Origin of the sequence: Flavobacterium fluviatile (assembly GCF_010645065.1) — a bacterium.
GTDB classification, from domain to species: Bacteria; Bacteroidota; Bacteroidia; order Flavobacteriales; family Flavobacteriaceae; genus Flavobacterium; species Flavobacterium fluviatile.
Genome location: NZ_JAADZW010000004.1, coordinates 1 through 115,343 on the forward strand (window position 1 = coordinate 1; position 115,343 = coordinate 115,343).

Consider the following 115,343-nt stretch of genomic DNA (forward strand, 5'->3'; position numbering starts at 1 on the left):
GGAGTAAGGAATATAGACTTCTTCTTATTCAGATTATCTAATCTTTTTGCTTAATCCCCAACTTTTGCACCTGATCCGAAATTAACGAGGAATAAAAAAAATGTCTTTTTCTTTACTCAAATATTGAAGTGTGTATGGTAGGTGTGATTTTTTCTTATTCAGATTGTCTGATCCCAGCTTTTGCACCTGATCCAATCTAATTTTAATTTTAGTTTATAAAAAAAAGACTATCATTTGCATGATAGTCTTTTAATAAGCTCCCCCTCTTGGGCTCGAACCAAGGACCCTCTGATTAACAGTCAGATGCTCTAACCAACTGAGCTAAGGAGGAATCACCTTAAAGGTAAATATGTTTGCTAAAAAAAGTTTGCTCCCCCTCTTGGGCTCGAACCAAGGACCCTCTGATTAACAGTCAGATGCTCTAACCAACTGAGCTAAGGAGGAAGTTGTTGCTCTTTTTAGCGAGTGCAAATATAGATGATTTTTTAGTTTCTCAAAAATATTTTAACTCTTTTTCAAAAATATTTTTTCTACCTGACAATTGCCTTGTAGATATCGTTACCATTAGCAAACAAAAGCAGTGAGATAAGCAGGACGAAACCAACCATTTGGGCGTTTTCAAGGAATTTATCACTTGGTTTTTTGCCACTTATAATTTCGTATAGTAAAAACATCACATGGCCTCCGTCAAGGGCAGGAATTGGCAATAAATTCATTACACCAAGCATAATTGACAATAAAGCAGTGATGGACCAGAATACTTCCCAACTCCATGATGTGGGAAAAATATTGAAAATCGCAGCAAAACCACCTACTTGTTTGTACGCTTTTGTTTCAGGATTAAAAATCATTTTTAATTGTTTTCCGTAACCTACTAATTGGTCTTTTCCTTTCTCTAATCCCACCGGAATAGATTCAAAAAATCCGTAATGTTTTGTACTTACTTTATAATATCCAAGTTTCTCTAATGATTCAATTCCTAATCCTCCAGCCATTACGCCTAGTTTTCCATCTTTTGAAACACTAACCGATATTGGCGTCTGTTTTAAATCACGCAACACAACTGCCGGAATTGTTTTCCCCTTATTACTGTTTAAAATTGCTTTAACCTGATCGTAATATTTAGCTTCCTGTCCATTAATGCTAACGATTAAGTCTTTTGGTTTCAGGGATTTATTTACAGATTCAGCAGGAACATCTTTAATTGCAAAAGGCACACGCATATCTACAAGAGGAGATTTTTCATATTTTGACAACTGATCAACAAAATCATTAGGCATATTAATCTTTTGCTGTTGCCCGTTTCTCTCAATCAGAACTTCTTTCGACATGATAATGTTCATGTTTAACTCATTGTCAAAATTTTCAACTTTTTTTCCGTCAATAGCTAAAATTTTATCTCCTGTTTTAAAACCTGTTTTAAGCATTACCGGATTTTCTATCAAAACTCCATCTTTTAAATCCGCATTTGCTACAAATGTCTCACCATAAACAAACGCCATACCTATATATATAACAAAAGCCAGAATAAAGTTTACCGTAACACCACCTAACATTATGATTAAACGCTGCCATGCCGGCTTAGAACGAAATTCCCACGGCTGTGGAGGCAGGGCCATTTGCTCTTTGTCCATACTCTCGTCTATCATACCGGAGATTTTTACATAGCCTCCAAGTGGCAGCCATCCGATTCCGTAAACCGTTTCACCAATTTGCTTTTTAAACAAAGAAAATTTGACATCAAAAAATAAGTAAAATTTTTCGACCCTTGTTTTAAATAATTTTGCAGGAATAAAATGCCCTAATTCGTGAAGAATAATAAGTAAAGATAAACTCAATAGAAATTGAGAGAGTTTGATAACTATATCCATTTTGTATTTTTAGTTCGTAATTTAACGCACAAAAGTAACGTTTTCTATTTTAATTTGAGAGCGCAATATAATACTTAAGGTTTTAAATGTTTGTTAATTAATAAACATTTGGATTTCTACTTTTATGAAGATGGTGTAACTTTACTTTTTTATATGCTATCGTATCCATTGGTAGCTCAACTACATTAAAAGTTACATGATTATGGCTCCATTATTATTTTCTCCGCTTACTGTAAAAAACATCACTTTAAAAAACAGAATCGTTATTTCGCCAATGTGCCAATATTCTTCGGCTGACGGATTTGCGAATGACTGGCATCTCGTTCATTTAGGAAGCCGTGCCAGTGGAGGCGCCGGACTGATTATTCAGGAAGCCACAGCGGTTTCTCCAGAAGGAAGAATTTCTCCGGCTGATCTTGGAATCTGGAAAGACGAACACATTGAAAAACTAAAAACAATCAACGAATTTATCATTTCACAAAATGCCGTTCCCGGAATTCAGCTGGCGCATGCAGGCCGAAAAGCCAGTGTTTCAGAACCATGGTTAGGCAATAAAAAATTAGACGAATCAAATATTGGCTGGACTACTGTTGCGCCAAGTGCTGTTCCTTATCATGAAAACGAACCTTATCTTCCTGTCGCTTTAGACAAAAGCGGAATTGAAAAAGTGGTTTCAGATTTTAAGGCTGCAGCCAAAAGAGCGGTTCATGCAGGTTATCAGGTTGTTGAAATCCATGCAGCCCATGGCTATTTACTGCACCAGTTTTTGTCGCCTCTAACGAATCTAAGAACCGATGAATATGGCGGAAGTTTCGAAAACCGAATCCGTTTTACACTTGAAATCGTTGAAGCCGTTCAGTCAGAGTGGCCTTCTGATCTGCCTTTATTTGTTCGGATTTCGGCAACCGACTGGGCAGAATGCGGATGGAATCCGGAAGAATCTGTAAAGCTTTCACAACTATTAAAAGAAAAAGGAGTAGATCTTATTGATGTCTCGTCTGGTGGATTGGTTTCTTATCAGAAAATTGAAACAGGCCCAGGTTATCAGGTTTCATTCGCAGAAAAAGTAAAAAAAGAAGCCCATATTTTAACCGGAGCTGTAGGTCTAATTACCGAATCACAACAAGCAGAAGAACTCCTAAATAACAATCAGGCCGATTTAGTTTTGTTTGCACGGCAATCACTTAGAAATCCTAATTTGGCTTTGGATTTTGCCAGAGAATTAAACGATGATGTTCAATGGCCAAAACAATACGAGCGAGCTAAGATTTAAATTTTATTAGCCACAGATTTCACAGATAAATGATCTAAAAAAGTTGCCACGAATTGAGTTTGTCTCTTCGTATAGGTTGGGTAAAATACTTTTCACGAACTTATAATGAATTCAAAATGGGTAAAGAAATTAGTGAAAATTAGTGTAATTCGTGGCAAAACCTAAATACAAATAAAATGCAAAAAATAAAAACAGCACTATTATCATACGGAATGTCGGGAAAAGTTTTTCACGCTCCTTTTTTAGATCTTCATCCCGGTTTTGAATTATTAGGTTCGTGGGAAAGAAGCAAAAAACTGATTCAGGAAGATTATCCAACTGTAAAAAGTTACCCTTCAATTGATGAATTATTAGCCGATGATGTCGATTTGGTCATTGTAAACACACCAGTCGGAACACATTATGAATATGCTAAAAAAGTGCTTTTGGCAGGAAAACATGCTGTTGTTGAAAAAGCATTTACCACAACCGTTGCCGAGGCTCATGAGCTGGCTCAAATTGCGAAAGAAAAAGGTTTAAAACTGGCCGTTTTTCAAAACAGAAGATGGGACAGCGATTTTAAAACCGTTCAGAAAGTAATTAAAGACGGCCTTTTAGGACATTTGGTTGAAGCCGAATTTCATTTTGACAGATACAATCCGGTATTAAGTCCGAAAGTGCATAAAGAAACTGTGAACGACGGAGCCGGAATCCTGAAAGATTTAGGTCCGCATTTAATCGATCAGGCCGTTTGCCTGTTTGGTTCGCCAAAATCAGTTTTTGGTGATATTCGTTTTACCAGGGAAAACTCAGTAGTAGATGACTGGATTGATTTATTACTGATTTATGAAGATTTCAGGGTACGTTTAAAAGCAGGTTTTTTTGTGAGAGAAGCTAATCCGGCCTATACCATTCACGGCAAAAAAGGCTCTTTCCTAAAACAGCGCGGCGATGTTCAGGAAGACGAACTTAAAGTAGGCAAAAAGCCAAACCGTGATTCCTGGGGAACAGAATTAGATGGTTTTGAAGGGCTTTTACACACTGAAATTGACGGAAAACCAATCCGCGAAAAAATCAAAACACTTCAGGGGAATTATTTTGAATATTTTGATGGCGTTTATGAAGCTATTGCTAATAATAAACCCGAACCGGTTACGGCTCAGGACGGTGTAAAAGTAATGCAGGTTATCGAAGCCGCAATTGCGAGTAACCAGCACAAAAAAATTATTGATTTACAATAGAAATAATCATTCAAAGAAGAATTGAAGGTTTTCGTTTGAAAAGGGCTTCGACTCCGCTCAGCCTGACACTACAATTTTTCAATTAAATCTAAGGTCTTAAGAATCTTTCTAATATGAAAAACAAAAAAGAATTGTTGCCGAAAGAGCATGAAGAGCTGCTTAAAATTCTGAAAAACCGTTTTGAGAAAAACAAAAACCGTCATCAAAATCTTGATTGGGACAAAGTACAGACAAAGCTGGAATCCGGTCCTGAAAAACTATGGTCTCTGAATGAAATGGAGAAAACCGGAGGTGAACCAGATGTTGTTTCCTTCGATGAAAAAACAAACGAATATATTTTTTATGACTGTTCTGCAGAAAGTCCAAAAGGACGAAGAAGTGTTTGTTTTGACTTGGAAGCACAGGAATCAAGAAAAGAGCATAAGTCTGAAAATAATGTTATTGACATGGCTGCTGCTATGGGTATTGAACTTCTGGATGAAAATCAATACAGGGAATTACAAAAGTTGGGGAATTTTGATGAGAAGACCTCTAGCTGGATCAAAACCCCTGCTGATATCAGAAATTTGGGTGGAGCTCTTTTTGCCGATTTTCGTTATAATACGGTATTCATTTATCACAATGGTGCTCAGTCCTATTATGCGGCAAGAGGTTTTAGAGGAGCATTACGGGTTTGAAATTCACAATTTATAAACAATAACGTTGTATATTTGACAAACAGTGTGTTGTTTTTAATCTTTAAAATAGGAATTCAGTATCTTTGTATATACAAATTTAAAATGCATTTCTGTGATAGATTTCAATCCATTAGCTTTATTCCAGACCAAAGGAAAAATTAAAAAGGTCTATCGTGAGGCAAAAGCTTCCTATTTAAACAGAATTCGTTTTGCCGTTAGCATGTTTTATTTCGGAATGGGTTTAAGTTTTGCCACCTGGGCAAGCAGAATTCCGGATATCAAAACGGCTTTACATTTAAGCGAAGCACAATTAGGTTCTGTTCTTTTTGCTTTGCCGGTTGGTCAATTAATCGTCATGCCTTTTTCGGGCAAAATGGTAACCAAATTCGGGAGTCACCGCATTTTGATTTTCTCTTTAATAATGTATGTTTTCAGTCTGACCAATTTGGGTCTTGCTGCTAGTGCACTTCAGCTTTCCTTAGGATTATTTACTTTTGGCATTTTCGGCAATTTAGCCAACATCGCCGTAAATACTCAGGGTGTTTATACAGAAGTCCTTTTCAGAAAAAATATCATGTCTTCTTTTCATGGAATGTGGAGTTTTGCAGGATTTACTGGTGCTTTGGCAGGCTTGGGAATGCTGGCACTTCACTTAAATCCTTATCAGCATTTTCTAATTGTAGGCGCTGTTGTTTTATTAATGGTTGCTTTTAATTTTAAATTTTTAGTTAAAGCAAAAGAAAAAATCAAGCCCAAAAAAGAAGGCAAAAAATTATTTACCAAACCAGATAGTTCCTTATTATGGCTGGGTATAATTGGTTTTTGCAGCATGGCAAGCGAAGGTGTAATGTTTGACTGGAGCGGAATTTATTTTAAAGATATTGTAAAAGCTCCCGGCGCTTTGGTGATTTTAGGATACACTTCATTTATGATTATGATGGCCGGCGGACGTTTTATCGGAGACGCCATGAATAATAAATTTGGCCGTAAACGTGTCATGCAAATTAGTGGCTGTATGATTTCCCTTGGTCTTTTCACGGCTGTTTTCTTTCCGTACATAATTCCTTCTACAATTGCTTTTATGGTTGTAGGTTTGGGAGTTTCTACAATAGTTCCAACGGTTTACAGTCTTGCCGGTAAAAATCAGAGTGTTTCGGCTGGAGAAGCTTTAACTATTGTTTCCAGTGTAAGCTTCCTTGGTTTTTTGATGGGACCGCCTGTGATTGGATACATTGCAGAATCTTTCGGTCTTCAGTTTTCTTTCGCCTTTATTGGAATATTTGGGGTTTTGATTGCTTTTATGGTCTCTAAAGTCAAAGTGCCAGAGTAAATCAAATCATTTATTATTCTAAAACAAAATATTTTTTTTATGTTCAATATTTTTTTTTACAAGAAAAGAAATAAAACTATTTTTTATATTATCTTTGTAATATAATTCATACCTAATTTAAACTCATTATTTGTTTGGAAAATTAAATACCACTAATTATCTACTTTCAAACATTTGCATTTCCAAACTCAATTTGATTTTTTTGACTGAAATTTCTGAAATTCAAAAGTTTCAGTCAAAAAAGATTTACACCCTTTTCTTGTAAAAAAGAAGAGGGTTTTTTTTAATAAATTCGGTTTAAATGCATAAAAAAATACTTGTTCTTATATTTCTCTTTACTTTTAAAATTGCTTCTGCCCAAAAAGAAACTATTTTTTCAGGGCTTGTTATAGACTCTAAAACTCAGCGTCCTTTAGAAAATGTTGTCGTCGGTATTCAAAATTCTGTCTTGATGCAGCTGACCAAAAAAGATGGGACTTTCGAATTGCATTCTGCTCTTATCGGTGAACAATTACTTTTAATACACAGTCAGGGCTATAAAGATTTACTTCTGAAAGTGAATTCTGATTTTGGACAAAAAGTAAATCTCGGCATCTTATTATTAGAAGAAGACCAAATCGAAAATATCCAGCACACCATTATTTCACTTTTAGAAAGCGATCTGAACGAAGACAATAGTTCATCAGAAACTACTTCGGGACTTTTACAATCTTCTAAAGATGCCTTTTTGCAGGCGGCAGCGTTCAATTGGGGCAAGCCCGATTCAGTGTCCGCGGATTAGACAGCGAAAATGCAACGATGATGCTCAATGGCGTAAAAATGAATAAAATTTACGACGGAAGACCGCAGTGGAATAATTGGGGAGGATTAAATGATGTCCTCAGAAATCAGGAATTTACAATTGGTCCTACTCCTTCAGACTATACTTTTGGAGGGATTTTAGGCACTCAGCAAATTTTTACTCAGGCATCTGCCTACAGAAAAGGAACCAGGATATTGTTTTCCGGAACCAATACCAATTACAACTGGAGAACAATGATTACGTATGCTTCGGGCATGAAATCCTCGGGTTGGGCTTATGTTTTTTCAGTTGGAAAACGCTGGGCAGAGGAAGGCTATTTTGAAGGGACAAATTACGATGCAAACTCTTTTTTTATTAGTGTCGAGAAAAAATTAAATCCAAAACATTCCTTAAACTTCACAGGTTTTTATACACCAAATACCCGTGGAAAGAATTCGCCAAATACTGATGAAATCATTAATTTAAAATCTGAGAAATACAATTCGTACTGGGGATATCAAAACGGTGAAAAGCGAAATGCGAGAGTAAAAAATGTGGAAGAACCACTGCTGATACTCAATCATTATTTTAAAATAAATGATCGGACCAATCTGACTTCAGCCATTATGTATCAGTTTGGAAAAGTCGGCAACAGTAATATTGATTTTCAGGATTCTGACAGTCCTGATCCAACTTATTACAGAAAATTGCCCAGTTATTTCAGTTCTATGTATGCTGCAGACAATGGAGAATTCTCCGGAGAATTTACTCCCGATTATGAAAATGCAGCAATAAGCAAAACATTGTTTCTACAAAACTCGCAAATTGACTGGGATTCAATGTACAGAGCAAATCAGAAAGCTATAGCAAATTCTGAAGGTATTATTACAGGTTATGAACCTTCAAAAAGCCATTATGTGCTTTACGAAGACAGAACCGATGACAAAACTTTGGCTGTAAATTCAAACCTCAACGCACAGCTTTCAGAAAATATCTTTTTTAGCGGAGGAATACTTTTAAAAAATTTAAAATCACATAATTTTCAAAACCTTTTGGATTTACTGGGCGGTGAATATTTTGAGGATATTGATTCATTTTATAAAGGCGATCAATCCCAATCGGATTTAAAAAACCCTGATCGTCAGGTAAAACCTGGTGATACTTATGGTTATAATTTTAATTTTTATGCCGCAACAGCAGAAGCTTTTACGCAGTTTAGATTTGTGTATGGAAAAGTTGATTTTTACTTGGGAAATTCATTTTCTACTTCAAAATATCAGAGGGAAGGTTTGTATCAAAACGGCATTTATCCGGAAAATTCATTAGGCAAAAGCCAAAAAGTAAATTTCGAAAATTTTGGATTTAAAGGCGGACTGACCTATAAAATTTCAGGAAAACAATGGCTGTTTTTTAGTGGAATGCATCAAGCCAAAGCACCTTCTCTCCGGAATACTTTTTCTAACTCAAGACTAAACAATTCTATTGTAAACGGAATTGAAAACGAAACCCTAAGTGCTGCTGACATAAATTATGTTTATCATTCCCCAAAACTTAAAATGCGTTTTTCCGGTTATTATGCCTTGATAAAAAATACCACAAAAACCTCCTTCTTTTATGCTGAAGGGATTTTTGATGATGGAGCCGGCTATGATAATACAGATGCCTTTGTTAGTCAGACGCTGACCCATTTAGACAAGAAAAACATAGGTGCCGAATTAAGTCTGGAATATCAGGTTTCATCTACCCTAAAAAGTATTTTCTCTGCTGCTTACGGAAAATATACTTATAACAGCAATCCAAATGTTTCGATTACCAATGATGCAAATGCTGCCATTGCTGATGCCGAAACGACTTTCGATTTCGGCAGATCATTGCTTAAAAACTACAAACAATCCGGAATACCACAACAGGCATTTTCATTCGGGATGGAATATCATGATCCTAAATTCTGGTGGTTTTCTGCCAATGTCAATTACATTACAGACAGTTACATCGATGTTTCTCCCATTTCAAGAACCTCAAGGTTTTATATCAATCCTGCGAGTGGTTTCAATTTTCCCGAAGCTTCAGAAGAACGCGCGAAAATACTGCTGAAACAAGAAAAACTAAACCCGGTATCGCTCTTAAATATGACCGGCGGAAAATCCTGGCGTATTTATAAGACCACACTCGGACTTTTTGCCAGCATTAATAATATACTTGATTTTAAGTATAAAACGGGCGGATTTGAACAGGCAAGAAATTCGAATTTCAGGGAATTGAATCAGGATGTTTCCGGCGGAACGCCTTCTTTTGGGGCTAAATATTTTTATGGATACGGAAGAACTTATTTCGTAAACCTGACAATCAGTTTATAATTTTAAAACCTTTTTTCAAATGAAAAACAACTATAAAAACCTCATTTCAGTATTATTCTTATTCCTTTTTTGCAATTGCAATGAAGATGTTGCTATTCCTAAATTAGAATGTACCCAGCCTGATTTAAAAGTAAACAGAACCGTTGAAGATGTGCTTAAAACAGCTACTATTACCGCAACAAAATATGTTTATGATGATGTAATTGAAGCATATGTCGTTTCAAGTGATGAAAACGGAAACTTTTTTAAAATCCTGTATCTTCAGACTCAGGCAACAGAAACCAAACCAGCTATAGGCTTTAGTGTTGCCGTGGATGCAACAAACACTTATATTGATTACCGTGTTGGAAATAAGGTTTACATCAAATTAAAAGATCAGTTTACCGATTTATTTTATGGCGGAATGCGGATTGGAAGTTTATACGAAGGGAATTCTGGAACAGCCTCAGTAGGAAGAATTTCTCAAAATGATTATAAAAACGTACTGAATGCTTCGTGTACGATGTTGAATGAAGATGAATTAGTGAATTTAATTTCTATTGAAGAAGCTTTGAACGACAGTAAACTAAACACTCTAATAGAATTTTCTGATGTCCAGTTTTTGGAAGCTGCTATCGGCCGTCATTATTTTGAAGAAGCCAATAATGTTGGAGGTTCTACCAATTGGGGCTTAAGGGATAAATCCGGAAATCAGATTATTTTCAGGACGAGTAGTTTTGCAGACTTTTCTACTCATTTAGTTCCGGAGGGAAGCGGAAAAGTACGTGGGATTTTAACCAAATACGGTTCTGATTATCAGTTGATGGCCCGTTCTGAAAAAGATGTTGTTATGGATGGAAAAAGCAATGTTCCGTTTTTTACGGAAGATTTTCAAACAGTTACAAACAATGTCAATTTTGCATTACCGGACTGGAGCAATATCGTAGAAAAAGCGTCAAAATTATGGCGAACTATGGTTTCTGCCGGAAACGGATATGCCGAGTTTAATACTACGAGCACTACGGCAGCTGAAAATGTGGCCTGGCTGGTAACGCCAAAAATTAATTTAACTCAATATAAAAATACGGTACTTTCTTTTAGAAGTGCCCAACACGACCTAAAAGTAGATTCGGCTTTGAACTCTTTAGAAGTTTATATCTCAGCCAATTTTGACGGATCAAATGTAACCAAAGCCACCTGGATAAAATTAGATGCCAAAGTAGCATCACTTTCTACGCCAACACGCCAGTTTATTAGTTCCGGAGGGATTGATTTATCTGCTTATTCAGGAAACATCAACATTGCATTCAAATACATCGGATCAGGAAAAGATAAAACGCTCAATGGTGCATTTATGGTTGATGATGTGAAAATGTTTGGTGAAAAATAAATTTTCGACAAAAAAACATAACCAGCTGATTTACAAAACAAAAAACAAATATCTGTTTATTTTTTTAATTTTTCCTGAGCTTAAATTGTTAATTTTTTATAGAATTTTGTATTTTGGTCATCCCAAATCAATTAATTCTTATGAAAAAAATCTACTTGTTTGCCATCCTTATGGCATCTTCTTTCAGTTTATTGCACAGTCAGGACAACCCGGTTCGCTTAAAACAAATTAACATCGTAAAAACAAATTATCAAAATTCTAAAGACGGTGAAATTGTAAACAAAACTATTGTTTTTAAAGACGGAAAAATTGAAACCATCACCACGTCAGATGTTATTCAGAAATTCTTTTATAACAAAAACGGATTACTGGATATGACTGTTAAGGATAAAATTGGAAGTGACTGGAAAGAAGTTGTGAATTATTATTATAATGCAGATAACAACATTATAAAATTTGTAAATAAGTATCATGAAGGTAATGATTACATCACTAAAACAGTAACTTTTAATTACGACGGTGCGAGGATAAAAGCCATAACCAAAAAAAGTACTAATCACCAGAATGTTCTTGAAGACATTGAATATATCGTGGAAAACGGCATCATAGTGAGACGTACTTCACGTGACAGAAACAAAGCCATCATTGGTAAAATTGAATATGTTTATGTGAATGACAACGTATCAAAACACAAAGGTCTGGTGGGAGATAAAATATCCAAAACCTATACTTTTGATGATAAAAAATCGGTAGATCAGTTAATCGTTCAGAACTTATTTGGCGATAATTATAAAGTGATTGTACCGATGATTTCGTACCACGAAAACGAATTTAGCTTTGAAGCAATATCCTATAATAATGAAGTTAACTTTAGTCCTACTTCAACAGCTTTGGTTGCTGTAAGCAGGAAATACAAATACAACAAACTGAATTTCCCAATATCCTGTTCACAGATTGAGGAGAATGGAATTGTAAAAACCGAGAAGACTTTTATTTACGAATAAGAACTGTATTTTCACTCTCCTAATAAAAACCATTTAGAAGTTAGCTTTCTAAATGGTTTTATTTTTTTCAAAAACTATAGCCATTTCTTAAATAGAACTTAAAAACCAAATTCTATAAGTGTTTGTGTCTTACAAAATCATTAAATTTGCAGCTTATTCAAAGCTATGTTAGAAAAAGAAGTAATAAATTTTGAAAGAACAGCCATTGTTGGTATTGTAACTCAAAATCAAAGTGAAGAGAAACTACAAGAATATCTGGACGAATTAGAGTTTTTGACTTTTACCGCCGGCGGAGAAGTTATTAAACGCTTTTCGCAAAAAATGGAACGGCCAAACCCTAAAACTTTTGTGGGCACCGGAAAAATAGATGAAATCAATCTTTTTGTAAAAGAAAACGCCATATCGACTGTTATTTTTGATGATGAATTAACCCCTTCACAGCAAAAAAACATTTCCCGAATTATTGACTGCAAAATCCTTGACAGAACGAACCTGATTCTGGATATTTTTGCCCAAAGAGCGGAGACTTCGTATGCAAGAACTCAGGTAGAGCTGGCACAATGCCAATATTTACTACCAAGACTTTCCGGTTTATGGACACACCTTGAGCGCCAAAAAGGAGGTATCGGTATGCGTGGTCCGGGAGAAACAGAGATCGAAACCGACAGACGTATCGTTCGTGACCGTATTTCGTTACTGAAAGACAAAATCAAAACGATCGATAAACAAATGAGCATCCAGCGCAGCAATCGTGGCGCTATGGTACGTGTAGCTTTAGTTGGTTATACGAATGTTGGAAAATCGACTTTGATGAATGCGATTGGAAAAAGTGATGTTTTTGTCGAAAATAAACTATTCGCAACTTTGGACACAACAGTTCGAAAAGTGGTAATCAAAAATCTCCCTTTTTTACTTTCTGACACTGTAGGTTTTATCAGAAAACTGCCTACGCAGCTGGTTGACTCTTTTAAAAGTACACTGGATGAAGTGCGTGAAGCCGATTTATTGTTGCATGTCGTAGATATTTCGCATCCGGATTTTGAAGATCATATTGAATCTGTAAATCAAACCTTGTTGGAAATCAAGAGCAATGACAAACCAACAATTATGGTTTTTAATAAAATTGATGCCTACAAACATCTGACTATCGATGAAGATGATTTGATTACCGAAAAAACCAGAAAACACTACACTCTGGACGAATGGAAACAAACCTGGATGAGTAATGTTGGTGAAGATAAAGCATTGTTTATATCGGCAACTCAAAAAGAAAATTTCGAAGAATTCAGGGAGATGGTTTACGAAGCGGTTCGCCAGATTCACATTACGAGATTTCCTTATAATAAATTCCTTTATCCGGATTATAAGGATGCAGTTGAGAAGGAAGAAGAATAGAAAAACGGCTTTTGAATTATATCAAAAGCCGTTTTTGTTTTATGAGTCTTTCAAAAATATTTAAAAGAAGCCAATTGTTTGTATTTAGCCCCGACAGCAGCGGCATCCTTTGCTTGCCTTCTTTATGGCAAGCAAAGATATAGCGAATGGCGGGAAATCATGCTCAAAAAAAGCCTTTTGTGATGCTCCTAATCATTGAAATTAGAATCCGAAGTTAACTCCTAAACCAAAGACTTGTCGGGTTTGGAATCCCTGAAAAGCATTGTCGTCATAAATAGCCTGGAAGGAGAAGTTTGCCGACAGATATTTATTAATTTTCATAATGATGTTCAGCGAGTAATCCATATCAACATTTTGAGGATCTTCTAAATAATTAGAATAAAGGTTCAGTATGTTTTCTGCAGTTACATTGGTCATGATGGCCAGTTTGTAGTAAACCGAAGCGTAAAAACCTAATTCGTAACGCATCGTTTTGCCCTGATCTACACCAAAATAATCTCCGTCAACATAACCAATTCCGGAGGTATAAGTATTGTCTACAAATGTAAATTTTGAGGTTAAAGGAGCAAAATTGATTTTTAAGTTTTCATCTTTTGTCCAGTAAATACCGGGACCGGTAGTTAGGTAACCCGGTGACATAAATTTGGTATTTTCTGTCCTGATTTCTTTTCCGTTTTCATCAGTACCATAAATATAACCAGTAGTAAATTGTGTCCTGAAATTCAGGAAATAGGAATAATACCATTCTCCAAAAGCTCTTTTACCCACAACCGAATTAAACTCAAAACGGTCATCTGTTTTTTTTGCAAAATCAGCGGTTTTTGTTTGTAAAAGCCCATAGGAAGCCAGAAGTTTGTTATCCCAGCTGATATCCTCTTTTTTATAATTAAAATCGTAATTAACTCCTAAAGTTCCTGAAAAACTGTCTTCACCTCCGGCTAGCCAGTTATTAAAACTCGACTGATTTAATAAAAGTGATACTGTTCCTTTGGTTTTCCAGCCTTCGCCTTCGATGGTGTCATTTATTTTTTTTACCGCTTTTTCAGTGTTTTGAATTAACTCTTTTTCTGAATTTTGTGCCTGAACAAAAGTAACGTTTGCTAAAATGATAAGTAATAAAGCTATCTTTCTCATGGTAGTTTAGTTTAGGTATAGTAACAAATATACTAAAAAAAACCTGCAAATTCAGGGTTTTACTGAGTTCCTGAAAGTTATTTCTTAGATTCTTTGTATAAGGGAACAGCAGAGCATGCCTCGCCATACATAATGCTTCGTGCAAAAGGCTGCAAATAAGTTGTAGCTAAAATATAAGCGCGCATGGGAACAGGTTTTCTCGAGCACCCTTTTACGATTACCGGTTTGCTTTTGTAAACAGAATAATCGATTTTACTTAAAATTTCTTCGTACAAACTGGCATCCAGGTCTTCGATAGTTCCGTTGACAACTTTTTTGGCAAAAGGAGCTAAATGTACACTTACCAATATCAATGCCCAGGCCGGAATTATAGCATCTGTACTGCAATGCACAGCAACATACTGATCCTGATATTGCGACCAGTCATGATTTTTAAGATGTTCCCGAAAGTCTTTTTCTTTCAATAAAAAACCTTCCAGAAGCCATTGCGAAATGTCAATCTGCACACGCATTCCTTTTGGGTAATAATCCTCTAAATCAAAGACTTCTAAAGCACTGTTGGCAACTTTATTGATAATTTCTTCCATAATGAAAAATGGTTTCAAGTTTCAAGTTTCAAGTCAACAACGTTAAACCTGAAACTTGAAACCTGAAACAAATAATTAAAGCATTCCTAATTCTAATTTTGCTTCTTCGCTCATTAACTCCTTACTCCATGGCGGATCAAAAGTAATCTCAACATCTACATCTTTTACGTTTTCGATGGTTTTTACTTTTTCCTCTACTTCTCTTGGCAAACTTTCGGCAACCGGACAGTTTGGAGAGGTTAAGGTCATCAGGATTTTTACTTCGTAATCTGTATTTACCATTACGTCGTAAATCAGTCCTAATTCGTAAATATCTACAGGAATCTCAGGGTCGTAAATCGTTTTTAAAACTCTTACAATTGATTCTCCCAATTCGTTTGTGTCTATTTCTTGTTCCATTTTTATTTGTTTTTTTCTTTTTCCACCATATAAGTAATATAAGTTCATTTAAATTCTGCAATCTTAATATTTACTTTCTTAAATAAGATCAGTAAACACAAAGCTTATATGTTCTAATATGAACTTATATGGTTCAAAAATTTTTTGTTTTTAATCTTCGAGCCAACGGTATAATTCGTTGACGTATGTTTTTTGGCCTTCGTGATAAATGTTTGTAACATTAAAGTTTATCATTAAACCTATTGGAGACTTTAAAAGTTTCATATAAGACATTAATTTGGCAATATGAACCGGAATAATTTGATCAACAGATTTTAATTCAAGAACTAAACAATTTTCTATAAATAAATCACATCTTAAATCTGATTCCAATACTAAACCCTTGTATTCTACCGGAATAATCAATTCAGACTGAAAACTAATTCCTCTCAAAGATAATTCTCTTATCAGGCACTGATGATAAATATTTTCTAAAAGCCCTGCGCCAATATTTTTATGAACTTCAATCGCTGCTCCGTTTACCTGATAAATTAAATCATTCAAATATTTCTTTGTTATCATGTAATTTTTTCACAATTATAAGAAATAAAAAAGAAAGATAAAACTTACTTTTACTTTTTCACCATATAAGTGATATAAGTTCATTTAAATCATCTTATCTTATATTTACTTTATTAGTTAAGACCAGTAAACACAAAGCTTATATGATTTAAATGAACTTATATGGTTTAAAATTTTTTAATTTTTGTTTTTTGAATCAAAAGCCAAAGCGTACATTTTGATGTTTTTTATCATCGAAACCAAACCATTGGCGCGGGTGGCTGATAAATGTTCTTTTAAACCGATTTCGTCTATAAATTCTGTATCGGCATTTATAATGTCGGCTGCTTTTTGATTCGAGAAAGCGCGAATTAAAATGGCGATTATTCCTTTGGTCAAAATCGCATCACTGTCTGCGGTGAACACAATTTTATCATCTTTTTGTTCTCCCTGCAACCATACTTTCGACTGGCATCCTTTGATTAAATTTTCATCGGTTTTGTATTCTTCTTTAATTAACGGAAGACTTTTTCCTAATTCGATGATGTATTCGTAACGTTGCATCCAGTCATCAAACATAGAGAATTCATCTATTATTTCGTCTTGTATTTCTTTGATTGTCATAATTATTCTTTAGCAAAATCAGTCAGCAAATTGACCAGTTTTTCAATTTCCTTTGGAGGGAAACCATTGTCAAAACCCGGTGTTTGGTACGTTTTCTGATTTTGGGTTATTTTTAGATTCCCAATTGCGGCACCATCGTAAAAACGTTTTTCAGTAGGTGCTCTTAAAGTCGGAATAGTTTCTAAATTTATCTTTTTGAATTCGGTAATAATTTTATCCCAATTCGCCTTATCAATTTTATTTTCTAGAGCTTGTGCATCTCTTTTATTGGTCACAGAAACCATTTGATTTTGCACCACTATCTTTTTATAATAACCTCTCGACATGGCCGAATATTCGATCACAGTTGATTCCATATCTGCTTTTTTTTGACTAGAACAGCCTGTTATCATAAAAATTGTCAGCAATAAAAAAGATACAATTCTCATAAAATGAAATTTTAGCTTAACATGGTTTTGGCTTTTTTAACCGCTTCAACCATTTCATCAATTTCTTCTTTGGTATTATAAAAAGAGAACGAAGCACGAATAGTTCCCGGAATACAGAAAAAATTCATAATTGGCTGTGCGCAATGATGTCCGGTACGGACTGCAATTCCTAATTTGTCAATTATCGAACCAATATCATAAGGATGAATCCCGTCAATATTAAACGAAATTACCGAAGCTTTATTTTTTCCGTTTCCGTAAATTCTCAGACCATCAATTTCAAGCAGACGCTTTGTAGCGTGTTCCAGTAATTTTTTTTCCTGAAGCTGAATGTTTCCAAAACCAACTTCGTTTAAATAATCAACAGCGGTTCCTAATACGATTCCACCAGCGATATTTGGGGTTCCGGCTTCAAATTTATGAGGCAGGTCAGCATACGTTGTTTTCTCGAATGTAACTTCTTTAATCATTTCGCCACCGCCCTGATAAGGAGGAAGTTTATTTAACCACTCTTCTTTTCCGTACAAGATTCCCGTTCCGGTTGGCCCGCACATTTTATGCCCTGAAAAAGCATAAAAATCACAATCCAGATCCTGAACATCCGGTTTTAAATGCGGCACAGCCTGTGCCCCGTCAATTAAAACGGCAGCTCCTACAGCATGTGCCTTAGCAATCATCTCTTTTACAGGATTGATTACACCCAAAGCGTTCGAAATATGATTTACCGTAACAATTTTTGTTTTCTCAGATAATAAAGATTCGTATTCACTGATGATCAGCTCTCCGTCTTCATTTATCGGAATCACTTTTAATATGGCTCCTGTTTTTTCGCATAACATTTGCCACGGTACAATATTGCTGTGATGCTCCAAAGAAGAAACCAAAACTTCGTCACCCGGTTTTAAAATTGAGGCAAAGCCGTTGGATACTAAATTGATTCCGTGTGTTGTTCCTGAAGTAAATAAAACTTCATGAGAAAATTTGGCATTGATATGATGCTGCAATTTTACACGTGAAATTTCATAAGCATCAGTAGCTAACTGACTTAAAGTATGAACTCCACGGTGAATATTGGCGTTTATTTCCTGATAATATTTCGCTTCGGCATCAATAACAACCTGTGGTTTTTGCGAGGTTGCACCATTGTCGAAGTATATTAATGGTTTTCCGTTTACTTTTTCAGAAAGTATTGGAAAATCAGCTCTTATTTTTTGAATATCCAGCATAATTTATTTAGAAAAATTCTATGTACAAAAGTACTAAAACTAAATTGTTTTATCCGCCAATTCTATAATTTCCTTTTATGGCACTATCAATAGCGGGGATGAAATATTGATTCTGCAAATTTTAATTTGATTTTCTGAATTTCCCGAATTTAAAAGCCTCATTAAGTACTAAAATCGTGACCTTAAATTATTTATCTTGCATAAAAAATAGCTGTATCTGACTATGAAAAAAATCCTCAAATTACTTGGTGTTCTTCTTCTTTTAATAGTTCTGTATTTCGGATTTACAACTTATCCGAAGCTGGGTCTGATTTCAGGCTTTTCAGCCAAAAGCATTGCTTCGGGGCATTTTCTGGATAACCGTTCAAAAGAATTAATCGAAAAAACCGACAACGATATTAAGCTGATTAATCTGGCCACCAATACTATTGATGAGGCCGGAAAATTTGCTACTGCAAGTGTTTATGGTTTAAAAGAACGAAAAGCCATCTACCGTGAAGGTTTGGGAGCGACTTTAATTAATGATGACTTTGATGTTTCTAAACCATATTTAGTTCCAAAACGAACTCCATTAGTCAATAATTTACCTTTCCCTTATGGAAACCTCGAACCGAAAGACACTATTTTTTCGAATATTGATTATTCTAAATTGGAAAAAGCGATTGATGACGCTTTTGACAAATCGGGTGGAAAATTAAAACGAACACGTGCTGTTGTGGTTTTGTATAAAAATAAATTGATTGCCGAAAAATACGATACCGGATTTACAAAAGATAGCAAAATTTTAGGCTGGTCGATGACCAAAAGCATTACCAGTTCGGCATTTGGAGTTTTGGCGAAACAGGGAAAAATAGATATTTACAAACCTGCTCCTGTGGCAGAATGGCAAAATGATGAACGTAAAAACATCACTATCAATGATCTGCTGCACATGAATTCGGGTTTGGAGTGGGAAGAAAATTACAACACGATTTGCGATGCTACCAAAATGCTTTTTCAGGCAGAAGATATGGGGAAAGTCCAACTGGACAAACCCGCTGAATTTAAACCTAACACACATTGGAACTACTCTTCGGGAACGACTAATTTATTGTCTTTGATTTTGAGAAGACAATTTAAAACCCAGCAGGAATACCTTGATTTTTGGTACAGTGCCGTGATTGACAAAATCGGAATGAGTTCGATGATTGTAGAACAGGATATGAGCGGAACTTTTGTAGGTTCTTCCTATGCATGGGCAACTGCGCGTGACTGGTCAAAATTTGGATTATTATATCTAAATAAAGGCAATTGGAACGGCGAACAAATTCTGGATGAAAGCTGGGTAAAATATACGGCAACACCCACCAATACTTCTGAAGGAAAATACGGCGCACAGTTTTGGCTTAACGCCGGCGGAAAATTTCCTGACGCTCCCCGCGATATGTTTTACTGCAGCGGTTATCAGGGACAAATGGTTGCTATTATTCCATCAAAAGATATGGTGATTGTGAGAATGGGATTGAAGGAAGATCCTGCTTTTGATTTTAATGGTTTTTTGAAAGGGATTGTTGGGAGTGTTAAGAAGTAATCATTAACATTATCGCTTATTTTTCTTATATTCGTAATTAAATTTAGAAAAATATGATCGCTGAATGTACATCAATTAAAGAATTTTCTCAGGGAGGTCAAAAGAAGGTTTATTTGGCAGAACATCATGAATTTGGAAAAGTTGTTATCAAGAAAGGTTTAATTAAGAGTTTTACTTCTTTAGAAAGAATTAAACGTGAAGTTAAATTATTAGATGAACTTGATTCGGAATATTATCCTAAACAATATCATTTTAATATCGATTTCAAAACTAATGAATTTGAAATTGTCGAAGAATATATAGAAGGCTTAACATTAAGGGAGAATTTTGATTTTTTCAGTAATAATCCTTCCAGAATTTTTACATTACTTGAATCATTGATTGATGGTTTGTCATTGATTTGGGATAAAAACGTAGTTCATCGGGATTTGAAACCTGAAAACATTATTATTAGACCTAATATGAAGCCTTGTATAATAGATTTAGGAATAGCACGTTTTTTAGATTTAGAAGCATTAACCAAAACAATATCTCCTATTGGTCCATGTACTCCTATTTATGCATCTTCTGAACAATTAACAAACAATAAAAATTCAATTGATTTAAGGACTGATTTTTTTGCTTTAGTAGTTATTGCATTAGAATTATATTTAGATCAACATCCTTTCAATGAACCTGGAGGTAAATATTCAATTATTGAAAACATATTGCAAAATAATTATATTGTCGAAAATCAAAATATTAAAGCAAGTAAACAAATGTCTGAATTAGCTTTGAAAGTATTACACACTCAGCCTTATATGAGATTTAGAAATTATTCATTATTTAAAGAATTTTTAAAAACTTATTCATAGATGAAAATTTATCACCAAACTGGATTTAGATACAATTGGAACATAGAAAGTTTTGAAAAAGGTGTCGGAGATGGCTTGATTTTTTCTCCTATAAACATTGATTCAGATAAACTTATCGCATTTAAGGAAGAAAATAAAGAACCGAGTTTTTTAGATCCACAACTATATTTGCTAAATGAAGCAAAAGGTAGTCTTGATACATATCCGTATTTTCCAGGGAATTTAAAACCTGATTTTAGCACTCCTGATTTAGATAATTCTCATAATGAATTAGCAAAATTATGTGTGGACTATCAAATGGAAAATAATTTTGACTATTTAGTGATTCCAACTAGATATCATTCTGATAATCCAACAAATTATTTTTTAGATTCAACTGATTTTTTTGTAGAACCTTTTTGTGAATATTTGAAAGAAAAAAAAGTCTCTAAAAAAGTTTTGCTATCAGTTATTATTAAAACAATTATGTTAACTGATGAAGAAAAGAAGAATGAAGTTCTTAATTGGATTACTGGGCACCAAAGTATTGATGGAGTCTATATAATCTTTGAAAACAATTTTACGTCAAAACAAATTAAAGATTTCGATTATTTATTAAATGTTTTAAAATTTATAAATATTTTAAAAATAAATCAGCTCGAAGTTCATATTGGTTACTGTAATACTGAAGCATTGTTGTATTCAATCGCAATGCCTGATTCGATTACAATTGGATCATATGAAAATCTCCGTTCTTTTGGAATAAAAAGATTTCAAGATTTAGAAAATAGTCCTATGAGAGGTCCTAATGCTAGACTATATAGTAGCTTACTTCTCCAATGGGTAGATTATGTCTATATACAAGCGATGGAAAAGCTTATAGTAAATTATGAAGATTTTTTTGATGATTCAGAATTTAAGCCTCTCATATTTAAACCTGATTTTAAATGGCATTTTGCTAAAGCAGAACCTTATAAACATTACTTTTATGTTTTTAATGAACAAATTAAACAATTACCTGAATCACAATCTGATAGAATTTTATATTTAAAACAAAAAATTAAAGATGCAATAAATCTATTCAATATAATTGAAAACAATGTACTTTTGGACAATGATAGTGATGGATCCCACTTATCTACATGGTTTAATGTTATAAATGCTTTTGAAAAAGAAATTAAATATTATGTTTAATAGCGAACAAGAAATGTCTATTGTTTTTGAGAAGTTTCTGAAAGAGAATTTCGGAAATACTTATTTAAAAGAATGTAAAGGATTATTCGGTGTCCCAGATTTTGTATACTATGATAAGAATGAAGAGAAAACTGAGCTTATAGCATTTGAATTAAAACTAAAAGATTGGAAACGTGCTATAAAACAAGCTTTTAGATATAAAAGTTTTTCAAATATCTCTTATGTTGTTATTCCTTCTGTAGGAGTTCATTTAGCTGTTAAAAATATAGAATTGTTTAGAAAATATAATATTGGACTTGCGGGTTTTAATTCTTTACAGGAGTTTGAAATTTTGTTTAAACCAAAAAGTGAGCTTCCTTATTCATATAATCTTAACGACAAAATTCTTCAATCATTTAAATCTTCGAAAAAAAAATCAAAAAACACTCACTTTCTAGTATCTCAATAATAGTAGTATTTTAACAAACAAAACCGATACACTTAAAAAGTCTATCGGTTTTTGTATTTATAAATTTTGTCCAAAATTATTTCTTAGCTACAAACCTCGGATCAGATTCCATAACGGTTCCGCAATTATCGCAGGTTCTTAATTCTTCTGAATTGTAAAAATGTTCAAAGTGTGCGAGGAAATCTTTTTCAATATTGTGCAGTTCAAAAAACACTTCATATAATTTGTGATTGCAGTTGTCGCAATGCCAAAGCAAACCATCTGTGTAGCCTAATCCGGCACGTTTTCGCTCGATGACCAAACCAATAGAACCCTCTGAACGAACCGGAGAATGCGGTACTTTCGCTGGATTTAAATACATATCGCCTGCGTTCAGAATCATTTCTTTGCGTTCGCCTTCTTCCTGAATGACTACTTTTATATTGCCTTCCAGCTGGTAAAAAAGTTCTTCGGTTTCGTTGTAATGATAATCTTTTCGGGCATTTGGACCTGCAACAATCATCACAATATAATCACCGGAGTCAACATATAAGTTTTTATTTCCAACAGGCGGTTTTAGTAAATGACGGTTCTCGTCTATCCATTTGGTCAGATTGAAAGGTTTTGCTATAGCCATTTTTTTGAGATTCTGAGTTCTAAGTTTCTGAGAAGCTAAGTTAAGGAAAATTGTAGAGACGCACGGTAATGTGTCTGTATTTACCTTTAAAAAAGTTAGCCACAAATTACACCAATTATCGCTAATTTTTATTTATGATGAATCGAATTATACGAATTCTGTATGCTTTAATATTTCGTGAATATTAGTGCAATTCGCGGCTTGAACTGTAAGCGTACTGCGTGCATCTCTACGATTACATTTCTTTTATCAGATAAATATAAACCGGAAAATGGTCGCTAAAACCCACTTCACTTGTACTGTGTCGCAACGGATAACCTTTGTATTTTCCTGAATTTTGGATGAGATAGGGTTTATTGAAAATTCCGGCTTTCCAAAATTTGAATGATGCAAAATCAGGTTTTATGAGCGATTGTGTAATAATGATCTGGTCAAAAATATCCCAGGAATCCCGAAAAGCTGTTGTTCCCATGCCGCGTTTGGACATTTCTTCGAACGGATTGTAAGTCCCAAATTCCGGAACTTCAGCCTTTTTAGCTTTTGCTCCAAGCGCCACTTTTATACTTTTATTATAAGGCCCATCGTTTAAATCGCCCATCGTAATCACTTTTGCATCTGGATTAATTTGCTGCAGCGAATCGATTATTTTACGGTTTAATCTTCCCGCCGCTTCCCGATATTCGCTTGTAGCTTTTTCACCTCCCGAGCGAGAAGGCCAGTGATTGACAATGATGCTGATCTCTTCTCCTTCCAAAAAACCGGTAATTAAAAGCTGATCACGGGTAAAAACACGATTGTTCTGAACTGTCTTCGTTGTTTCTTCATCTGTTGATTCTTCTTTTCCCTGTTCTTCTACATTTTTATTTTTCAATATATATAAAGGTATATTTGAAAAAGTTACCGGTTTAAAAAATTTCTTCTGATACAATAATGCTACATCTATTCCGCGTTTGTCGGGCGAATCAAAATGAATGATTCCGTAATCCAAAGGCAATAATTTGGGCTGTTTGACTAAGTCTTCCAGAACGCCTCTGTTTTCAATTTCAGAACCTCCAATCAAAACTGGCGCATTTGGATTTTCCGGCTTTCCGATTTCTGATATTACTTTTGAAAGGTTCTGCAGTTTTTGATTGTATTTTTCTGTTGTCCAGTTTTGTGTTCCGTTTGGTGTCCACTCGTCATCATTCGTATAAATATCATCAACAGTGTCAAAAAGATTTTCGAAATTGTAAAAGGCTGCGGTGTGGATACTATATTTTTTGGCCTGACCAAAAGCCGTAATCGAAAACAAAAGAATGAAGCAAATTTTAGTTATAATTATTCGCATAAAAATTTAATTTTTTAAATTGCTGAAATTAATCAAAATTTAAATTTGTAAGAAATTTCAAATGATTTTATTTTTTTAAATCTTTATCTTTGTTAGAAATAAATCAAAAGCAAAAAAGAAAATGAATACAAACAGATTCCTTCCTATAAACAGCCCTTGTGCTTTTTATAAATTCGTATTCCTTATTTTTGCTTTACAATCCTTTACCAGTCAATCACAACAAAATATGATAACACCACCTTATTTACAAAAAGGAGATACCATAGCTCTTTTGGCAACAGCCCGAAAAAACATCGACGATAATTTAAAACCTACCATAGATTTACTTAAAAGCTGGGGACTGGAAGCCGTAATCGGAAGTTCAATTGGTTTGGACTACCATCAATTGGCAGGAACAGATGAACAGCGTGCTGCCGATTTTCAAAAGCAAATGGACAATCCGAATATCAAAGCGATTTGGTGTGTTAGAGGCGGTTACGGAACTGTGAGAATGCTGGATTTACTGGATTTTACAAAATTCAGACAGCACCCGAAATGGGTCATTGGTTTCAGCGATGTTACTGTTTTACACAATCACCTTAATACAATGGGTTACAAATCGATTCATGGGATTATGCCGGTTACGATTCCGCGTGCGACTCCGGCAGCTGTTAGTTCTATGAAGTCGGCTTTGTTTGGCGAGCCTTTGTCTTATTCGGTTGCGCCGCATCCTATGAACCGTTTTGGTCAGGGAACTGGCGAATTGGTCGGTGGGAATCTTTCTATTTTATACAGTTTATTAGGATCTCCATCTGCGATTGACTGCAGGGACAAAATTTTATTTATTGAAGATTTAGACGAATATCTGTATCATATTGATCGAATGATGATGAATTTACGTCGAAATGGCTGTATCGAAAACCTGAAAGGAATCATTATTGGCGGTATGACTAAAATGAAGGATAATGAGATTCCATGGGGGAAAAATGCGCTTGAAATTATTGATGATGTGACTAAAAAATATAATATTCCTGTGATTTTTAATTTTCCGGCCGGACATATTCAGGACAATCGTGCGCTTGTTATGGGAAGTACGATTTCTATTGAAGTGAATGCTTCCGGGAGTACTGTTGTTTTTAAATAAAAAGGTTAAAAGTTATAAGTTATGGGTTATGAGTTTACAAATTTCACAACCTGATATTTTAATTTATATACTTCATTGTCACATTTACTTATAACTCATAACTCAAAAAATGGCAGAACATAACGAACTCGGAAAAAAAGGTGAAGATCTTGCTGTAGAATTTCTGCTACAAAACGACTATAAAATTTTAGAAAGAAACTGGAGATTTCAAAAAGCTGAAATTGATATTATTGCCCAACAAGAAAATATCGTAGCCGTAATAGAAGTCAAAACAAGATCCAGTATAGACTTCGGACTTCCGCAGGATTTTGTGAAACCAAAAAAGATTCAGCTGCTCATAAAAGCAGTAAATGCCTACATAAACGATAGGGAAATGAATTTTAAAGACGATTTAGAAGTCCGTTTTGATATTATCGCCGTGCAAAAAACCGAGGAAACATTTGCTGTTGAGCATCTTACAGACGCTTTTTATCATTTTTAACATATTTTTTTATTGTTATATTTGTAACAAATTGTTTTTTAATTTATCTTTGCGGAGATGTTATAACATCACAAACAAACCAAACTAACACAATTACGTTCAAAAACAATTAAAGATTATGAAAACCGTTTCTTCTATTGTAGAAAATTACATCAAGACTAAGCCATTTTTACTCAATGCTCTTTCTCTTGGAATTATTAACCTGACTTCTTTGTCGCGCAATATCATGACCGAACTGGAAAGTGAATTTGGTAAAGAAGTAAAGCAAGGTGCTGTAGTAATGTCACTAAAAAGACTTACAGAAGAGTTAGACTTTAAACTGAACCACAAAATCAACAAGGTCATTAAAAACATTGGTGAAATCACGGTTCGCTCAGAACTCACAGATTACACTTTTGCAGCTTCTGACACTGTTTTAAACAAACAGGCTGATTTAATTTCTGATATTAATATGCTGTCTGATATATTTTATACCTCATCACGTGGTGTAAACGAAACTAATATCGTAGTAAGCAGCAGTATCAACCATTTAGTTGAAAAACATTTTATTCGTGAGAAACTGATTCAGAAACTGGATAATCTGGCTTCAATTACTGTAAAATTGCCAAAAGAAAACATTGTTGTTCCCGGTATTTATTACTTCATTTTTCAGCGTTTGGCGTGGGAAGGAATTATTATCAATGAGGTAATTTCGACTTCAAACGAATTTACGATCCTTGTAGGAGAAGAACAAGTTGATGTTGCTTTTAAAGTAATCAAAGACTTAAAAAATTAATTTCTTTCGAGAAAATCCCAATCCAAAAAAAAAGAAAAAAAAAACAATATACGAAGAGACTGTTTTACGACAGTCTCTTTTTTTATGCCGTTTCGCAAGTGGCATTGTGCAGAACAGGAAAATTACACGAATTGGCTATAAAACACAATTGGTTCGCTTTTGTATGCAGCTCTAAAGCTCCCTGAATCTGATCAGGGTTTGCAATTTTAACTTTTGGGTATAAGCGAACTTCTGTAAAACGACCGCTTCCGTCTGGAGCGACTTCAAGAATTGCTTCGGCATTATCAGTATATTCTAAAACTTCTATTCCGTTTTGGCAACACACATATAAATACGACATCATGTGGCAGGAAACCAGGCTGCTTAAAAGCAAATCTTCGGGATTGTATAATTCGGGATCGCCTTTGAAAGCTTTCGCAGCCGAAACATCCAAAACTGGTTTTCCTTCGATTAAAATTTTATGGCTTTTGCTGTAGAATTTTCGTCCTAATTGTTCCTGATTTTGGTTGGAAGTCCAGTTTATTGCTGCTTTGAAAATGTGTTTGAAGGTCATTTTTATTTTATCTTTTCTAAGTAAACAAGTGTCAAGTTATCATTTATAATTTTTCGTTTAAATTCACTGTAACCAATTTTGTTATAGAGATAAAGATTCTTTTCGCTCTTAAATCCGGTAAACAATTAAATTCTTTTACAGTCTTTAAAACTCGTTTCTATTACATCCATTAGCTTTCTGCCGATTCCTTTGTTTTGGTAATCGCTTCTGACAATTAACTTACCAATGTAAGCGGTTCCTTCTGCTTCATAACCCCGAATTGAACCTGCAATTTCCCCATTAATCACACTTTTTAAAATTATTGATTTTTTATATTCATCTTCTAATGATTCTAAACTCTGTATCAAAGGTCGAATTTCATAATCATTATAAATTGCTGCTTCAGACAGATAGCAATTCTTTTGTAATTGAAGAATTGCTGCTAAATCAGATTTTTGTGCTTTTAGAATATCAATGTTCATGATTTAAATTTAATTCTTTTTATTTTTTAGGACAATTATAAATTTCTTACTCCCTGTGAATATAAAACTTCCGCGAGATATGAAAACTTATTCGGATCAGCTTTTTGTAATTTTGAAAATTGTTTTCGCTATTTTATAATTTTAATTAGATTCGGATACTGGTTTTGTAGGTTTCCATTTCTTATTTTAAAAACAAACAATATTGGAAGAATGATATTTAATGCATAAAGTACAACTACGATATAAAGTAAAACCTCATATGGACCGTAATGCAGAATTTTAAATAAGGCGAAGAAAGTAATTGAAATAAACGCCAAAACGGACCAGATTATCTGAAAATTCAAAAGGTTGGCTCCCACTTCTTTCAGCCCGGTTATTTTATCTTTTTTGGTCATCCATAAAATTAAGGGAAGAATAATATTTCCTACTGGAATAACCAAAAACGCTAATACGGAAAGATGTAAAATTATCAGATAATGATGATCTTCTTTTTTTCCATAATCTAAAATGTCTTCTGCATGTATGTCCAGTACTTCACAAATCAAGTGGAGTGTTTTACCGCGTGGTTCGCTTTCGTTGTTTTCAATTCGCTGAATAGTTCTTAAATTTACTTTAGAAGATTCAGCCAGTTCTTCCTGAGACAGTCCTTTTTTCTTTCTGACTTCCCTAATTTTTTCTCCGATTTCTTTCATAATTGATTGCGTTTATTTTTTGACAAAAGTATTATGAAACTGTAATTCTGGTAGCGGTTTATTTGCGACATTTTTACGGCATTGTTGTCAGGTTGCTGATTTTGTTGGTTTTGTTAGTTTTATTATTTTTAAAAATCTATAAAATATGTTTGATTTATCTTTCTTTTCCTGCTGTTCAAGATACATTTTGCGGCGCTTCCATTTGTCCTGTACCACAATTATCTGATTGAGTTGTATAAAATGGTCCAGGAGTATTTAACCAATATACCTCCTCATTTTTATATCCATGAATGTTGTTTAAACCATATTCAAATTCCTTTATCAGATATTCAAAGGAATCTCCTTTATATAAAAACTCCAAAGATTTTTCGGGTAAGTACATAAATATTTCTGTTAACTTGCTACCATTGTGTAATCCATCAAATATAAAAAGAATATCATATTTGAATTAACGAAAAAACCTCGAAATCACAACTTTCGAGGTTTTTTGGTATTAAACTAACAAAACTGATTTAAACTTATTTTTTAACTGAAAACTTAAAAGTTGTCTTAGTTTTATAATTTTCGCCAGGATTTAAAACTGTCGTTGGAAAGTTTTTCTGGTTTGGAGAATCCGGATAATGTTGTGTTTCTAAACAGAAAGCTGTTCTGTGTGCATAAGTTCCGCCGTTGCGCATTGGTAAAGTTCCGTCAAGGAAATTTCCGGAGTAGAACTGAATTCCAGGTTCATCTGTGGTCACTTCTAAAACTCTTCCGCTTGCAGGGTGGTAGGCTTTTGCGATAATTGTTTTTCCTTTTTCAGGATTGTTCAGTACCCAGCAGTGGTCGTACCCTTTTCCTCTTACTAATTGTTCGTCTTTAGCATCGATTTCTTTTCCGATTAATTTTGGTTTTCTGAAATCGAATGGTGTGTTGGCAACATCCTGCAACTCCCCTGTTGGAATCAAAGTTGCATCCACAGGAACAATTTTATCCGCGTTCAGAGTAAGTTCGTGGTCTAAAATTGTTTTAGAGAAATCCCCTGACAGGTTAAAATATGTATGCTGTGTTAAGTTTACAACGGTCTTTTTATCTGTAGTAGCTTCGTAAAGCACTTCCAATTCGTTGTTTTTTGTTAACGTGTAGGTTACTAAAACTTTTAGATTTCCGGGATAACCTTCTTCCATATCTTTGCTTAAATAAGATAATTTCAAAATTGCTGATTCCCCTGATTTAGCTTCTTCTGCTTTCCAAACCACTCTAAAAAAGCCTTCAGGTCCTCCGTGTAAAGCATTTGGTTCGTTGTTAATCGCTAATGTATATTCTTTACCGTCTAATGTAAATTTACCTTTTGCAATTCGGTTTCCGAAACGTCCGATCAAAGCTCCAAAAAATGGATTTGGCTTCATGTATTGTTCCAAAGAATTAAATCCGGTAACCACATTTTCAAAAACGCCGTCTTTGTTTGGCACTTTTAAATCTGTGATAATACCACCAAAAGTGATGATATCGACTTCCATGCCGTTTTGGTTTTTCAGCTTATAGCTTTCAATTTTTTCTCCTTTTGGAGTTGTTCCGTAGTCCGATTTTACAATTGTTACAGAATCTTGTGTTTCCTGGGTTGTGGTGGCATCCATTTTTTTATCGCTTTTACATTGAACAGAAAGTGCTGCCAAACCGATTATCGTAATTCCGAAAGCACAACGTTTTAATACATTCATAAATACTGGTTTTTAAGTTAGTAAAGACTTCATCCAAAAGTCAAAAGTCTTAAAGTCAAAAGTCGAAGTTACGAATTTATCAAGACGTAATTCATTACAATTTCACTTTAAGACTTTAAGACATTTAGACTTAAATATTACAATCCGTGCTGAAAAGCATGGTAGTAAGCTTCATTCGCATTAATTTTATCTTTGAAATCCCTGATTGTTGTTTTCTCATCAATCACCAATAATTCAATTCCGGCGATATCAGCAAAATCTTCCATAAATTCTGTTGTAACTGCCTGGCTGTACACGGTATGATGTGCCCCTCCTGCCAAAATCCATGCTGTAGCTGCAATGTCAAGGTCTGGTTTGCAATCCCACAATACACGGGCAACCGGAAGTTTAGGCAATTCTGCCAATGGTTTTACGGCTACAACTTCGTTTACAATTAAACGGAAACGGGTTCCCATATCAACAAGCGAAACATTGATTGCTTCTCCTGCAGGTGAATTAAATACCAAACGAACCGGGTCTTCTTTTCCTCCAATTCCTAACGGGTGAACCTCACAATTAGCTTTTCCGTCAGCAATAGATGGACAGATTTCCAGCATGTGTGATCCTAAAACATACGATTTTTGAGGTGTAAAGTGGTAGGTATAATCTTCCATGAAAGAAGTTCCTCCTTCAAGACCAATGTTCATTACTTTTAATGCTCTTACCATAGCAGCTGTTTTCCAGTCACCTTCTCCACCAAAACCATAGCCGTCAGCCATTAATCTTTGTGTAGCGATTCCTGGTAATTGTTTCCATGCGCCAAGGTTTTCGAATGTATCAGTGAAAGCGCCAAAACCTCCTTCTTCAAGGAAAGCTCTTAAACCTAACTCGATTTTTGCTGCTTCTATTAATGAACTTCTTTGCGCTCCTCCTTCTTTTAAAGAGTCAGTTAAATTATAATTAGCTTCATAAACTGCTAATAAATCGTTTAATTCCTTCTCAGTTACCTTTTCGATATGTTTCGTAACATCAGAAGAATCATATCCGTTAACCGACATTCCAAAACGAATCTGAGCCTCCACTTTATCTCCGTCAGTAACGGCAACTTCACGCATATTGTCTCCAATACGTGCTACTTTCAGGTTTTGAAGTTCGTCCCAGCCTAAAGCTACTCTTGACCAGATGCCTAATTTTTTATGAACTCTTTCGTCTTCCCAATGACCCACAACTACTTTGCGTTTTTTACGCATTCTTGACATCATAAAACCAAATTCACGATCTCCGTGAGCTGACTGATTTAAATTCATAAAATCCATATCAATAGAACCCCATGGAATTTCAGCGTTGTATTGTGTGTGCAAATGACATAACGGTTTTTTAAGGATTCTTAAACCACCAATCCACATTTTTGCAGGTGAAAAAGTATGCATCCAGGTAATAACCCCGATACAGTTTTTTGTTGTGTTTGCTGCCAGACATACATCTAAGATCTGATCCGGTGATTTTACTACATCTTTGTAAACTACTTTTACCGGTATATGAGATGAAGTATCTAATCCTTTTGCAATTATTTGCGAATGTTCTGCTACTTTTCTTAGTGTTTCTTCACCGTATAATTCCTGGCTTCCTACTACAAACCATACTTCTTTTTGAGAGATATCTATCATTTTACTTTTTGTTTATTTTGTTTCAGGTTTCAGGTTCTTAGAATCTGAAAATCCTGAATTGTTATGTTTTTTATTTTGTTTCAGGTTTTCTTTGTTTCAGGTTTCATGTTGTGAAATCGTCGAAAAACCTTGTGTTATATATTCTTTTGTTATTTTTTTGTTTAGATTTTATTTATTTGAGCTTCCTAGTTTCACATTCCAAAAACTTGAAACTAAAAAACATGAAACCTGAAACAAATTCATTATTGTCCGTAATACGAATCTTTTCCGTGTTTGCGGTTGTAATGTTTCTTTATTAATGAATCTTTCAGCCTTGGTGCATTTGGGTTTATTTGTAAAGTCAGGTACGCCATTTCTGCAACTACTTCAAGAACTTTACTGTTATAAACCGCTTTTGCAGCATTTTTTCCCCATGCAAACGGACCGTGGTTTCCAATTAAAACCATTTCTACTTCTTCGTAAGAAAGATTTTTTTCTTTGAAACAATCCAGAATCTGAATTCCGGTATTGTGTTCGTAGTTTCCTTCGATAAGCGAATCAGCCATTGGCGGAGCACACGGAATATCAGCGGTTAAGTGATCTGCGTGTGTTGTACCAAAGATTGGAATATCCTGTTGTGACTGCGCCCAGGCCACTGAATAGGTCGCGTGTGTATGTGCAACACCTCCAATATTTGGCCAGTTTTTGTATAAATAAGCATGCGTCTTTGTGTCTGATGACGGACGCATGGTTCCTTCGATAATGTTATTGTCAAAATCAACAATCACAATATCTTCAGGTTTTAAATCTTCGTAAGGTACACCGCTTGGTTTGATGGCAAAAACACCTCTTTCGCGGTCAACTGCGCTTACATTTCCAAATGTATACACCACCAGATTCAATGCATTTAACTGCATGTTGGCTTCGTAACATTCTTGTTTTAAATCTTTATAAAGAGAACTCATTTTCTGTAATTTTAATAGATGGATCTGCGAAAGTGCTTAATTGGTCGTATGCTAAAAGTAATTTGTTGTAAGCAGCAACTTTGTCTAGTTCTGGTGTGTATTCGCTTTCAAAAGGGCTTCCCATTTTTTGACTGGCTTCAATTACATTTGGATAAATCCCGGAAGCTACGGCAGCGTAAATTGCAGCTCCCAAAGCCGGAGCCTGGTCTGATAAGGCTACTTTTATCGGTTTGTTTAAAACGTTTGCCAGAGTCTGCATGATAAAAGGTGATTTTCTTGCAACACCACCGATACCGATCACGCTGTCAATTTTTACACCTTCTTCTTCAAAACGATCCACAATTTTTTTAGATCCAAAACAGATTGCGTTTACTAAAGCTTTAAAAATATGAGGGGCTTTTGATCCTAATGATAAGTTTGAAATGGCGCTTTTTACTTCCTGATTTGCATCCGGAGTCCTGCGTCCGTTGATCCAGTCTAAAGCGGTTGGTATGCTTTCAGACAACGGAATCTTTTCGGCTTCTTTCGTTAATTCTACAATTAATTTATCACTGAATTCTTCTCTTAATTGCTCTTTTTGAGTATCATTTAAAAGAGATGAAGCACCTAATAATTGTTCTGTTGGCCACATTAGTAATTCTTTGTACCATGCTAATAAATCGCCAAAAGCAGATTGTCCTGCTTCAAGACCAATATAACCCGGAATTACAGATCCGTCAACCTGACCACAAATTCCGCGAACGTTTTTGGTACCCACTTCGTCATAAGAACCAACCAAAATATCGCAAGTCGAAGTTCCCATTACACGAACCAAAGTATTTTCGCCAATTTTAGCTCCAACTGCTCCGGAGTGTGCGTCGAAAGTTCCAACAGCAACAATAGTTTCTGTAGAAAGTCCCAAACGATCTGCCCATTCTTTGCTTAATTTTCCGGCAACTAAATCTGAAGTATAAGTTTCATCATATAAATTGCTTCGAAGTGCCGCTAAATAAGGATGTAGTTTTTCTAGAAATTCAACCGGAGGTAAACCATTCCAGTCTTCGTGCCACATGGCTTTGTGTCCTGCAGCGCAACGGCTTCTTCTGAAGGTTTTTAAATCTTTGTCTTCGATTAATAAATACGTCATTAAATCACAGTGTTCCATCCAGGTGTGTGCTGCATTTCGTACCGCTTCATCTTCTCTGGCAATATGCAGGATTTTTGCCCAGAACCATTCAGATGAATAAATTCCGCCAACATATTTGGTAACGTTTTCACCGCCCCAGCTTACTGCCAGCTCGTTGATTTCGTTAGCTTCATTAATCGCTGTATGATCTTTCCACAACACCATCATCGCATTTGGGTTTTCTTCAAAACCTTTTGTCAAAGCCAGTGGAGTTCCGTCTTTTGTAACCGGAACCGGAGAAGATCCTGTAGTATCAATACAGATTCCTTTTATTGCAGCAGGATCAACTTTGCTTTCTTTCACAACATTTTGAATGGTAATTTCCAATCCTTCAATATGATCCAAAGGATGCTGACGAAACTGATTGATCGATGCATCACAATATTGTTTATTCTTCCATCTTTTGTAATGATAAACATTGGATGCAAGCTCCTGTCCATTTTCAGTATCTATTAGCACCGCACGAACAGAATCTGTTCCGTAATCTAATCCTATAACGTAATTTTTCATTTCGAAATTCATTTTAATGAGACAAATATAATATAATTAATTTATAAGTGTACAAAAAACACTTAATAAAAATTTTCTTGTTGTTTTTTACAGAAAATACATCAAAACAATGATTTAAATTCAAAACAAAAAACAAACATTAATTATACATTTACTCTGTTGCGATTATTTCATCTTTATTTTCAAAACACTAAATAATATGTCGAAAAATTGTATTGAATTTGATTGCGTTTTAACTCACAATCAGTTTATTAAGCACCCATTTTGGCTGTGCCACAAAAGAGCTCTCATCATTACTGTTTTGAACTTTTTAATTAAATTTAAATATTGGTGTACCGTTTTCATCAAATTTTACTTTCATCATTCTTGCATGACGATTAGGATCGTATAACGGGTCTGCTATAATTTCTTCTAAAGATCTTTTATCTGTTGCCGGTACTACTTTTGGATCACCAACCGCTTTTTCATAATCCCTTGCATGATAAATTAATATTGGCTCTCCGTTTTCATCCACTGTGAAAGAGTTATGACCAGGACCGTAAATACCTTTTGATGCGTCCGTTTTTAAAACTGGATTTCTCGATTTTTTCCAGGAGTTTCTATTTAGTAAATCCGCATTTTCATCGGCTTCCATCATACCCATCGCGTAACAGGCACCTGTAGCACTTGCCGAAAAAGTGATGTAAATTTTTCCTTTGTTTTTAATGAATGCTGGCCCTTCATTTACCCAAAAACCAACACGTTCCCAATCATAATCCGGAGTAGTGAGCATGAACTGAACGGTTTTTAATTTGATAGGCGATTCCATTTCGGCTAAATACAAATTAGACGCTGCGAATTGTCCACCTGTTTTTTCTGCCCAACAAAAATATCGTTTGCCTTTATGTTCAAATACAGTTCCGTCTAGCGAAAAATCAGTAAAACTTTTTGGGTCGTTATCAGCAGCTTGCATTTGTCCTAATTCTTTCCACTTATCTTTTAGAGGATCTTGACCTGTACACTCCAAAACATAAGGTCTTAATCTCCAAATATCATCTTCTTTACTTGCCGCAAAATACACATACCATTTTCCATCTAAATAATGAATTTCCGGAGCCCAGACATGACGGCTCATTGGTCCACTTGCATGTTTTTCCCATACTCTGAAAGGCGCTGCATTTTGTAATTCGGCAATCGTTTTTGCACGTCTTATCTCTATAGCATCATAAGTGGGTACAGATCCTGTAAAATAATAATACCCATCTGTATGTTTGTAGATGAACGGATCTGCTCTTTGCAGCACAATCGGTTTGTTAGAACCTTTTATGTTTGCCATAATAGAAACTTCCTCTTTAGATGTTTCTTTTTGTTCTTTTTTATCTGAACAAGAGGCAGCTCCAACCAAAAGAACAGCTGAAAGTACCAGGTTTTTGAATAGGTTTCTTTGCATGATAATAATTTTCTATGTATTAATTTGTTTTGAAAGCAGACTTAGATAATTACAATTATTTTCAAGTAAAATTTCATACTCCTTTTTCTAATCTTTTTTACTTAATAACCGGCCATAAATCTTTGTCCCAATCCATCTCTTTTATTTGCAATACTGGTCTTCCGTTTTGGCTGGCACTATATGCATGGTAAATGATATAATCTTTCCCGTCAAAAGTATAAGTGCTGTTATGCCCGGCTCCAAACCAATCCTTGTCTCCTTGAATGAGCAATGTTCCTCCACCCTCGTTCAAAGATTTTCCTTCTTTATCGACATACGGGCCCGTAACATTTTTAGAGCGGCCGACTACTACTTTATACGTGCTTTCTTTTCCTCGGCAACACAAGTCCCAAGAAAGGAATTGGTAGTAGTAACCATTTTTTTTGAAGATAAAAGGCGCTTCTAGAGCAGCATCTCCGGGGTCATTATCCTTCAATTCAAAAGTTCTTTTGCGTTTGGCAATCGTGTGCCATTCTTGTGGTTGCGCAATGGACTTTAAATCGGCATTTAATTTGACCATTTTCAAGCCTTCCCAAAAAGAGCCAAAAGCCAACCAAGGCGTGTTGTTTTCGTCGAAAGTCAGATTCGGATCAATAGCATTCCAAAGGTCGCGGTTCGGAATGGACTGAATTACAATTCCCTGATCGACCCATTTGTAATTTTTATCTTTTGAATCCAAAGTGGTATTAGTGGCTACACCTATCGCCGAAGTATTTTTGGCGAAAGCCGAAACCGAGTAATATAAATAATAAGTACCCTTGTGCAATGTAATATCCGGTGCCCAAATGTGGTTCTTGAAATCGGCGGCAACTCCATCAGCCCAAACGGGTTTTTCGGTAAAAACCTGTGGCTCTTTATTCCATGTTTTTAAATCTTTTGAACTAAAAACACTGATTCCCATTCCTGTGCAATAAAGATAGTAAGTGTCTTTTTGTTTAATCATAACAGGATCATGCACAGTAATATCTTGTGCCAATGTTTGTAATCCTAATGAAAGAATCAGAAACATTATAAAAGAGTTTAATTTCGAATATATTTTCATACTTCGTTTTATTTTACAATTCGTATTTGATGCAATTTTGAAGTTGGACGACCATCTTTTGATTTGATTTTTAATGTAAAAATTTCATCTCTATCCACATTGAAACGAGTTAATTTATCAGTTGCTGAAATAATTTCTACTGGTTTTTCATTGATTAAAACTTCCAGGTTATCCAGTTTATAATTGCCTAAAAAACTGATTTCGATAAATTTTCCTTCCTTGTTTTTATTGACCAATTGATAGGAAATATAAGAGCGGGTGTTTCTCCAGAAATGGCCATCATCGTAACCAGAATCGCTTTTTTCACCTTTGTAATGATGATCTACTTCGGGTTGTTGCTCTCCACAGTTTATTTTATCGACCGTTTTGGCTTCCAGATCCATAGCTTCTATTTCTTGTTGTTGTAACAAAGCTTGTTTTTCTTTGTATTCTTCTTTTGTAAAAGTTTGAAAATACATTTGATAACGGGCATCATGCACTTCGAAAAAAGGTTCTAACTGTAAAGAATCCAGTTGAAAACGCATGTTTCCTAAGTCATTCAATTTAGAAACATAACTTCCTTTTTCGCCCACCAAAGCATAAGCTTTATCCAAAGGAATATATTTTCCGCTTGCCACATGTCCCATTCGGCTGTCATCGGCAAATAATCCGTCTAAGTTTTCGGTAGATGTTTTGGCTGCCAAAACAATTGGCCCATTCACAAAAGCAACCCAATTGGAACCATCAGGTAAATTTTCTAAATGCGTTGATTTTTTGAATCTCACCGTTATTTTGTCTCCCGATTTCCATTTGCGATTCAGACTTGCATAACTGCTTGGTTTGGCTTCGGTTTTTTGCAACTGCCCATTGACTAAAATTTCAAAATTTTCTGCCCACTTCGGAACACGAATATTTACAGCGAAGGTTTTGTTTTTTTTAAGTTTCAAAACTATTTCGCTGTTGTTTTCATAAGGGAACTTTGTGATTTGTTCCAATGCTATTCCTTGTTCTTCCCAGTTTAAAGTTGATGGAATAAAAAGATTCACATAAATATCATTTTGCGAATGGCTGTAAATTAACTCTCCGTATTTGGAATGATTTTCAAGTCCGGTTCCCACACAGCACCACATACTGGTTTCAGGTTGCGAATACACGCGATAATGATTCGGTCTGATAGGCGTGAAATAAACAAAACCTCCTTTGTTAGGTTCCTGGCTCGAAAGTATATGATTGTATAAGGTACGCTCGTAAAAATCCAGATAGCTCACATCGTTTTTGTCTAAGTAAAGTGCTTTGCTCAAACGCTCCATATTGTAGGAGTTGCAGGTTTCTGGCCCTTGATTGGATTTTAGCATTCCGCTAAAATCATCAATTGGATTGAAATGTTCGGCTACGCTATTTCCTCCAAAAGCCACGGATCTTTTTTCGGTAACATTTTTCCAGAAAAACTGAGCTGCATCAGACCAGGTTTTGTTATCGGATAAAGTGGCAATTTTTTCAAAACCAAGCACTTTTGGAATTTGCGTGTTGGCATGTAATCCGGTTAACTTATCTTCATGATTGAGTAACGGCTCCAAAATGGCTTTTTGCGAAAGCTTTTCAGCTGTTTCCAGGTATTTTTTGTCTTTTGTAATCAGATATAAATCGGCAAAAGATTCGTTGATACCGCCATGTTCTGTTTTTAGAATTTGTTGAATTTGTTCTTCCGAAAGTGGTTGGATTAATTCGATAAACCAGTCGCCTAATTTTACAACAATGTCTTTTGCTTTTTGATTTCCGGTATAATTATACGCATCAATCAAACCAGCAAAAAGTTTGTGAATATTATAAATGGGAACCCAGGTATTGTTTAATCCAAAACCACTTCCGTCGATATCGCCTTTATGAATACGATCCCAAAAAACTTTTCCTTCGGGAATTCCTCCAACATAACCCGTTCCATCTTTATCCTGACAACGAGCCAATTCTGAAAGCATGTAATCTAAACGATTTTTAACTTCTGTATTTCCTGTTGAAGCGTACATCATAGCCAGTGCCGATAAATAATGCCCGCCAATGTGTCCATCCAGTCCAATATTTTCCCAATTTCCATATCGGTCAGCTTTGGTAGGAAGTCCGGCCGAAATTAAATAAGGTGCTAATAATCGATCTGTATTTAAGGCTAAAATATATTTTAAATCAACATCCTGCGCATTCTTAAAAGGTCCGCTTGTTAATCGTACTTCTTGTAGTTTAAATTCCTTCATCTGAGCCATTGAAGAAAATGCAAACGAGAATGCTACAACTAAAAAAAGTGCTTTTTGAGTTGAATGGAACAGTGTTTTAAAAGTCACTTTTTTATGGTTATAAAGCATGGTATATAAATCCGAGTGATACTAAAAATTATTGAATTCCTTCTGTCGTCATCACAATACGTTTCATAGTTCCGTCTTTGTTATAAAATAGTTTTTCAACACAAACCGAACGTCTGAAACTTCCTCCATGTGTTGGAATTGCTCCAGTGTGATATACAAAATACCATTGCCCTTTAAATTCAATTATCGCCTGATGATTGGTATTACTGTTTCCGGCTACTTCGTTTAAAATCCCTTTGAATTCCCAAGGTCCGGTAATAGATTTACTCATTGCATAGGCAATTTTTTCAGGAAAATCATAAGCATACGATAAATAGTACCAGTCTTTACGTTTGTGAATCCAAGGCGCTTCGGTAAATTTTGGCAAATCGACTGTTTGAATTTCGCCATCCATTTCGATCATGTTATCTTTTAATTTTATGTATTTGCATACGGTATTTCCCCAGTATAAATAAGCTTTCCCATCATCATCAATATAAACCGTTGGGTCAATATCATCCCAGCTGATTTTGGTTTGCGTAGTCATATCGTTGGTGATTAACGCTTTTCCGATAGCATCTTTGAAAGGGCCAAGCGGATTATCGGCAACCGCAACACCAATGGCTTTCCCATGTATACTTTCGTTGTGGGTAACGGTTACAAACCAATAAAACTTTCCGTTTTTTTCTATTACCTGACTTGCCCAGGCATCACCTTTTGCCCAGGAAAAATCGGTTGGTTTTAACGGAATCGGATGTTCTTTCCAGGTTTTCATATCCGAAGAAGAATACACCAGCCATTCGTTCATTCGATATGAATTGACATCGTTTGGTGCTTCATCATGACCGGCATAAATATAGACTTTGTCTTTATAAACCAGAGCACCAGGATCTGCCGTGTATTTATCTGTAATTATTGGGTTATTTTGTTTTACCTCAACAGTTTTATTAGTCTGAGCATTTACTTTTGAAGCTAAAACAGCTAACGATATGCAAAACGGAAAGAATAATTTTTTCATTATAATTGTTTTTTTTTTATTTCTTTTTACCCCAAAATGGTAAACCTGCCGAGGTAAGTCCTGAATAGGTAATGGTAACTTTTCTGGTAGAAGTTTCCCAATCCCAGGCATCTTGTACTTTGCATTTTACATCATTAATGGTCAATGTTTTTGTAGTACTGTCGTAAGACCATGTTCCCGTCATTGCTCCTGATATTTTTTTGTCAGCCGTTAAAAAAATGGTTCCTGACTTTTGCATGGTTTTGTATTGATATTGCATCGAAATATGTTCCCATTCACCTATAAAAGAAGCTTCCGTTAAAGTAGTTGCAGGTACTCCGGCATAGCGTTCCGGAGCCACTACCGGCCAGCCATCGGCAGTCCATTCAATTTCACGAACATGTCCCATCATTACAGCATTAGAAACATTTACACCCGGAACTCCTTCTGGCAAACGCGCTTGTGAAGCATAATACCATTTTTTTGAAGTAGGATCCTGAAAAACAGAACAATGTGCAAAACCAACCCAACCTGTATGATTATTAAATTGGTACGGGTGTGTAAGCATCGGGAAACAATCGGCGCCACTGGTAACATTGGCTCCATTAATGCCCACATAAGGACCTAAAATATTTTTAGATCTTGCTACACGGGTATTGTATGCCACTGATAACTCATCATAGGCCAAGAATAAATAATAATATTGTGTATCCGGATTGTAAATGATCTCAGGTCCTTCTGATGCCTGCCAACGGCTTGAAGAATGCCTCGAGGCAATTTTGGTTCCATAATCTGATAATGTTTTTAACTGATCGGGTTTTCCTGTTGTTGGATTTAATTTTAAAGCTACAATTCCCGAATGCCAGGAACCATAAATTAAATATTGTTCTCCTTGTGGTGTTTCGATAAAAGTTGGATCAATGGCGTTGTATTTGAAATAAGCATTTTCCCAATTTCTGGCTCCTGTATATGAATAGGGCTTTACGCCATCAGGTTCTGAGCATACCACCATTCCTTTATCAGTCCAATTATTTGATCCTAAATCATCAGTTTCCATCAAACCAATAAAAGCACGTTCTGACCATGAAGTATCAAAACTAGTTCCTGTAATTGGCTCATCTACCACAATACTGTAATACATACGGAATTTGTTACCCACTTTTTTTACAAATGGTGCCCAATAGCCATATCTCGGATTTGCAATTGGTGGAAGAGCTGGATTCATACGTGCTCTCTTATTATTTAAAGAATCCTTAACCCAAGCAGGAGCCGATTTCATCGACGCTCCCATGAATTCCCAATTGATTAAATCTTTGGATCTTCTGTAAAAAAAATGTCCATTCCCATCGTGAGCATTTCCATATGAGGCATCCGTTTGGTACATATAATAATAGTCACCACTTTTTTCGACAGTTGGATCGTGAACGTTGGCTAAATTCCATTGGGCCCTGCTGTTCCAGGAAGAAATAGCAGTATAATTATCGGCATAAGTTGGTCCCGGAAAAGCTGGAGGAACAACTACTGGAGGAACAACAACTACCGGCGGATCTGGATCTTCAGTTGCAGGATCATCACCTGAACAGCTTACTGTAGCAGCAAGAGTCAATAAAAAGAGCCCTAAACAAGAAGCATTTTTTAAAATGGATTTCGGTTTTTTCATCTTTTTGTATTTTATTTTCCTTCTAAAACAACAACTGAGAAAGGAGGAATTGTGATTTCTAATTTTCCTTTTTTGTTTTCGAAACCTTTAAAAGCTGTTGGTACAATTTTATTAGGTGTATCGAATGAATTGTAATCCTGTAATTTTGCTGATGTAATTATGGTTCCTGTGAAGTTTTTAACTCCCAGATCTTTTACATCAATCTCTATTTTGTTTTTATTTTTTGCATCGACGTTCACTAAAGAAATATGAATTGCTCCTTTTTTATCTTTTGAAGCAGAAGCTGATACTGCAGGAAGTGTTTCTCCATTTACTTTGTACAACGGCGACTGAAAACTTATTGGTAGTAATTTTGCATCCTGATGAACAGCATATAATTTCATTACATGGTATGTTGGCGTAGTAATCATTTTGGCTTTATCTGTAAGGATAACAGCCTGTAAAACGTTCACACATTGTGCTAAATTTGCCATACGAACCCTGTCAGCGTGATTGTTGAAAATATTAAGGGTTGATCCGGCTAAAACGGCATCTCTCATAGTATTCTGCTGGTATAAAAATCCCGGATTTGTTCCCTTCTCCACTTCGTACCAGCCACCCCATTCGTCAACCAGCATGGCTACTTTTTTCTCAGGATCATATTTATCCATTATAGCACCGTGTTTGGTAACCAATTCTTCCATTTTTAGGGCAGATTGCATGGTTTTGAAATATTGCTCTTCGGTAAAATCAACTCCGTCTCCTTTTTTATTCCAGTTGATTACAGCGTAATGATGAACCCCAATACCCCCTAACATATTAAGTGGAATGTTTTTCATTAAAACTTCTGTCCAGTTATAATCTCCGCTATTAGATCCTGATGCAATACGCGTGATTCCGCCAGTATTTTCCCAATCCGACATGAACGTGGCAAACTTGCGGTATTCTCCGGCATAATATTCTGCCGTCATATTACCTCCGCAGCCCCAGGCTTCATTACCAATTCCCCAGAATTTAACTTTCCATGGTTCTTTACGACCGTTTTTTACACGCAAATCACTCATCGGACTTTTACCAGAAAAGTTCGTGTACTGAACCCAGTCAGCTAATTCCTGAACGGTTCCGCTTCCTACATTTCCTGATAAATAAGGTTCTGTTTCAAGAAGTTCACACATATTCAAAAAGTCATGCGTTCCAAAACTGTTATCTTCAGTTACGCCGCCCCACCATTTATTTACGATAGTTGGTCTTTCTTCTTTTGGTCCAATTCCGTCTTTCCAGTGATACGTATCTGCAAAGCATCCTCCAGGCCATCTTAGGTTTGGAATTTTTAAATCTTTCAAAGCCGCAATAATATCATTTCTAACGCCTTTAGTATTTGGTATTTTTGAAGTGTCACCCACAAAAAAACCTCCATATATACAGCGTCCTAAATGCTCTGCGAAATGACCGTAGATATTTTTGTTGATGACTGGAGCTTTGTCATCATTTTTTAATGTGACAACTGTAGTTTCTTTTTGAGCGAAAGTAATTTGATTACAGAATGTAAAAACAAATAGAATTAAAAACGTCTTTTTCATAATATAGTTTATAGATAGTTATAAAGAGGAAAATTAATCAATTTTTCTCTTTATTAATTTTTTAATAAGAAAGCGTTGGCCAGCCTCCTGACCATGTAAAATAAACAATTTCCATTTTCGGATTTCCATTGTCTGCTTTATTGTAATAATGAACAGCTCCTTTTTGTGTTCCTGTAATTCTGGATAGATGACCCGGTCCGATGTAATTTCCCTGAGAAGCTAAAACTGTAGTTCCGCCACCACTTTTTAACGATAACCCGTTTTTATCCGTAAAAGGCCCAAATGGACTTGTTGAACGTCCTACTACAATATAATAAGTACTGTTTACACCGTTGCAGCACGTTCCGCGGTTTACAAACATATAGTAATAACTGCCTTCTTTGATTAAGCAAGGTGCTTCCCATGATGCGCCGTTTCCTCCGGCTACCACTGTCCTTGTTCCGGTTGGTTTTCCTGTGGAAGGATTAATCTGAACTACTCCAATTCCGGCATGCCAGGAACCATAAGCCATGTAAACATTACTTCCATCGACTAAAATAGAAGCATCAATTGCATTTACATCTGAAGCTGAATTAGAAGAGACAACAACACCTCTGTCCGTCCATTTCGTTCCGGCACTTTGTGAAATTGAAGGAGCCGTAACTAATCCAATAGCCGATCTTGCAGAACCAAAAGTAGAACAGGAATAATACATATTCCATCTGTTATTGAACCACGCAACATCCGGAGCCCAAAATGTTTTGGTAAAACCCGGAACATAACTTGTTATCCAGCCCGGAGTTGATGTAAATACAGAAGTACCCCATGTCCAGTTGACTAAATCTCTGGAATATGTCATTGGAATATTATCACCGGTAGTAAAAACATAATAGTTAACACCGCTTTTTACAATTGTGCCCGGATCATGTGAAGGAACATTTCCGGCAACTGTTTTTGCGGTTAAATTTTTAATTTGAGAATCCTGAGTTACAGCATTTGTTTCTTCGCTTTGAGAAACAATATCTTCATTTTGACAACCTACTAATAATATTGCTAATAAAACCCAACCTGCAATTGCTTTCATTGTATAATAATTTTGGTTATTGTAAAATTTTAACTTCTCTGGTATTCAATGTTTAAAACATAATATCACATAGCAGTTTAAAGCCGCCATATGATATTATGCAATCTAACTAATTCAATAAATATTAATAACTGTCATTTTGTTGTATTCCTCCCGGATTATTATCTTTTTCTAATTGAGGAATTGGGAAAAACTCTCTTCCTGGTACGTACGAATTAAACTCTACATCTCTTGACTTTAACCAGGCTAATTTAGCCTCATCCTGCAGCCATCCCCAACGGCGGATATCATCAAAACGGTGGCCTTCAAGAGCAAATTCTAAAAATCTTTCATGACCAATTTGTTCTCTCATTTGGGTTTGTGACATGTTTGGTTTTGTAGTTGCTAAATTTGGCAAATTCACCCTGTCTCTTACCATTTGAATATAAGTGTAAGCCCCCGGAGTATCACCTGTTTCGTTTAAACATTCTGCATACATTAACAAAATATCAGCATAACGCATTAGACGCTCGTTAATTCCTGAACGCCAATCGTATTCATCAGCAAATCCACCATCTGAATTTTGATATTTTGCACAAAATAAATCATTTAGATCACCTGCATTAGCTGCATATTTAGTTGCGAAATCTACCCCGTAAAGTTTCATCCCTCCTGGTTTGTTGTAGAATATAGTAGCATCTAAACGTGGGTCATCACCGCCTGTTTTTGTTTTTTCATCATGAAATTCATTAAATAAAGCCCATGTTGGCTGTACGTCTGTCCATCCAAAAGCTCTTGGTGCATATGTGATAGCTCTTGCTGATGTTTTTCCCCAGTTTGAAGCTGGTATTCCACCCCAGCTATTTTCAACACCACCTGCTGCTCTGCTAAATTGGACTTCGAATAAAGATTCTGAATTGTTTTCATTGGAATCTGTAAAGTTATCCCGATAATTTGCCGTTAATGAATAAACACCTAAATCGATTACTTGTTTAAAAGTTGTTCTTGCATTTGGAAAATCTTTAGTAAACAAATACGCTTTTCCTAAGTATCCTAGTGCAGCTCCTTTGGTTGCACGTCCTTTTATGGTATTTCCATTAGAATCCTTTGTGTCAATTCCATTTACTCCCTCGTACGTAACTGGCAGCAATTCTGCAGCGGCTTTGAAATCAGAGATTACCTGAGCCCATCCTTCTTCTTGTGTTTTTTGTGGATAGTAAACTGCCAGTTCAGTTGGTATTGGCACATTTTTAAACATGTTAACTGCATGAAATAAATACAAGCCTCTTAAAAAATAAGCCTGACCAAGAACTCTGTTTTTTAAAGCAGCATCGGCGAAATCAATTTTTGGCACACCCGCTAAAACCTGATTTGCCCTATTTATACCCTGATAGTAAGTTTCAAATGCCCAGCCATAAATTTCAGCATTTGATACATTTGAGTTAAACCGGCCAACATTATACATCGCCGGCCAAGGGCTATTACTTCTTGAATCGTCGCTTTTTGTGTCTAATAATAAAGGAGTACTTCTCATGTAACTTCCATCATTTAATAAACTTGAATAGGCCGCATTAAGTCCTTCTACTGCATCTACATCTGTTGTCCAGAATTTATCAACAGAGTCATTATTTGGATCTAATTGTATAAGATCTTCATCATTGACACAGCTGGTGGTTATTAATGCAAGTGCTAAAAAACCCGCTGCATAATTAAATATATTGTATTTCATTTTGATTCGTTTTTAATTGGTTGACTAATTTAAAATTTCACTTCAAACCCTAAAGAAATAGTTCTTGGATTTGGGAAAGAACCTGCATCATACCCTCTTGAAAGCAGTCCGTCATTACTATTGAAATCAGGGTCATATCCTTTGTAATCTGTTATAGTGAAAAGATTTTGACCATTTATAAATACTTTAGCTTTTTCAATAAAAAAGTCAGCAGGCACTGGGATTGAGTATCCAATTTCCATAGTTTGTAATCTTACATAATCCCCATTTTGGATAAAACGATTAGATTCTCTTGCATTGGCATTTGGATCTCCAATGATTGGACGCGGAACATTCGTATTAGTATTTGTTGGAGTCCAGTAATTAAGGGCATCTGTACTGTGGTTTACATATTGACCTATCATCAAGTCACGGTACATTGCATTGAAAACTTTATTACCTCCTGAGCCTTGCCAAACCATTGTGAAATCAAAGTTTTTATATGAAGCTCCAAAATTTGCACCAAAAGTATATTTTGGAATTGCTGATCCCTGATAAACTCTGTCCTGATCCGTAATTGCTCCGTCACCGTTAACATCCTTGAAACGTATATCTCCAACACCAGCATTAGTTTGTGTAGGCCCAGCTGCTAATTCTCCAGCATTTTGAAAAATTCCATCAGTTTGATATGCATAAATTTCACCTACAGATCTTCCTATTTCCGTTTTAGCAAAAGTTCCATATAATGGATTTCCTGAAACTCCAATTTTTGTCACTTCATTATTTAAAGTTCCTACGTTTGCAGAAATATTGTACTTGAATTGATGCTTTGAATTGTTATAAGCAATAGTGAATTCTAAACCGCTGTTTTTCATAGAAGCAGCATTAGTCAAAACATCCGCTGGAAAAGAACCTGTAGAATAAGGTAATGGTACTCGAATCAGAAGATCATCAGATTTTTTATTAAAGTATTCTGCTGTAAACTGTAAATCATTGTTAAAGAAACCTAACTCAAGTGCAATATCACTGCTTATAGATGTCTCCCAACGTAAATTCGGATCTAAGGAACTTACCACCGTTGTTCCGTTAGCTAACTCATTATTAAAATTATAACTGGCAAAACGATTTACCGTTGTAGCAAAAGAATAAGCAGGAATTGAATTATTTCCTAGAGTACCCCAGCTTCCTCTTAATTTGATATTACTTACCCATTGTGGCAAGTGAATGAATTTTTCATTGCTGATTTTCCAGGCTCCGGAGAAAGAGTAAGAATTAACTTTGTTATATTTCTGTCCAAAAAGTGATGATTTATCTTGTCTGAAATTTGCCTGAAATAAATAACGGTCATCAAATGAATAATTTATTCTACTGATATAAGATATACCTGTAAGTGTATTTTTATATTCTCCAGCGCTAATATCATCAGCATAGTTTACCTGACTAATTTCTCCAGGAGTATAACCTTTCCCTCTTGACCAATGATTGTAATAGTCTTTTGCTTCCTGAATCCATCCTGCCAAAACATCAAATTGATGCAAACCAAGCGTTTTCTTATAGGTCAAAATATTATTAAGGAAAGTATTTGTCTGATTAGCATTTGCTATATCTAAAGAAGCTTCGTCATTTGTAGTGATGTAATACCATCCTAAATCACTTGGCGGTATGAACAATCTGTTTTGAGTATCTGTTCTATCATAACTTGCGTCAAGTTTGTATTTTAATCCTTTAACGATTTCAAGTTGACCCCAAATATCCCCAATAAAACGGTTTCTTCTGTCTCTATTTTGTAATAAGTTGTTGAAACCAATTACGTTTATAGAAATAGCTCTCTGTGTTGCATTGTCTGTTCCGCCATATCCTCCTAATCTGTTTTCATCATAAACAGGCATTGTCGGGATAGCTGTCAATAAACTGGAAATAGCTGATTCTCCAACATAACTGTTAAATTTTTCTTTACCAGACTGTGTATATGCTATTTTGGTACCATAACTGAATCTTCCTTTTTTTCCTGATAAATTCAGATTCATAGTATATCTTTCATAATCTTGCGGTGATTCAACATAACTGTCATTTTTAAAATAATCTAAGTTCACATTATAGTTTAAACCTTCAGACCCTCCACTAAGTGTTAATGACTGATTTTGTACAATACCTGTGTCAAAAGCCTCATCTTGCCAATTTGTATTTACATTGTTAATATATTGAGGATTAGTTGGGTCATTTCCCGGAGCAATTGTTAATCCCGCATTTCTTTCAGCTTCGTTAGTTATAGTCTGATATCCAACTCTGTCTGTTACTGACCATTTTTTTGGTACAGTTTGGAATCCTGTTAGAGATCTAATCCCAACACTCATTTTTCCTTGTTTTCCTTTTTTTGTCGTAATAATTACTACTCCGTTAGCTCCGCGCACACCATAAATAGCTGCGGCAGCTCCATCTTTTAATACCTGCATTGATTCAATATCGCCCGGAGCAAAATCATAAGGATTTTCTACAATCATCCCGTCAATGATAAAAAGTGGGTTAGTATTTGCAAATGAAGTAATACCTCTAATTTTAATATTTACAAAACCTCCCGGTTCACCTGATGATTGTACAGTTACACCAGCTATCTGCCCCTGAAGCATTTTTGCCGGATCATAAGTGACTATAGTTTTAGCTTCTTTCAGGCTTACTACTCCCACTGACCCTGATAGGTCTGCTTTCTTTTGTGTACCATATCCAATTACTACTACTTCATTCAGTTTATTGCTGTCTTCCCCTAAGGCTACATCTACTTTTGATTGATTTCCAACCGTCACTTGTTGGTTTTGATATCCTATAAATGAAAAAACTAATACATCGTTTGGTGATGCTTTAATCGAATACTGTCCGTCAAATCCGGTTGTGGTTCCGGTTTTGGTTCCTTTTATCGTAACATTTACTCCCGGCAAAGGCAATTTGTCCTGTGTCGAAGTAACAATTCCGCTAATCTCCTTGCCCTGAGCCGACATAAGATTAACAGAAAACACTAGCATAAATAATGCTATAAGCCATTCTTTTTTTGGTAACACGAAATTCCAATAAAGAAATAATTTTTGGTTTGTTATCATACTGGTTTTTTTAAGTTAGTTAGTATATTATTATAAGTGTTAATTTTACATTTGTAAATATAAATAAAAAAAAACTGCAAAAACAAATTAATAACATAAAAAAAGTGAATAAAAAAAATACATATCATAATTTAAGTGTTAAATCAACATTTAAAAAATTGACTTTTTGTCAAAAAAGAAGGGATTTAATGACTTTATTTGTGTAAAAACTACACTTTTTGTCAAAATGAAGCTTTTTAATCAAAAATTCAATTGTTAAAAAAAAGTTATTAATATTATATTTAATTGTAAATAAAGTAGGATGTTTGTGTTTTTGTACTAAAAAACGTAATTAAAAAAGTTAATTTTTACTTAAATACTATTTTGTAAGGAATAAAAAAGTGCTTTTAGTATAAAAACATATGATCTTACTTTATTCCTTTTTTAATGAGAATAAAAAATATAGAAATCTGAAAAAATTTTTCTAATTAACTTAGCAAGTGTAAAATCAACATTAATAAATTATGAAACCTATCAGGAAGTTTATATATTTACCAATAAAATATAAAATATGCTAAACAGTTATAGCTCTGCGGATAAGGTATTATTGGCAGTAGATTGTATCATTTTTGGATTTGACCATCAGGGACTAAAAATACTTTTAATCAAAAGGGACTTTGAACCTGAGAGAGGCAAGTGGTCATTGATTGGTGGCTTTTTAAAACGTGATGAAATATTAGACGATGCTGCTATTCGTATTCTGAGCACCTACACCGGGTTACACGACATCTATATGGAACAGCTGCATGCTTACAGTGAAATAGACCGTGACCCCGTTGACAGAACTATTTCTGTATCCTATTATGCGCTGATTAACATTGAAAACCATAATGAAGAACTGATTAAAAACTATCATGCAGAATGGTTTAGTATAGCAGATGCACCAAATCTTATTTTTGACCACAACGAAATGGTTCAGCATGCTATCAGAAGATTGCGTTACAGAACTTCGATAAAACCAATTGGATTTGAATTACTTCCTGAAAAATTCACCATGCGTCAGTTATTAGAATTATATGAAGCGATTTTAAGTAAGGAGCTGGACAAACGTAACTTTATCAGTAAAATAAATTCTTTGGAAATTTTAAACAAACTGGATGAAAAAGATATGCAGTCTTCCAGAAAAGGATCCTACTTATATACGTTCAACAAAGAAAAATATGAAGAAAAATTACTTAACGATTTTGTACTGAATTTATAGAAAAACAAGAGATTAAATAAAAAAGAAAACCCTGAAAGCCACAAATTTTCAGGGTTTTGCATTAAATAAAACTACTATTAAAAAACTAAACTAATTCTCTTTATTTTTAGCTATTGCCTTTTTGATAATCTGCCAAAAACGTAGCTAAGCCAATATCTGTCAATGGGTGTTTCAACAATCCTTCGATTGCGCTCAACGGACCTGTAATCACATCTGACCCAATTTTTGCACAGTTGATAATGTGCATTACATTTCGAACAGAAGCTGCCAATATCTGGGTTTCAAAACCGAAATTATCATAAATCAGTCTGATTTCTTCAATCAGATTCATACCGTCTGTTGAAACATCATCCAGTCTTCCGATGAACGGAGAAACATAAGTCGCCCCGGCCTTAGCTGCCAGTAATGCCTGCCCTGATGAAAACACCAAAGTACAATTGGTTCTGATTCCTTTATTCGAAAAATATTTAATGGCTTTAACTCCGTCTTTTATCATTGGAATTTTCACCACAATTTGCGGATGAAGGGCTGCCAGCTTTTCTCCCTCGGCAATCATGCCTTCAAAATCTGTTGAAATTACTTCGGCACTTACATCGCCGTCAACCAGTTCGCAGATTTTTATATAATGGTCAAGAATATTCTGTGCTCCGGTGATTCCTTCTTTCGCCATCAATGACGGATTCGTAGTAACACCATCCAAAACCCCCAAATCATTGGCTTCTTTAATATCTTTTAAGTTGGCTGTATCGATAAAAAATTTCATGTCTTCTTTTTATTTTAATGAATTAAAAATTGTTTTCTTTTAAATAGTTACTGATTTCCTCGGCTGCATTTTTACTCGTAAATCCGAATTTCTGATCCAGAACCGAAGCCGGAGCTGAGTATCCAAAATGATCCAGACCAAATACTTTTCCGTTACTTCCAACCAGATTTTCCAGATTAACCGGAAGTCCTGCTGTAAGTCCGAAGACCAGTCCATTATTCGGAATTACGCTTTCCTGATATTCTTTTGGCTGTGATCTGAAGAGCCCTTCAGAAATTATCGATGCTACATTTATTTTTATTTTCAGTGTACTTTCAAGTTCGTTCGCAGCGTCAATTAATGTTGACACTTCTGATCCGTTGGCAATTAAAGTGGTATCCGGATTTTGAACCGATTTTACCAAATAACCTCCTTTTTTTGCTCCAGACGCTTCTTCAAACCTAGAGTTTCCATTAGTTGGAAGATCCTTAATTTCCTGTCTGGAAAGAATCAAACCGGTTGGTGTTTTCTTGTTCTCCAGTGCCATTTGCCAGGCTACAGAAGTTTCAACAGCATCTGCAGGACGTAAAGCCAGTAAACTCTGCTCTCCTGAATGGTTTTTAATTTTTTCCAATAATCGAATTTGAGCTTCCTGCTCGATTGGCTGGTGGGTTGGTCCGTCTTCTCCTACGCGGAAAGAATCGTGCGTCCACACATATTTTACAGGTAATTCCTGAATCGCAGCAAGACGAATAGCCGGTTTCATATAATCTGAAAAAACGAAAAACGTCGCCACAACCGGGATTACTCCTCCGTGAAGTGCGATTCCGTTCGCAATTGCAGCCATTGTTAATTCTGCTACTCCTGCCTGTAAAAATCCGCCGTTAAAATTATTTTTTTTCAGAACTGATGATTTTTTAAGGAATCCGTCTGTCTTGTCACTATTCGATAAATCTGCAGAAGACACAATCATATTCTCAACATTCTCGGCCAAATAACCTAAAACTGCTGCAGAAGCATCACGCGTTGCGGCATTTGCTTTTTGTGCAATACTTCCAAAATCCAGATTTGGCAAATCTCCTGAGAAAAACTGCTCAATTTTTTTTGCCAATGCAGGATTTTGATTTTCCCAGGCTGCAATTTTTGCCTTTCTGTCTGCCGATTCTTGTGTCTTTTTGTTTAAAATTGCTGCGTAATGTGCTGCAACTTCTTCATAAACCGCAAATGCATCTTCAGGATTTGCTCCCAGATTAAGCAATGTTGATGTAAAGCATGCTTTTGTACCTCCAATCGGTTTTCCGTGCAGTTCGCATTGTCCTTCATACATGGATCCGTCAGCTGTTACGCAGCCTTTGCCCATTATAGTTCTTCCTATAATCAGGGTTGGTTTTTCAGTTTCGTTATTAGCATCTGTTAGTGCTTTACGAATTTGTTCGTGATCATGACCGTCTATTGTAGTTACTTTCCAGCCCCATGATTCATATTTCATCGCTGTATCTTCTGTCGTAACCTCATCAGTCATCGAAGAAAGCTGAACATCATTAGAATCATAGAACATAATAAAATTATTCAGTCCCAAATGACCTGCAATACGCCCGGCCCCCTGTGAAATTTCTTCCTGAACCCCTCCGTCTGTTATAAAACCATATATTTTATGATCGAATAAATTATCAAATCTGGCTGATAAAAATTTAGCTGCGATTGCTGCCCCAATTCCCATCACATGTCCCTGCCCTAATGGTCCTGAAGTATTTTCGATACCGCGTTTCACATCAATTTCGGGATGTCCTGGCGTAACAGAACCCCATTGTCTGAAATTTTCTAAATCTGTTTTTTCATAATTTCCAAGCAAATGGTACTGTGCATACATCAAAGCCGAAAGATGTCCTGCATCCATAAAAAATCGGTCCCTGAAAATCCATTGCATATCGGTTAGATCGTATTTTAAATATTCGGTATATAAAATGTGAAGAAAATCAGCTCCTCCCATAGCTCCTCCGGGATGGCCTGAATTTGCTTTCTCAACCATCGAAATTGCTAAAGCACGTATATTATCTGCAGCTGACTGGTCTATTTTGTTGTTCATTTTTAAAGTTTTTTTTAGTATTGTTTTTGTGGTTTTAAAGGAGAATTGTCGATTTGTTAATGCAGGATTTTAAGTAGAAATAATTCTGAAAATGGGTAGCAGAAACAAATCAAATAATAAGTGTAAAATTTACATTTACAAATGTATGTAAAATAATTTCAGAAAAACAAAAAATATTTTGTTTATTTTTTTTACTAAATTTTTAATGATTTATTAGTCTTACATAAAATATAATGCTATTTAAGCAAATTAGAAGAAAATTACCTAAAACTAACTTTAAAAATATTTGAAGTAAATTGCCTCTAAAGTCTAATGTTTTAGACTTTGTTTTGGTTAAAGAACAGCATTTTGTAGCGGACAAAGGCATTTCAATTGAAGTTCTTTTAGATTTCAAAAAAAAAAGGTTTCATTCTGTACTAACAGAATTGGAACCTTCTTAAATTTTGTAACTATTTAATCAAAAAATTAGCCCCTTTAATTTTTTCACGTATAGCCTTTTTATAATCTTTAGGGTACGTTCTGGCTCCCATAAAAATATCTGTCATGGCATTCGCTAAAACTGGACCATAATTCTTAGCGATAAAATTGCGTAATATCTTTTTACTGTAGAAAATTTTGGCCAAAGTAACTCCGGCTTTTATTTCCGGTAAAATGCCATTTTCTAATTTTTCATGATACAGTTCTGAAGATCGTACAGGATCCAGTTTCTCTTCTATAATGGATTGTGCTGCTAAGATTCCGCTTAATATGGAGTTCGAAATACCCTCTGCAAGTATGGGGTCTGCAAATCCTGCTGAGTCGCCAATTAAAAAAACATTTTTCCTGACGAAAGTATCCGTTCTTGGAGAAACCGGAATTACAAATCCGTGGGCATCTTCTTTTACAATTTCTGTAATTCCCAACGTTTTTAAATAGGCTGCGTAATATTTTTTCAGATCAATCTTCTGATTCGCTTTTGTTAAAATGCAAACGCCTACAGATAAGTGATTTTTTTTAGGAAAACACCATCCATAACCGGACGGAATCGCATCGACATCAAAACGAACGTTTTTTGATAATCTTTCAAAATCAGCCTGAGGAACTTCTATCTCGTATTCTAAAGCCGGGATGACATTTCTGGTTTCCTGCCATCCTGCCATTTTAGCTATGGGACTTAAAGCACCATCTCCGGCAATAATAAATTTTGCCTGTATATCGCCCTCAGAAGTATGAATAGTCTGCATTTCTCCAAAAGTGATATTCGTAACTTTATGGTTTTGTAAGAGAGTAACACCGTTTTCTTTTGCTTTTTCTACAATCAGATTATCAAAAGCATCACGCATAATCATGCTAATGATGGGCTTGTCTCTTTTTGTTGTTAGCTTGATATTTGTGTTTGAGAAATAAGTATCTACTTCATAGAATTCTTTTTCAACAACTGATGAAACATCAAAAGGAATATTTATCCTTCCTCTGTGCACCAGGCCACCACCACACGTTTTATATCTTGGCAGAATTTCTTTTTCAATGATAACAGTCGTAATTCCGCTTTTTGATAATTCAAAGGCTGCAGAAGCTCCGGCCGGACCGCTTCCTATGATGGCTACATCAAATACTTTCATTGTTTTTTTTCCAAAACTAAAGGAATCATAGTAAAAAACAAAATTTTAACCCGTTGGTGTAATTATTAAAAACGTCAGTTCGAGTGTTTTTTGTGCAGGAAACGAAACAAAAAATGTATCGAGAACCGTTTTTAATGATAACTTTTCTGTTCTCGATACAATCCCGATGAAAAATCGAGATCGAACTGACGAAAAATTATCATCAAAAACTAATTTCACCAACGGATTTCAACAGAATCTCAAAGCGAATTTCGCATAATCAGCGATGATTTGTTTTCTATTTGTTCATTTTTTCCTTTGAGAACCATATCGGCCAATATTTTTCCCATGTCTTCAAAATGGGTCGAAATGGTAGCGATTCCGTTTGCAACAACTTTTTTCAAGGAAGTTTCATTATACGAAATAATGCCAAAATCAGTTCCTAATTTAAGATTGTGATTTCGTGCATTTTCGATTACCCCAACCAGGTCACGATCGTTCGGAATCACATATAAATCTCCAATTGCGATTTCATGATCGGTGAACTGGGTGATAATTTCGTAGTCAAAATTATATTTTGCACAAAAATTTTCAAATCCGGTTTTCATTCCCAAAGGCTCACGGAAACCCGGGAAAATTAAAATCAGTTTTTTGTATTTGCCCAGTCTTGATTTTCCTTTTAAAAGTCCTTCAAAAATATCTTTTTGGTGATTTTGATAAATGGCAGGATAAATTTTTAAGTCGGGATTGGTCTGGTCCAGGATAATCACTTCGTTTACTGGTAGGGTTTTTATCGTGTCAATAATGCCCGTCAGATTGGTCGGCATAATGATGTATTTGGTATAATTGCCGTTACTGTCATTTATTAATTTTTTGAAGACCGGAACATTAAAATGATGGAAAAAAATATCGACCTGAACGTTTTTTCCAATACTTTTTAAAAACGAATTATAGATGTCTTCTTTAAAAATATTAAGTTCATCAAAAAGCAAAAAAATCTTCTGTTTGATACTGGTTTCAATACTTTTAACGTAATATCCCTTGCCCGGAATAGCATAAATTATTCCCCTTTTTTTAAGTTCGTCATAGGCTTGGAGCACAGTATCACGAGATAAGGAAAATGCCAGGCAGACCTTGTTTACAGAAGGAAGCCTGTCCCCTTTTTTTAGCTTTTCTTCATCAATTGCTTTTTCAACTGAAAGAATTATCTGTTTGTATTTTGGCAAACCCAGATTATTTTGAATCGAAATGATACTCATACAAAAAGATTTTTTTGGCAATATACAAAAAACTGGTAGGTACTGGTATACAAAAAACGAAAATATATATAATTTTGAATTTTCACTTTTGATAAAAATAACATGAATTTAAAGCACATATCGCATTTACAAGATTACTCTAATTGCAAATTGTTTGGTTTAGCCCCTGATAACGAAGAAATTTATTGCTTTGAACTGACCAATAAAAATGGAATGATAGTACAGCTTACGAACTATGGTGCGACTGTAACTTCATTAAAAGTTCCGGCTACAGATGGAAAACTGACAGACGTAGTTTTGGGTTTTGACAATCCCAATTCGTATATTGAATCCTATAACTTACCAAGTGCTCCTTATTTTGGCACAACTGTCGGGCGTTATGCAGGACGTATTAATAAAGGACGTTTTACTTTAAATGACAAAACATTTGAGCTGGCAGGAAACAATAATGGAAACGCTTTGCACGGAGGAAATATTGGTTTTGGTCAAAAAATATGGGATGTTACGGATTTAACAAACCAGTCGGTAACTTTTCATCTGATCAGTGAAAATTTAGAAGAAAACTATCCAGGGGAATTACACGTTTTTCTAACCTATACCTTAACGGAAGAAAACGAATTAAAACTCGAATATAAAGCAACGACTACTGAAGACACCGTTATAAATTTAACCCACCACAGTTATTTCAACCTTAATGGGCATGATGCTAATGTACTGGATCAGGAAATGTTTATTGATGCAGACAAAATGCTCGAAACAAACGATGAGAGTATTCCAACAGGAAAATTCACTGCTCTTGACGGTCATGCCTTCGATTTCAGAACTGCAAAAAACTGTCCGGCTTCTATTGACAATTCGTTTGTTATTAATTCAAATGTCGAAATTGCAGCACAGTTATTCAGTCCGAAAAACAATTTAAAGATGAGCGTTTATACCGATCAGCCCAGCGTTCATATCTATGTGGGCGGAAACTGTTTTGATATTTTGAAAGGAAAAGAAAATGTAAATTACACTCCGGTAAGCGGAATTTGTTTTGAAACTCAAAATTTCCCTGATGCACCAAATCACAGTCATTTTCCTAATTCAGTTTTGAAAAAAGGAGAAGAATATCAACAGACGACCATTTATAAATTTGAAAATATAAATTAAAAATTAACAAAAAAAACTCTGATAAAATAAAAAAATAATGAACGAGATTTTAATACAGAATACCACTGCTTTTTTTGAGAAATCATTCGGAACAGCCCCTCAAAAAATTGTACTTTCTCCGGGAAGAATCAATATTATCGGCGAACATGTCGATTATAATGACGGTTATGTTTTGCCTGCTGCAATTGACAAAATTATCTGTTTTGCCTTTGAAAAGAGCAATTCGAAAACATCAAAAATTATTGCTATCGATTTGAATGAAGAATTTGAAATCGATCTGACTCAGGAAATTCAGTTAAGCGATGTCGTCTGGACCAATTACATTCGTGGCGTTATCAAACAACTGCAGGATAATGGCTTTTCTTTTGAAGGTTTCAACTGTGTTTTCAGCAGTAATATTCCCGTTGGTTCAGGATTATCTTCGTCAGCCGCTTTAGAATGCGGAATGATTTTCGGAATCAAAGAACTTTTCGGTTTAAAAATTGAAAAAAAGGATATTGCTTTATTAGGACAAAAAGCAGAACACTGGGTGGGCATCAATTGTGGCATTATGGATCAGTTTTCAAGCGTTCACGGACTTGAAAACAAAGTAATAAAACTGGACTGCAACACGTTAGAATTTGAATATCATAATGCTGATTTCAAAGATTATTCACTGGTTTTATTTGACAGTAATGTAAAACACTCCCTTTTTACATCAGAATACAACAACAGAAGACTGGAGTGCGAAGAAGGACTTTCGATTATCAAAAATCATTTTCCGGAAATCAAAACGTTCAGGGATTGTACTGAAGAGCAGGTTTTGAGTCTGAAGGATAAAATGTCTGAAGTTGTATTTAAAAGAGTTCATTTCGTCGTAAAAGAAATTTTGCGTGTTACTCAGGCTTGTGAGGCTTTAGACAATGGAAATATTGAACTTTTAGGCCAATTGCTTTTTGATACCCATGACGGGTTATCAAAAGAATACGAAGTTAGTTGTCCTGAATTAGACTTTATTGTTGAACAGGCCAAAAAAGAAGAAGCGGTTGTAGGTTCCCGATTAATGGGCGGCGGTTTTGGAGGCTGTGCCATAACCTTAATCAAAAAAGGAAGCGAAAACAGAGTCAAAGAAGCATTTACCAGCCTTTATTTTGATACATTTGGAATTGATTTAAAAATTTATGATGTGAAGGTCTCAAACGGAACATCACTTTATACAAATTAAGAATGAGAAATTTTGATATTAATGAAGATCCGCACAGACGGTACAACCCATTACTAAACGAGTGGGTTTTGGTTTCACCTCATCGTGCAAAAAGACCATGGCAAGGTCAGAATGAAACTATTTCAACAGAAAAATTACCTGAATACGATCCAACCTGTTATTTATGTCCGGGAAATGTCCGCGCCAATGGTGTGAACAATCCTGACTACGAAAGCTCATTTGTTTTTGAAAATGATTTTGCCGCTATGAAGCAGGATGAAATCATGTACGAAGACGACATCAGACAAACTTTTTTTAAGGCGCAACCGGAAAGGGGAATTTCCAGAGTTGTTTGTTTTTCGCCAAGGCACGACCTTACTTTACCGGAAATGGAAGTTGAAGGCATCGAAAATATTATCCGCACCTGGCAGAAAGAATATACAGATTTAGGCAATATCGACTATATTAACCACGTTCAGATTTTTGAAAATAAGGGTAGTGTTATGGGATGCAGCAACCCGCATCCGCACGGGCAAATCTGGGCTCAGTCTTCTTTGCCGACACAGGTTGAAAAAACCCAAAAAAACCTAAAAGATTATTTTCTTAAAAACAACCGCAATCTTTTACAGGATTACCTTAAAGCTGAATTAATAAAAGAAGACCGCATTGTAATCGAAAATGATCATTTTGCAGCATTAGTGCCGTTTTGGGCTATCTGGCCATACGAAACCATGATTATCAGCAAAAGGCATATTACCAAAATCACCGATTTTACGGCTGAAGAATTGAGCTCTTATGCTACTATCCTAAAACAGCTTACAACTAAGTACGATAACCTTTTCAATACTTCTTTCCCATATTCTTCCGGCATTCATCAGGCTCCAACAGACGGGGAAAGTCATGAAGAATGGCAGTTTCACATGCATTTTTATCCGCCATTGTTGCGTTCTGCTACTGTAAAGAAATTCATGGTAGGTTACGAAATGCTGGGTGAATCACAACGGGATATTACTCCTGAAAAAAGTGCTGCCGTTTTAAGGGAGTTGTCAGATATACATTATAAAAACAAATAAGATGAAAATAGTCGTTACAGGTGGGTTAGGTTTTATCGGCTCACACACCGTTGTTGAATTACAAAACGAAAATTTTGAAGTAATCGTAATCGACAACCTTTCTAATTCTTCCATTGAAGTTTTAGACGGTATCGAAAGAATTACAGGAAAAAGACCACTTTTTGAACAAATTGATTTAAGAGATAAAGCTGCCGTTCAGGATTTCTTTAAAAAATATGCTGATGTTTCAGGCGTAATTCATTTTGCAGCTTCAAAGGCTGTGGGGGAAAGCGTTCAGAATCCTTTACTGTATTATGAGAACAACATAAATTCTCTGGTTTACATTCTACAGGAATTACAGCAAAAACCAGAGGCTAATTTTATTTTCAGTTCTTCCTGTACAGTTTACGGTCAGGCCGAAAAGATGCCAATTGCAGAGTCAACTTCTATACAGCCGGCAATGTCGCCTTATGGAAATACCAAACAAATTGGAGAAGAAATTATTACTGATGTAACTAAAGTGAGTAATCTTAACGCTATTCTGTTACGTTATTTTAACCCGATTGGTGCACACCCGTCAAACGAAATTGGCGAGTTGCCGCTTGGCGTTCCACAAAATCTGGTTCCATTTATTACACAAACCGGAGTTGGACTACGAAAAGAATTATCGGTTTATGGAAATGATTACCCTACGCCTGACGGAACCTGCGTTCGTGATTATATTCATGTTGTCGATTTGGCAAAAGCCCACGTAATTGCAATGCAGCGATTAATCAACAAAACAAATGCTGACAAACTGGAAATTTTCAACTTAGGAACCGGAAAAGGAAGTTCTGTTTTAGAAGTAATTACTGCTTTCGAAAAAGCAAGCGGACAAAAATTGCCTTATAAAATCGTAGAACGAAGAGAAGGTGATGTAACTGAAGCTTATGCTAATACTGACAAAGCTAATAATGTCCTGGGATGGAAAACACAGTTATCATTGGACGAAGCAATCGGAAGTGCGTGGAAATGGGAACAAAAAATCAGACAAAAATAACCTGAAGAAAACATACAAATTGTATCTTTTTGTTACAAATGTAAAAAATACATTTATTTATGTTGCCAAGAACTATTTTTACTTTACTTTTGATTTTCGATTTTTTAAAAAAAAAGCAGAATTAAAATACATATCGTATTTTTTTCGAATTAAAAGAATAAATTACTTAGTTTCGCAACCATTATCAACCATTTTTGACATTCATAACAAAAAGCAAAATTTAAAACTATCAAAAATCACTTTATATTAATTTAAAATATTACTAACAAATGAGCCAGAACCTTGCTTTTGCAGATTATGCAGTATTTATTATCTATTTTCTCGTCGTGTCCATTTACGGATACGTCATCTATCGCAAACGCGAAAAAAACGAACACGATGCCAAGGCATACTTCCTTGCAGAAGGAACCCTTACATGGTGGGCGATTGGAGCTTCTTTAATTGCTTCAAACATTTCAGCAGAACAATTTATCGGAATGAGTGGCGAGGGCTTCTTCCTGGGGATTGCAGTTGCTGCCTATGAGTGGATTGCCGCTATTGCTCTTATTATTGTTGCCGTTTGGTTTATCCCGGTATATCTTAAAAATAAGATCTATACCATGCCACAATTCTTAAAAACACGTTACAACGAATCTACTGCCTTGATTATGGCGGTGTTCTGGTTGTTTTTATACGTTTTCGTAAACCTTACTTCTATTTTATATTTAGGAGCGGTTGCTATCAACGGACTTGCAGGTGGTGAGTATCTGCACGTTATTATGGTTGGTTTAGCTGTTTTTGCTTTGATCATCTCTTTGGGAGGAATGAAAGTTGTAGCTTATACAGACGTTATCCAGGTAGCGGTTTTAATCATTGGAGGTTTGGTTACTTCTTATATTGCTTTGACGGTTGTAGCAGAAAGTTTTGGTTTTGGAAAAGACGCTCTTGCCGGTTTCAACCTATTGATGGAAAAAGCTCCGGAACATTTCAAAATGATCATTCCTGAGCCAACAGCCACTTCTACTCAAAATGATATCGACAAATATCTTACTTTCCCGGGACTAATGTCTTATCTGGCAGGTATCTGGATCATCAACCTTAACTATTGGGGCTGTAACCAGTACATCACGCAAAGAGCTTTGGGTGCTGATTTGCAGACTGCACGTACAGGTATTTTGTTCGCAGGTTTCTTAAAATTATTAATGCCGGTTATCGTAATGTTGCCTGGTATTGCTGCTTATGTTTTATACCAAAATGGTGATCTTCCACAATTGGTTGGTGGAAAAGACGGAGCTTACTCAGCCATGCTGACATTCTTGCCTACAGGTCTTAAAGGATTATCTGTTGCGGCTTTAACTGCTGCTATCGTAGCATCTTTGGCTGGTAAAGTAAACAGTATCTCTACTATTTACACCTTAGACGTTCACAAAAAATACATTCAGAAAAATGCAAGCGACAGACATCAGGTAAATATCGGAAGATATGCTGTTTTCGCAGCGATGCTTTTGGCGGTTTTATTTACATGGAATGATGTTCTTGGAATTGGTGGTGTTGGTGGATTCACATACATCCAAAAATATACAGGATTCATTAGCCCTGGAGTATTTGCCATGTTCGTTTTGGGTATGTTCTGGAAAAGAACTACCGGAGCTGCAGCTATTGTAGGGGTAATTTTAGGATTCGTGTTATCAGTATTATTTAACGAATATGCCCCTGCATTGTTCGGAAACGAGACTTTATTGTACACTGCTTACAAAAATGCTAAAGGCATCTACGAAATTCCATTCCACATCTGTATGGGATTATCATTCTTCTTTACCACACTTGTAATGGTAGCAATGAGCTTCGCAGGACCAAAAGTTAACCCTAAAGCTTTTGAAACTGAACCAGGAATGTTTGCTGTAAAACCGCAAACGACTGTTTTAATCGTAATTACATTATTAGTTATCATAGCATTATACGTTAAGTTCTGGTAAAATATATTTTCAATTAATTAAAAGTCTGAAACTAAAATTGGTTTTCAGACTTTTTTTTGAGTTTATAAATGATGACTTTTTGGCAAAACATATCAGAACTCCTGTTTTTCTTGTTTGTGATCAATCGATTTGCTTTTATACAAATCAAATTCATAACTGAATATCTCAAGTAGAATTTCATGATTCAGATTGGGATGGCATAAGTAAAAACCTTCTTGTAATAATCTTGCCGGAAAATTATCAGAAAATTTACCACAAATACTGAGATTATTAATCACTACAAATTTTGAATTATCATTTGTTACTTTTATTCTAAAATATCCATACAGATTATCACTGTATTTCACAGCTAAGATTTCGAAAATAAAATTCGTTAATGCACCATGTTTATCTGAGAAGTAACCCATATTTTCTAAAATTTCATTTTTTATTATTGCCATAATTACAGAATGCTTTTTTGGTTTATAACTTTGATAATTAATCCTATTTAGATTTTGTGCCTGGTTTTTAAATTTTGCTAGCAGTTATTTAAAAGCTTACAGATGTTTATTTGATTAGCGTAATTTGTTTCTGCATAAAATATATTAGATTTTACATTTAGCTGCTCCTATGCTTTTTTGCTAAAGATCTCTTTTCTGCGCAATGTAATCGCAGTTTCTTCATGTAATCTTTTTTGATACAATTCAATGATAATTTCTTCAATATCATTGTTTGTATTTCTGCCATTAAAAACATGAGTAATGTATGAATTGCTGAACGGAAGCCCTTTTTTATTCCGTATCGCTTTCTCTTCCAAAAGCTTTTGAACCTCCTTTGAGTATCCTTTTTTAAAGACTTTCTTCATTTTATTCCTTTGCCCGGCTGTAATCATAGATAAGTTTTATTTGAATCATATAATTATTGTATTTTTACTACGTATTTACTACGAAGTAACTACTTCAAATATATATCATTTATTAATATATTGTATCATTTTTAATACAAAAATTTAAAAAAAATGCAAACAGAAGGCGAAAGATTACGCTACTACATTGAAAGCAAAGAAGTTAACCTAAGGCAGTTCTGTATAGAAAATGATATATTATACACTTCATTGCATCCAATTTTAACCAATTCGAGGTCGCTGGGAATGAATATTTTGAAAAAAATTATGCAGGTTTATCCTAATTTAAATATAAACTGGGTATTAACCGGCATGGGTGAAATAGAAATCACAGAAGAAAAAAACCACATTTTGCGCGATCCAAATTCAGTTTATCAAAATGCAGATCCCGGATACGAAGCTTTCTTAAAATATTTTGATAAAGAAGCCACTACAGATAAAATTATCGCCATTATAGAAAAGAAATTAGAGGATAAGAAGAAGTGATTATAACCCCTGCTCCCCGAAGTCTTCAAACTGAAAAGCTGCGCAAATGTCTCTGACTTTGCGCATTTTTTTAATGTTATTATAATCCTTAACTTCTCAAAGTCTCCCGACTTTTTACCTAAAATTCTTGTATACCCCTGCTCCCCGAAGTCTTCAACTGAAAAGCTGCGCAAATGTCTCCGACTTTGCGCAATTTTTTAATGTTATTATAATCCTTAACTTCTCAAAAGTCTCCCGACTTTTTACCTAAAATTCTTGTATACCAATAAAAAACAAATACGTTATATATTTATAAAAAATTTAAAAGTATTAAGCTGTAATTTCAGGGATATAAAAATTGAAAAAGCAGATAATCCAGTGGTCGATGTTTTAAACCCTAAGCCACTTACAAAATATAATTTGTGTTAATTATTCGTTTAAAGTCGGAGACTTTTACAAATATTGGGTTCTTAAGAAATTTTTAAAATGGCGCAAAGTCGGAGACATTTGCGCAGCGTTGGAAAGGAACACACCCACTGGCGCTCGTTTGTCGACAACTCTGGCGCTTGCTTATAGCGAGTGCCTACTTAAATTAAAAGATAAATCGTAGCGTTTGTAACGCGGTTAAAACAACAAAGCCACTTTAATAACGGAGTGGCTGTAGTTTCTAGAATATCTTGAATTTTATCCAACTTCAACGATGCATGTTATTTTCACACCTTTTTAATCACATAAGTAACCATTCCCCAAATAATAAGCTGGTTTTCTTCAGTAACCTTTATGGGTTTATATTCTGCATTTTCAGGCATGAGGTACAAACAATCTTTTTCGACCTGAATGCGTTTTACGGTAAACTCGCCATCGATAAAACAAATCGCAATTTTATTGTTTTGCGGCTCCAGACTTCGGTCAACTACCAATACATCTTGGTCGTTAATACCCGCATCAATCATAGAATTGCCTTTGACCCTGATATAAAAAGTAGCCAGCGGATTTTCGCTTAGTTCTTTGTTCAGGTCGATACTGGTTTCCATAAAATCAGCTGCCGGCGACGGAAAACCGGCCGAAACGCCCTCATTGATATAAGGAATCCTGATGCCACTTTCGAAATCAGGCTGAAAAAAGGTCAGTTTTTGTTCTTTTTTTAGAGACATTTTACTTCCAGAAGTGTATTAAAATCAGTGGTATATTTAGGAGATAAATGATTCTGGTTCATATCCCAGGTCAATTTAAGATTTTGCGAAGCCAGTTTTACTTTCCGGTTTCCTAATTTATTATTCAGCTGGTCCATCACTTTCATCAAGGCCAGATGTTTTGGATTTTCTTCTTCAAACAACTGAAACTGCTTTTTATCTTCATCAATTAATTCTGTTACTATAACACCAGCCTTTTTAAACCGGATTCCTTCGTTGCCCTTGTGCAATTTCTTCAATATTTCGATAACCGTATTCGAAATGGTCAAAGTTGAATTGGTTGCATAAGGCAGCGTCACCGCCATATTAAAATAATATTGGGATGATTGTACCGAGTGTTTATCGATTACCAGCATTACAATAATGGTATGGCAGCAGGAATTTTGTTTGCGCAGTTTTTCGGCACAAACGGCTGCAAAGGTCGTCACCCGTTCACGCAGCAAATCAAAATCAGAAATTTGTTTGGGGAAACTTCTCGTAGTCGCAATACTCTTTTTTTGTTGCGGCAAAGGCTCTAAATCCAAAACCGATTTGCCTTCGAGTTCATATTTCAGGCGAAGACCAACCACGCCCATTTCTTTCTTAATCCACGCTTCGTGCACAGGATCAATAAAATCAAGTGCCGTATGTATATTTCTGAGTTTTGCTTTCTTTTTTGTACGATAACCAATGCCCCAAACGTCTTCAATCTTAGTCCATTTTAAAGCTTTGATTCTTTTTTCTTCGGTATCAATTACATAAACGCCTTTGGTTCTATCCTGAAATTCTTTTGCAATTTTATTGGCAACTTTTGACAACGCCTTAGTTTCGGCAAAGCCAATGCATACCGGAAGTCCAACCCATTTTTGAATTCGGGATTTCATTTGCATCCCGTAATCCTGATAATCCAAAATATTCAAACCATCAAAATTCAGAAAAGCTTCATCTATGCTATAAATTTCTACATTTGGGGTAAACTGCTCCAAAATTTTCATCACCCGGTTGCTCAAATCTCCGTACAAAGGATAATTGGACGAAAACAATTTGACATTTTTTTCTTTTACCAGTTCCCTGATCTTGAATGCCGGCGCGCCCATTGGAATCCCAGCTGCTTTAGCTTCATTGCTTCGTGAAATCACACAGCCATCATTATTGGATAATATCGCAACAGGTTTTCCGTTGAATTCCGGCTGGAAAACACGTTCGCATGAAGCATAAAAATTATTACAATCGACTAAAGCATACATGCTGCAAAATTACGCAATAGTGAGTTATGCATTTAAATAAGGAAAGTTAATTTTTATAACATATTTAAAATCAGATATATAAACTCAACTTCACAAGGTTGAAATTAGGAAATAAATCCTGTTAAAAAAAATTGCACAAATCACCAAAAGACTGGTTGTGTTTTAAAAAAATATTTACATTTGAAACCTAAACTAATCCTTAATTATGAAAAAAATTGTATTTGCATTATTACTCGTTTCAGGATTTACATTTGCTCAGGACATGAATGTCGTAAATGGAGATTTTGATTTTTTAAAAAACCAAAAAGAAGTTAATGTAGAATTTGATTATAGTAGTTTTACTATGATGAAAGAAAACAAAACAGAAGCTCAGTATGTTGAAGAACACAAAGCCGAATTAGACAAAAAGGCAAAAGGAAACGGAAACATCTGGCAAAAAAAATGGGTAGCTGCCAAGGAACAAATATGGACTCCTAAATTTTTGGAAATTGCCAATGTCGTATTAACTAAAGAACATAAAGATTTAAATTTCCAGGAAGGATTAAACACTCCTTATACCTTAATAGTAAAAACAGTGTGGGTATATCCGGGATGGGATGCCGGAATTATGAAACAGCCAGCAAAAGTTACCACAAATTTAAAATTTGTTGAAACAGCAAATAAATCAAATGTTTTGTTGGAAATTAACAGTGAAGAAGCTCCCGGAGATCAGTGGGGAAACAATTTCAGCAATGAATCCCGAATTGGAGAAGGTTACGCTAAAACAGCAAAATCAATGTCTAAGCTTATAGCAAAAAAAGCGTATAAATAAAAAACCAAAAAAAGCCCTGATTATTCAGGGCTTTGTTCTTTTTGCATATTCAGCAGATACGCCATATTTGCTATTACATGGTCATGTTTCTTAACAAACGGATTTTCTTCATTCCAGACATACCCTGCCAGTACAGCACATATTTTTTCTTTCACATCCGGATTTTCAGGCTGATGAAAAAACAAAGTCTGAAGATTTCCGGTGTACCATTCTTTTACGTAAGTGGTAAAAACAGCGATGCCCCGTTTCATATATTGCGTAAATTCAACTTCCCAGTCAACAGGAATTCCCTGTGATTCTTTCAGGTATAATTTGGCTGCCAGCATTCCCGATTCTGTCGCAAAAGCAACTCCAGATGAAAATACCGGATCCAAAAATTCTGAGCTGTTTCCGGTCAACGCAAAACCGTCTCCGTACATTTTTTTTACGGCTCTTGAATAATTTTCCAGTTTTACCGGCTCGAATAAAAATTCAGTCCCTTTGAATCTTTTGATATAATAATCCGAAAGCTGAATCGCATTTCGTAAAGCTTCAGCGTTATTTTTATTTTCTGAAAGCGAATTGATAAAATCTGTCGGACCAACCACTCCTAAACTGGTATTTCCATTCGAAAACGGAATTACCCAAAGCCAGACTTCGGTCTCCAGAATATCAAATGATATCATGGTTCCCTCCTCGCCTTCAGGTCGGTTGATATCTTTTACGTGTGCAAATATCGAAGAATGCGGATCCAGTTTTGAAGGAGTATCCAAATCTAAAAGCCTTGGCAAAACACGTCCGTAACCGCTGGAATCAATAATGAATTTCGCGTGGATTTCTTTCAGGTTTCCGTCTTTATCTTTTACGACTGTTTTGGAATTTTTCCCTTCAAAGGAAACTTCCAGAACTTCGGTTTCAAATTCCAGGTTAATTCCTTTTCTAATTACTTCCTGCGCCATTGTGTTGTCAAAATCAGCTCTTGGCACTTGCCAGGTCCAGTCCCAGCCTTCTCCAAATTTCTGACTGAAATCAAAAACACAAATCTCTTCACCCCTGATAAAACGGGCTCCAAGCTTCTTTTCAAAATTCATGGCGTCTAAACTTTCAAAAAGTTCGGCCTCTGCAAAATGGTCCATAACCCTCGGTATAAGACTCTCGCCAACCACTAATCTTGGAAACTTTGTTTTTTCAACCACCTTTATGTTAACACCGTTCCTATGAAGATACGATGCCGAAACACATCCCGATGGTCCTGCCCCAATGATTAAAACGTCTACAAACTCCTTTGTCATAATAGAAATGTTCTGATTTATTAACTTACATTTGCCCTCATCAAAATAACTACATTTATTTTGATAAATAAAATTAAATTAGCGCAATCAAAACGAGTTTAATGAATACAATTAATGAATATTTAAGTTTAGCCGAATTCGAGGCTATTATATTTGGAAACCAGAAAGTTACAATTAGCGATTTGGTACTAAACCGTGTGCATGAAAGCTTCAATTTTTTAAAAGAATTTTCAGGAAATAAAGTAATATATGGCGTAAATACGGGCTTTGGTCCTATGGCTCAGTATCGAATTAAAGAGTCTGACCAGATTCAGCTGCAATATAATTTGATCCGAAGCCACTCATCCGGAACAGGAAAACCTTTAAGTCCGGTTTGTGCAAAAGCAGCTATTTTAGCACGTTTAAACTCATTATCACTAGGAAATTCCGGTGTTCATCCTTCCGTTATCCATTTGATGGCTGAATTAATTAACAGAGATATCACTCCATTAATTTTTGAACACGGGGGTGTTGGTGCCAGTGGGGATTTAGTTCAGTTATCACATTTAGCCTTAGTTTTAATTGGCGAAGGCGAAGTTTTTTATAAAGGTGAAAGAAGACCAACTCCCGAAGTTTTTGAAATTGAAGGTTTAAAACCAATTCAGGTAGAAATCAGAGAAGGTCTGGCTTTGATCAACGGAACTTCTGTAATGACCGGAATTGGGGTTGTAAATGTACATCATGCCAATAAATTATTAGACTGGTCATTGAAAGCTTCCTGTGCCATAAACGAACTGGTTCAGGCGTACGACGATCATTTTTCTGAAGAATTAAACCAGACCAAACGCCATAAGGGACAACAGGAAATTGCATTAAGAATGAGACAAAATCTTTCTGACAGCACATTGATCCGTAAAAGAGAAGACCATTTATATTCCGGCGAAAATACCGAGGAAATTTTCAAAGAAAAAGTTCAGGAATATTATTCTCTAAGATGTGTCCCTCAAATTTTGGGTCCTGTTTTAGAAACGATTAATAACGTAGCTTCTATCCTGGAAGATGAATTTAATTCGGCAAACGACAACCCAATTATAGATGTAAAAAACCAGCACGTTTATCACGGAGGAAATTTTCACGGAGATTACATTTCGCTTGAAATGGATAAACTGAAAATCGTAATTACCAAATTAACAATGCTGGCAGAACGCCAATTAAATTATTTACTGAATTCAAAAATTAACGAATTACTGCCTCCGTTTGTAAATTTAGGAACATTAGGATTTAATTTCGGAATGCAGGGTGTACAGTTCGTGGCAACCTCAACCACTGCAGAAAGCCAGATGTTATCCAATCCAATGTACGTTCACAGTATTCCGAACAACAACGACAATCAGGATATTGTAAGCATGGGAACCAACTCGGCTGTTATTACCTCAAAAGTAATAGAAAACGCTTTTGAAGTATTGGCAATCGAATTAATTACAATTGTTCAGGCTATTGATTATTTAGAACAAAAAGATAAAATTTCATCTGTTTCTAAAAAATGGTATGATGATGTTCGAAAAATAATCCCAACTTTTAAAGAAGATCAGGTCATGTATCCTTTTGTTCAAAAGGTAAAAGATTATTTGATAAACAGCTAATTTAAAAAGTGCAATCTTACTTAAATAATATGAAAAAAATATTTTTTTTATTTCTATTGTCTATACAATTAATTAACGCTCAAGAACTCGCATTAGTTAAAAAAGACGGAAAATGGGGTTTCATCACAAAAGACGGAACTTTTGCCATCGAACCAAAATTTGAGGGTGCCAAAAATTTTTCTGATGGATTAGCTGCTGTAAAAGAAAATGGAAAATGGGGATTTATAGATAAGACAGGAAAAATTATAATTCCTCCTTCTTTTGATAATGCAAAATATTTTGACAGTGGTATTTGTATCATTCAAAAAAACACCGACTGGTTTTACATTAATAAAAAAGGTGAAATATTAAAAGGCGCACCGCAATCAGATAAATTATTTGATTTTGATAATGGTGTTGCATTTTTTAGACAATCCGGAAAAGTTGGTCTTATCAATACTAAATTTGAAATTATCCTTGCTCCAAAATATGATGTGATAAGAGCTTTTGAAAATGGTTATGCGAAAGCAGCAAAAGATGACAAATGGGGAATTATTGACCCAACTGGAAAAGAAGTTGTTGAAGTTATTTATGATGAAGTTGGAAATTATTACAACAATACAAGCTGGGCGAAAAAGAACAAAGCTTACGGATTGATACGCAATGGGAATTTTATTGAAATTCCGGGTGTTACTGAATTCGGCTCTTTCGGGACACAAGATTTGGTTTCTGCAAAAAAAGGCGGAAAAGTAGGATTTCTAAATTTAGAAGGACAATGGGTTATTCAGCCCAGATTTCAAAAAGCAAAATCTTTTTCTAAAAATCTGGCTCCTGTCTGTTCAAATGACAAATGGGGTTATATCAATTTAATAGGTGCGTATGTTGTAGCGCCAACTTATAATGATGCTGAACCATTTAGTGAAAACGGACTTGCTGCCGTGAAAAATTATAATTGGGGATTTATAAATGAAACCGGAGAATTGATTATTCCGACAAAATATGAAATTTCAATCGCACTTTTCGGTATGTTTATGCATCAGGAAAAAGGATTCATTGATGGACTCGCAAGAGTAAAACTTAGTGGAAAATGGGGTTTTCTTAAACCTAATGGACAAATTTTAAATGAATGGTACCAGAACGCTGAGCCTTTTCAAAAATAATAAAAACTATCTTTTAAAATGAAATGTGTACTAGTAACCGGCGGTTCAAGAGGGATAGGAAGTGCTGTTTGTAAAAAATTAGCAGCTGAATCCAGTTATCATATTCTGATTAATTATCACTCTAACAAAACCGCTGCCGAAGAAACACTTCAGGAGATACAAAAATTAGGAGCAACAGGAGAAATTCTGGGTTTTGATGTATCTAATTTTGAAGAAGTACAATCTGTTTTAACAAAATGGCAGGAAGCGAATCCTGAAGCAATTGTTGAAGCCATTGTAAATAATGCCGGAATTACGAAAGACGGTCTTTTTATGTGGATGACTCCCGAAGACTGGAACGGAGTTGTAAACACCAGCTTAAACGGATTTTTTAATGTAACGCAGTTTTTTATCCAGAAAATGTTGCGTAATAAATACGGCCGAATTGTCAATATGGTGTCCGTTTCGGGAGTAAAAGGAACAGCGGGCCAAACCAACTATTCGGCCGCAAAAGGTGCTATAGTTGCAGCTACAAAAGCTTTGGCCCAGGAAGTAGCAAAACGCAATATTACGGTAAATGCTGTTGCGCCTGGCTTTATCAGAACCGATATGACAAGCCAGCTTGACGAAAAAGAATTATTAAAACTAATTCCGGTAAATCGTTTTGGCGAAGCAGAAGAAGTAGCAGATCTGGTAAGCTTTTTGATTTCTAGAAAAGCAGGCTATATTACAGGAGAAATCATCAACATAAACGGCGGAATATATTCTTAAAATATTTTAAACACATCGAAACATAGATTTTTATACATAAAAAGAATACAAAATAGAAATATATTTCTTTCACATAGAGAGCTATGTTTATTTAAAATAAGTGAAACGCCTTTTTTGAGTTTACAAAAACTATGTATCTATGTGTTTAAAAAGACACTTTAAGGATAAAAAATTACTTTAAAAAGAAGATGAACAGGAGAGTTGTAATTACGGGAATGGGAATTTATTCCTGCATTGGTACTTCATTAGACGAGGTAAAAGAATCATTATACAACGGAAAATCAGGTATTAAATTTGATCCGGATCGAAAAGAATTTGGTTTCCAGTCGGCATTGACCGGGATGGTTCCAAAAGCTGATCTGAAAAATCTACTAAACCGAAGACAGCGTATGAGCATTGGCGAAGAAACCGAATACGCCTATATGGCTACAATCGAAGCTTTGAAAAATGCCAATATTGACGATGCTTTTTTTGACAATCGCGAGGTTGGCATTATGTACGGTAACGACAGCGTCTCTAAAGCCATAATCGATGCGACAGATATAGTCCGCGAGAAAAAAGATACGGCGCTAATTGGTTCAGGAGCCATTTTCAAATCGATGAATTCTACGGTTACCATGAATCTTTCAACGATTTTTAAACTCCGCGGTATTAATTTAACTGTAAGTGCAGCCTGTGCAAGCGGTTCACACTCTATTGGACTGGCTTATTTTTTAATAAAAAGCGGTTTTCAGGATATCATTATTACCGGAGGGGCACAGGAAATCAATAAATATGCGATGAGCAGTTTTGACGGTTTAGGTGTTTTTTCGAATAGAGAAAGCGATCCCGAAAAAGCTTCAAGACCTTTTGATTCAGGACGTGACGGATTAATTCCGAGTGGCGGCGGGGCAACCTTAATTTTAGAAAGTTATGAATCTGCCATTGCAAGGGGTGCGACTATTATTGCCGAAGTTTCCGGTTACGGATTCTCATCAAACGGAGGTCATATTTCAACTCCAAATGTAGAAGGACCCGCTACCGCAATGAAAAGAGCACTTGAAGAAGCCAACTTAAAAGCATCAGATATTGGATACATAAATGCACACGCCACCTCAACTCCTGTTGGTGATGCAAACGAAGCCAAAGCTATTTTTGAGGTTTTTGGTGAGAAAAATCCTCCTGTAAGTTCTACAAAATCAATGACCGGACACGAATGCTGGATGGCCGGAGCCAGCGAAATAATCTACTCTATTCTGATGATGCAGCACGATTTCATTGCTCCCAACATCAATTTGGAAAATCCGGATGAAGATGCATCTAAATTAAATTTGGTCAAAAGTACGTTAAACAAAAAATTTGATATATTTTTGTCCAATTCTTTCGGGTTCGGAGGAACCAACTCTGCGTTGGTGGTTAAAAAGTTTAAATTAGAAAATGAATAAAGAAGAGATTATAGCACGAATTAATGGTTTTTTGGTTGATGAATTTGAAGTTGACAATGACGAAATCGAACCAGATGCTAATTTAAAGGATACACTTGGGCTGGATAGTTTGGATTACGTTGATTTAGTCGTTTCTATCGAATCTAACTTTGGTGTAAAACTGATTGAAGCAGATTTTGTCGGAATTGCTACTTTTCAAAACTTTTATGACCTTATCGAATCCAAACTAAAAGCTAAAACTGCTTAATGAGTCAATGGGATGGCAAATCAAAAGGGACAGTTTTAGGCTATAGAATATTCGTTTTTCTGATTCGGAAAGCGGGTGTAAAATCGGCTTATTTTTTACTTTATTTTGTCGCTTCTTATTATTTTTTGTTTTTAAAGAAAAGCAATCAGGCTATTTTTTATTATTTTAAAGAAAGACTACAATATTCCTGGTTTCAGTCAAAAAAAATGGTTTTCAGAAGTTATTACACTTTTGGCCAGACCATTATTGACAAAGTTTCTATTTCAGCCGGTCTTCGAAATAAATTCACCTATGAATTTGACGGAATAGAAATCCTGAAAAAACTTTTAGCTGAAAAAAAAGGCGGTGTTCTGATAAGTGCGCATGTTGGAAATTTTGAAATCGCAGAACATTTTTTCGGAGACATCGATCTTGATTTTCAAATCAATCTGGTCACTACCGATTTAGAGCATTCGGCAATAAAGAATTATCTCGAAAGCGTTACGCAGAAATCTGCTGTAAAATTCATCATCATCAAAGAAGATCTGTCGCATATTTTTGAGATTAATGCCGCTTTGGCCAATAAGGAATTAGTCTGTTTTACCGGAGATCGCTATTTTGAAGGCACCAAATCACTTTCTACAACTATTTTAGGAAAAGAAGCCAATTTCCCCGCAGGTCCTTTTCTAATAGCTTCCCGATTAAAAGTTCCTGTAGTTTTTGTTTATGTAATGAAAGAACCAAACCTTCATTATCATTTGTATGCACGCGAAGCAACCGTAAAACATCGTGACGAAAAAGGATTATTGAAAGAATATGTGCAAAGTGTAGAAAGTATTCTGCAAAAATATCCTTTGCAATGGTTCAATTATTTTGATTTTTGGAATGATACCGGAGCTTAAAGTTTAAAATATTCTCCAGCTTTAAGCATTAAAAAGAAATCATTGAAAAATGTTAATTTTATTATTTTGACATTCTTTCTTTAATTATTTCAGGATTTCTACTTGTGTGTAAAACTCCAAAAATCACAATTCGCTTCTGTTCTTCTTCAACTAAATAGAAAATCGCATAAGGGAAACGAGTCACTAAAGATTGTCTGAACTCTTTATATTTTTGCTCATAATGTTCTGGAAACATTCCAATGTAACCGATCTCTTTATCAACTTCAGCCTTAAACTCTTCAGCTAATGATTTACTCTTATCTTCATACCATTTTTTAGCTTTTCGCAAGTCAGTTTGTACGATTGGCAGTAATTTTATTTCATAAATCATTACCAATCATGCTTTACATCTTTCCACTCCAAAAGATTATCGGGATTATTTTTATAACTTTCCAGACGACTGTCCAATTCTTTTTTATGTGCAGCTGACACTTTTTGATTTTCTTCTTTTTCCTGCTTTAAAACGCGCTCTAAAGTAGCCATTATTGACTCTTCATCTATACTAAACAATTCCTGTATAAAATTATATTTACGTGCTTCTAAATCCATGACACCTACTTATTTACTTTATGTAAAGATACAATTTTTGTTTCATTTTTACCGTTTTGCTTCATAAAGTAAGAAAAAGTACCTACCTTATATAAACACTCCATTTCGAAACGGGTAAATTCTTTTATTATTCCCAAATGTAAAAATGCAAAACCAGAAAACCTGATTTTGCACTTTATGACATTTTGATTTAAAAGGCTATATTTTAAAAATAACTCTATTCTTCCCCTTCTATTTCTGAATTTCCCTCCATAGAAAAACCTCCTTTTAGCATCACTAAAGTATCCGTTATAGGCTTATCCAAATCGACAACAATGATTTGCGGGTATTTTTTGATTGATTTAAAATAATAAAACGAGTTGAGTTTCTTATTTTTATTTTTTCATTTTCTGATTAGGAGTTAAACATTGATCTATCACTCTATTTATAGAATTCGTACCTAATAATAATTCTTCATTTAATAAAACTTAAATTCATTTATAATAATTTGGCTATTTTTGTTCGTAATCAAACCAAATAACAAAATGAAAAATGTTCTCGTTATTTTTTATTCCCAGTCCGGACAATTAAAATCGATTGCGCAAAATATTGCAAAGCCTTTCTTAAATTCTGAAGAAATAAAGGTAACTTTTCATGAAATTCAATTAGAGAAACCCTTCCCTTTTCCGTGGAACAAAGAATCCTTTTTTGATGCTTTCCCGGAATCCTTTTTACAGATTCCAACAGCATTAAAACCTGTTCCGGATGAAATTCTGAACACAAAATTTGATTTGATTTTGTTTCACTATCAGGTTTGGTATTTATCACCATCGATCCCGATCAATTCCTTTTTAAGAAGTCAGGAAGGAAAAAAAATCCTGAACAATACACCTGTAGTCACCATTAACGGTTCACGCAATATGTGGTTTATGGCTCAGGAAAAAATTAAGGTTCTGCTAAAAGAAGCCAATTCTCAACTGGTTGGAAATATCGCTCTGGTCGATCGTGCCGGAAACTTAATTAGCGTTTTGACTATAGTCGAATGGATGTTTTCGGGCGTAAAAAAGAAATATTTGGGCATTTTTCCGCTGCCGGGAGTTTCTGAAAAAGACATTCAGGAATCGACAAAATTTGGAGATATCATTCTTTCACACTTTAGTCAGAACCAATTAAATGATTTACAGTCCAAATTAATAGCTGCTGATGCTGTACGAATCAGCCCTTATTTGGTGACCGTTGACAAAACAGCCAATAAAATTTTTAGCAAGTGGTCGAACTTTATTTATAAGAACCCAAAAAAGAGAAAACAGCTTCTCAAAATATTTTATATTTATTTATTCTTAGCTATATGGTTAATCTCGCCAATAGTGTATATCTTGCACCTCATTAGCTATCCTTTTAAGCTAAAAACCATAAAAAAAGAAACGCAATATTATCAGGGAGTTTAGAAGAGGAAAATTAGATTATGTTTGACGTATATATTACAAAAGCCGCAAAGTATTTGCCAAATGAAGCCGTTTCGAATGATGAAATGGAGACCTATTTAGGACTGATAAATGATACTGCCTCAAAGGCAAGACGTATTATTTTGCGCAATAATAAAATTACAAGCCGCTATTATGCCGTTGACAAGAACGGCAAGAGTACACATACCAACGCTGAACTGGCAAAAAATGCTATCGTACAGCTGTTTGATGAAAACTTTACCAATCAGGATTTAGAAGTATTGTCCTGCGGGACTTCTTCGCCGGATATCATTGCGCCTTCCCATGCTGCAATGGTGCACGGATTATTAAAAAACAAATCGGTTGAATTAAATTCTTCAATGGGAATTTGCTGTTCCGGAATGAATGCCCTTAAATACGGTTTTCTTTCTATAAAAGCCGGAAATTCTAAAAATGCAATCTGTACAGGATCTGAAAAAGTTTCGACCTGGCTTTCTGCCCAAAAATACAACAACGAAATTATCAACTTAAAAAATCTGGAAGAGCAGCCTATTATCGCTTTCAAAAAAGATTTTTTACGCTGGATGTTGTCTGACGGAGCCGGTGCTTTTTTACTGCAAAATAAACCTGCAGGTGAAATTTCATTAAAAATCGAATGGATGGAAGCCTATTCGTATGCTTTCGAACTAGAAGCCTGTATGTATGCCGGTGGGGACAAATTAGAAAACGGCGATATAAAACCGTGGAGTGATTTTACCCCGGAACAATGGCTGAACGACTCTGTATTTGCTGTAAAACAGGATGTAAAATTACTGGACGAATTTATTTTGCCAAAAGGGGTCGAAAGCATGAGCGACGCTATGGCAAAACATAATATTACTGCTGAAGATGTTGATTACTTTTTACCGCACGTTTCATCGTACTTTTTTGTTGAAGGACTAAAAAAAGGACTGGATGAAAAAGGTATAGTCCTGACAGAAGAAAAATGGTTCATGAACCTTCTGAGAGTTGGAAACGTAGGTTCGGCTTCGATTTATATTGCAGTTGAAGAATTAATGAATTCCGGAAAATTAAAAAAAGGAGACAGAATTTTACTGTCGGTTCCGGAAAGCGGAAGATTTTCATTTGCGTATGCGTATTTAACCGTTTGCTAATGGAAGCCTCAGTACTTTTAGAAAAAGAAGCAGTCGAAAACCTGATCCCGCAAAAGTTTCCTTTTGTCATGGTGGATCGTATGTTTTCGTATTCAGAAACGGCATTAGTTTCGGGATTGAAAATTCAGGACAGCAATATTTTTTTAGAAGAAAACATTTTTTTAGAAGCAGGCTTAATTGAACATATGGCACAATCAGTCGCTTTGCATACCGGCTATCAGTTCTTTTTGAAAAATGAAACTGCTCCAACCGGATATATTGGGTCTATAAAAGATATACAGATTAAAAAACTGCCTAAAATCAATGATGTCATTCAGTCAAATGTTACCATTTTACAGGAATTTGCGGGAGTAACTTTAGTAGATATCGTGACTTTTTTAAATGATGAAGAAATTGCAAGCGGACAAATGAAAACCGTTTTAGCCAAATAAAAAAAACATGAAAGTGGGAGTTGACATTCAGAATTACTTACCTCATCGCGCTCCAATGCTGATGGTGGATCTGATTTTGGATATTGACGCCAATTTTGTTGAAACTGAATTTTTAATTAAAGAAGACAATATTTTTGTTGACAAAGGTTTTTTTACTGAAGCCGGCTTGATTGAAAATACGGCACAGACCTGTTCTTCAATTGTGGGTAAAAAATATTTTTTTGATGAAGACGGAACCGAAAATGAAAACGTAAATGTCATAGGTTTCATAAGCGCCATTAAAAATCTGAAAATACATGCACTGCCAAAAACTGGCAATACGATAACGACAAAAGCAACTTTGGTTTCGAAATTTGTCGGTGATGATTATACTTTATGTACGATGAGCTGTCAAAGCTTGCTCGAAGAAAAAATACTTTTAGAATGCGAAATTAATTTGTTTATTCAAAAGACGATTTCAGCAACCACATAATTCTAAATCGAAAATAAACCGTCATGGAAAAAGAAAATGTACCGCAGCACGATGGAAATTTAAGCAAAAAAAATCTCAAGGAACTGGTTTACGCAACAGACGAAAACGGCGATTATACAACCGCGTTGAGTACAGGCTGGGAACCAAAAGCCATAGCGCTTTCGAACGCAATTGACGACATAAAAGAACGCGCGGAAGAAGCCAGAATAAAAGTTCAAAACGGAGAATTGAGTCCGATTTGTTATTTTATGGAACTCAATAAAATGGATCTTTCAATACTTGCCGGTTATGTTGACATGTGGAAATGGCGCGTAAAAAGACATTTTAAACCATCCGTTTTTGCCAAATTAAGCGACAAGACTTTACAAAAATATGCCGACGCTTTTGATATTTCAATTGCCGAACTCAAAAATAGTATTACAAAATAATGGAAGTTACTTTTACACATCACCAATCTGCTCATTGTGAAAACGGAGTAGCTTCGAACCTCTTAAAAAACAGTGGACTGCACATCAGCGAACCGATGGTTTTCGGAATTGGTTCGGGGCTTTTGTTTGTTTATCTACCTTTTTTAAAAGTCAATCATGCACCGGCCATCAGCTACAGAACTTTGCCGGGACAGATTTTCAATAAAGTTGCCAATCGGTTAAACTTAAAAATAAAAAGACAAAAATTTTCTTCTGTTGCCAATGCGAATAAAGCTTTAGAAGAAAATCTAAAAAATAATATCCCGACCGGATTACAAGTCGGCGTGTATCATTTGAGTTATTTTCCTGATGAATACCGCTTTCATTTCAACGCACATAATTTAGTGGTGTATGGAAAAACCGAAACGGATTATTTAATCAGTGATCCGGTAATGGAAACGGTTACCACTTTGACGCATGAAGAAATGGACAAAGTACGTTTTGCAAAGGGTGCTTTTGCGCCAAGAGGCCAAATGTATTATCCGATTCAGATTCCGACTACTGTTGATTTCAAAAGTGCGATAATCAAAGGAATTAAAAATACCTGTCGCGATATGCTCGCTCCGATGCCAATTGTTGGTGTTCGCGGGATCAAAATGGTTTCTCGCCGAATCCGAAAATGGCCTAAGAAACATGGTGTCCGAAAAGCAAATCATTATCTGGCACAAATGGTGCGGATGCAGGAAGAAATTGGTACAGGAGGCGGTGGTTTTCGTTTTATTTATGCCGCTTTTTTACAGGAAGCATCGGTCATTTTAAATAATGAAGAATTGAAAAATCTTTCGAAAGAAATGACACAAATTGGGGATTCATGGCGTGATTTTGCTGTTGAAGCTTCCCGAATTTACAAAAACCGAAGTGCCAAAGAAGATGCCTACAACGCCATTGCCGATGAACTTTTAGACATCGCCAATCGTGAAGAAATCTTTTTCAAAAAACTAAAAAAAGCAATCAGCTAATTATATTTTGCAGCCCATCATAAAAATAGAATCCCTTTCGAAAAAGTACAAAGAAGCAGAAATGTTTTCTTTGAACAACGTTTCGCTGGAGATCGACCAAGGACAGATTTTTGGTTTGCTGGGTCCAAACGGTGCCGGAAAAACAACTTTAATTTCTATGCTCTGCGGTTTGATTAAACCTACTTCGGGGCATTTTACAATTGATGGTTTAGACTATCAGCATCATGCTTCAAAAATTAAAAAAATTATTGGCGTTGTGCCTCAGGAATATGCTTTGTACCCAACATTGACTGCCAGGGAAAATCTGCAATATTTTGGAAGCATGTATGGTTTGAAAGGTGCTGATTTAAAAGACAAAGTAATTGAAGCTTTGGATCTTTTGGGTTTATTAAAATTTGCCGATAAACAGGTTCAGACTTTTTCGGGCGGAATGAAACGTCGTGTGAATCTGATTGCCGGAATCCTGCACAACCCGAAAGTTTTGTTTTTGGATGAACCAACGGTTGGTGTTGACGTACATTCTAAAACTGCGATTATAGATTATTTAAAAGTGCTGAATCAAAACGGAACGACGATTATTTATACCTCGCATCATTTGGCTGAAGCCGAAGATTTCTGTACGCAGATTGCCATTTTAGATCAGGGACAGATTTATGCGCAAGACACTCCTTCTGCATTGATTGAAGCTACAAAAGAGGCCCGAAATCTCGAAGATGTTTTTATTTCATTAACCGGTAAAGCGTTGAGAGATGATATATAAAATCTGGATGTCGGTAGTAAAAGAATTTCTTTTGTTGAAAAGAGATTTAGGCGGACTCATTATTTTATTTGTCATGCCTCTGGTTTTAGTCATTGCTGTAACCATAATTCAGGACAGTACTTTTAAAACCGTAACCAATTCTAAACTTCAGATTCTTTTGGTCGATAAAGACAAAGGATCTGTTTCGAAAACCGTTTTCGAAAATTTAGAAAAAAGCAACTATTTTACCGTTGTAACACAAATTGACGATAAACCGGTTACCGAAGAAATTGCCAAAGAAAATGTGTACAAAGGAAAATTCCAACTGGCGATTGTAATTCCGGAAAATCTAAGTTCTGATTTACAAGTGAAAGTCGAGCAGAATGTAGAAAAAATTGTCAGCAATTTAGGTTTGACTGAAAGCACTGCAACTGCTGAACCTCAACGTATTATTAAAGAAAAAGAAGTCAAACTGTATTTTGATCCGGCGGTTCAGATGAGTTTCAAAAATGCGGTTATGAGCTCGATTGACAAAATGATTTCGCAGATTGAAACCAAATCGATTTATGCTACTTTTCAAAAACAATTAGGAGAAGAAACGATCAATTTTGAGCAAAAAAATTTTATTACTTTCAAAGAAATAATTCCGAGAATCAATAATAAAGAAGTGCTTCCGAATTCGGTGCAGCACAACGTTCCGGCGTGGACACTTTTTGCGATCTTTTTTATCGTGATTCCGCTTTCCATAAATATTGTAAAAGAAAAAACACAGGGAACTTTTGTACGGTTAAGAACCAATCCGGTTTCTAATCTGGTTGTCATTATTGGAAAAACCATCACCTACTCGATCATTTGTATGATTCAGTTTTATATGATGGTTGCCGTTGCTGTTTTCTTATTTCCCTCAATCGGATTGCCTTCCTTAAATATCGAAGGTCATTTTTTATTGACAAGCGTTGTGGCATTATTTTCAGGTTTTGCAGCAATCGGCTTCGGAATTTTATTGGGAACTGTCGCAAGCACTCAGGAACAATCTGCTCCGTTTGGTGCAACAAGTGTGATTATTTTGGCAGCCATTGGAGGCGTTTGGGTTCCTGTTTTTGCTATGCCGAAAATCATGCAGTATATCGCAAAATCTTCTCCTATGAACTGGGGACTGGAAGCGTTTTATGATGTTTTATTACGCAACAGTTCTTTCGTCTCAATCATTCCAAAAATAAGTTTGTTATTTTTGTTCTTTATAATCACAACCGCCATCGCTTTATTTTATGACAAAAAGAAAAGAACAGTATAACGAAGCCACAGACCTGACCGTTTCTCACGAGATCAGAATTCGTTTTAACGAAACTGATCCGCTTGGAATTGTTTGGCACGGCAATTATATCACGTATTTCGAAGATGGGCGAGAAGCATTTGGGCGTCAGCACGGACTTACTTATTTAGATATTGCAGCAACAGGTTATACAACCCCAATAGTAAAATCAACCTGCGAACATAAATTGTCTTTGCGTTACGGAGATGTGGTTACCATTGAAACAACAGTTGTAGAAACACCAGCCGCAAAAATGATTTACCGTTTTAAAATTATTGATGCTAAAGGAGAAATAGCCTGCACTGGCGAAACGACTCAGGTTTTTTTGGATAAAGAAGGAAACTTGATGCTGACCAATCCTCCTTTTTATGAGGAATGGAAAAGGAAGGTTGGGTTGTTGAAGTAAAACACGGATTGCACAAATTTTCACTAATTAAAATAATAAAAATCTGTGCAAATCTACTTTAATCTGCAAAATCTGCGTGAAACCTTTTTTTCAGATAACCCTTTAAAATAACATACCTACAAGGTTTTGGAAACCTTGCAGGAGAAATCGAAATTTAAAATGTTAAGAGAAATATACATTACAGAAACGAATTGTATCACCCCTTTAGGTTTTGATGTCGAATCTAATATCGAAGCGATTCTTCGTGGCGATTCGGGAATTCAGCTGCATAACGATATTTCCTTAATGCCCAATTCATTTTATGCTTCGATTATCAGCGATGAAAAAATAAACAGTTCTTTTTCAAAAATCAGCACTGAAACAAAATATTCCCGTTTAGAAAAAATGATGATTCTGGCTTTGGAGCCTATTATCAAAAATTCAAAAGTCGAATTAAATTCAAAAACCGCTTTTATACTTTCTACCACAAAAGGAAATATAACAGCTTTAGCACATGATTCTGAAGAAAGTTTTAACAACGCGCATTTAGATGTTTTGGCAAAAAACGTTTCTGCTTTCTTCGGATTTCAAACTCAGCCAATTGTAGTTTCGAATGCCTGCGTTTCCGGAATTTTGGCTGTTTCAGTTGCCAAAAGAATGATTCAATCTGAATTGTATGACAATGTTTTTGTGGTGGCTGGCGACGAAGTATCACAATTTGTTTTGTCCGGTTTTAATGCTTTCCAAGCGATGAGCGAACTGCCTTGCAAACCATATTCTAAAAACAGAACCGGTGTAAGTTTGGGTGAAGCAACAGCAGCCGTTTTAGTTTCGGCGGAAGCCAAAAACGCGAAAATAAAAGTGATTGGAGACAGTTCGATAAACGATGCGAATCATATTTCAGGCCCTTCAAGAACAGGCGAAGGTTTGTTCAGAAGTATTCAGAATGCTTTGAAAGAAGCTCAAATTGAAGCCAACAAATTAGATTATATTTCAGCACACGGAACCGCAACGCCTTATAACGACGAAATGGAAGCGATTGCTTTAAATCGTTTGGATTTGCAAAACGTTCCCGTTAATAGTTTAAAAGGATTTTACGGTCACACCTTAGGCGCTTCTGGATTATTGGAAACGGTAATTGCGATTGAATCTGCCAACAGAAATATACTTTTTGAATCAAAAGGTTTTGATGAAATCGGCGTAAGCGAATCTATCAATGTGATTGAAAAAAATGAAGAGGCAAATATTGAGATTTTCTTAAAAACGGCTTCTGGATTTGGAGGTTGTAATACGGCTGTGGTTTTTGAGAAAGTAAAGTAGACGATAATAAAAACTATTTATTAAAGAATGCTGAACCATTCAATTCTCTTTCTTTCAAAATAGTATGAACAATTTTTATAATTTTTATTTTTGAAACATGTTGATTTTCCAAAGCCATTGTAGAATAAGTGCTTTCCACAAGAACTTTTGATAAAAAGCTTTTTTGCTTTAATTGCGGATATTTTTCATAGAATTTCATATGGTCCAAATCTATAAATTTAATTCCAACTTGTAAGGAAAATTTACAAGTACAATTTTTAAACAAATGAATCTAGACGAATCTCTTTTTAAAAAAGCTTTAAAATTTCAAAATTTTGATAATGAAGTAGTCAAAGTAACTGATAAAACAATTGAGTTTTTAAAAAGTATTAATTTATCGTCTGAAGTAATAGAGTTTTTCAAAACGTTTTCTTTTAGAGAAGAAATTGAATTCGGAAATATTTATTTCAATTGCGTTAATAGAATTAGAACAGAAAATCTCGAAGAAGAAAATAAAGACATTTATAAAAACAATTTGTTGATTATTGGTTCTGGTCTTAATGGTGATCCAATTGTTTTAAATACAGAAACAGGAAATGTCGGATATATTTTTCATGATATTCTTTGGGAAAATGACAAGATTGAAAATTTAGACAAAATTTATATTGACTTAAAAATAAGTATTGGAACTTTTTTTTACAAATCAGTTACTGAAGAAAATTTTCCTATTGACGCTTATGAAGCAGAAGATTATATAAAATAAAAATGACTCAAAACAAACCCAACATACAATCCTACATCAAAATCGAAAACAACGAAATTGTTCTCAACGGAACTTCTGCATTCAAAACAGAACCCACCGATTTTGCAGATTTCGCCAAACAAGCGTATCGAAATTTTGAAATGCAGTATCCAAAGTTTTTCAAAATGGATGCTTTAAGCAAACTGGCTTTTTTAGGATCAGAATTGCTTTTGAGTCCGATAACCTCAACTGAAGACGAAAATAATATTGCTTTGGTTTTGGCGAATAAATCATCAAGTTTGGATACCGATGTAAAATATCAGGAATCAATTTCAGACAAAGAAAATTATTTTCCGAGTCCGGCGGTTTTTGTTTATACGCTGCCCAATATTTGCCTGGGCGAAATAAGTATCCGCCACCAGCTGAAAAGTGAGAATTCTTTCTTTATATTTGATGCCTTTAACGGCGAATTTTTATCGAATTATTCGAACATTTTACTGAATACAAATAAAGCAGATTTGGTTCTTTGCGGCTGGACAGAATTTTTTAATGACAATTACAAAGCGTTTCTTTGCATCATAAGTGCCGCAGAAAACGAAAATTACAAAAACGAAAATATCAATACATTATACCATAAATAATCATGGAAGCATTAAAAGAAGAATTAAAAAATAAAATCATTACAACCTTAAACCTTGAAGATATCGCTGTAGAAGATATTGCTGATAACGATCCCTTGTTCGGAGACGGTTTAGGTTTAGACTCGATTGATGCACTTGAACTGATCGTGATTTTAGATAAAGATTACGGAATTAAATTAGTGGATCCGAAAGAAGGAAAATCTATTTTTCAGTCCATCGAAACGATGGCGTCGTATATAAGTGCCAATAGAACAAAGTAATTTTCATAAACTTTGTCAAGAGTTGCTATTTAAAAAAAGCTTAAAAAACTTTGCGACTCTGCGACTTAGCGAGATTAAGCTTTTTTCCTAGCAGCGAGAAATTTGCTCGCAAAGACGCAAAGGCGCAAAGTTTAATCAAATCATAAATCTAAAATTAGATGAAAGGTGTTGCAATAACGGGCATGGGAATTATTTCTTCGATTGGAAATTCAGTCGAAGAAAATTATATTTCCCTGATCGAAAATAAAATTGGTATTTCCCGTATTGAAAATATCCCAACGGTTCATGCCGATGTGATCAAAGTGGGTGAAATCAAAAAGACCAATGAAGAACTCGTTGCCGAATTGCAGCTTCCTGAAAATAATAATTTTTCGAGAACCGCTATGATTGGCACTTTAGCAGCAAAACAAGCTGTTGAAAATGCCGGCATTACATCAATCAACGAATTCAGGACCGGACTGATTTCGGCTACCAGCGTGGGCGGAATGGACATGACCGAAAGACATTATTACGATTATTTCGAAAAACCGGAATTGGTAAAATACATCACCTGTCATGATGGAGGCGATGTTGCTGAAAAAATTGCCGAAGAGCTCGGTTTGAAAGGAATGGTAACAACCATTAGTACGGCTTGTTCTTCTGCAGCAAATTCGATTATGCTGGGTGCGAGATTAATCAAAACCGGGAAATTAGATCGTGTTATTGTGGGCGGTGCTGATGCCTTGGCAAAATTCACCATTAACGGATTTAAAACCCTGATGATTTTATCTGACGATTACAACAAACCTTTTGACAATACCCGAAAAGGATTAAATCTTGGAGAAGCTGCGGCTTTTTTGGTTTTAGAATCGGATGAAATTGTAGCCAAGCAAAATAAAAAAGTATTGGCAAGAGTTTCGGGTTACGGAAATGCCAATGACGCTTTTCACCAGACTGCTTCTTCAGAAAATGGAGAGGGTGCTTATCTGGCAATGAAAAAAGCATTTGAAGTTTCAGGTTTGAAACCTTCTCAAATTGACTACATCAACGTACACGGAACAGCAACGCCGAACAACGATTTATCTGAAGGAAGAGCTTTGCTGCGAATTTATGAAAACGAAAAAGTTCCTGATTTCAGTTCTACAAAACCTTATACAGGACACACTTTAGCGGCTGCGGCGGCGATTGAAGCAGTTTATTCCGTTTTGGCCATTCAGAATAATGTGGTTTATCCGAACTTAAATTTTGAAATTCCGATGGAAGAATTTGATTTGACTCCGCAGACTACTTTAAAAAATAAAACTATCGAACACGTTTTGTCCAACTCTTTTGGTTTTGGAGGAAATTGTTCAACCCTTATATTTTCAAAAAGCTAATGAGTAAAAAAACATATATAAATGGAGTAGGCTGTATTTCGACTCAAAAAACATTTGATACTGTTTTTTTGGAAGAAGCTGTTGTAAATCATAATGAAAATGTACTGGCAATTGTTCCGCCGGCATACAAAGAATATATTTCGCCAGCCGCCAGCCGACGTATGGCAAAAGGCGTAAAAAACGGAATCGTTGCTTCGGCTTTGGCGATGAAAGATGCGAATGTTGAAAATGTCGATGCGATTATCACCGGAACGGGTTTAGGTTGTATCGAAGATTCTGAAAAATTCCTGAAAAGCATTTTAGATAATAACGAAGAATTTTTAACACCAACTTCTTTCATTCAATCCACACACAATACAGTTGGTGCACAGATTGCACTTTTACAGCAATGCAAAGGCTATAATTTTACGTATGTCAACGGAGCGGTTTCTTTTGAATCGGCTCTTTTGGATGCTAAAATGCAGATTGAAGAAAACGAAGCTAATTCAATTTTAGTGGGCGGTGTTGATGAAAATGGCGATTATACGACTTCGCTTTTTAAACTTGCCGGAAGAATCAAAAAAGAAAACGATCTTCCGTCAAATGTTTTGAACGCAAATTCAACTGGAGTTGTTTATGGCGAAGGTGCCAGTTTTTTTGTTTTAGAAAATGAAAAAAAGGATTCGACGTATGCCGAAATTTTAGATGTTGAAATAAAAAATTCACTTGAAGAAAATGAAGTTGAAGAAGCCCTAATTTTATTTTTAAAATCTAACCATTTAGAAATTACTGACCTTGACGCCGTTGTTTTAGGTTTTGACGGAAACTCAGATTCTGATTCTTATTATCGAAATCTTTCTGAAAATGCTTTCGTAAAAACACCTCAACTGTATTACAAACATTTGAGCGGCGCGTACGATACGGCTTCGGCTTTTGCTTTATGGATGGCATCTAAAATTTTAAAAACACAGGAAATTCCTGAAATTATAAAAGTGAATTCGGTTGTAAAACCAACTTATAATACCATTTTATTATACAATCAATTAAACGGGAAAAACCATAGTTTTACGCTGCTGTCAAAATGATAACGCATAAAAACATATCACGGTTTTTCATTTTTTTATTGCTCTTATTAGTTCTTCTGAAACTTTATATCGCAATTAATTTTTGGTGGTTTGTTTTGATTATTTTGGTTTGGATGGGAATAAATGCTTTTGGTTCTGCCCGAATTTCTTCCAATTATCACGTAAAAGCTTTCTGCAATAACCCTTCGGAAACAGAGAAAAAAATTGCACTGACTTTTGATGATGGACCAAGTGAATTTACTTTGGAAGTTTTGGAACTTCTGAAAAAATACAATGCAAAAGCGACTTTCTTCTGCATTGGAAAAAATATTGAAACGCATCCTGAAATTCTTCAGAAAATAATTGATGAAGGTCATCTGGTTGGAAATCATACGTATTCGCATTCTAAGTTTTTTGATTTTTATACCTACCCAACCATAATGGAAGAACTTCAAAAAACAGATAGAATTCTGGAAAAATTTACATCCAAAAAAATTAACTTTTTTCGACCGCCTTACGGAGTTACAACACCATCCATTAGAAGAGCTTTAAAATTTACAAAACATAAAGTAATTGGCTGGAATATTCGTTCGCTTGACGGTGGAACAAAAAATCAGGATTTAATTTTGAACCGAATTAAAAAACGGGTTTCTCCCGGCGGAATCGTACTTTTGCATGATACTGCTCCACATTCTGTTTTTGTATTGGAACAGTTTTTGCAATTTTTGCAGCAAAACAATTATGAAGCGGTTTCGATTGAAGAACTTTTGAACCTTAAAGCTTATGAAAATTGAACACGGATGAAACGGGTTCGCTTACACGAAGACGCTGATTAAAACGGATTTTATTAATTAAAATTGGTGAAAATTGGTGTAATTCGTGGCAGAATAATAAGTACAATTTGTAATAAATATGAAAACTAAAATAGCACTACTAATTCTTTTTATTTCAGGTAGTTTGTTTGCACAAGAACAAAAAATGACTGCTGCAGAAATATCTAAATTTAAAGAAGACGTAAATGTAGTATCCAAAAAAATCAAGACTTTAAGTACTGATTTTGTGCAATACAAACATTTGGATTTTTTGTCGAAAGACATTGAAACATCCGGAAAAATGTTTTTTAAAGAACCCGCATTATTGTCCTGGCAATATAAAAAACCATACAATTACAGCATCGTTTTCAAAAACGGAAAAATCCTGATTAACGACGAAGGAAAAAAAAGCGCGGTTGATATTGGCAACAGCAAAATCTTCGCACGAATCAATAAATTAATTGTGGGAAGTGTTAGCGGAAACATGTTTGACGATAAGGAATTTACGATTTCATACTTCAAATTAAAAGGGCAAAATCTGGCGAAATTTATTCCGAAAGATGCTACGCTGAAAAAATACATCAAACAAATTGAACTGACTTTTAACAAAGAAGAAGCAACTGTGGTTCAGGTAAAATTGTTGGAATCATCAGATGATTATACCCGAATTGTACTTAAAAATAAAGTGATCAATGCAAAAATCGACGATTCAGTTTTTACTAATTAATTGCTTTCTGGCGATTGTTTTGGTTTCCTGTGGCTCGGTCACCCAAAATTATACACCCAAAAAATTAGATAAAACCTCGATAGAAGTTCCATATTTCTCGGACTCCAAAACTGATTATGTGTATAAAACAAACATTACGGTTTACGGTCACGAAATGTCGGGAATTTTTATTGCTAAAAAAATAAATGATACTACACATCGTGTTGTATTTACAACTGAATTCGGCAACAAATTAATGGATTTTGAAATTTCAGAAAACGATTTTAAAGTCAATTCGATGGTTTCTGAACTCGACCGAAAAATCCTGATAAATACTTTGGAAGAAGATTTTCATCTACTTCTTAAAAACAAATATCTGATTCAGGAACAATTTGAAAACGAGGAAAATAACATTTATAAATCGGCAGACGGCAAACGCGACAACTATCTTTTCTTCTCCAAAAAACATCAAAAATTAGAAAAAGTAGTTCGTTCTTCTAAAACAAAAGATAAAATAACGATTACTTTTACTTTAGAAAACGATATTTTTGCCAAAAAAGTCGTCATTTTACACCAGAATATCAAGTTAAAAATTGAACTAAATTATTTTAAATCAGAATAAAAATTAAACTAATCATTAAACTAAATCAACTATGAGAAAAATAACCTTAATTGCATTTGTTTTATTTATCGGACTTTTAACAACTCAGGCACAGGTAAAAGTGAGTCCGGGACTTCGAGGCGGTTTGAACTTTTCAACCTTGACTAATGTTGAAAATAATAGTTCTAAAACAGATTTTTATCTTGGTGGATTAGTGAATATTAAATTCAATAAATATTTTTCGCTCCAGCCTGAAATTACGTATTCAAGACAAGGTGATGAAGGAAGATACTTTGAAGACGGCCGTTTTTATTCTGAAAAATATGAGCTGAATTATATAACACTTGGCGCCGTTGCTAAATTTAACTTTGGAGGAAGCGGATTTCACATATTAGGAGGACCTTCTTTAGATTTCAAAGTAGATGATAATTACATCAATACTAATCCTGAAAATTTTGACCTTGCCCTTGTTGGAGGCGTAGGTTATACATTTCCAAACGGATTAACATTTGAAGCCAGAGTTAAACAAGGACTGGTAGATATTTACGGATATGACGGAGTTGATGATGACTATTATTATGACGAAATAATTTTGAATCAGGTTTTCCAGCTGGGTATTAGTTATACTTTTAAAATGTAATCAAATTGAGTTTTAAAAATATAGCAGTAATAGTTGTATCCTTTTTCGGATTACAACAAACACAAGCTCAGGTTAGCTTTAAGCCTGGTTTAAGAGGAGGCTTTACATTTTCAACTATTTCAGAAATGCATGCCAACTATAAAACTGACTTTTACATTGGTGGCTTTGGAGTGATAAATATAAAAAAACATTATGCATTACAGCCAGAAATAAACTATATCAGGCAAGGATCTGATAATGTGGCAAGAAATTATTATGAGTCGAATACAGAAAGAGTCGAACATCGTGATTTACAATTAGGTTATTTATCTTTTTCCATCATCAATAAATTTACATTTGGACCTGGCATTCAAATCCAATTTGGACCCGCTTTAGATGTTCTGGTAAATGATAATTTAGCTAAAAGAGAATCATATAATGATTTAGCATTTATTACAGGAATTGCATATCGAATGCCTTCGGGGCTGACAATTGAAGGCAGATTCAAGAAAGGGGCTCTTGATGTATTAGATAGTGACTATTATTATAATGAACGAAATGATCATTATTTATTCGGAAGTTATAATACTAATATCAATTTTCAACTTGGAATTTCTTATTCTTTTGGAGGAAAATAAATTATAAATATGGTTTTAAAAGACTTTTACAAAATACTTTCGGAAGAAAAAATATCCGGTTCTAAACATACTATCACGATTCTGGTCAATGAAAAACATGAAGTTTTCAAAGGTCATTTTCCGGGAAATCCAATTATGCCGGGGGTTTGCATGATTCAGATTATTAAAGAACTGACAGAAAAAATCACACAGCAGACTTTAATGATTCAGACACTTTCAAATGTCAAATTTATGGCACTAATAAATCCTGAAAGCACTCCGGAATTACGTTTAGAACTTGATATTACAACAACCGAAGATAATTTGGTTAAAGTAAAAAACACAACTTATTTTAATGATACTGTTGCTTTGAAACTGAGTAATGTGTATAAAAAAATATAATTATGAAACTGCTACTGACATTACTTTTACTGGTAAATTTTGCAGGCAATCCGGATTTGGCTGCTATTCGAAAAATGTATGCTGATGTTACAAAATCTGAAAGTAATGCCAAAGAATTTGTAGCAAAACTGTCAGGTGTTTCAAATAATGATGATAAAATTTTAGTGGCCTACAAAGCCGCTTCTATTTTATTAGATTCAAAGTTTGAAAAAAAGTTAGGTGAAAAAATCGAACGTTTTAAAGAAGGTGCAAAATTACTTGAAGCCACAATAAAAAGTGATCCGGGTAATATCGAAATGCGAATGATCAGACTGAGTATTCAGGAAGATGTTCCAAGTATTACTGGCTACAAGAAAAATATTAAAGAAGATAAAAAATTCATCATGACACATTATGCTTCGCAGGGTGCAGCTTTGAAAGACTATCTTAAAGACTTTGTTTTGCAATCTAAAAGTTTCTCTGATAAAGAGAAGCAATTTGTAAAATAGGCTCAAAAAACACCTCATGAAATCACAGCAGGAATTACTTAATTCGACTCACATTTGCGTTATTGTGCCGACGTACAATAATCAAAAAACACTAAAAAAAGTACTAGACTCTGTTCTGGATTTCACTTCAAATATTATTGTGGTTAATGACGGTTCAACTGATGAAACTTTCGACATTTTAAAACAATATCCACAGCTTACGCAGATTCATCATCCTAAAAATTTAGGAAAAGGACGAGCGCTCAGAAACGGTTTTAGAAAAGCAGTCGAAATGAAATTCGAATATGCCATCACAATCGATTCTGACGGGCAGCATTTCGCTTCCGATATTCCAAATTTTATTGCAGCCATTCAGGAAGAACCCAATTCGTTATTGATTGGAAGCCGGAATATGACACAGGAAAACGTGCCGAAGAAAAGCAGTTTTGGTAACAAATTTTCGAATTTCTGGTTTAAGTTTGAAACCGGAATCAAACTGGATGATACACAATCCGGTTTCAGATTATATCCTTTACAATTGCTTCCGAAACAATTTTTTACCAATAAATTTGAGTTTGAAATTGAAGTTATTGTGCGCGCTGCGTGGAAAGGAATTACAGTAAAAAACATTCCGATTCAGGTTTTGTACGATCCGGCAGAACGTGTTTCGCATTTTCGTCCGTTTCGGGATTTTACCCGTATCAGTATTTTGAATACGGTCTTGGTAACTAATGCATTGCTTTACATCAAACCAAGAGATTTCTTCAGAAGAGCAAAAAAAAAAGGTTTTAAAAAATTCTTTCTCGAGGATATTTTAGAAAGCAAAGATTCGAATTTTAAAAAAGCCGCTGCAATTGCTTTAGGAATTTTTATTGGTCTTTCTCCTTTTTGGGGTTTTCAGACCATTTTGCTTTTTACTTTTGCGGCGTTGTTCAGGCTTAACAAAGTGATTGCTTATCTGACTTCAAACGTGAGTTTCCCGCCTTTCATTCCTTTTATCATCTACGCTTCACTTCAGGTAGGAAGTATTTTTGTTTCCGGCAACGCGCCTTTAATTTTGGATAGTTCGATCACACTCGACGATATTCAAAAAAATGCTACACAATATATCGTAGGAAGTCTTATTTTAGCATCCGTTTCTGCGCTAACCGTTGGTCTGATTAGTTATTTACTTTTGACGGCTTTTAGTTCTAAAAACAACACAAATATTTAAAAAGTTTTGTGGCGAATTTTCACAAATTAATTCGTGGAAATTAGTGAAATCCGCAGCGAAAAAATTTAATCCATCATGCATCAATACTTTTACGCCATACATTCATTTGTAAACCGAAGAAAATCACTCTCGGTTTTTTTGGCTGTGCTGATGCTTTTTATTTTCGGATTTTTTGCTTCTCAAATCAAATTTGAAGAAGACATAACCAAACTTATTCCAGCCAATGACAAAGCAGATGCTACGGCAAAAGTTCTAAAACAGTTAAATTTCGCAGACAAAACTACTGTTATTTTTAAATTAGAAAAAAATGGCTCCGAAGAGGATTTAAAAGAAATGGCAACTGCTTTTTCTGATAGTGTTTCTAAATCCTGCAAACCTTATATTACCGGAATTCAGGGAAAAATTGACGAAGAAAATATCCAGGAGACAATCGATTTTGTTTACCATAATCTGCCGCTTTTTTTGGATAATAACGATTATGCTTCCATCGAAAAGAAACTGCAGAAAGACAGTATTGCGGCAACCGTTCAGGGAAATTATAAATCGATAATTTCGCCTTCGGGATTTGTAACAAAAGATTTTATACTTCAGGATCCGCTTGGAATTTCATTTATCGCTTTAAAAAAATTACAGCAGTTAAATATTGGTGATGATTTTGCGCTGGACAATGGTTTCGTGATGACCAAAGACAAAAAGAAATTATTGCTTTTTATTACCTCAAACCTTCCGTCGAGCGAAACCGAAAAGAATACCATTTTTGCCGAAAAACTAAAATCGATTCAGGAAAATCTAAACAAACAATTTAAAGGAAAAACTTCAGTCAGTTACTTTGGCTCTGCTTTGATTGCCGTTGCCAATGCCAGTCAGATCAAAAGTGATATTGTCCTGACGACAACTATCGCCATGATTACACTGATGCTGATTCTGATTTTCTTTTACCGAAAAATAGTAATTCCGCTGATTATTTTTATTCCGACACTATTTGGCGGATTATTTGCCGTTGCCTTTTTATATTTTGTAAAAGAACAGATTTCGGCAATCTCACTCGGAATCGGATCTATTTTATTAGGAATTACGATCGATTATTCGCTGCACATTCTTACACATTACAAACACAACAGCGACATCAAATCGTTGTATAAAGACATCACGATGCCTGTGATTATGAGCAGTTCGACTACGGCAGTTGCTTTTTTATGTCTGTTATTCGTAAAATCTGATGCGCTGAATGACCTCGGAATTTTTGCAGCCGTAATTGTGATGGCCTCAGCATTTTTCTCGCTTTTGATTGTACCACATTTATACAAACCAAAAGAAAATAATTTTGAACATAAGAAAAATGTGATCGATAAACTGGCTCATTTCTCCTTTCATAACAATAAATTTTTGATTGGATTTTGTGTTTTAATTACGATTGTCTGTTTTTTTACTTACAATGATGTTGGCTTTAATAACGATTTGTCGCAATTGAATTTTGTTCCAAAGGAAATCAAAGCTGCTGAAAAACAATTAGAAGAAAGCACGAGCCTGACTTCAAAAACGATTTATGTGGCTTCTTACGGAAAAAGCATGGAAGAAGTTTTACAGCACAACAGTCAGCTTTTTACCGATTTATCTGCAGCAAAACAACAAAACAAAATATTGAATTTCAGTTCTGTGGGCGGAATTATGCTTTCGCAGAAGGAACAGTTTCAAAAAATTCAAAGATGGAATTCGTTTTGGGACGCCAATAAAAAACAGCTTTTACAATCCCAATTAATTTCCGAAGGTTCAAAACTTGGGTTTAAGCCAACCGCTTATTCCATCTTTTTTGATCATTTAAACTTTGATTTCAAACCCATTTCTGCCGATGAATATTTAAAAATTCAGGCTTTACAATTAAAAGAGTTTGTAACCGAAAAAGATGGTTTTTATACCATTTCGACTTTGGTAAAAGTTTCGCCGGAACAACGTGACAGATTTGTAAAATCGGCTTCCGCCAAAGAAAATCTGATTGCAATTGACCGTCAGCAAATGAATGAAACTTTTTTCAGCACCTTGAAAACCGATTTTAATTCGCTTGTCAATTATTCATTTGTCGCCGTGATTTTAATTCTCTTTTTCTTTTTCAGAAGAATCGAATTAGTAATTGTCAGCTCTATTCCGATTGCTTTAACCGGAATTGTAACAGCTGGAATTATGGGCATTTTTGGCATTCAGATGAATATTTTCAGCATGATCGTCTGTACCTTGATTTTTGGTCACGGTGTCGATTTTAGTATTTTCATGACCAGTGCGCTTCAAAAAGAATATACCACCGGAAAAAACGAAATTGCGATTTACAGAACGTCAATCATACTGGCTGTGATTACGACAATTTTAGGAATTGGTGCCATGATATTTGCGAAGCATCCGGCACTAACTTCAATTTCATCGGTTTCATTGATTGGGGTTTTTGCTGCCTTGATTATCACCTTTATCTTCTACCCGATTCTTTTTAAACTGTTAATTTCGAACCGGTCAAAAAACGGAAACCCACCTTTCGAATTACGCAGTTTTTTAAATGGTTTCATTTCCTTTTTTTACTACGGGCTTGGCGGGATTTTAATGTCTCTTTATTCTTTGATTATCATGCCGGTTTTACCTGTCAGTGAAAAAGCGAAAATGAAAAGTTTCCGATTTGTGATTTCGAAGTTTGTGAAATCAGTCTTATATTCCAATCCGTTTGTGCAGAAAAAAGTAATCAATAATTTTAATGAAAATTTCGAAAAACCAGCCATAATCATTGCCAATCATACCTCATTTTTAGATAGTCTGACAATTGGAATGCTGAGTCCAAAAGTTATTTATTTAGTAAATGACTGGGTGTATAATTCTCCATTTTTTGGACCCATTGCTAAAAAAGCAGGTTTTTATCCTGTTACAAAAGGGCTTGAAAACGGTGTTGAGCATTTACGCCAAAAAGCAAAAGAAGGGTATTCGATAATCATTTTTCCTGAAGGAACACGTTCTGAAAGCAATCAGATTAAGCGTTTTCACAAAGGAGCTTTTTATCTGGCAGAAGAGCTGAATTTAGATATTCTTCCAATTTTAATTCATGGTGTTTCTGAAGTGCTGCCAAAAGGCGATTTTATAATCTATGACGGCAATATTACGGTGTCTGTTTTAAAACGAATAACTCCTGAAAATAATTCTTTCGGCAAAAATTATGCTGAAAGAACCAAACAAATCAGCAGTTTCTTTAGAACAGAATTCAGCAAAATTCGCCAGGAAATCGAAGGGCCGGATTATTTCAAAAAAATGCTGATTCACAGTTATGATTACAAAGAAATTGAAGTCGTAAAAAGTGTAAAAGAAAATCTGAAATCAAATCTCGAAACCTATTATCACCTAAACCGATACATTTCGGCGAAAGCCAAAATCCTGCATTTAGCAAATGATTACGGGCAATTAGACGTTTTACTCGCTTTGCAGGAACCACAGCGAAAAATTCATTCGTACATTTCTGATAAAGAAAAAAGAGCCGTTGCCAAAACCAATTACATCGCGAAAAAAAGAAAAATATCGTATCCGGATCAATTAGAATCTGCGATTGAAAACGAATATGACATTGTATTAATTTCAGATGAAAACCTGAACAATTTTACGGAAATCAATAAGGCTTCCACTATAATTTTAGTGGGTTCTTCCCGTTTAAAAAGTACAATAACTGACTTTGGTTTTGATTGTGTTTTAGAAGAAAACGATATCATCATTTTAAAGAAAAATTAAAATGAAAGAGCAATACGATGTAGTAATTGTAGGCAGCGGTTTAGGCGGATTGGTTTCAGCCATTATTCTGGCTAAAGAAGGCTACAGCGTTTGCGTGCTCGAAAAAAACAATCAGTACGGAGGAAATCTTCAGACTTTTGTTCGCGATAAAACGATTTTTGATACCGGAATTCATTATATCGGAGGTTTGGGTGAAGGCCAGAACCTTCATCAGTATTTTAAATATCTGGGAATTATCGACAAACTAAACCTGAAGCAATTAGACGAAAACTCCTTCGATGTTATTTCTTTTGAAGATGATACTACCGAATATCCGCATGCGCAGGGCTATGGGAATTTTGTTCGCCAATTAGTTAAATCTTTTCCCGAAGAAAAAGAAAATATTGAGAACTATTGTAAAAGTTTACAAGAAGTCTGCAGTTCTTTTCCGCTCTATAACTTAGAATGGGAAGGAAAATATGACGATGAAATTTTAACGCTTAATGCGAAAGAAACGATTGATTCATTTACCCAAAATGAAAAACTAAAGGCCGTTTTGGCAGGTTCGAATTTTCTGTATGCAGGTCTTCCGGACAAGTCCCCATTTTATGTTCATGCGCTAATTGTAAATTCGTATATAGAAAGTTCATGGCGCTGCATCAACGGCGGAAGCCAGATTACCAAGCAGCTTTTGAAACAGATTAAAAAATACGGCGGCGAATTTTACAAATACAAAGAAGTTACCCATTTTGAAGTCGAAAATCACAAAGTGAATTCGGTTAAGATGAAAGATGGAACGCAGGTTTCCGGAAAGCTTTTTATTTCGAATATTGAACCCAAAACGACTTTAAAAATGGCCGGTGAAGAAAATTTCAGAAAGCCATTTTTCAACCGGATTCAAAATCTAGAAGGCGTACTTTCCGCCTTTAGTCTGTACCTGGTTTTTAAACCAAAGGCTTTCAGATACATCAACCATAATTATTATCATTTTAAAAATAGCGGTGAAGTCTGGACGGCGCACGAATACGATGAAAATTCGTGGCCAAAAATGTATATGGCTTCTATGAATGCTTCTAAACAAGACGAAATCTGGGCAGAAGGAATGACGTTTATCACGTACATGAAATTTGATGATGTCCTGCCCTGGGCAAATACTTTTAATACGACCGCCGAAAAAAATGACCGTGGTGAAAGTTATGAAGAATTCAAAGCCAGAAAAGCAGCTCAATTTTTAGCTGAAATCGAAATAAAATTTCCGGGAATCAAAGACTGCATTCAGTCTGTTCATACCTCAAGTCCGCTGTCGTACAGAGATTATATTGGCGGAGATAAAGGCAATATGTACGGCTATGTTAAAGATTCCAGCAATCCGATGAAAACGCTGATTCCGTCTAAAACCAAATTAGAAAATTTGTATCTCACGGGCCAAAGTATCAGTATGCACGGGGTTTTAGGTGTAACAATTGGGGCTGTTGTAACCTGTTCTGAAATTGTTGGCAAAGAATATTTAATTACTAAAATCAATCAGGCTTAATTGTGATGAAAAACCATATTTCATATCTTTTACTCATTGGTCTTTTAGGAATTCTGGTTTCCTGCGGTACCGCAAAATCAAAAAAACATCTGCCTGATATTTCAAACTATAATGCTGTAAAACCTGTTGTAACTAAACTTTCCGATAGTTCTTTTATTTCAGGAAATAATTCGTTTTCAAAAAACAAACAAGGTCTATGGGAATTATATGTCGAAGGTGATCCGCTGGAAATTGGTCTTACAACCGGAGCATTGTCTGATTCTCTTTTGCAGAAACAACAACGCATTTTTTTCTCTAAAATAACAGATATTGTCCCTTCCAAATTTCAACAGAAAATGCTGCGCCATTTTTTGAGCTGGTTCAACCGAAAATTATATATGAATGTTCCAGAAGAATATCAGACAGAAATTTACGGAGTCTCGCAATATACTTCGCATGAATTTGACAATATTGCGCCACAATATCAGCGGGGTTTGTACCTGCATGCGGCACACGATATTGGACATGCTTTGCAGGATTTGGCACTGGTTGGCTGTTCGTCTTTTGCGGCCTGGAATGAAAAATCGGAAGACGGAAATTTAATTCTCGGGCGTAATTTTGATTTTTATGTAAATGACGCTTTCGCAGAAAATAAAATCATTGCTTTTATAAAACCCAAACAAGGCCACAACTTTATAATGGTGACCTGGCCCGGAATGATTGGCGTTGTTTCCGGAATGAATCAGCAGGGTTTGACTGTAACTATAAATGCTTCGAAATCTAAAATCCCGCTGATTGCCAAAACACCGATTTCGATTCTGACCCGTGAAATTTTACAGCACGCTCAAAATATTGATGAAGCGATCGCCATTGCCAAAAAAAGAAAAGTATTTGTTTCAGAATCCATAATGGTAGGAAGCGCGCAGGACAACAAAGCGGTTTTGATTGAAGTTTCTCCAAAAAAAATGGATGTTTATGATATGCCAAATACCAGTCAGTTAATTTGTTCCAATCATTTTCAGTCAGAAGCATTTAAGGATGATAAACGAAATCAGGAACAAATTGTAAACAGTCACTCTGAATACCGATTTGAAAGAATGCAGGAACTTTTATCAGAAAATAAAAAGATAAATCCGCAGATTGCTTCTGAAATTCTCAGAAACAAAGATGGCTTAAATAATATTCCTCTAGGATTGGGAAATGAAAAAGCGCTGAATCAGTTAATGGCACATCACGGCATTATTTTTAAACCAAAAGAAAAACTGGTCTGGGTTTCGGCAAATCCGTATCAATTGGGCGAATTTGTCTGTTATAATCTCGATTCTGTTTTTAATTCAAAAAGATCAAAAACCGTAGTTTCATTCGAACAGGAAAATCTAAATATTGCCAAAGATCCTTTTATAAAAACAGAAGCTTTTCAAAACTATAAAAAGTTTAAAACTGAAGATCATCAAATGGATTTGTATCTGAAAAAGGAAGAAACGATTTCTGCTGAATTCATTCAAAATTATCAATCGTTAAACCCGGATTATTGGGTTGTGTATTATAAAACAGGATTGTATTTTTACCAAAAGAAAGAATTTCAGCAGGCTCAGGCAAATTTTGAAAAAGCACTGACCAAAGAAATTACCACTGCTCCTGAAAAAGCAGCAATTGAAAAATATTTAAAAAAACTCAAAAGAAAATTACAATGATTCCGGCAATAGAAAAAAATTCTTTAGAGGAAATTAAAATTTTTCAGGAACAAAAATTAGCTGAGCTTTTAGCTTACATCAGCGAGAATTCTCCATTTTATAAAAGACTTTTCGCAGGACAAAATATTGATCTTTCGAAAGTGAAAACACTCGAAGATTTACAATATTTACCTGTAACAACAAAAGAAGATTTACAGCAATATAACGATGATTTTTTGTGTGTTCCGCAGCATAAAATTATCGATTACGCTTCTACATCAGGGACTTTGGGCGATCCGGTAACTTTTGGTTTAACCGATTCTGATTTGGACCGACTGGCTTATAACGAAGCCATTTCGTTTGCCTGCGCCGGAATTGCAGAAGGGGATGTTGTACAATTGATGACTACAATTGACCGAAAATTTATGGCCGGCCTGGCGTATTTTCTGGGGCTTCGAAAATTGAAAGTCGGCGTTATCCGCGTTGGTGCGGGAATTCCGGAAATGCAATGGGATTCGATTTTAAAATACAATCCTAGTTATTTAATTACCGTTCCTTCATTCCTTTTAAAATTAATCGAATACGCCGAGATCCACGGAATCGATTATAATAATTCGAGCATAAAAGGCGCCATCTGCATTGGAGAATCTTTGAGAGAACAGGATTTTTCAATGAATATTCTATCGAAAAAAATTACAGATAAATGGAATATTAAGTTGTTTTCGACTTATGCCTCTACCGAAATGAGTACCGCTTTTACAGAATGTGAACACGGTCACGGTGGGCATCATCATCCGGAATTGATTATTGTTGAAGTTCTGGACGAAAATAATATGCCGGTTAAAAACGGTGAAACCGGCGAACTGACTTTTACCACTTTAGGAATTGAAGCCATGCCTTTGCTGCGTTTTAAAACAGGGGATATTGTGCAGCTGCATAACGAACCTTGCGCCTGCGGAAGAAACACATTACGCGTTGGACCGGTTGTTGGCCGTAAAAAACAAATGATCAAATACAAAGGAACGACGCTTTATCCACCTGCGATGAATGATGTCTTGAGCAGTTTTGACAATATTGAAAATCATCTGATCGAAATTTCAACCAATGATTTAGGCACAGATGAAATCCTGATAAAAATTGCGGTTAAAAACCAATCCCCTGAATTTCTTCAGGAAATTAAGGATCACTTCAGAGCCAAATTGAGAGTTACTCCAAAAATAGAATTTGCCTCAAAAGAAGTTTTAAATCCGTTGGTTTTTAATCCAATGAGCCGAAAACCCATTCGGTTTTTTGATTATCGATAATACCATATTGATTTTTTTTACCATATAAGTTATATAAGTTCATATAAAACTTTGTGTAATAGCAAATCGCAAAATTAAGTACATTTAAATTAATGAAATGCCTTTTTGAAATTTCTAAATAACTGTTACTGTCTGTATTGAAAACATTTAAGTTCATTTAATTGGAACTCAAATCACTTATATAGTTTAATTTCAGCGTAACTATGTGAATTTTAAATTAGTGAAACGCCTTTTTTTGAGTTTCAATTGTCTATGCTTGTATGTATTGAAATTTACGTTCTAATTAAATGAACTTATATCACTTATATGGTTTAATTTCAGCTTATTAATTGTTTTGCTGTGAATTGAACTAAATGTTGTAATTTTGCAAAAAATATTGAAGATGGTCAAGATTGGCAACATAGAATTACCCGAATTTCCTTTATTACTAGCTCCGATGGAAGATGTTAGCGATCCGCCGTTTCGCAGATTATGCAAAACGCATGGAGCTGACATGATGTATTCTGAATTTATTTCATCGGAAGGATTGATTCGTGATGCTATAAAAAGCCGCATGAAACTGGATATTTTTGATTACGAACGTCCTGTTGGAATTCAGATTTTTGGCGGTGATGAAGAAGCGATGGAAATGTCATCTAAAATCGTTTCGACCGTAAAACCGGATTTGGTGGACATCAATTTCGGTTGTCCGGTAAAAAAAGTAGTCTGCAGAGGTGCCGGTGCGGGAGTTTTAAAAGATGTTGATTTGATGGTACGTCTGACCAAAGCGGTTATCAAAGGCACAGATTTGCCTGTTACGGTAAAAACCCGTTTAGGCTGGGATGATAACTCCATTAATATTGATGAAGTGGCAGAAAGACTTCAGGATATTGGTGTTCAGGCTTTAACAATTCACGCAAGAACCCGTGCCCAAATGTACAAAGGTCATTCAGACTGGTCACATATTGCACGTGTAAAAAACAACCCAAGAATTACAATGCCTATTTTCGGAAACGGTGATATCGACAGTCCGGAAAAAGCATTACACTATAAAAATGAATACGGTATCGACGGAATCATGATTGGTCGTGCGGCAATTGGGTATCCGTGGATTTTTAATGAAATCAAACATTTCTTTAAAACAGGAGAACACTTGCCTGCTCCAACGGTTATTGATCGTGTTGAAGCTGCCAGAAATCATCTGCAATGGTCAATGGACTGGAAAGGCGAGCGTTTGGGAATTGTAGAAATGCGTCGTCATTATACCAACTATTTCAAAGGAATTCATTCGTTCAAAGAATTCAAACAAAAATTAGTTACCACTGATGAACCTGAAAATCTTTTCGCTATTATGAAAGAAATTGAACAGGTTTATGCGGGATATGAATTTGTTTAAAAGCATAAAAAAAGACCTTCAAATTTTAAAATGAAGGTCTTTTCTTTTAAAGAATATCTTTTATTTAATGGCTTCTAATATTTTTTCAGCAATTTCATTTTGTCCCTTTTCGCTGGTAATATATTTTTTGTCTTTTTCATTGCTAAGATATCCCAATTCCAGAATCATTGCAGGACAATCGGACTTTTTTAAAATAAAGAAATTAGCTTCGGCTACTTTCCCTTTGGATAAATTTTCAGCAGTTATTTTTTCCAATACAATTTCAGCACTTTTTTTTGACTGATTATAAAATTTAGCATCTGAAGAAATGTAAGCTTCAACTCCATTTTTGCTAAAATCCTTAGAAGCGTTAATATGCAATGAAATCACCAAATTCGGATTTAATTTATTGATGATTGAAACTCTTTCATCTAATTCCATAAAATTATCCCCTTCCCGAAGCAGAACAATTTCCAGATTTTCATTCTTATTCTGACTTTTAATCTTTTTAGCAATTGTTTCAACAATTATTTTTTCCTGTGATCCTGCCAACGTTGCTCCAAAATCAGATCCGCCATGAGCAGCATCAATAACAATTATCTTTTTTGCTATTGATGTAAAAGCAAATAGTCCAAATAATGCAATGCTTAAAACTACTAAAATTTTAATCCTTGTTTTCATAAAAATATCTTTTTGGTTATTTAAACCCAACGAAAATATTTAAGAAATATTGTACAAAGTGTGTTTTATACCAGAACCCTTTTCCACCTCCCTTTTTTATAAAAGAAAATTCCAGCCAACGTTATAGCAGTTTCCGCAACCGGAATGGCAATAAAAACTCCGGTTGGTCCCATATTGAAATGTTTTGCCAATACATAAGCAAGCGGAATCTGGAACAGCCAAAAACCGAAGAAATTGATTCCGGTTGGTGTCCAGGTATCTCCTGCGCCATTGAAGGTATTAATCAAAACCATCCCGATTCCGTAGAAAACAAATCCGGCACTCATAATTTGTAAGGCTTCAGCAGCGACAGCTCTAACCATTTCGTCGTTTGTAAAAAAGGAAACAATGTATTTGCCAAAACACAATGAAATAATCATAATTGTAGCCATAAAAATGACATTGTATTTCGCAGTCGTAAATACCGATTTTTCGGCACGCTCAATTTGTTTAGCTCCTAAATTCTGCCCAACCAAAGTCGCGGCTGCATTACTCAATCCCCAGGCAGGAAGTATAAAAAACATCATAATTCTAAGTGCGGTCTGATAACCAGCCGAGCCATGATCGGCTCCTGTTGTAGCTACTAATTGGGCAAGGAAGATCCAGCTGCAGGATGCAATTACAAATTGTAAAATTCCGGGAGCTGCAATTTTTACCAAAGCTTTTATTTGTGTAAAATCCGGAGTGAAGTATGAAATTTTGATTTTTAAAATTCCGTTCCCTGAAAATAAATGATAGATTTGATACAGAACCCCAATACTTCTTCCGAATGTAGTGGCTAATGCTGCACCCATCAAACCAAAAGCAGGAACAGGTCCTAAACCGTTAATTAAAATCGGGCATAAAATGATATTACACATGTTGGCGATCCAAAGACTTTTCATGGCGATTGCTGCATTTCCGGCGCCGCGGAAAATTCCGTTTATCAGAAATAAAAGCATAATGCACAAACTGGAACCAATCATGATCTGTGTAAATCTGAAACCATGCTCTGCAGATTCTACTGACGAACCCATAAGTATAAGAATATCTTTCGCATAAATAATTCCGAAAATGCTCAATATACTATTAACTGCAAAAGCAATAATAATGGCCTGCATTCCTGCTTTTGCTGCAGCGACAGGATCTTTCTCTCCAATACGTCTGGCTACCACTGCTGTCGCTGCCATACTCATCCCGATAGCGAGCGAATAAATAACCGTCAATACCGATTCGGTTAAACCAACGGTCTGAATTGCAAAACTGCTATGTTCCAGATGTCCTACGAAATATAAATCGACTAAAGCAAAAACGGATTCCATCATCATTTCCAAAACCATCGGAATGGCTAAGAGAATTACTGCTTTTTTGATGCTTCCGGAGGTGTAATCAAAAGATTCGTCGCCTTTCAGCGCTTGTTTTAATGTGGTGAAAATTTTAGAAAATAGATTTTTCTGTATGGTTGTTTCTGTCATGATATTTTAGGATAAATGATAAAAATTAGTCCGGATTCTATTAATCTGAACTGAAAAAGTAAAGCGTAAGTATCCTAATTATTATAAAAAATAAATAGGATTAAGCAGAAACAATCATATGCTGTAGAATTTTGAGGCGGTAAATATAAGTAATATTTTTTAGGCAGAAATACTAATCCAACAGCTTTTTACTTACACGGCTGCTTGCAATTAGGGAAGCCACAAAGCCAAGAATGACAATAGTTGCCATTACAATAACGACATTTTCGAATGAGAAAACAACAGGATAAGCTAAAGTCGGTGTTATCATAATCAGTTCGTATTGCTGTTGCAAGAGTACTAGAATCATACCCAGAATGAGGCCGATTATCCCTCCGAATACGCTTAACAATGTTCCCTGCAGTAAAAATATTTTTCGCAGATGATTAATTTCACTACCCAGATTAAAAAGCGTTTTTAAGTTTCCTTTCTTTTCCAGAATCATCATGATTAACGCTCCAACCAAATTAAAAAGTGCAACTATTATGACCAGTGTAAAAATCAAATAGACAACAATATTTTCGGTATTGAGCATTTTGTATAAGGACTCGTTAAGCTGAGCCCTGTTTTTTAGCGTAATTTTATTCTTGAAAATAGTTTGAAGTTGAGAACGTATCGCTTTCTCATCAGCATTTGGTTTGAGTTTCAATTCGATTCCCGAAATCTGATTTGGCTTGTACATCAATAATTCCTGAGCCAGTCCTAAATCTGCAAAAATATATTTAGAATCCAGTTCTTCGCTGATGGAATAAATTCCGACAGGAAGGACATCTGTTTTATTGAAAGCCTCTTCAGGATTTTCGATTGCTCCTTTTCCGGGTTTTGGCGCAAATACCTGCAACGGATTTTCGAAGTCCAGAATCCCCATTGAAAAATCCTGTGAAATTCCATAGCCAATTACTACCTGATAACTTTCCGGCTTTAACCATTGCCCATTAAATAGCTTTTTTTTGATATCATTTACGACAGGATAAAGGCTGTCAACACCTTTTAAATAAGTAACCTGCTGTTTATCTTTAAACAAAAATAAAACGCGTTCCTCTATAATTTTAGTGTATGACGCTACTCCTTCTATTTTCTTAATTTGATTTTCATTTTCCGGTGTAAGCAAAAATGACTTACCGTATGTACTTGTAAATTTTAAATCAGGGTCGATTTCGTTTGTGAATGAAAGGCTAAAAACCTTCAATCCGCTAAAAACTGACAAGACCACAAACAAGGCCATGGTACCAACAATAATTCCAAGACTGGCAATTGAATTGATGATATTGATTGCGTTATTTTTACTGAGACTAAAAAGATAACGTTTGGCTATGTAAAGGGGGAAATTCAATTTACGATTTTCTTCTTTTTTCTAAAAGATCACGGTTTTCTATTGGGTTCTCTTTGCCTGCTAAAGCATTGTCAATTTTTTCGATATAATCTAATGAGTCATCGATAAAAAATACAAGATTTGGTACACGACGCAATTGCAGGCGTACACGCTGAGACAAATCGTGCTTAATTAAAGTTGTATTCGATTTTATTGCTTCTAAAGTTTCCTTTGCTTTCTCTTGCGGGAAGATGCTTAAATATACTGTTGCCACAGATAAGTCAGTAGTAACACTTACTTTGGATACCGAAATTACTAAATTATTAATTCCGTTTTTTCTCACTTCACCCTGCAGAATATCAACCAGATCTTTCTGGATAACACCGCCTATTTTTTTCTGTCTGTTTGTTTCCATACTGCAAAAATACTACTTTTTAAATTCAATCGTTGCAATTTCGCATCCAACAATCAAATCATTTTACCCGAATAATACTGCCCTGATTAAATTTCTGTGTTTTTTATTCAATAACTAAATTTATTTTTTCTTGTAAAAACATTCACATCATCCGAAATGGTTGTTTTTAGGAATATCAAATCTCAAAAAAACATAGCTTTAAAAAAGAAATTTTTCAAAATTAAAACCTCAAAAAACGAATCCGGCATAAATTATAAAATTCACACAAAGAACAAATCTAATTAGCTTAAAAAGTTGTATTTTGGATTAAAAAAATAAATAATTTTCATCAAAATACTTAAAATAGTATTTATTTAATAATTCAAACATGGCAAAATTAGCACCTAGTTTAAATCATAATGGTTGGGACGAAATGTTTTCTAACAAAGGCGTTCGGGATTCTTATCGCCAGGTTTTTCAAACTTTGCAAGGTCTGAATCATAAAACTCTGACCAATAAGCAAAAACAGGCTTCTGATCTATTCATGAATCAGGGTATCACTTTTACAGTTTATAGTGATGATGAAAATGGAATAGAACGAATTTTCCCTTTTGACATCATCCCGAGAATCATAACTCAGGAAGACTGGTTAGTAATAGAGTCAGGTATCAAACAGCGTTTACTGGCATTAAATTTATTTTTAGAAGATATTTATAATGAACAAAACATTGTAAAAAACGGAATCATTCCGGCTGGATTAATTGCCTCATGTCCCCATTACATTCAGGAAGTTCAGGGTATAAAAGTACCTCATAATATCCATGTACACATTGCGGGAATCGATTTAATCAGAGGAGCAAAAGGCGAGTTTTATGTACTTGAAGATAATTTGCGCTGTCCGAGCGGTGTGAGTTATATGCTGGAAAACCGAGAGATTACAAAAAGAATTTTTCCGGATATGCTTTCATCGAATCATGTTAGCATGGTAAGTAATTATCCCATGATTTTTCACAGCATTCTGGTTTCGTTATCGCCCAGAAATATATCAAATCCAAATGTGGTTTTGCTTACACCTGGTGTATATAATTCGGCTTATTACGAGCACACCTATTTAGCGCGTCAAATGGGAATTCCTTTAGTCGAAGGTCGTGATCTGGTCGTAAACAACAGTCGGGTTTATATGAAAACGACTTCGGGATTGCAACAAGTTGATGTTATTTACAGACGTTTGGATGATGAATATTTAGACCCTTTGGTTTTTAAACCAGACAGTGCTCTTGGCGTTCCCGGCTTAATAAGTGCTTACCGACAAGGAAATGTAGCGCTCGTAAATGCCGTAGGAAACGGAGTCGCAGATGACAAAGCCGTATATGCTTATGTACCGGATATGATTAAATATTATATGAACGAAGAACCTATTTTGAAAAATGTGCCCACTTATAGAATGGAAAATCTGGACGAACGTGAACATGTTTTTGAAAATATGGAAAATATGGTGATTAAGGAGACCAACCAGAGTGGCGGCTACGGAATGATTATGGGGAACAAAGCAAGTCAGGAAGAAATGGATGATGCTAAAATTGCCATTACCAAAAATCCCCGAAATTTTATTGCACAGCCCATTATTCAGTTAAGTACAGTTCCGTGTCTGATTGACGGGCAACTTAAATTACGTCATGTCGATTTAAGGCCTTATGCTTTATGCGGACCAAAAGGGGTTCAGATTGTTCCCGGCGGATTGACCCGTGTGGCACTTACCGAAGGTTCATTGGTAGTAAATTCTTCTCAGGGTGGCGGAAGTAAAGACACCTGGATTATTAAATAAAAATAACCATTCAAAAATAAAAGATATGCTTAGTAGAGTTGCAGATGGAATGTTTTGGCTTAACCGTTATATGGAAAGAACCGACGGAATGTTGCTTACCCTTAATACTTCTTATATTTTATCATTTGATAAAGAAATTAATGATTCTCAGGGTTATAAGCCCCTTTTAGAATATTATACAAGTCTCTCAAATGCCAAAATTCATTCGATACAATATGACACTCCTTATGTTTTAAAATACATTATTTGTGACAATCAAAATGAAAACTCTGTAAAAAACTTAGTGGTAAAAGCACGTGAAAATGCCAGAGGATCTCAGGATAAAATTACCAAAGAATTATGGGAGCATATTAACTCCATGTATCATTTTGTGAATTCACCGGATTTGCCAAAAAAATTAGAGACCTCAGATGCCTTAAATGTAATTACCAAACTAAACAAAGATTTACTTCTTTATAACGGAATCCTTCAGGTAACAATGCCAAGAGGTTTAGGCTGGTGTTTTTCGAGCATTGGCAAACATATCGAAAGATGTTTACAAACCATATCTATGACTCAGGCCTATTTTGCCCCTATTAATTACAATCTTGAAGGCGAAGAAGATTTAATCTACTGGCGACGTTTATTGTTATCACTTTCAGGCTATGAATTATATCTGAAAAGTTACAGCAACATTTCACATAACAGGAAAGTAGTGCATCAGGTAATTTTTAATATGGATTTTGCGCATTCTGTAATTTACACGCTGGATTTTATTAATACCTATCTTGATTGCTTGTTTAAAAATACGGATTTAAGCGAAGCCCGAACATTAATGAATCAGTTTGGCCGTTTAAAAAGCTATATTGCTTTTACAGATTATCAGCACCTGACCAACCAGGAATTAGAGGAAGTTTTGCGAAATACCAAAAACCAGTTAATTCAGTTTTCAACCGATTTTTCAAAATTATTCTTTTCTTATACCTAAATATATGGCACTTTTTAAAATAGTTCATCTCACAAAATACCAATACAATTATCCTATAAAAGAAAGTATTAACGAAATACGCTTATTCCCTCATCATTTTGAAAATCAGGAAGTACTGCAATATCAGCTTTTAATTACGCAGGCGCCAAATGTCGATATTTCTCAGGATTATTACGGAAACCGGGTAGGCAATTTTAACGTTTTAGGCAGTCATACCGAAATGACGATCGAATCCCGAATGCTGGTTCGGGTAAATCATTCCCTTAAAATTCCCGAAATAGATTCCACTTACGTGAAAGACATCCAGATAGAAAAAGAAAAAAGTATTTTATTATTACGTCTGAGTTATATTGATAAAATCGAAAAACAATCAGAAATTGACAATATCTTAGAAAAAATAGATATTGAAAACAAATCTGTCCTTGAAATTGCCCAACAATGCAACGCTTACGTTTTTGAAAATTTTACCTATACAAAAGGAATTACCAATATTGAAACTACGGTGGACGAAATTTTAACTCTTAAAAAAGGTGTTTGTCAGGATTTTGCACACCTTTTATTGCATCTTTTACGCACAGCTGGTATTCCATCACGCTATGTGAGCGGCTATATTTGTCCTAACGAAAGTGGACTTCGCGGTGAGGGTGCAACACATGCATGGGTAGAAATTTATACGCCAGCCCAGGGGTGGTTAGGTTTAGACCCAACCAATAATATTTGGACAATGGATAATCATGTACGCCTTTCGGTTGGAAGAAATTTTGGAGACTGTACTCCAATAAAAGGGACTTTTAAAGGCCTTGCCAGACAAACACTTTCGGTTTGTGTTTCTATCGGATACGAAGATGGCAGGCAATTTGAAGAAATTAATGATGTGAAATTACAGGAAGTATCTTTGAATGTCCAAGAACAATTAAGTTATATGGATCAGTTGCAGCAGCAACAACAATGACAATTTCAATTTGCCAATTCCAATAATAAAATCTTTAATCACAGCCATAAAAAAAGGAGCTTCATGAGCTCCTTTCATTTATCTGTTTTGTAACCATCCCTCCGGATTGTTATTTGATGTATTTTGAAGGATCAGGAATTTGATAACGGTTTTTCCTGTATCACCACTGGTCCTTACTTTACCGATACTTTGTTTGATATTAACCTTATCACCTTTGTTTACAAAAACCTGACTCAGGTTTTGATAAACAGTAAAGTAATCTCCGTGCTGAATCATAACTGCTCTGTTGATTGGCGATAAGACCATAATACTTGAAACTTCACCTTCAAATACGGCACGCGCAGTTGCTCCGGATTCAGTAGTAATCTCCACTCCTGAATTATGCACCGTCAAAGTTGGATAAAGAGGATGTGGCTGATCTCCATATCCTAATGAAATAAATCCTTTTTCTACAGGCCAGGGTAGTTTTCCTCTGTTTGCTTTAAAATCTGCAGCTAAAATTTTACCTTCAGGAGTTAATGCTATTTTTGAAGATGAAACTGGCGCTTTTGCTGCAGTTGAACCCGGATTTTCCTTAGCTCTCTCTAAAGCAGCTTTTCTGTTTGCTTCAGCGATTGCTTCACGAATTAAACGGTCAATTTGTCTGTCAATTCTTTTTGATTCCTGTTGTTTGCTTCTTGTGTCGGCAATAATTTTATTTTTATCTTTTTTAAGAGAATTAACCAGCTTTTGCTGCTCTTTTCTTTCAACTTCAAGACTTTGTTTCTCTTTCTGATTTTCAGCAATTATCTTTTTCTTTTCTTTTCTCTGCCCATCTAATTTTGCATTATACTCAACTAATTCTGCTGTTTTTGATTGTATTTCTAATCCTTGGTTTTTTCTGAAATTGGTATATTGTTTTAAATATTGTGCTCTTTTATATGCCTGTAAAAAACTTTCAGAAGACAAAATAAACATTGCCCGGCTCTGTTCTGAACGACTCTTATATGATTTTAGAATCATCTTGGCATAATCTTCTTTCAGGACGGCTAATTCTCTTTTTAGTTTATTAACTTTTAATTGGTTAATATACATGTCGTTGCCTAAAACGCGTTCCTGCTTAGAAGTAGTATTAATCAATTTCTCTTTCAGTTTTATTTTGTTTTGCTGGATTAAAAAAACATTTACTGCTGACTTTTCCTTTTTCTTTACTGACTGCAGCATTTTTTCATTGTCCCTGATTTGCTGCTGAATCTGAGCTTTTCGCTGTTCCAGTTTTTCTTGTTGCGAGTCCTGTGCCCAAACAAAAGTCACGGCACATGTAAAAATTAGGCTTAGGAGAAATTTTGGCATTTTTCTGTTATGTTTTTTGCAAATTTACTGAATTATAACTTTTTTATAGCCACTTGGAACGCTATATGGAAAAGAAAGTTCTTCATCGAACGAAATTGTATTATAATTTAAATTAATATCTGTTTTCCCTTTTGGATGAATTGCATTTATTTCGATAGTAGTTGGCAGCGTTCCCTGATTAAAAACTTTATTATCAGAATATTTGATTTCCAACATATTGTTTTCTGCAGTCTGAGAGATTTGTTCTTTTTGCAACAGATATTTTTCTGGCTCTAAAAAGAAAACCCTTTTCAGTTTTGTGTCTTTTTGATCTTCTAAACGAATAAGGTTTTCTACTATCGTCTGTGTATATTTTCCCTTTCTCAAATCATCCAAAGCTTCACCAACCAATAAATTCTGAACTTTATTATAATCCAGTTCGGTGCCAAGCCATTTGCTTAAGCTTGTAAAATCCCCTTCATAATAGCTTCCTTTTATTTTTTCGTAATAACTTACTGTAGTTGGTGTTATTAAAGCTTTTGCCATTGTGATTCCAAGAAAACGAACACTTACTAAAATTTGCTTATCTTTTTCAATTTTAATTTCGGCTGTAACATTCTGACTTTGTTTTTCATCTTCATACTTTGCGCTTGCTTTGATGTATAAGGTAGAAAAATCTAATTTGTTGTCATAATGTTTTTCTATCGTTTTATTGTCAATTTTGACTGGTGTTTCCGTATTACTATTTTGTACCGCAACAGCTTTAGATTTACATGAAATCATAAAAATTGTCATTAATAATATTGCTATATATTTTTTCATCTTTACTTTTTTTGTTTTAATAATTCATTTGCTTTCAAAAAGTATTCCTCTTTTTTCTTAGCATCTCCCAATCCATTGTAGGCCTCTCCCAACTGAATATTAAAATTTGCTTCCAGCTTTTTATCATCTACTACATAATCTAATCCCATTTCTAAAACGGTTTTTGCATTCTTAAATTGCTTCACCTGGTTGCTTCCTAATCCTGCATAATAGTAAAATTGCGGCTGACTAGGATAAACCTCAATCAGCATCATTGCCCTTTTCGTCATTGGTTCAAATTGCTTTGCCTGAGAATACGCTTCTAGCAAAAGCAAATTGGTTTCACGATCTGTATCTGAATTGGCGCTTAAATCTTTCTCATAATATTTAATCGCATTCTCAAATTGGTTTTTACTGTGATAAAATTTTCCAATTTCTTTAGCAACAGCTACATTTGGATCGTTGTCAAAATAGCCAATGGCCTTTTCTAAATCTGGTGCGTACTGGGGATTTTTATTCACATAAATCAAAAATTCATTCAGCGTTCTGTGCTTAATTTTGGAATCAATTTTTGGATTTGACAAAATAAAATTCATTGATTTTATTGCTTTGTCTGCCTGATTTTGATCTAAATAGCCTTTAAACAAACTTACCTGTGCCCATTCTGAATTTGGAATTTCCTTTGCCAATTGCTTTGCAACATCCAACGCTTTATCTGTTTCTGCTGTTTTTGAATATAGCAAAATCAGGTTGACATAATTAGATTCTTCTTTCGGATTTTGCTTGATCTGCTTAATCAGGTTGTCAACTTCGGTATTTTGAAATTTGCCCTGAGATAGAATCTGCTCTTTATACCTCTCCCGATCTTCCGATTTTCCATATTTATCATTCATTTCATTGATATCCAAAAGTGCTTTTTCAAACTGACTGGTAATCATATATAATGAAATCAGGTCATCTTTATATTCTTCGTCAAACGGAATAATCTTCTGAATGGTTTCTATTGCCAGAGGATAATTCTTGGTTTCAAAACTAACATCGTAAATTCCCAGCCAATACCATTTATTCTTTGGGTCTAACTGTACTGCTTTTTCAAATGAATTTTGAGCACTTTGGTAATTCTTTAATTTTAAATAATTTCTACCCAGTTCAGAATAAGCAACCGCATCATTTGGCTTCAGTTTAATACATTTTTCTAAAGAAAAAATTGCCTTATCATAATTTTCAATTCCTTTCTGTTTTAATGATTCATAAAAAGAGTCCTGATATTCGTCTGTACCCATAGCAATATCTTCCGGCTCTGTTTGCGCCATAACCGAAACCGAATTGCTAAGCAAAAAGAAGCATAAACTTACTATAACTCTCTTTTTCATCATTTACATAATTTCCTTTTAAATTACTATTTTTTATTCAAAAACAGAGTAATCACCAATACTAATACTGGTAAATTTTCCGTCATAACTTACATGATTGCCAATCATTGCATTATCTAAATCAGCATTTTTTATATGTGAATTGGTCTGGACCAAACTGTTTTTGATTGCACTGTTTTCTACACGGGTTCCTTTTCCTAAAGAAACATTAGGACCAACAGTTGTATTTTTTAACACCACATTTTCTCCAATGTAACAAGGAGGAATAATAGTTGAATTTTCTAAAGTCACATTATAATCTACTAAATGCTCTCCGTCATTATGCAGAAAACCAAGCATTCTGGTATTCGTTTCAACTGTTACATCTTTGTTTCCGCAATCCATCCATTCGTCAACACTTCCGGTTTTGAAAACTTTTCCGTTGGCCATCATGGCTTTGATACCGTCGTTGATTTGGTATTCACCTCCATTCTGAATATTATTATCCAAAACACCCTGAAGTTCTTTTTTCAAATCACCAACTTCTTTAAAATAATAAATTCCGATAACGGCTAAATCGCTTACGAATTCTTTTGGTTTTTCTACCAATTCAATGATTTCATTATTAGCATTTAATTTTACTACACCAAAAGCTTCCGGCTGATCTACTTGTTTTACCCAGATTACCGAATCAGCAGCAGGATCCAGTTCAAAATCGGCTCTGATTAAAGTATCTGCATAAGCAATTACAGCGGGTCCTGATAAAGAATCTTTGGCACACATAATTGCATGACCCGTTCCTAAAGGTAAATCCTGACGATATATAGATGCTTTTGCTCCTAAACCTTTAGCTAAATCCTGTAAACTTGCGACAACATCATCGCCAAAAAAAGCTTCGTCTCCTAAAATAAAGGCAACTTCTTCTATTGGCTCTTTTAATATTTTGGCAATATCCTCAACCAAACGATGAACGATTGATTTTCCTGCCACAGGAATTAATGGTTTTGGAACTGTTAAAGTATGAGGTCGTAGTCTCGATCCACGACCTGCCATTGGAACGATTATTTTCATTTTTAGTATTTATTTTTATGGGGAGACAAAAAATCTCCTTGGTTTGGTTGAAATTTTTTAATGGCAAAAGCTGTAAAAGCCTTTTGCAAAGGGCACTCCGTTTTTATGCTTTTAACTTTAGAAAAAATAAAACAAATGCGGGAACTATTTTACTCCTGTGCTTCCAAAACCTCCTGCTCCTCTTGAAGTTTCAGAAAGCGCTGCAACTTCAATCCACTCTGCTCTTTCGTGTTTCGCAATAATCAATTGTGCAATTCGTTCTCCGTTTTCGATAACAAAATCTTCGTTTGATAAATTTACTAAAATTACACCTATTTCTCCTCTGTAATCAGCATCCACAGTTCCGGGAGAATTCAAAACAGTAATCCCCTTTTTAGCTGCCAGACCGCTTCTTGGTCTAACCTGTGCTTCGTAACCAATTGGCAGCTCAATAAAAAGTCCTGTTTTTACAATGGCTCTTCCTAATGGTTTTAAAGTTACAGACTCGGTCAAATTGGCACGTAAATCCATTCCTGCAGAAGCAATTGTTTCGTA

109 protein-coding genes and 2 tRNA genes (1 of these 111 running past the window's edge) are annotated in these 115,343 nt (G+C 35.1%); 61 read left to right on the top strand and 50 right to left on the bottom strand.

Features of this window, described 5'->3' with window-relative positions; genetic code table 11:
• Positions 1-257 precede the first annotated feature (257 nt).
• The 3 genes from GXM17_RS06640 to rseP form a co-directional block, all read right to left on the bottom strand.
• Positions 258-331, bottom strand: a tRNA-Asn gene (locus tag GXM17_RS06640).
• A 39-nt stretch (positions 332-370) separates the two neighbouring features.
• Positions 371-444 (bottom strand) — tRNA-Asn (locus GXM17_RS06645).
• Positions 445-530: 86 nt separating this feature from the next.
• Positions 531-1,871 (bottom strand): RIP metalloprotease RseP, encoded by a 1,341-nt coding sequence (rseP, locus tag GXM17_RS06650; RefSeq protein WP_163398517.1) that lies wholly within the window; start codon positions 1,869-1,871, stop codon positions 531-533.
• 202 nt (positions 1,872-2,073) lie between these two features.
• Here rseP and GXM17_RS06655 point away from each other — a divergent pair, with 202 nt between their 5' ends.
• From GXM17_RS06655 to hflX, 9 genes are all read left to right on the top strand, one after another.
• Complete coding sequence (locus tag GXM17_RS06655) at positions 2,074-3,144, top strand: NADH:flavin oxidoreductase/NADH oxidase (RefSeq protein ID WP_163398518.1); 1,071 nt, start codon at positions 2,074-2,076, stop codon at positions 3,142-3,144.
• Between the two features lie 176 nt (positions 3,145-3,320).
• Positions 3,321-4,364: a Gfo/Idh/MocA family oxidoreductase gene (locus tag GXM17_RS06660; RefSeq protein WP_163398519.1), complete on the top strand. Its 1,044-nt coding sequence runs from the start codon at positions 3,321-3,323 to the stop codon at positions 4,362-4,364.
• A 113-nt stretch (positions 4,365-4,477) separates the two neighbouring features.
• The gene (locus tag GXM17_RS06665) at positions 4,478-5,041 is read left to right on the top strand and encodes a DUF4256 domain-containing protein (RefSeq protein WP_163398520.1); all 564 of its coding nucleotides are present in this window, start codon (positions 4,478-4,480) and stop codon (positions 5,039-5,041) included.
• A gap of 112 nt (positions 5,042-5,153) precedes the next feature.
• Positions 5,154-6,371 carry an MFS transporter gene (locus GXM17_RS06670; RefSeq protein WP_163398521.1) on the top strand — a complete coding sequence of 406 codons (1,218 nt, stop codon included), beginning with the start codon at positions 5,154-5,156 and terminating at the stop codon, positions 6,369-6,371.
• Between the two features lie 301 nt (positions 6,372-6,672).
• On the top strand, positions 6,673-7,152 hold the full coding sequence (locus tag GXM17_RS21770) for a carboxypeptidase-like regulatory domain-containing protein (RefSeq protein WP_244307347.1): 480 nt from the start codon (positions 6,673-6,675) through the stop codon (positions 7,150-7,152).
• Between the two features lie 38 nt (positions 7,153-7,190).
• Positions 7,191-9,509 carry a TonB-dependent receptor gene (locus tag GXM17_RS06675; RefSeq protein ID WP_244307348.1) on the top strand — a complete coding sequence of 773 codons (2,319 nt, stop codon included), beginning with the start codon at positions 7,191-7,193 and terminating at the stop codon, positions 9,507-9,509.
• A 19-nt stretch (positions 9,510-9,528) separates the two neighbouring features.
• The gene (locus tag GXM17_RS06680) at positions 9,529-10,878 is read left to right on the top strand and encodes a DUF5689 domain-containing protein (protein ID WP_163398522.1); all 1,350 of its coding nucleotides are present in this window, start codon (positions 9,529-9,531) and stop codon (positions 10,876-10,878) included.
• A 140-nt stretch (positions 10,879-11,018) separates the two neighbouring features.
• Positions 11,019-11,882, top strand: coding sequence for a hypothetical protein (locus tag GXM17_RS06685; RefSeq protein WP_208796424.1), 864 nt, complete (start codon positions 11,019-11,021; stop codon positions 11,880-11,882).
• A 165-nt stretch (positions 11,883-12,047) separates the two neighbouring features.
• Positions 12,048-13,277, top strand: coding sequence for a GTPase HflX (hflX, locus tag GXM17_RS06690; protein ID WP_163398523.1), 1,230 nt, complete (start codon positions 12,048-12,050; stop codon positions 13,275-13,277).
• 201 nt (positions 13,278-13,478) lie between these two features.
• On the opposite strand, the gene GXM17_RS06695 is transcribed toward hflX, so the two are convergent.
• From GXM17_RS06695 to GXM17_RS06725, 7 genes are all read right to left on the bottom strand, one after another.
• Positions 13,479-14,411 carry a DUF3078 domain-containing protein gene (locus GXM17_RS06695; RefSeq protein ID WP_163398524.1) on the bottom strand — a complete coding sequence of 311 codons (933 nt, stop codon included), beginning with the start codon at positions 14,409-14,411 and terminating at the stop codon, positions 13,479-13,481.
• Between the two features lie 77 nt (positions 14,412-14,488).
• Positions 14,489-14,998 (bottom strand): DUF2480 family protein, encoded by a 510-nt coding sequence (locus GXM17_RS06700; RefSeq protein ID WP_163398525.1) that lies wholly within the window; start codon positions 14,996-14,998, stop codon positions 14,489-14,491.
• A 75-nt stretch (positions 14,999-15,073) separates the two neighbouring features.
• Positions 15,074-15,397, bottom strand: a complete 324-nt coding sequence (locus GXM17_RS06705; protein WP_163398526.1) for an SUF system Fe-S cluster assembly protein — start codon at positions 15,395-15,397, stop codon at positions 15,074-15,076.
• A gap of 150 nt (positions 15,398-15,547) precedes the next feature.
• Positions 15,548-15,958, bottom strand: a complete 411-nt coding sequence (locus GXM17_RS06710) for a GxxExxY protein (RefSeq protein WP_163398527.1) — start codon at positions 15,956-15,958, stop codon at positions 15,548-15,550.
• Positions 15,959-16,135: 177 nt separating this feature from the next.
• A complete protein-coding gene (locus tag GXM17_RS06715) occupies positions 16,136-16,561 on the bottom strand; it encodes a SufE family protein (RefSeq protein ID WP_163398528.1) in 426 nt (141 codons plus the stop codon).
• A gap of 2 nt (positions 16,562-16,563) precedes the next feature.
• Positions 16,564-16,989, bottom strand: a complete 426-nt coding sequence (locus GXM17_RS06720; RefSeq protein WP_163398529.1) for a hypothetical protein — start codon at positions 16,987-16,989, stop codon at positions 16,564-16,566.
• An 11-nt stretch (positions 16,990-17,000) separates the two neighbouring features.
• Positions 17,001-18,215, bottom strand: coding sequence for an aminotransferase class V-fold PLP-dependent enzyme (locus GXM17_RS06725; RefSeq protein ID WP_163398530.1), 1,215 nt, complete (start codon positions 18,213-18,215; stop codon positions 17,001-17,003).
• Between the two features lie 223 nt (positions 18,216-18,438).
• Between GXM17_RS06725 and GXM17_RS06730 the strand changes: the two genes are divergently transcribed.
• The 4 genes from GXM17_RS06730 to GXM17_RS06745 are packed head-to-tail and all read left to right on the top strand — an operon-like array spanning position 18,439 to position 22,260.
• Positions 18,439-19,785, top strand: a complete 1,347-nt coding sequence (locus GXM17_RS06730; protein WP_163398531.1) for a serine hydrolase domain-containing protein — start codon at positions 18,439-18,441, stop codon at positions 19,783-19,785.
• Between the two features lie 53 nt (positions 19,786-19,838).
• The gene (locus GXM17_RS06735; protein ID WP_163398532.1) at positions 19,839-20,639 is read left to right on the top strand and encodes a protein kinase domain-containing protein; all 801 of its coding nucleotides are present in this window, start codon (positions 19,839-19,841) and stop codon (positions 20,637-20,639) included.
• A complete protein-coding gene (locus GXM17_RS06740) occupies positions 20,640-21,812 on the top strand; it encodes a hypothetical protein (RefSeq protein WP_163398533.1) in 1,173 nt (390 codons plus the stop codon).
• On the top strand, positions 21,784-22,260 hold the full coding sequence (locus GXM17_RS06745; RefSeq protein ID WP_163398534.1) for a hypothetical protein: 477 nt from the start codon (positions 21,784-21,786) through the stop codon (positions 22,258-22,260). Before GXM17_RS06740 ends, GXM17_RS06745 begins: the two co-directional genes overlap by 29 nt.
• Before the next feature lie 76 nt (positions 22,261-22,336).
• Here the strand turns inward: GXM17_RS06745 and GXM17_RS06750 are convergent, their stop codons facing one another.
• Together GXM17_RS06750 and GXM17_RS06755 are read right to left on the bottom strand one after the other, a co-directional pair.
• Positions 22,337-22,876: a 3-hydroxyanthranilate 3,4-dioxygenase gene (locus GXM17_RS06750; protein ID WP_163398535.1), complete on the bottom strand. Its 540-nt coding sequence runs from the start codon at positions 22,874-22,876 to the stop codon at positions 22,337-22,339.
• Positions 22,877-23,111: 235 nt separating this feature from the next.
• Entirely contained in the window at positions 23,112-24,203 is a 1,092-nt protein-coding gene (locus tag GXM17_RS06755) for an endonuclease/exonuclease/phosphatase family protein (protein ID WP_163398536.1), read from the bottom strand.
• Positions 24,204-24,429: 226 nt separating this feature from the next.
• Here GXM17_RS06755 and GXM17_RS06760 point away from each other — a divergent pair, with 226 nt between their 5' ends.
• The 3 genes from GXM17_RS06760 (at position 24,430) to GXM17_RS06770 (ending at position 26,582) form a co-directional block, all read left to right on the top strand.
• Positions 24,430-25,326 (top strand): S66 peptidase family protein, encoded by an 897-nt coding sequence (locus tag GXM17_RS06760; protein WP_163398689.1) that lies wholly within the window; start codon positions 24,430-24,432, stop codon positions 25,324-25,326.
• A 109-nt stretch (positions 25,327-25,435) separates the two neighbouring features.
• Positions 25,436-25,807 carry a YraN family protein gene (locus tag GXM17_RS06765; RefSeq protein ID WP_163398537.1) on the top strand — a complete coding sequence of 124 codons (372 nt, stop codon included), beginning with the start codon at positions 25,436-25,438 and terminating at the stop codon, positions 25,805-25,807.
• 118 nt (positions 25,808-25,925) lie between these two features.
• Positions 25,926-26,582, top strand: a complete 657-nt coding sequence (locus GXM17_RS06770) for an aspartate kinase (protein WP_163398538.1) — start codon at positions 25,926-25,928, stop codon at positions 26,580-26,582.
• A gap of 82 nt (positions 26,583-26,664) precedes the next feature.
• Here the strand turns inward: GXM17_RS06770 and GXM17_RS06775 are convergent, their stop codons facing one another.
• The 17 genes from GXM17_RS06775 to GXM17_RS06855 all read right to left on the bottom strand — a co-directional run bounded on the left by GXM17_RS06775 (position 26,665) and on the right by GXM17_RS06855 (position 49,133).
• A complete protein-coding gene (locus GXM17_RS06775) occupies positions 26,665-27,135 on the bottom strand; it encodes an OsmC family protein (RefSeq protein WP_163398539.1) in 471 nt (156 codons plus the stop codon).
• A gap of 125 nt (positions 27,136-27,260) precedes the next feature.
• Positions 27,261-27,596 carry a GNAT family N-acetyltransferase gene (locus GXM17_RS06780; protein ID WP_208796425.1) on the bottom strand — a complete coding sequence of 112 codons (336 nt, stop codon included), beginning with the start codon at positions 27,594-27,596 and terminating at the stop codon, positions 27,261-27,263.
• 128 nt (positions 27,597-27,724) lie between these two features.
• Positions 27,725-28,288: a helix-turn-helix domain-containing protein gene (locus GXM17_RS06785; protein WP_163398540.1), complete on the bottom strand. Its 564-nt coding sequence runs from the start codon at positions 28,286-28,288 to the stop codon at positions 27,725-27,727.
• 175 nt (positions 28,289-28,463) lie between these two features.
• On the bottom strand, positions 28,464-28,670 hold the full coding sequence (locus GXM17_RS06790) for a hypothetical protein (RefSeq protein WP_163398541.1): 207 nt from the start codon (positions 28,668-28,670) through the stop codon (positions 28,464-28,466).
• 136 nt (positions 28,671-28,806) lie between these two features.
• Positions 28,807-29,988 (bottom strand): aldose epimerase family protein, encoded by a 1,182-nt coding sequence (locus tag GXM17_RS06795; protein ID WP_163398542.1) that lies wholly within the window; start codon positions 29,986-29,988, stop codon positions 28,807-28,809.
• A 137-nt stretch (positions 29,989-30,125) separates the two neighbouring features.
• Positions 30,126-31,634, bottom strand: a complete 1,509-nt coding sequence (gene araA, locus GXM17_RS06800) for an L-arabinose isomerase (RefSeq protein ID WP_163398543.1) — start codon at positions 31,632-31,634, stop codon at positions 30,126-30,128.
• Positions 31,635-31,876: 242 nt separating this feature from the next.
• The gene (locus GXM17_RS06805; protein ID WP_163398544.1) at positions 31,877-32,578 is read right to left on the bottom strand and encodes an L-ribulose-5-phosphate 4-epimerase; all 702 of its coding nucleotides are present in this window, start codon (positions 32,576-32,578) and stop codon (positions 31,877-31,879) included.
• Positions 32,562-34,253, bottom strand: a complete 1,692-nt coding sequence (locus GXM17_RS06810) for a ribulokinase (protein ID WP_163398545.1) — start codon at positions 34,251-34,253, stop codon at positions 32,562-32,564. Before GXM17_RS06810 ends, GXM17_RS06805 begins: the two co-directional genes overlap by 17 nt.
• A gap of 310 nt (positions 34,254-34,563) precedes the next feature.
• On the bottom strand, positions 34,564-35,682 hold the full coding sequence (locus GXM17_RS06815) for a glycoside hydrolase family 43 protein (protein ID WP_244307349.1): 1,119 nt from the start codon (positions 35,680-35,682) through the stop codon (positions 34,564-34,566).
• A 97-nt stretch (positions 35,683-35,779) separates the two neighbouring features.
• Complete coding sequence (locus tag GXM17_RS06820; RefSeq protein WP_163398546.1) at positions 35,780-36,763, bottom strand: arabinan endo-1,5-alpha-L-arabinosidase; 984 nt, start codon at positions 36,761-36,763, stop codon at positions 35,780-35,782.
• Between the two features lie 8 nt (positions 36,764-36,771).
• Positions 36,772-39,075, bottom strand: a complete 2,304-nt coding sequence (locus tag GXM17_RS06825; protein ID WP_244307350.1) for a glycoside hydrolase family 127 protein — start codon at positions 39,073-39,075, stop codon at positions 36,772-36,774.
• A gap of 49 nt (positions 39,076-39,124) precedes the next feature.
• On the bottom strand, positions 39,125-40,093 hold the full coding sequence (locus tag GXM17_RS06830; protein WP_163398548.1) for a glycoside hydrolase family 43 protein: 969 nt from the start codon (positions 40,091-40,093) through the stop codon (positions 39,125-39,127).
• Between the two features lie 16 nt (positions 40,094-40,109).
• A complete protein-coding gene (locus GXM17_RS06835; protein WP_163398549.1) occupies positions 40,110-41,732 on the bottom strand; it encodes an arabinan endo-1,5-alpha-L-arabinosidase in 1,623 nt (540 codons plus the stop codon).
• 11 nt (positions 41,733-41,743) lie between these two features.
• On the bottom strand, positions 41,744-43,291 hold the full coding sequence (locus GXM17_RS06840; RefSeq protein WP_163398550.1) for an alpha-N-arabinofuranosidase: 1,548 nt from the start codon (positions 43,289-43,291) through the stop codon (positions 41,744-41,746).
• A 61-nt stretch (positions 43,292-43,352) separates the two neighbouring features.
• Positions 43,353-44,354 carry an arabinan endo-1,5-alpha-L-arabinosidase gene (locus tag GXM17_RS06845; protein ID WP_163398551.1) on the bottom strand — a complete coding sequence of 334 codons (1,002 nt, stop codon included), beginning with the start codon at positions 44,352-44,354 and terminating at the stop codon, positions 43,353-43,355.
• A 124-nt stretch (positions 44,355-44,478) separates the two neighbouring features.
• A complete protein-coding gene (locus GXM17_RS06850) occupies positions 44,479-46,062 on the bottom strand; it encodes a RagB/SusD family nutrient uptake outer membrane protein (protein WP_163398552.1) in 1,584 nt (527 codons plus the stop codon).
• A 29-nt stretch (positions 46,063-46,091) separates the two neighbouring features.
• A complete protein-coding gene (locus tag GXM17_RS06855; RefSeq protein ID WP_163398553.1) occupies positions 46,092-49,133 on the bottom strand; it encodes a SusC/RagA family TonB-linked outer membrane protein in 3,042 nt (1,013 codons plus the stop codon).
• 550 nt (positions 49,134-49,683) lie between these two features.
• On the opposite strand from GXM17_RS06855, the gene GXM17_RS06860 reads away from it, so the two are divergent.
• Positions 49,684-50,373, top strand: a complete 690-nt coding sequence (locus tag GXM17_RS06860; protein ID WP_163398554.1) for an NUDIX hydrolase — start codon at positions 49,684-49,686, stop codon at positions 50,371-50,373.
• A 106-nt stretch (positions 50,374-50,479) separates the two neighbouring features.
• On the opposite strand, the gene fsa is transcribed toward GXM17_RS06860, so the two are convergent.
• From fsa to GXM17_RS06880, 4 genes are all read right to left on the bottom strand, one after another.
• The gene (gene fsa / locus GXM17_RS06865; protein ID WP_031453962.1) at positions 50,480-51,136 is read right to left on the bottom strand and encodes a fructose-6-phosphate aldolase; all 657 of its coding nucleotides are present in this window, start codon (positions 51,134-51,136) and stop codon (positions 50,480-50,482) included.
• Between the two features lie 22 nt (positions 51,137-51,158).
• Positions 51,159-53,201: a transketolase family protein gene (locus GXM17_RS06870; RefSeq protein ID WP_163398555.1), complete on the bottom strand. Its 2,043-nt coding sequence runs from the start codon at positions 53,199-53,201 to the stop codon at positions 51,159-51,161.
• Between the two features lie 449 nt (positions 53,202-53,650).
• The gene (locus GXM17_RS06875; RefSeq protein WP_163398556.1) at positions 53,651-54,802 is read right to left on the bottom strand and encodes a geranylgeranyl reductase family protein; all 1,152 of its coding nucleotides are present in this window, start codon (positions 54,800-54,802) and stop codon (positions 53,651-53,653) included.
• 239 nt (positions 54,803-55,041) lie between these two features.
• Positions 55,042-56,040: a GntR family transcriptional regulator gene (locus tag GXM17_RS06880; protein ID WP_163398557.1), complete on the bottom strand. Its 999-nt coding sequence runs from the start codon at positions 56,038-56,040 to the stop codon at positions 55,042-55,044.
• A gap of 102 nt (positions 56,041-56,142) precedes the next feature.
• On the opposite strand from GXM17_RS06880, the gene GXM17_RS06885 reads away from it, so the two are divergent.
• The 5 genes from GXM17_RS06885 (at position 56,143) to GXM17_RS06905 (ending at position 62,418) form a co-directional block, all read left to right on the top strand.
• Positions 56,143-57,189 (top strand): aldose epimerase family protein, encoded by a 1,047-nt coding sequence (locus tag GXM17_RS06885; RefSeq protein ID WP_163398558.1) that lies wholly within the window; start codon positions 56,143-56,145, stop codon positions 57,187-57,189.
• A 37-nt stretch (positions 57,190-57,226) separates the two neighbouring features.
• On the top strand, positions 57,227-58,393 hold the full coding sequence (galK, locus tag GXM17_RS06890; RefSeq protein ID WP_163398559.1) for a galactokinase: 1,167 nt from the start codon (positions 57,227-57,229) through the stop codon (positions 58,391-58,393).
• 2 nt (positions 58,394-58,395) lie between these two features.
• The gene (locus GXM17_RS06895) at positions 58,396-59,445 is read left to right on the top strand and encodes a UDP-glucose--hexose-1-phosphate uridylyltransferase (RefSeq protein WP_163398560.1); all 1,050 of its coding nucleotides are present in this window, start codon (positions 58,396-58,398) and stop codon (positions 59,443-59,445) included.
• Between the two features lies 1 nt (position 59,446).
• Complete coding sequence (galE, locus tag GXM17_RS06900; protein ID WP_163398561.1) at positions 59,447-60,463, top strand: UDP-glucose 4-epimerase GalE; 1,017 nt, start codon at positions 59,447-59,449, stop codon at positions 60,461-60,463.
• 269 nt (positions 60,464-60,732) lie between these two features.
• The gene (locus GXM17_RS06905; RefSeq protein ID WP_163398562.1) at positions 60,733-62,418 is read left to right on the top strand and encodes a sodium/sugar symporter; all 1,686 of its coding nucleotides are present in this window, start codon (positions 60,733-60,735) and stop codon (positions 62,416-62,418) included.
• Between the two features lie 92 nt (positions 62,419-62,510).
• On the opposite strand, the gene GXM17_RS06910 is transcribed toward GXM17_RS06905, so the two are convergent.
• Positions 62,511-62,858, bottom strand: coding sequence for a hypothetical protein (locus GXM17_RS06910; protein WP_163398563.1), 348 nt, complete (start codon positions 62,856-62,858; stop codon positions 62,511-62,513).
• 167 nt (positions 62,859-63,025) lie between these two features.
• Positions 63,026-63,262, bottom strand: coding sequence for a hypothetical protein (locus tag GXM17_RS06915; protein WP_163398564.1), 237 nt, complete (start codon positions 63,260-63,262; stop codon positions 63,026-63,028).
• A gap of 153 nt (positions 63,263-63,415) precedes the next feature.
• Between GXM17_RS06915 and GXM17_RS06920 the strand changes: the two genes are divergently transcribed.
• The gene (locus GXM17_RS06920) at positions 63,416-63,787 is read left to right on the top strand and encodes a hypothetical protein (protein ID WP_163398565.1); all 372 of its coding nucleotides are present in this window, start codon (positions 63,416-63,418) and stop codon (positions 63,785-63,787) included.
• A gap of 692 nt (positions 63,788-64,479) precedes the next feature.
• Here the strand turns inward: GXM17_RS06920 and GXM17_RS06925 are convergent.
• A complete protein-coding gene (locus GXM17_RS06925) occupies positions 64,480-64,920 on the bottom strand; it encodes a LexA family protein (RefSeq protein WP_163398566.1) in 441 nt (146 codons plus the stop codon).
• Positions 64,911-66,185, bottom strand: coding sequence for a Y-family DNA polymerase (locus tag GXM17_RS06930; protein WP_163398567.1), 1,275 nt, complete (start codon positions 66,183-66,185; stop codon positions 64,911-64,913). Before GXM17_RS06930 ends, GXM17_RS06925 begins: the two co-directional genes overlap by 10 nt.
• Before the next feature lie 205 nt (positions 66,186-66,390).
• Between GXM17_RS06930 and GXM17_RS06935 the strand changes: the two genes are divergently transcribed.
• Positions 66,391-66,996 (top strand): hypothetical protein, encoded by a 606-nt coding sequence (locus GXM17_RS06935; RefSeq protein WP_163398568.1) that lies wholly within the window; start codon positions 66,391-66,393, stop codon positions 66,994-66,996.
• Positions 66,997-67,016: 20 nt separating this feature from the next.
• On the opposite strand, the gene GXM17_RS06940 is transcribed toward GXM17_RS06935, so the two are convergent.
• Entirely contained in the window at positions 67,017-68,267 is a 1,251-nt protein-coding gene (locus GXM17_RS06940) for an NAD(P)/FAD-dependent oxidoreductase (protein WP_163398569.1), read from the bottom strand.
• A gap of 101 nt (positions 68,268-68,368) precedes the next feature.
• Between GXM17_RS06940 and flxA the strand changes: the two genes are divergently transcribed.
• From flxA to GXM17_RS06970, 6 genes are all read left to right on the top strand, one after another.
• Positions 68,369-69,889, top strand: a complete 1,521-nt coding sequence (flxA, locus tag GXM17_RS06945; protein WP_163398570.1) for a flexirubin biosynthesis tyrosine ammonia-lyase FlxA — start codon at positions 68,369-68,371, stop codon at positions 69,887-69,889.
• A 29-nt stretch (positions 69,890-69,918) separates the two neighbouring features.
• A complete protein-coding gene (locus tag GXM17_RS06950) occupies positions 69,919-71,028 on the top strand; it encodes a WG repeat-containing protein (RefSeq protein WP_163398571.1) in 1,110 nt (369 codons plus the stop codon).
• 18 nt (positions 71,029-71,046) lie between these two features.
• Entirely contained in the window at positions 71,047-71,778 is a 732-nt protein-coding gene (gene flxB, locus GXM17_RS06955) for a flexirubin biosynthesis SDR family reductase FlxB (RefSeq protein WP_163398572.1), read from the top strand.
• 188 nt (positions 71,779-71,966) lie between these two features.
• Positions 71,967-73,202 carry a beta-ketoacyl-[acyl-carrier-protein] synthase family protein gene (locus GXM17_RS06960; RefSeq protein ID WP_163398573.1) on the top strand — a complete coding sequence of 412 codons (1,236 nt, stop codon included), beginning with the start codon at positions 71,967-71,969 and terminating at the stop codon, positions 73,200-73,202.
• Entirely contained in the window at positions 73,195-73,449 is a 255-nt protein-coding gene (locus GXM17_RS06965) for an acyl carrier protein (RefSeq protein WP_163398574.1), read from the top strand. The genes GXM17_RS06960 and GXM17_RS06965 overlap by 8 nt, the downstream gene beginning before the upstream one ends.
• A complete protein-coding gene (locus tag GXM17_RS06970) occupies positions 73,449-74,330 on the top strand; it encodes an LpxL/LpxP family acyltransferase (RefSeq protein ID WP_163398575.1) in 882 nt (293 codons plus the stop codon). The genes GXM17_RS06965 and GXM17_RS06970 overlap by 1 nt, the downstream gene beginning before the upstream one ends.
• Before the next feature lie 61 nt (positions 74,331-74,391).
• Here GXM17_RS06970 and GXM17_RS06975 read toward each other — a convergent pair whose 3' ends face one another.
• Positions 74,392-74,700, bottom strand: coding sequence for a type II toxin-antitoxin system RelE/ParE family toxin (locus GXM17_RS06975; RefSeq protein ID WP_163398576.1), 309 nt, complete (start codon positions 74,698-74,700; stop codon positions 74,392-74,394).
• Positions 74,700-74,918: an addiction module protein gene (locus tag GXM17_RS06980; RefSeq protein ID WP_163398577.1), complete on the bottom strand. Its 219-nt coding sequence runs from the start codon at positions 74,916-74,918 to the stop codon at positions 74,700-74,702. The genes GXM17_RS06975 and GXM17_RS06980 overlap by 1 nt, the downstream gene beginning before the upstream one ends.
• A 524-nt stretch (positions 74,919-75,442) precedes the next feature.
• Between GXM17_RS06980 and GXM17_RS06985 the strand changes: the two genes are divergently transcribed.
• From GXM17_RS06985 to GXM17_RS07030, 10 genes are all read left to right on the top strand, one after another.
• Positions 75,443-76,345 (top strand): NADPH-dependent FMN reductase family protein, encoded by a 903-nt coding sequence (locus tag GXM17_RS06985; RefSeq protein WP_163398578.1) that lies wholly within the window; start codon positions 75,443-75,445, stop codon positions 76,343-76,345.
• Positions 76,346-76,362: 17 nt separating this feature from the next.
• On the top strand, positions 76,363-77,496 hold the full coding sequence (gene darB, locus GXM17_RS06990; protein ID WP_163398579.1) for a dialkylresorcinol biosynthesis protein DarB: 1,134 nt from the start codon (positions 76,363-76,365) through the stop codon (positions 77,494-77,496).
• Entirely contained in the window at positions 77,496-77,927 is a 432-nt protein-coding gene (locus GXM17_RS06995) for a hotdog family protein (RefSeq protein WP_163398580.1), read from the top strand. The genes darB and GXM17_RS06995 overlap by 1 nt, the downstream gene beginning before the upstream one ends.
• Positions 77,928-77,934: 7 nt before the next feature.
• The gene (locus GXM17_RS07000; protein WP_163398581.1) at positions 77,935-78,399 is read left to right on the top strand and encodes a hotdog family protein; all 465 of its coding nucleotides are present in this window, start codon (positions 77,935-77,937) and stop codon (positions 78,397-78,399) included.
• 23 nt (positions 78,400-78,422) lie between these two features.
• Complete coding sequence (gene DarG / locus GXM17_RS07005; RefSeq protein WP_163398582.1) at positions 78,423-78,827, top strand: flexirubin biosynthesis protein DarG; 405 nt, start codon at positions 78,423-78,425, stop codon at positions 78,825-78,827.
• A complete protein-coding gene (darH, locus tag GXM17_RS07010; protein ID WP_163398583.1) occupies positions 78,827-79,825 on the top strand; it encodes a BtrH-related acyltransferase DarH in 999 nt (332 codons plus the stop codon). The genes DarG and darH overlap by 1 nt, the downstream gene beginning before the upstream one ends.
• Before the next feature lie 61 nt (positions 79,826-79,886).
• Positions 79,887-80,585, top strand: coding sequence for an ABC transporter ATP-binding protein (locus GXM17_RS07015; RefSeq protein ID WP_163398584.1), 699 nt, complete (start codon positions 79,887-79,889; stop codon positions 80,583-80,585).
• Positions 80,575-81,858 carry an ABC transporter permease gene (locus tag GXM17_RS07020; protein ID WP_163398585.1) on the top strand — a complete coding sequence of 428 codons (1,284 nt, stop codon included), beginning with the start codon at positions 80,575-80,577 and terminating at the stop codon, positions 81,856-81,858. Before GXM17_RS07015 ends, GXM17_RS07020 begins: the two co-directional genes overlap by 11 nt.
• Positions 81,833-82,282, top strand: coding sequence for an acyl-CoA thioesterase (locus GXM17_RS07025; RefSeq protein ID WP_163398586.1), 450 nt, complete (start codon positions 81,833-81,835; stop codon positions 82,280-82,282). Before GXM17_RS07020 ends, GXM17_RS07025 begins: the two co-directional genes overlap by 26 nt.
• Before the next feature lie 159 nt (positions 82,283-82,441).
• Entirely contained in the window at positions 82,442-83,581 is a 1,140-nt protein-coding gene (locus tag GXM17_RS07030) for a beta-ketoacyl synthase N-terminal-like domain-containing protein (protein WP_163398587.1), read from the top strand.
• A 13-nt stretch (positions 83,582-83,594) separates the two neighbouring features.
• On the opposite strand, the gene GXM17_RS07035 is transcribed toward GXM17_RS07030, so the two are convergent.
• On the bottom strand, positions 83,595-83,780 hold the full coding sequence (locus GXM17_RS07035) for a hypothetical protein (RefSeq protein ID WP_163398588.1): 186 nt from the start codon (positions 83,778-83,780) through the stop codon (positions 83,595-83,597).
• 66 nt (positions 83,781-83,846) lie between these two features.
• On the opposite strand from GXM17_RS07035, the gene GXM17_RS07040 reads away from it, so the two are divergent.
• The 18 genes from GXM17_RS07040 (at position 83,847) to dusB (ending at position 102,632) form a co-directional block, all read left to right on the top strand.
• Positions 83,847-84,323 (top strand): hypothetical protein, encoded by a 477-nt coding sequence (locus GXM17_RS07040; protein ID WP_163398589.1) that lies wholly within the window; start codon positions 83,847-83,849, stop codon positions 84,321-84,323.
• Positions 84,324-84,325: 2 nt separating this feature from the next.
• Positions 84,326-84,943 carry a beta-ketoacyl-[acyl-carrier-protein] synthase family protein gene (locus GXM17_RS07045; protein ID WP_163398590.1) on the top strand — a complete coding sequence of 206 codons (618 nt, stop codon included), beginning with the start codon at positions 84,326-84,328 and terminating at the stop codon, positions 84,941-84,943.
• A gap of 2 nt (positions 84,944-84,945) precedes the next feature.
• Positions 84,946-85,203, top strand: coding sequence for a phosphopantetheine-binding protein (locus tag GXM17_RS07050; protein ID WP_163398591.1), 258 nt, complete (start codon positions 84,946-84,948; stop codon positions 85,201-85,203).
• Between the two features lie 158 nt (positions 85,204-85,361).
• A complete protein-coding gene (locus GXM17_RS07055; RefSeq protein WP_163398592.1) occupies positions 85,362-86,558 on the top strand; it encodes a beta-ketoacyl-[acyl-carrier-protein] synthase family protein in 1,197 nt (398 codons plus the stop codon).
• Complete coding sequence (locus GXM17_RS07060) at positions 86,558-87,622, top strand: beta-ketoacyl synthase N-terminal-like domain-containing protein (protein ID WP_163398593.1); 1,065 nt, start codon at positions 86,558-86,560, stop codon at positions 87,620-87,622. Before GXM17_RS07055 ends, GXM17_RS07060 begins: the two co-directional genes overlap by 1 nt.
• A 113-nt stretch (positions 87,623-87,735) precedes the next feature.
• Entirely contained in the window at positions 87,736-88,395 is a 660-nt protein-coding gene (locus GXM17_RS07065) for a polysaccharide deacetylase family protein (protein WP_244307351.1), read from the top strand.
• A 118-nt stretch (positions 88,396-88,513) separates the two neighbouring features.
• Positions 88,514-89,140 (top strand): flexirubin biosynthesis/transport protein LolA2, encoded by a 627-nt coding sequence (gene lolA2 / locus GXM17_RS07070; RefSeq protein ID WP_163398595.1) that lies wholly within the window; start codon positions 88,514-88,516, stop codon positions 89,138-89,140.
• A complete protein-coding gene (lolB2, locus tag GXM17_RS07075; RefSeq protein WP_163398596.1) occupies positions 89,106-89,741 on the top strand; it encodes a flexirubin biosynthesis protein LolB2 in 636 nt (211 codons plus the stop codon). Before lolA2 ends, lolB2 begins: the two co-directional genes overlap by 35 nt.
• A gap of 31 nt (positions 89,742-89,772) precedes the next feature.
• Positions 89,773-90,360, top strand: a complete 588-nt coding sequence (locus GXM17_RS07080; RefSeq protein ID WP_163398597.1) for a porin family protein — start codon at positions 89,773-89,775, stop codon at positions 90,358-90,360.
• A gap of 5 nt (positions 90,361-90,365) precedes the next feature.
• Entirely contained in the window at positions 90,366-90,977 is a 612-nt protein-coding gene (locus GXM17_RS07085; protein ID WP_163398598.1) for an outer membrane beta-barrel protein, read from the top strand.
• A 9-nt stretch (positions 90,978-90,986) separates the two neighbouring features.
• Positions 90,987-91,358 (top strand): ApeI family dehydratase, encoded by a 372-nt coding sequence (locus tag GXM17_RS07090; RefSeq protein WP_163398599.1) that lies wholly within the window; start codon positions 90,987-90,989, stop codon positions 91,356-91,358.
• A 2-nt stretch (positions 91,359-91,360) separates the two neighbouring features.
• On the top strand, positions 91,361-91,846 hold the full coding sequence (locus tag GXM17_RS07095) for a hypothetical protein (RefSeq protein ID WP_163398600.1): 486 nt from the start codon (positions 91,361-91,363) through the stop codon (positions 91,844-91,846).
• Between the two features lie 16 nt (positions 91,847-91,862).
• Positions 91,863-93,038, top strand: coding sequence for a DUF2062 domain-containing protein (locus tag GXM17_RS07100; protein ID WP_163398601.1), 1,176 nt, complete (start codon positions 91,863-91,865; stop codon positions 93,036-93,038).
• Between the two features lie 75 nt (positions 93,039-93,113).
• Positions 93,114-96,788, top strand: coding sequence for a 1-acyl-sn-glycerol-3-phosphate acyltransferase (locus GXM17_RS07105; RefSeq protein ID WP_163398602.1), 3,675 nt, complete (start codon positions 93,114-93,116; stop codon positions 96,786-96,788).
• Between the two features lies 1 nt (position 96,789).
• A complete protein-coding gene (locus GXM17_RS07110; protein ID WP_163398603.1) occupies positions 96,790-98,301 on the top strand; it encodes a phytoene desaturase family protein in 1,512 nt (503 codons plus the stop codon).
• Between the two features lie 5 nt (positions 98,302-98,306).
• Positions 98,307-99,974, top strand: coding sequence for a C45 family autoproteolytic acyltransferase/hydrolase (locus GXM17_RS07115; RefSeq protein WP_163398604.1), 1,668 nt, complete (start codon positions 98,307-98,309; stop codon positions 99,972-99,974).
• Positions 99,971-101,257 carry a flexirubin biosynthesis putative acyl-CoA ligase FlxY gene (flxY, locus tag GXM17_RS07120; protein WP_163398605.1) on the top strand — a complete coding sequence of 429 codons (1,287 nt, stop codon included), beginning with the start codon at positions 99,971-99,973 and terminating at the stop codon, positions 101,255-101,257. Before GXM17_RS07115 ends, flxY begins: the two co-directional genes overlap by 4 nt.
• Before the next feature lie 382 nt (positions 101,258-101,639).
• Positions 101,640-102,632, top strand: a complete 993-nt coding sequence (gene dusB / locus GXM17_RS07125; RefSeq protein ID WP_163398606.1) for a tRNA dihydrouridine synthase DusB — start codon at positions 101,640-101,642, stop codon at positions 102,630-102,632.
• Between the two features lie 60 nt (positions 102,633-102,692).
• Here the strand turns inward: dusB and GXM17_RS07130 are convergent, their stop codons facing one another.
• The 4 genes from GXM17_RS07130 to rbfA all read right to left on the bottom strand — a co-directional run bounded on the left by GXM17_RS07130 (position 102,693) and on the right by rbfA (position 106,551).
• Positions 102,693-103,292, bottom strand: a complete 600-nt coding sequence (locus GXM17_RS07130; protein WP_163398607.1) for an N-acetylmuramoyl-L-alanine amidase family protein — start codon at positions 103,290-103,292, stop codon at positions 102,693-102,695.
• A gap of 65 nt (positions 103,293-103,357) precedes the next feature.
• The gene (locus GXM17_RS07135) at positions 103,358-104,785 is read right to left on the bottom strand and encodes an MATE family efflux transporter (protein ID WP_163398608.1); all 1,428 of its coding nucleotides are present in this window, start codon (positions 104,783-104,785) and stop codon (positions 103,358-103,360) included.
• A gap of 172 nt (positions 104,786-104,957) precedes the next feature.
• Complete coding sequence (locus GXM17_RS07140; RefSeq protein WP_163398609.1) at positions 104,958-106,157, bottom strand: ABC transporter permease; 1,200 nt, start codon at positions 106,155-106,157, stop codon at positions 104,958-104,960.
• Between the two features lies 1 nt (position 106,158).
• Positions 106,159-106,551, bottom strand: coding sequence for a 30S ribosome-binding factor RbfA (rbfA, locus tag GXM17_RS07145; protein ID WP_163398610.1), 393 nt, complete (start codon positions 106,549-106,551; stop codon positions 106,159-106,161).
• Positions 106,552-106,918: 367 nt separating this feature from the next.
• Between rbfA and GXM17_RS07150 the strand changes: the two genes are divergently transcribed.
• From GXM17_RS07150 to GXM17_RS07160, 3 genes are read left to right on the top strand one after another with little or no spacing between them, the layout of a single operon-like run.
• The gene (locus GXM17_RS07150) at positions 106,919-108,355 is read left to right on the top strand and encodes a circularly permuted type 2 ATP-grasp protein (RefSeq protein ID WP_163398611.1); all 1,437 of its coding nucleotides are present in this window, start codon (positions 106,919-106,921) and stop codon (positions 108,353-108,355) included.
• 25 nt (positions 108,356-108,380) lie between these two features.
• Complete coding sequence (locus tag GXM17_RS07155; RefSeq protein WP_163398612.1) at positions 108,381-109,322, top strand: alpha-E domain-containing protein; 942 nt, start codon at positions 108,381-108,383, stop codon at positions 109,320-109,322.
• Between the two features lie 4 nt (positions 109,323-109,326).
• A complete protein-coding gene (locus GXM17_RS07160) occupies positions 109,327-110,274 on the top strand; it encodes a transglutaminase family protein (protein WP_163398613.1) in 948 nt (315 codons plus the stop codon).
• A 78-nt stretch (positions 110,275-110,352) separates the two neighbouring features.
• Here GXM17_RS07160 and GXM17_RS07165 read toward each other — a convergent pair whose 3' ends face one another.
• The 5 genes from GXM17_RS07165 to dut form a co-directional block, all read right to left on the bottom strand.
• Positions 110,353-111,606 carry a murein hydrolase activator EnvC family protein gene (locus GXM17_RS07165; RefSeq protein WP_163398614.1) on the bottom strand — a complete coding sequence of 418 codons (1,254 nt, stop codon included), beginning with the start codon at positions 111,604-111,606 and terminating at the stop codon, positions 110,353-110,355.
• Positions 111,607-111,630: 24 nt separating this feature from the next.
• Entirely contained in the window at positions 111,631-112,407 is a 777-nt protein-coding gene (gene lolB1 / locus GXM17_RS07170; protein WP_163398615.1) for a lipoprotein insertase outer membrane protein LolB1, read from the bottom strand.
• Positions 112,408-112,409: 2 nt separating this feature from the next.
• The gene (locus tag GXM17_RS07175; RefSeq protein ID WP_163398691.1) at positions 112,410-113,759 is read right to left on the bottom strand and encodes a tetratricopeptide repeat protein; all 1,350 of its coding nucleotides are present in this window, start codon (positions 113,757-113,759) and stop codon (positions 112,410-112,412) included.
• A 33-nt stretch (positions 113,760-113,792) separates the two neighbouring features.
• Positions 113,793-114,809, bottom strand: coding sequence for a sugar phosphate nucleotidyltransferase (locus tag GXM17_RS07180; protein WP_163398616.1), 1,017 nt, complete (start codon positions 114,807-114,809; stop codon positions 113,793-113,795).
• A gap of 144 nt (positions 114,810-114,953) precedes the next feature.
• Positions 114,954-115,343, bottom strand: the 3' portion of a protein-coding gene (gene dut / locus GXM17_RS07185; protein WP_163398617.1) for a dUTP diphosphatase. The gene runs 45 nt beyond the window's last position; the window shows 390 of its 435 coding nt (coding positions 46-435); its start codon lies off the right edge, out of view; it ends in the stop codon at positions 114,954-114,956.

What these genes read in the sequence shown, in the direction of transcription:
- GXM17_RS06970 (WP_163398575.1), top strand. Translation starts at nt 73,449, where the DNA reads ATGAGTCAATGGGATGGCAAATCAAAAGGGACAGTTTTAGGCTATAGA.
- GXM17_RS07165 (WP_163398614.1), bottom strand. Translation starts at nt 111,606, where the DNA reads ATGCCAAAATTTCTCCTAAGCCTAATTTTTACATGTGCCGTGACTTTT.
- GXM17_RS06780 (WP_208796425.1), bottom strand. Translation starts at nt 27,596, where the DNA reads ATGAACATTGATATTCTAAAAGCACAAAAATCTGATTTAGCAGCAATT.
- galK (WP_163398559.1), top strand. Translation starts at nt 57,227, where the DNA reads ATGAACGAGATTTTAATACAGAATACCACTGCTTTTTTTGAGAAATCA.
- GXM17_RS07105 (WP_163398602.1), top strand. Translation starts at nt 93,114, where the DNA reads ATGCATCAATACTTTTACGCCATACATTCATTTGTAAACCGAAGAAAA.
- GXM17_RS07025 (WP_163398586.1), top strand. Translation starts at nt 81,833, where the DNA reads ATGACAAAAAGAAAAGAACAGTATAACGAAGCCACAGACCTGACCGTT.
- GXM17_RS07030 (WP_163398587.1), top strand. Translation starts at nt 82,442, where the DNA reads ATGTTAAGAGAAATATACATTACAGAAACGAATTGTATCACCCCTTTA.
- flxA (WP_163398570.1), top strand. Translation starts at nt 68,369, where the DNA reads ATGAATACAATTAATGAATATTTAAGTTTAGCCGAATTCGAGGCTATT.
- dusB (WP_163398606.1), top strand. Translation starts at nt 101,640, where the DNA reads ATGGTCAAGATTGGCAACATAGAATTACCCGAATTTCCTTTATTACTA.
- GXM17_RS06835 (WP_163398549.1), bottom strand. Translation starts at nt 41,732, where the DNA reads ATGAAAAAACCGAAATCCATTTTAAAAAATGCTTCTTGTTTAGGGCTC.
- GXM17_RS06795 (WP_163398542.1), bottom strand. Translation starts at nt 29,988, where the DNA reads ATGAATGTATTAAAACGTTGTGCTTTCGGAATTACGATAATCGGTTTG.
- GXM17_RS06965 (WP_163398574.1), top strand. Translation starts at nt 73,195, where the DNA reads ATGAATAAAGAAGAGATTATAGCACGAATTAATGGTTTTTTGGTTGAT.
- GXM17_RS07100 (WP_163398601.1), top strand. Translation starts at nt 91,863, where the DNA reads ATGAAATCACAGCAGGAATTACTTAATTCGACTCACATTTGCGTTATT.
- GXM17_RS07150 (WP_163398611.1), top strand. Translation starts at nt 106,919, where the DNA reads ATGGCAAAATTAGCACCTAGTTTAAATCATAATGGTTGGGACGAAATG.
- GXM17_RS07095 (WP_163398600.1), top strand. Translation starts at nt 91,361, where the DNA reads ATGAAACTGCTACTGACATTACTTTTACTGGTAAATTTTGCAGGCAAT.
- GXM17_RS06740 (WP_163398533.1), top strand. Translation starts at nt 20,640, where the DNA reads ATGAAAATTTATCACCAAACTGGATTTAGATACAATTGGAACATAGAA.
- GXM17_RS06725 (WP_163398530.1), bottom strand. Translation starts at nt 18,215, where the DNA reads ATGCTGGATATTCAAAAAATAAGAGCTGATTTTCCAATACTTTCTGAA.
- GXM17_RS07060 (WP_163398593.1), top strand. Translation starts at nt 86,558, where the DNA reads ATGAGTAAAAAAACATATATAAATGGAGTAGGCTGTATTTCGACTCAA.
- GXM17_RS07080 (WP_163398597.1), top strand. Translation starts at nt 89,773, where the DNA reads ATGAGAAAAATAACCTTAATTGCATTTGTTTTATTTATCGGACTTTTA.
- GXM17_RS07015 (WP_163398584.1), top strand. Translation starts at nt 79,887, where the DNA reads ATGTTTTCTTTGAACAACGTTTCGCTGGAGATCGACCAAGGACAGATT.
- lolB2 (WP_163398596.1), top strand. Translation starts at nt 89,106, where the DNA reads ATGCAAAAATCGACGATTCAGTTTTTACTAATTAATTGCTTTCTGGCG.
- GXM17_RS07110 (WP_163398603.1), top strand. Translation starts at nt 96,790, where the DNA reads ATGAAAGAGCAATACGATGTAGTAATTGTAGGCAGCGGTTTAGGCGGA.
- GXM17_RS06960 (WP_163398573.1), top strand. Translation starts at nt 71,967, where the DNA reads ATGAACAGGAGAGTTGTAATTACGGGAATGGGAATTTATTCCTGCATT.
- GXM17_RS07045 (WP_163398590.1), top strand. Translation starts at nt 84,326, where the DNA reads ATGACTCAAAACAAACCCAACATACAATCCTACATCAAAATCGAAAAC.
- GXM17_RS06940 (WP_163398569.1), bottom strand. Translation starts at nt 68,267, where the DNA reads ATGACAAAGGAGTTTGTAGACGTTTTAATCATTGGGGCAGGACCATCG.
- GXM17_RS06830 (WP_163398548.1), bottom strand. Translation starts at nt 40,093, where the DNA reads ATGAAAAAATTATTCTTTCCGTTTTGCATATCGTTAGCTGTTTTAGCT.
- GXM17_RS06935 (WP_163398568.1), top strand. Translation starts at nt 66,391, where the DNA reads ATGAAAAAAATTGTATTTGCATTATTACTCGTTTCAGGATTTACATTT.
- GXM17_RS06910 (WP_163398563.1), bottom strand. Translation starts at nt 62,858, where the DNA reads ATGGCAATAATAAAAAATGAAATTTTAGAAAATATGGGTTACTTCTCA.
- GXM17_RS07160 (WP_163398613.1), top strand. Translation starts at nt 109,327, where the DNA reads ATGGCACTTTTTAAAATAGTTCATCTCACAAAATACCAATACAATTAT.
- rseP (WP_163398517.1), bottom strand. Translation starts at nt 1,871, where the DNA reads ATGGATATAGTTATCAAACTCTCTCAATTTCTATTGAGTTTATCTTTA.
- GXM17_RS06820 (WP_163398546.1), bottom strand. Translation starts at nt 36,763, where the DNA reads ATGAAAATATATTCGAAATTAAACTCTTTTATAATGTTTCTGATTCTT.
- GXM17_RS06855 (WP_163398553.1), bottom strand. Translation starts at nt 49,133, where the DNA reads ATGATAACAAACCAAAAATTATTTCTTTATTGGAATTTCGTGTTACCA.
- GXM17_RS06660 (WP_163398519.1), top strand. Translation starts at nt 3,321, where the DNA reads ATGCAAAAAATAAAAACAGCACTATTATCATACGGAATGTCGGGAAAA.
- GXM17_RS06880 (WP_163398557.1), bottom strand. Translation starts at nt 56,040, where the DNA reads ATGAGTATCATTTCGATTCAAAATAATCTGGGTTTGCCAAAATACAAA.
- flxB (WP_163398572.1), top strand. Translation starts at nt 71,047, where the DNA reads ATGAAATGTGTACTAGTAACCGGCGGTTCAAGAGGGATAGGAAGTGCT.
- fsa (WP_031453962.1), bottom strand. Translation starts at nt 51,136, where the DNA reads ATGAAATTTTTTATCGATACAGCCAACTTAAAAGATATTAAAGAAGCC.
- GXM17_RS06885 (WP_163398558.1), top strand. Translation starts at nt 56,143, where the DNA reads ATGAATTTAAAGCACATATCGCATTTACAAGATTACTCTAATTGCAAA.
- GXM17_RS07000 (WP_163398581.1), top strand. Translation starts at nt 77,935, where the DNA reads ATGAAAGTGGGAGTTGACATTCAGAATTACTTACCTCATCGCGCTCCA.
- GXM17_RS06925 (WP_163398566.1), bottom strand. Translation starts at nt 64,920, where the DNA reads ATGTCTCTAAAAAAAGAACAAAAACTGACCTTTTTTCAGCCTGATTTC.
- GXM17_RS07130 (WP_163398607.1), bottom strand. Translation starts at nt 103,292, where the DNA reads ATGAAAACAAGGATTAAAATTTTAGTAGTTTTAAGCATTGCATTATTT.
- GXM17_RS06930 (WP_163398567.1), bottom strand. Translation starts at nt 66,185, where the DNA reads ATGTATGCTTTAGTCGATTGTAATAATTTTTATGCTTCATGCGAACGT.
- GXM17_RS06765 (WP_163398537.1), top strand. Translation starts at nt 25,436, where the DNA reads ATGGCAGAACATAACGAACTCGGAAAAAAAGGTGAAGATCTTGCTGTA.
- GXM17_RS06715 (WP_163398528.1), bottom strand. Translation starts at nt 16,561, where the DNA reads ATGACAATCAAAGAAATACAAGACGAAATAATAGATGAATTCTCTATG.
- GXM17_RS07180 (WP_163398616.1), bottom strand. Translation starts at nt 114,809, where the DNA reads ATGAAAATAATCGTTCCAATGGCAGGTCGTGGATCGAGACTACGACCT.
- DarG (WP_163398582.1), top strand. Translation starts at nt 78,423, where the DNA reads ATGGAAAAAGAAAATGTACCGCAGCACGATGGAAATTTAAGCAAAAAA.
- flxY (WP_163398605.1), top strand. Translation starts at nt 99,971, where the DNA reads ATGATTCCGGCAATAGAAAAAAATTCTTTAGAGGAAATTAAAATTTTT.
- GXM17_RS07050 (WP_163398591.1), top strand. Translation starts at nt 84,946, where the DNA reads ATGGAAGCATTAAAAGAAGAATTAAAAAATAAAATCATTACAACCTTA.
- GXM17_RS06735 (WP_163398532.1), top strand. Translation starts at nt 19,839, where the DNA reads ATGATCGCTGAATGTACATCAATTAAAGAATTTTCTCAGGGAGGTCAA.
- darB (WP_163398579.1), top strand. Translation starts at nt 76,363, where the DNA reads ATGTTTGACGTATATATTACAAAAGCCGCAAAGTATTTGCCAAATGAA.
- GXM17_RS06810 (WP_163398545.1), bottom strand. Translation starts at nt 34,253, where the DNA reads ATGAAAAATTACGTTATAGGATTAGATTACGGAACAGATTCTGTTCGT.
- GXM17_RS07040 (WP_163398589.1), top strand. Translation starts at nt 83,847, where the DNA reads ATGAATCTAGACGAATCTCTTTTTAAAAAAGCTTTAAAATTTCAAAAT.
- rbfA (WP_163398610.1), bottom strand. Translation starts at nt 106,551, where the DNA reads ATGGAAACAAACAGACAGAAAAAAATAGGCGGTGTTATCCAGAAAGAT.
- GXM17_RS07115 (WP_163398604.1), top strand. Translation starts at nt 98,307, where the DNA reads ATGAAAAACCATATTTCATATCTTTTACTCATTGGTCTTTTAGGAATT.
- GXM17_RS06845 (WP_163398551.1), bottom strand. Translation starts at nt 44,354, where the DNA reads ATGAAAGCAATTGCAGGTTGGGTTTTATTAGCAATATTATTAGTAGGT.
- GXM17_RS06755 (WP_163398536.1), bottom strand. Translation starts at nt 24,203, where the DNA reads ATGCGAATAATTATAACTAAAATTTGCTTCATTCTTTTGTTTTCGATT.
- GXM17_RS06850 (WP_163398552.1), bottom strand. Translation starts at nt 46,062, where the DNA reads ATGAAATACAATATATTTAATTATGCAGCGGGTTTTTTAGCACTTGCA.
- GXM17_RS06915 (WP_163398564.1), bottom strand. Translation starts at nt 63,262, where the DNA reads ATGAAGAAAGTCTTTAAAAAAGGATACTCAAAGGAGGTTCAAAAGCTT.
- GXM17_RS06870 (WP_163398555.1), bottom strand. Translation starts at nt 53,201, where the DNA reads ATGAACAACAAAATAGACCAGTCAGCTGCAGATAATATACGTGCTTTA.
- GXM17_RS21770 (WP_244307347.1), top strand. Translation starts at nt 6,673, where the DNA reads ATGCATAAAAAAATACTTGTTCTTATATTTCTCTTTACTTTTAAAATT.
- GXM17_RS06705 (WP_163398526.1), bottom strand. Translation starts at nt 15,397, where the DNA reads ATGGAACAAGAAATAGACACAAACGAATTGGGAGAATCAATTGTAAGA.
- GXM17_RS06905 (WP_163398562.1), top strand. Translation starts at nt 60,733, where the DNA reads ATGAGCCAGAACCTTGCTTTTGCAGATTATGCAGTATTTATTATCTAT.
- GXM17_RS07055 (WP_163398592.1), top strand. Translation starts at nt 85,362, where the DNA reads ATGAAAGGTGTTGCAATAACGGGCATGGGAATTATTTCTTCGATTGGA.
- galE (WP_163398561.1), top strand. Translation starts at nt 59,447, where the DNA reads ATGAAAATAGTCGTTACAGGTGGGTTAGGTTTTATCGGCTCACACACC.
- GXM17_RS06750 (WP_163398535.1), bottom strand. Translation starts at nt 22,876, where the DNA reads ATGGCTATAGCAAAACCTTTCAATCTGACCAAATGGATAGACGAGAAC.
- GXM17_RS06840 (WP_163398550.1), bottom strand. Translation starts at nt 43,291, where the DNA reads ATGAAAAAGACGTTTTTAATTCTATTTGTTTTTACATTCTGTAATCAA.
- GXM17_RS06775 (WP_163398539.1), bottom strand. Translation starts at nt 27,135, where the DNA reads ATGACCTTCAAACACATTTTCAAAGCAGCAATAAACTGGACTTCCAAC.
- araA (WP_163398543.1), bottom strand. Translation starts at nt 31,634, where the DNA reads ATGATAGATATCTCTCAAAAAGAAGTATGGTTTGTAGTAGGAAGCCAG.
- GXM17_RS06720 (WP_163398529.1), bottom strand. Translation starts at nt 16,989, where the DNA reads ATGAGAATTGTATCTTTTTTATTGCTGACAATTTTTATGATAACAGGC.
- GXM17_RS07020 (WP_163398585.1), top strand. Translation starts at nt 80,575, where the DNA reads ATGATATATAAAATCTGGATGTCGGTAGTAAAAGAATTTCTTTTGTTG.
- GXM17_RS07065 (WP_244307351.1), top strand. Translation starts at nt 87,736, where the DNA reads ATGGGAATAAATGCTTTTGGTTCTGCCCGAATTTCTTCCAATTATCAC.
- GXM17_RS06895 (WP_163398560.1), top strand. Translation starts at nt 58,396, where the DNA reads ATGAGAAATTTTGATATTAATGAAGATCCGCACAGACGGTACAACCCA.
- GXM17_RS06995 (WP_163398580.1), top strand. Translation starts at nt 77,496, where the DNA reads ATGGAAGCCTCAGTACTTTTAGAAAAAGAAGCAGTCGAAAACCTGATC.
- GXM17_RS06685 (WP_208796424.1), top strand. Translation starts at nt 11,019, where the DNA reads ATGAAAAAAATCTACTTGTTTGCCATCCTTATGGCATCTTCTTTCAGT.
- GXM17_RS06700 (WP_163398525.1), bottom strand. Translation starts at nt 14,998, where the DNA reads ATGGAAGAAATTATCAATAAAGTTGCCAACAGTGCTTTAGAAGTCTTT.
- GXM17_RS06760 (WP_163398689.1), top strand. Translation starts at nt 24,430, where the DNA reads ATGATAACACCACCTTATTTACAAAAAGGAGATACCATAGCTCTTTTG.
- GXM17_RS06785 (WP_163398540.1), bottom strand. Translation starts at nt 28,288, where the DNA reads ATGAAAGAAATCGGAGAAAAAATTAGGGAAGTCAGAAAGAAAAAAGGA.
- GXM17_RS06975 (WP_163398576.1), bottom strand. Translation starts at nt 74,700, where the DNA reads ATGATTTATGAAATAAAATTACTGCCAATCGTACAAACTGACTTGCGA.
- GXM17_RS06805 (WP_163398544.1), bottom strand. Translation starts at nt 32,578, where the DNA reads ATGAGTTCTCTTTATAAAGATTTAAAACAAGAATGTTACGAAGCCAAC.
- GXM17_RS06815 (WP_244307349.1), bottom strand. Translation starts at nt 35,682, where the DNA reads ATGCAAAGAAACCTATTCAAAAACCTGGTACTTTCAGCTGTTCTTTTG.
- GXM17_RS07175 (WP_163398691.1), bottom strand. Translation starts at nt 113,759, where the DNA reads ATGAAAAAGAGAGTTATAGTAAGTTTATGCTTCTTTTTGCTTAGCAAT.
- GXM17_RS06770 (WP_163398538.1), top strand. Translation starts at nt 25,926, where the DNA reads ATGAAAACCGTTTCTTCTATTGTAGAAAATTACATCAAGACTAAGCCA.
- GXM17_RS06860 (WP_163398554.1), top strand. Translation starts at nt 49,684, where the DNA reads ATGCTAAACAGTTATAGCTCTGCGGATAAGGTATTATTGGCAGTAGAT.
- GXM17_RS06950 (WP_163398571.1), top strand. Translation starts at nt 69,919, where the DNA reads ATGAAAAAAATATTTTTTTTATTTCTATTGTCTATACAATTAATTAAC.
- GXM17_RS06980 (WP_163398577.1), bottom strand. Translation starts at nt 74,918, where the DNA reads ATGGATTTAGAAGCACGTAAATATAATTTTATACAGGAATTGTTTAGT.
- GXM17_RS07155 (WP_163398612.1), top strand. Translation starts at nt 108,381, where the DNA reads ATGCTTAGTAGAGTTGCAGATGGAATGTTTTGGCTTAACCGTTATATG.
- GXM17_RS06710 (WP_163398527.1), bottom strand. Translation starts at nt 15,958, where the DNA reads ATGATAACAAAGAAATATTTGAATGATTTAATTTATCAGGTAAACGGA.
- lolB1 (WP_163398615.1), bottom strand. Translation starts at nt 112,407, where the DNA reads ATGAAAAAATATATAGCAATATTATTAATGACAATTTTTATGATTTCA.
- GXM17_RS06675 (WP_244307348.1), top strand. Translation starts at nt 7,191, where the DNA reads ATGAATAAAATTTACGACGGAAGACCGCAGTGGAATAATTGGGGAGGA.
- GXM17_RS06790 (WP_163398541.1), bottom strand. Translation starts at nt 28,670, where the DNA reads ATGTACTTACCCGAAAAATCTTTGGAGTTTTTATATAAAGGAGATTCC.
- GXM17_RS07090 (WP_163398599.1), top strand. Translation starts at nt 90,987, where the DNA reads ATGGTTTTAAAAGACTTTTACAAAATACTTTCGGAAGAAAAAATATCC.
- GXM17_RS06680 (WP_163398522.1), top strand. Translation starts at nt 9,529, where the DNA reads ATGAAAAACAACTATAAAAACCTCATTTCAGTATTATTCTTATTCCTT.
- lolA2 (WP_163398595.1), top strand. Translation starts at nt 88,514, where the DNA reads ATGAAAACTAAAATAGCACTACTAATTCTTTTTATTTCAGGTAGTTTG.
- GXM17_RS06695 (WP_163398524.1), bottom strand. Translation starts at nt 14,411, where the DNA reads ATGAGAAAGATAGCTTTATTACTTATCATTTTAGCAAACGTTACTTTT.
- GXM17_RS06985 (WP_163398578.1), top strand. Translation starts at nt 75,443, where the DNA reads ATGAAAAATGTTCTCGTTATTTTTTATTCCCAGTCCGGACAATTAAAA.
- GXM17_RS07135 (WP_163398608.1), bottom strand. Translation starts at nt 104,785, where the DNA reads ATGACAGAAACAACCATACAGAAAAATCTATTTTCTAAAATTTTCACC.
- GXM17_RS06920 (WP_163398565.1), top strand. Translation starts at nt 63,416, where the DNA reads ATGCAAACAGAAGGCGAAAGATTACGCTACTACATTGAAAGCAAAGAA.
- GXM17_RS07035 (WP_163398588.1), bottom strand. Translation starts at nt 83,780, where the DNA reads ATGAAATTCTATGAAAAATATCCGCAATTAAAGCAAAAAAGCTTTTTA.
- darH (WP_163398583.1), top strand. Translation starts at nt 78,827, where the DNA reads ATGGAAGTTACTTTTACACATCACCAATCTGCTCATTGTGAAAACGGA.
- GXM17_RS06875 (WP_163398556.1), bottom strand. Translation starts at nt 54,802, where the DNA reads ATGAAAGTATTTGATGTAGCCATCATAGGAAGCGGTCCGGCCGGAGCT.
- GXM17_RS06730 (WP_163398531.1), top strand. Translation starts at nt 18,439, where the DNA reads ATGAAAAAAATCCTCAAATTACTTGGTGTTCTTCTTCTTTTAATAGTT.
- GXM17_RS06665 (WP_163398520.1), top strand. Translation starts at nt 4,478, where the DNA reads ATGAAAAACAAAAAAGAATTGTTGCCGAAAGAGCATGAAGAGCTGCTT.
- GXM17_RS06655 (WP_163398518.1), top strand. Translation starts at nt 2,074, where the DNA reads ATGGCTCCATTATTATTTTCTCCGCTTACTGTAAAAAACATCACTTTA.
- hflX (WP_163398523.1), top strand. Translation starts at nt 12,048, where the DNA reads ATGTTAGAAAAAGAAGTAATAAATTTTGAAAGAACAGCCATTGTTGGT.